Raw genomic sequence first — 115,343 nt, 5'->3', positions numbered from 1 at the left:
GACCTGCGAGACGATCGGGTCCTGATTGACCAGGTCGAAGAACGCGGCCAGCCGGTTCACCTCGTGGAAGTCGCGGGCCAGCGCGGCCGCCAGGTCGAACCGGAAACCGTCGACGTGCATCTCGGTCACCCAGTACCGCAACGAATCCATGATGAGCCGCAGCGATTCGTGGTGCCGCACATTGAGGCTGTTCCCGGTGCCGGTGGTGTCGTAGTAATACTGCTTGTCCTCGTTGACGAGCCGGTAGTAGGCCGGGTTGTCGATGCCCTTGAACGACAGCGTGGGCCCGAGGTGGTTGCCCTCGGCGGTGTGGTTGTAGACCACGTCGAGAATCACCTCGATGCCGGCCCGGTGCAACGCTTTCACCATCGACTTGAACTCTTGCACCTGCCCGCCGCGGCCGCCGAACGAGGCGTAGTCGTTGTGCGGGGCGAAGAAGCCGATCGTGTTGTAACCCCAGTAGTTGCGCAGGCCGCGCTCGACCAGATTGCTGTCGTGCACGAACTGGTGCACGGGCATCAGTTCCACGGCGGTGACGCCCAGCTTCTTGAAGTGCTCGATCATCGCCGGGTGGGCCAGACCGGAATAGGTTCCCCGCACGTCCTCGGGAATGCGCGGATTGCGCTGGGTCATGCCCTTGACGTGCGCCTCGTAGATGACCGTCTGATGGAACGGGATGCGCAGCGGGCGATCGTTGGCCCAGTCGAAGAACGGGTTGATGACGACCGACCTCATCGCATAGGGCGCCGAGTCGTCGTCGTTGAACGCGTCCGGATCGTCGAACCGGTACGAGAAAAGCGCCTCGTTCCAGTCGTTGTGACCGTCAATGGCTTTGGCGTACGGGTCGAGCAACAGCTTGCTGGGATTGCCGCGCAGCCCGTTCGCCGGGTCGTAGGGCCCGTGCACGCGGTAGCCGTACCGCTGACCCGGCACGATCCGCGGCAGGTAGCCGTGCCACACCATCGCCTCCCGCTCGGGCAGGTCGATCCGCGTCTCGGTGCCGTCGTCGTCGAACAGGCACAGCTCGACACGCTCGGCCACCTCCGAGAACAGGGCGAAGTTCGTGCCCCCGCCGTCGTAGGAAGCCCCGAGCGGGTACGGCGAGCCAGGCCAGATTTTCATGGTGCGGCGTTTACCCACTTCACGGCGGATCATCACCACCACAGAGTGATCTCCAACGCCCGCGACGGCACGAGCGGGTCGTCGACATCGACCACGGCCAGCAGCCGCACCCCGTCCGGAAGGATCTCGCGCACGGCCAGCCCCTCGACCTTGGGCACGACCCCGTCGACGGCCGGCAGCTCGGCCACCGCCACCACTGTCTCGTCGTCGAGCAGGGCCAGCGCCGCGCCCACCACCGGCCCGTCGTCAACCGCGTTGGGCGTGTCCTCGGCGGCGGCACTGACCAGCACTTTCCCGTCCGGCAAGGCGACGGCGTCGGTGATCGACAGGGCTACGCCCCGGGCGAGGCCGAGGTCGTACCGGCGTACGCCGGACAGGGCGGACGGCCCGGCCTCGGTCGCGCCCAGCAGGGCCGCGAGGTCGACGTCGACCGAAGCGCTCGGCACGCCGGCGACCAGGTTGCCCCGCTGGAACCACCGCATCCGCCCGCCGACCAGGCAGGCGCCCTCCAGGTTGAGCTGACCGGCAGGCAGATCGAGGCAGTCCGCGACGGCGGCGTACAGCGCGGGCCGATCGGCCACCACCGGCTCGCCCGCAGTGACCAGGGCGACCCGCGTACGCACGGCAGTCGACCCCGAACCGAGCAGCAGCACACCGCCCGACGGCACAGCCACGGCCGCCTCGAAGTCGGGTTTGAGGTGCTTGGTGCCCGCAACCGAGCTGAACACCTCGAGTCCGTCCACCGCCGGGACCACTCGCACCGGCGTCACCGACCCGGCCCGCACCCAGGCCGCATGGGTCGCGTCGTCCTGGACGACCAGCCACCCGTCACCGAACGGGGCCACGGCCGAGGCCGCCCGCACCGGCATCCCGTCGTCGAAAACCAGCGACGACACCTGCTCCACGCGCACCCGCATGGAGGCATTGTCAGCCCTCGGAGCGCCGGTCCGGGCGATTCAGCCGGAGCACGCCGGTCGGGTCCAGCACGTCGAGCACGCGCCGCACCACGCCGCGCGTCTCGGTGATCCGAAACTCGACATGCCGTCGCCGCGCGGTGGAACGGCTGTCGAACAAGACGCCGACCGAGGCCGCGTCGATGAACGTCACGTTGGTCAGGTCGACAACCACGGACGTCGCGCGCCCGCCGGTGACAACGCCGAGGATCGCCGCCCGCAGATCGTCGCCGGCGCCGAGGTCGAACTCTCCGCTCAGACACACGGCCGCGCTCACGGTTCCGTCCGCGTCGACGTCAGGTGGCGGGCAGACGATGGCGTAGTAGTTGTCGGACACAACTGTTGTCTACCAGCAAATACTGACGAGTACACGAATCAGACTGCTGCAATTCGAACACGTGTTCTTTCGACTTCGGTGAGTAATACGCGAACATTTGTCATGTCAGCCTCGCGATTCCAGCAAATAGCTGGTCAGGCTGCGACCGCAAGACCCTGCGCCGGCAGAACCACGGTGATGGTGACGGTGCATCCGGTCGCGCCGTTAGTTATGCGCACGCTCTGCGTCAGCTTCCGGATCAGGAACAGACCGCGCCCTCCGTCGGACCAGGGGGACGGAGGTCCGCTTCTGACGGGCGGCACCTCGGGGAAGCCGACGCCGGTGTCGGCGACCGTCACCCAGCCGGCCGGGCAACGGAACCACCTTGCTCGACCGCCTCGACCGCCACACCGAAGACCGTACCCGCGGCAACGGCGGGACGACGAGGACCGGCTCGGCGACGGGTTCGAGCCGGTCGTGGCCCGGACCCGTCGCCGGGTCGTTCCGGCTACTCGAAGAGTTCGCCGATGCGGTCGGCGAAGGTGAGGACGGAGAGGAGGCCGAACAGCAAGAAGGCCCAGACCAGGGCGACCAGGCGGACGCCGCGGACGCGGATGGGCTCGGGGAGGATGCGGCGGTTGATCAGGATCAGCAGGGCCGAGTAGATGAACATCATGAAGCCGCCGACCACGGCCGAGATCACCAGCAGCAGGATGGGCTGGCTGAAGCCGGCCACCAGGACGCCGATACCGATCGCGACCAGGCCCCAGACCAGACCGGCGTACACCTTGCTCTCGTTGGCGTTTCGCGCGTACGAGGTCTTGATGACGTCGGCCGCCAGGCGGCTCGTGTAGTCGACGATGCCGAGCGCGGCCGCGAACAGCGAGAACGCGCCGATGATCCAGAACAGGTACTGGAACCAGGAGCCGACGCGGTCGGCCAGCACCTGGCCCTCGACCTCGAGGAAGCCGATGCTGTTCTCGAGCCCGTCGCGGCCGAACACGGTGGAATAGGCCAGCAGCGAGGTGAACAGGATCGTGACGAAGGTGATGGCCACGAACGTGCTGAGCTGCTCGATGTTGGCGAATTTCCACCAGCCGCGCCAGCGCCGCAGGTTCTCGGGGGTCGGCTCGAACGCGTACCCGGTGCTCGGGGCGGCCTCGGGCTGGCCCGTGACCGGGCTGACCAGCCGCGGCACGTACTTGCCCATGCCGTAGCCCTTGTCGCGGATCCAGTTGGACTGCACCAGGTTCTGCCCGCCACCGGCGCCCGCGAAAGCCAGCGCGCCCAGCAGCAGCGCGAAGCCGAGCTCGTCGATCGGCAGCCGGGGCTGGGTGACCACCTGGGGCAGGTCGCTCCAGGCGGACGCCCCGACGGCGAAGATGGCTGCGATCACGAAGAACGTGAGCACGGCGGCCACCTTGAGCATCTGCGCCTTCTCGAGAGCGACGTAGACCACCGGCGCCAGCGTCAGGATCAGGCCGATCACGATCAGCATGCAGACCGCGATCACCGTGCGGTTGCCACCGAAGATGTACGTGGTGAGGGTGGCCGAACTGGTCACCCAGCCCGGCCAGAGGTTGGCGAAGTAGGTGAGGATCGCGAAGAACAGCCCCCAGTGCCGCCAGTAGCGGCTGAACCCGGTGAGCGCGGTCTCGCCGGTGGCCAGCGTGTACCGCTCGATCTCCATGTTGATGAAGTACTGGGTGATCAGGCCGACCAGCGCGGCCCACACGAACACCAGCCCCACCTGCGAGGCGATGTAGGGGAAGAGCACGAACTCGCCCGAGGCCAGCCCGACCCCGGCGGCGATGATGCCGGGGCCGATCAGCCGCCAGTAACCGCGCGGTTCGTCGGGCATGTCCCGGATCTGGGGACCGGGCAGATAGCGGGTGGGGAAGGCCCGCGCCACCTTGCTCACATCGTCGGAAGTCGCCACGCCAGCTCCTCGATCGGGGTTACAACCCTTCTCGGAGCCACCACGATGTGTCAAGGCTCACAGCGCCCACGCCGAGCCGGTGGGTCAGATCCGGGACGCCGGCCGCCTCGAGGACTTGGGCCACGATCCCGTTGGCGTTGACGACCCGGTAGGCGCAGCCCCGCTCCCAGGCCGCCCGGCGTCCGTCGAGCAGACTGCGCACCCCGGCCGCGGCCAGGAACGAGCAGCGCTCCAGATCGATCACGAGCACTCGGAGGCCGCCCTGGGCCGCCGCGTTCCGGATGATCAGGGACAGGGCGGAGCCGACGTCCTCGTCGATCTCGCCGTGTACGGAGATCCGGACGACGCCGTCGCCCTCGTCGTGCTTGCGTGCCTCGAAAGGCCCCTTCATCGCCGTCCTACCGGCTCGCCCGTCATCGATTCTGCGGCAAACGATCCGAAAAACGCGGCACCATCACCCGATTGGACCAAGATTGTCCGCACGGTTCCGGACGGAAAGCGCGGCCCACACCACCTTGCCGCCCTCGGCCGGCACACTCCCCCACCGCGCGGCGGCCGCCTCGACCAGCATCAGCCCGCGGCCGGTGGCGACCTCGTCCCGCTCGCCGAAGTCGATGCGCGGAACGGCCGGCGAGCCGTCGCGCACGGCGATCAGCAGATAGCGGCGGCCGAGGATGAGCCGCACGTCGAACATGGTCTGCGCGTGGACCATCGCGTTGGTGGCCAGCTCGCCGACGATCAGCCGGGCCGAGGGCGAGGCCTGCGGCAGCTCCCACCGCTCGCACGCCTCGCCGGCCAGCGCACGAGCCCGGGCCGTGGCCCCGGCCACCGGCAGCAGGCTCTCACCCAGCGACGGCAGGCTTTGGCGGGGCTTGGCGGCCAGCGCCTGCTCGACGGTGGTGAAGACGGCGGGCCGCCCGAGATCGGCGAACACGCCAGACATCTCGGCCGGCGGGACGCAGTACGCGATGGGTGTGCCGGGCCAGAGCGCGGCCTGCCTGGCCACGGCCCGGAAGATCGACAGGGCGAACGATTCGCGCACGGTCAGCCGGGACAGGTCGACGACGAGAACGTCGGGGCGGTCGGCCAGGCACTTGAGCAGGATCGTGCGGACCTGAGGGGCCGTCCGGGCGGAGAGCTCGCCGTCGAGTCGGACCACGAGGCTGGCGCCCATCTGGTCGACATCGCTGTGTAACTGCGGCACGCCTCCATTGTGCGGCGAAAGATGCATTCCTGGCCACGACCGGCGGATCCGCGGTGGGGTGGCAGTTCAAATGATTGACATTCGTCATTGGGTGGCCGGAATATGGGAGCGCTCCCAGCCCGACGTCCTTCGTGGAGATCCGTCATGAGCGTTCCCCGACCCCCCACTCACCCCACCCCGCCCGACCTGGGGGCGGGCCCAACCTACGCGCTTGTCAAGGCGAGGCCCGAAGTTATCCACAGACGCGCCCGATGCGTGCGCCGCGTTCTGGCCGGTGCCGCCGTCCTGGCGGCGGTCGTCACTGCACCACCCGTCGCCGTCGCCGCACCACCTGCCGCCACGCGGGCGGCTGCTGAGACCCGTGTGGACGTCGACGTGCGGGCCGGTCTCGCCGCCGTCAGCGACGTCGCGCTCGGCGTCAACCACGCCATCTGGGACTCCCAGCTCGGCACCCCCGCCGTCTCCGGCCTGATGCGGGACGCGGGCGTGCAGATGCTGCGCTACCCAGGCGGCTCGTACGCCGACATCTACCACTGGCGCGACCACACCGCGCCCGGCGGCTACGTCGCGCCGGACACCGACTTCGACACGTTCATGGCCGGGGCGCGCAGCACCGGCGCCCAGCCGATGATCATTTCGAACTACGGCACCGGCACCGCTCAGGAAGCCGCGGACTGGGTGCGCTATGCCAACATCACCAAGGGGTACGACGCCAAGTACTGGACGATCGGCAACGAGAACTACGGCAACGGGCACTACGGGTCGGCGTGGGAGGCCGACGAACACGCCGACAAGAGCCCGAAGGAATACGCGGCCACCGTCATCGCGTACGCGCAAGCCATGAAGGCCGTTGATCCGAGCATCAAGATCGGTGCGGTGCTGACCATGCCCGGCAACTGGCCCGACGCCATCGTCGGCCCGGGCGACGCGAGCAGCTGGAACCAGGAGGTGCTCACCCGCGCCGGTTCGGTCATCGACTTCGCCGACGTGCACTGGTACCCGGGCGGCAGCACGCCGGCCGAGACCCTGACCAAGTCCGCGCACATCCCCGAGGCCGTCAACCTCTTGAGAAAGCAGATTGACACGTACGGAGGTCAGCCCGCGGGTCGCATCGGCATCAGCATGACCGAGACGAACGTCGAGATCGGGCGCAACACCCAGCCCGGCGCGCTGTTCCTGGCCGACGTCTACAGCGGCCTGCTCGCCCAGGGCGTGTTCACTGTGCACTGGTGGAACGTCCACAACGGGCTCGGCGACATCTCCACCGTGGCCGGCGAGACCGACTACGACGACTACGGGCTGCTCTCCAGCGGCAACTGCAACGCCGACAACTCGGTCTGCCAGCCGCCGATGAACACGCCGTTCGCGCCGTACCACGCGTTGTCGCTGATGGGCGATTTCGCGCGTACGGGTGACCGGTTCATCGGCACCGGCGCGGACGATGCGCTGGTCAGCACCCATGCCGTCCGCCGGGCCAACGGCGACGTGGCGGTGCTGCTGATCAACAAGGACGAGACGGAATCGCGCACGGTGAAGCTGAACTACCACGGCTTCAGCCCGGCCGCGGGCGCCCCGACGGTGTCCACGTTCGCGAACGGCGACGACGCGGTGACCACGGCACCGGGTGGCACGGCCGGAACGCAGACTTTGGCCCCGTACTCAATAACGCTGGTCACCCTGCACCCGGCCCGCACCGACGCGGCTGCGCCGGCGGCGCCGGCGACACCGACGGCCACGACGACCGACCGCACCGCGACGATCTCGTGGCCGGCCGGCAAGCCCGGGCTCAAGTACGAGGTGTATCGCCAGAACGGCGGCGTCAGCGAGTTGCTCGGCGAGACCACCGGCACGTCGCTGACCGTGCGTAACCTGGAGCCGGGCCGGCGCTACACGGTCAACGTGCTGGCCCGGGACAACGCCGGACGCCTGTCGGCCGCTTCGCCGCCGCTGACGTTCACCACCGGCACCCCCGCCACCTCGGCCTGCACGGTGAAGCTGCGCGACACGAACGACTGGGGCAACGGCTTCGTCGGCTCGATCGACATCACCAACAACGCCGCCGCCCCGGTCAACGGCTGGACGCTGACCTTCACCTGGCCCACCACGTGGCAGAGCGTGAGCAGCGGCTGGAGCGCGACCTGGGAACAGACCGGCCGCACGGTCCGCGTGACCAGCGACGGCACCCTGGCCGCCGGGGCCACCGCATCGGCCGGCTTCGTCGGCTCCTACAGCGGCCCCAACGCGTTCCCGCAGGTCTTCACCCTCAACGGCACCGTCTGTACGACCGTATGACACGTCCGGCCCCGGCGCGGCGCGCCGGGGCCGGCTGCGGCTCCCGCCCCCGCCGAGAAAGGACGTCAGCGGAGGCTCCGAGTCAGGGCGGGGATCATCACTGCCGCCGCGACCAGATGCAGCGCGACCAGGGTGAACGACGTCGCGGCGGTCGCTCCGGCCAGGAAGGGCGGGATCAGCGAGAGCGCGGTCAGCGCCGTTGTCGTCGCCACGAAGCGCCGGGCCGGGTGGGCGCTCCAGCGCAACAGGGCGGCCGCGAGGACTACTCCCACCAGCGAGAAAAACCCGGTCACCGTGGTGATCCCGGCCAGCGGGACGGTCTCGCCGGCGGAGACTTCGAACGTGACACCGGCCGCTCGGGCCAGCGCAGCGGCGACCGTGGTGGCCGCCATCGCCGCGAGGGTGGCGAGGACGCCGGTGATGGCGAGCGCGCGGAACGGGTGGGCGACGATCCGGGAGTCAGACAGGGTGTTCATGGGTTTCTCCGGTATCAGGAAGTTGATCTTGTGGGGACGCCGGGCGGGCGTGGCTCCCGGGGGTGATGATGCGCAGCCGCGCCGGGCGGCGGCCGGGGTTGCGCAGGGCACGGACGCCGGTGCCGCGCAGCCAGAAGCTCGCCGCGCGGCCCAGGACCGGGCCGGGCTCGCCGTCGCGCAGCTCGAGTTGCACACGTCCGTGGGTGACGACGCCGAACGCGTCGTGCCACTCAGTTGCGTTCACCGCCACGCGGGCGCCACCGCGCAGCGTGAGCGTCCGCACGGGGATTACTCCGTGCCGTCCGCCGGCAGCCGCTCCGGCAGGCCCAGCCGCGGGAACTGGTCGCTGTGGAACGTGGTGATCTCGGTGATCCGGCCGCCGGTGAACCGCAACACGTCGAGCGTCAGCGGCCGGTAGGCGGCCTCGGCCCGACGCCAGTGGTAGAAGGCGACCGCGGGCTGCCGGTTGACCCGGGTCGGGACGCCGCGCAGGCCCGTCATGGCCGCGAAGCCGCTCTCGACCCAGTACCGCACGACCTCGTCCCGTCCGGCCTGCAGTCCCGGGGTGGGCGGCATCGAGGTGCGGACGTCGTCGCGCAGCATCGCGGTCAGGGCCGGGATGTCGGCGGCCACGCTGGCGTCGGTGAAGCGGCGCACCAGCTCCCGGGTGCCGGCGTCCTCGTCGCCGCCGCCGGTCCAGTCCTGGCGTTCGGCGGGCAGGTGCTCGCGCAGGCCGGCCCGGGCCCGCTGAAGGGCGCTGTTGACCGAGTTGACGGAGTCGCCGAGCAGTTCGGCGACGTCCTTGGCCGGCCAGCCCAGCACGTCGCGCAGGATCAGCACGGCACGGGGCCGGGGCGCGAGGTGCTGAACGGCGACCAGATAGGCCAGCTCGATCGTCTCCCGGGCCACGACCAGGCTCTCCGGCTCGTCGGCGTCGCCCGCGGGCAGTTCGTCGAGCAGCCTGTCCGGGTAGGGCTGCAGCCACAGCACCTCGCCGCCGGTCGCGGGTTCCGGGCGGTTCCGGGCCAGCCGGTCGAGGCAGGCGTTGGTGGCGATCCGGTACAGCCAGGCCCGGAACGTCGACCGGCCCTCGAAGGTCTCGCGGCGCCGCCAGGCCCGCAGGAACGTCTCCTGCACGGTGTCCTCGGCGTCCTCGAACGAGCCGAGCATCCGGTAGCAGTGCACGTGCAGCTCGCGTCGGTGCCGTTCGGCCAGCCCCGAGAACGCCGGCTCGTCGACCTCGCCCAGCTTCGTGTCCGCACTCATCACGTCATCCTTCCGCCTCGTCATGTGCCGTCATAAGTGAGACGGGCACGGCGGCGGAAACTCATCACCGGGTACGGCGATGGGGCGCGAGACGACGCGGCCGGCGCGCTACTCGTCCGCCAGCAGTTCGCCGACCCGGTCGAGGACGGCCCGCCACTGCGCGGGCTGGACGTTCTCGCGCACCTGACCGGCCAGCTCGGCCGCCACCAGCTCGACGATCTGCGCCGACAAGCTCCCCGTCCGAGCGGGCGCCGGCGGCGCCACAGCCGCCGGCGCGGACGTCACCGGCGTGTGCGCGGCCGGCGCGGGCATGGTCGGCGCGGGCGACACCGGGGCAGGCGGCGTCGAAACGGCCGGCGCCGCTGACGGCGGGCGGAACTCCGGTGGCACGACTTCGACGCGCGGGGACGGGACCGAAGCGGTGCCGACCACGGACGGCACGATGATCGCCCGGGTCGCCTCGAAGTCGCTGACCGGCCGTTCCCGCTCGCGATGATCGGCCGCCGGGAAGTCGCTGTCCTCGTCGCCACCGAACGACAACGGCTGCCCGGCCGACGGCGGCTCGACGAACGACGAGACCTCACCGAACGACGGCGGCTCGACGAGCGACGCCGGCTCGCTGAACACCGGCGGCTCGCTGAACACCGGCGGCTCGCTGAACGCCGGCGGCTCGACGGGCGGCGGGAGGTCGTCGTCCTGCTCGGGGCCGCTCAGCGACAGCGGCTGGGCAGCGCCGATCATGGGCAGGACACCGACCACGTGCAAGTAGCGGGTGGTCCGGGTCAGCGCCACGTACAGCAGCCGATGCCCGCGCTCGTCCTCGGCGACGATGTCCTTGGGCTCGACCACCACGGTGGCGTCGAACTCGAGGCCCTTGGCCTCGTGCGGGCTGACCAGGTTGACCCCCTGGCCGAGCTCGCTGCGCGAAGCCGCCCGCCAGGCCACATCGCGTACGGCCAGTTCGGATTCGATGGCCGGGCGGTGCACGGCCGGGCAGATGATGGCCACCGACCGCCCGTGAGAGGCGTGCGCCATCGCCGCCTCGACCGCCACCGTGGCCCGGCTGTCGTCGTCGACCAGGCGGAACACCGGGTCGGCGGGCCCGTCACGCACGACCTGGGGCGCGGTGATGCCGGGGGCCGCGATCGGCAGCAGACGCTCGGCCAGCTCGAAGACCTGGCGGGGCACGCGGTAGCCGTACCGCAGCTCGGCCGTCACCTGCGGCAACTGGGCGGGCAGGTGTTCGAGAATGTCGTCCCAGTCGTCGCGCGCCCACAGGCCGGTGGACTGGGCGATGTCGCCGACCACGGTCATCGAGCCGGTCGACGACCGGGCCGCGATCGACCGCAGCTGCATGGGCGAGAGGTCCTGGGCCTCGTCGACGACGATGTGCGCGAACCGCTCCTCGACGCCGTGCAGCAGCGACTCGAGATAGTCGATCAGCGGCAGGTCGGCCTCGCTCCAGATCTCCTCGGTGATCCGCTCGCCGGGCCGGCGGTGCAGCAGCGCGACCTCGCGAGCGGTGAACTCCTCGCCGGCCGCGGCGATCAGCCGGTCGCGCGACCCGTACAGCTCGCGCAGGAAGGCCGGCGCCGTGAACGTCGGCCAGATCCGCTCGATCAGCTGGTCGAGCGGGGTGCGCACGCCGAGCCGCCGCTCGCGGGCGCGGTCCAGGCCGAGGTTGACCATGAGGCTGCGGAAGATCTGGCGCTGCTGGGTGAACGAACCGGGCGTCTGGCGGCTGCGGGCCACGATCTGGTTGATCTCGTCGGCCGTGAACACGACGGGCCGGCCGTCGACGTGGGCCTCGACCGCGGCCTGGTCGGCCGGCACGCCGACCCGGTCGTAAAGGGCGCGCCGCAGCAGCCCGGCCAGGCGCCCGTCACCCTTGAGCCGCACCACCCCGGCCCCCTCGGTGCGGCCGCGCCGGACCGGCGGGTGGAACTGGCCGATGTCGCGCTGGACGACGCTGATGTCGCCCAGGCTGGGCAGCACCGTGCGGGTGTAGCGAGTGAACGTCGGGCTCGGCCCGACGATCAGCACGTCGGCCGCCGACAGCGCGTCGCGGTGGTTGAACAGCAGCCAGGACACCCGGTGCAGGGCCACGGCGGTCTTACCCGTGCCCGGCCCGCCCTGGATCACGAGCAACTGGTCGAGGGGCGCGCGGATGAGGTCGTACTGGGCGGCCTGGATGGTGCGGACGATGTCCTGCATCTGGCCGGTGCGGTCGCGGTTGAGGTCGTCGAGCAGGGCGTCGCCGGGCGCCTCGAGCTCGGCCACAGCCGCCGCCAACTGCTGGAAGACCACATCACTGTACGACTCGATCGTGTTGCCGCTGCACTCGAACGTGCGCTTGAGCGCCAGGCCGCCGGTGTCGGCGTGGGTGGCCGTGTAGTAGCGGGCCGCGGCGGGCGCCTGCCAGTTGACGACCAGCACCTCGGAGTTGTCGTCGGTGATGGTGCTGTGACCGACGTACAGGACGTAGCCGTCCTCGTCGTCCATCCGCCCGACCGCGACGGCGTCGTCGGGCTGCCCCATCCGCTCGAGCCGCGCCTCGGCGTCCTTGCGCAGCCGCATGGCGGCCCCCGCGTTGGCCGCGGCCCCCGGAGCCTCGAGCAGCCCGCGACGCATGCGTTCCCGATGATCGGACACATGGTCGAAGTACTTCTGCTCGGCCGCCAGGACCTCCGCCGTCTCCACCAGGCACTCCCCTCACTCGCGCCACACCACGATGAGTGATGGTCGCTCGACCAACCATCGCCCGTTCGCCCGCCAACAACTGACCGTGTCGCCAGCGAAGCAGAGGGGTACGACAAAAATCAGCCGTCAGCCATAGAGCCGGGACAACCCGACGAGTTGAATGCCCGGATCGCCGTCGGCCCTGACCCTGAGGTCGTCGGTGAATCCGGCCCCGCTGAACAGCAGCAACCGGCATGCGCTGCCCCGCAGGGCCCGAATGTGTTCCAACCGCTCCAGGTGACCTACCCCGAGGATCTCGTTCCACTTGGCTTCGCCGATGGCCAAAGCCTCCTCCTTGCCGTCGTCGTCGCGTCCGAGGACCACGACATCCACCTCGTGCTGTGTGTGGGCGGCCGAGTCGTTCACGACACCTGCCGCGACCCGCGACGGGAAGCCGTCAAGGGTGTCCGCATCGGCTTCCCACCGCACCCAGTCCCGGCAGACGGACTCGAAATGCGGCCCGACAATCTTGCTGAGGAAGGTTCGCTGAAGGCGGGGCCAGACCTGACGCGCCCGTCCCGCACGCTCCAAGTCGCCCCAGGCCGGCCGCATGACGGCGTGATAGAACGCGATCAGCGGTTCCGCGATGCGATAAACCCCTTTGTTGTTCCGGAAGGCGTCGTCCTCCCGGACGGCCAGGCCGACGTCTTCGAGGACGCCGAGCGGATGGGTCAGGTCCGCCGGCTGGCGGCCTAGATAGTTGGCAATCTCGCCGCGACGGGTGCGGCCGTTCGCGATCGCGGCCAGCACGGAGTGATAAAGCGCGGGATCACGGATATCCGGTTCCTCGGCCAGCAGATAGCGAGCCTCCCGGAAAAGCGGCCGGGCGGGATTGAGCACGGCTCGCACCACCCAATCGTCGAAATCGTCCGGCCCGGCCGGGGTGTCGTCCTGGGTGAACTCGTGGCGGTAGGCCGGGGTGCCGCCGACGATCGCATTGACCAGCAATGCCGTCCGGGGATCGCCGATCCCCCAGAACCGGGCCGCCGCGCGGTAGTCGAGAGTCCGGACGACCAGCTCCAAGCCGGCTCGGCCCCGAAGCGGTGCGGTACCTGACAGCAAGCCGCCCATGAATGAGAGAGCCGAACCGCAGAGCAGCAACCGAACCTGGGTGTTCATCCGCTGACCGGCCGGATCGAGGGCGCGCTGGATGATCGACGGCAGAGCGGGGCTGGCCCGCGCCAGGAACGGAAACTCGTCGATCACGACCGGCAACGGACCGTTCGGGGCCACAGTCATCGTGCGGGTGATCGCTTCGTCCCAGTTCGCGAAGCGCAGCGGCGTCGACTCGCCGAGAAAACTCCCCAACGCATCGCCGTATTGTCGCAGCGCATCCGCTTCGGACGATTCCGTTGCGGTGAACATGAAGCCGCCACCGGCCCTGACCACCGCGTCGAGCAGGAACGTCTTTCCCTGACGGCGACGACCCGACACGACACCCAGCGTGGCCCCACGCTGCGGTAATCGCGCATAGCGGACCAGTTCGGCCCATTCGGCATCGCGATCGAAGATGTCTACCGGCTTCTCCACGCAGCTAGTGTAACCGTACTTACTATAACTACAGTTACACTAGCTCGCGGCCAAGGCGTCGCAGACGTCGTGGACGCCGGGGATGGTCCAGGCGGTGACGCGGGCGGCTTCGCGGGCGTCGGTGGAGTCGAGGGTGCCTTCCAGGATGACTACGCCGTTCTGGACGGTGATCTCGAGGCGGGTGCCGCGGACGCGGGGGTTGGATCTCAGGGCTTGGGCCACCTGTTCGGCCAGGTGCTCGTCGGCCGTCATGCGGGCGATCCAGGTGGCCACGTCGAACTCGCCGTCGTCGGGGCCGGGGATCGGGTACATGGCTTGCCCCTTCCGGGCCGGCGGCTGGTCCGATCACCGTGCCGTCCGGCTGTGGCGGGCGATCCGCGGGGGCGTGACAGTTCTATGACAAACCGGTGGTGCCCCAACTTGTGCCCGACACGTGGGGGAAGCGGCCGGGGCGGTCGCGCGCGGTCCAGGCGGTCAGCAGGGACCAGCCGGCCATGGCCCGTACGTAATGGTCGCCGCATTCGATTTCGTTGAAGGGGTTGCGGCGGGTGCCGTCGTAGCGGGCGCGCACGCCGCGGACGATGGCCAGACCCTCGTCGTCGAGGCCTTCGTAGAAGCAGTGGGCGGCGACCTGGTATTCGACGCCGGTCCAGACCTCGTCGCAATAGCGCAGCGGCACCGCGGGGCGTCCGCCGTGGGGCCAGCTGCAGACGACCAGACCCGTTTCGTCGCCGTCGGCGAACGACCGGTAGCCGTGCGGTTCGAAACCCGTTCGCAGGTTGTATCGGACGATCGAGAGCAGAGCTTGACGTACGCGCGAAGCCGGCAGCAGATGGCCGAGTCCGAGTTCGTGGGCCCACCATTGACCGAGCAGCTGATCCGACAGGCACCCGGGGCCGAAGTCGTACGCCTCACCGGTGTTCGGCTGCGCATAGAACTCGCCGTTCCACAGCAATTCGTCGTACGCCGGGGCAGCCTTTTCGAAGACAGCCGAGAACGGGTCCGGCTCGGCGAGCAGCGTGGCCATGGCCGACATCGCGCGCAAGGCGGCCAGCCAGAGCGCGCCGACGAACATGTTCGGGCCGTGCAGCGCGATGTCATAGGTGACCGGTTGCTCGCCCCGCAGCACCCCGTCGCCCGCGCGGTCCCACTCGCCCGAGATGTACGCCATGAGCGACGACAATGACGGCCATTGCTCGCACAGCCAGTCGTTCCCAGCGCCGTCGAGCACCGAGCGATAGGTCTTGAGAACCGCGCCGAGCATCCCGTCGAGCGCCGGTCGGGCCGGCCCGCCGATCGCTACTCCGGTGAGTTGCGGCAGATAGAGCGGCAGCACCACCCGGTGCGGGATCGACCCGTCGGCGGACTGCACGAGGAATTCCGTCTCGCGCATGTCGCGGCCGATCGCCGGAAACAGCCGGGAGAGCGCCTGCTCGTAGTTGAGGACGTGATTGCAATTGAGCGGGCACGAGCCGCCCGCGTCACCGTTCCAGTTGCGGGTGGAGGCGCCGAGCGCGCCCTCGAACGCGAACGTGCGGCCGTCGGCCGTGCGGAAGATGCTCGGGGATCGTACGAGGGAAGGCTGGGTGGCAATGGTGTCGAGCAGCGGCTGCGGCAGATCGCTGGTCGCCACCGCATCGGCCCATGCCCGCGAGTTCGCGTCGAGTTCCTCGCGATCGGCCAGATAGGCGTCGAGAACGTCGAGCGCCCCGCCGAATCGGGTCGCGTAGTGATTGCCGACCCAGAAACGCGTCGGACCGTAAGTCGGCTGCGGCCCGAAGCGGTCGAAATCGGCGTACCGGTTGGGGAACCACCACGCGTGCACGATGTCGATGGTCGTGGACTCCCCGGGCGGCAGCGCGAACGCGGCCGCCACCCCGGCGTCCCACGTGTGCCCGGCCGGGCTCGGACCGACCGGCGCCCGCATCGGCGACGCACCGTCGCGCAGGGCCGCCCGCAGCGCGGCCGGCGAGAAGTCGCCGAGCTGGGTCGGGGTGGCCAGCCGCAGCGTCTCGACCCAGCGCAGCAACGTGTCGGCGTCGTGGGCCCGCGGCAGCACGGCGGCCGGCGCGTCCGTCCAGAGCAGCATCTCGCCCGCCGACGGGTCGTCCTCGGCCAAGCCGGGGTGGTCCATGAGCACTCCGCTCTGGCCGGGCCGCCTCAGCACCCGGTTGACGTTGCCGCCGTAGCCGGCCCCGCGGGTGCCGTCGATCGGGGTGACGCCGTCCCACCCGGTCGCGTTCTGCAACGCCGCGAGCAGGAAGCCGTGCCGGAACTCGGTGCTGTCGTTGCGGATCGTGAAGCGGTAGGTGACCAGCGGCAGCGAGCTGGCGTCGACGTCGAGCGGCACGAACGGGGTGTGCGCCTCGAGCGTGACCGCCACCGGCAGCGCGCTGTCGTGGTAGTCGACGGTGGCGAACGGGTAGGCGGCCTCGAACATGGTGTCCTCGACGAGCGGCCAGCGGCGATCCGGCGCCGCGTAGACGCCGTCGGAGACGTTGGGCGCCGGGGTGTACGCGGGCGGCTCGGACTGCAGCAGGCGGACGACGTCGGCCGGCGGTTCGAGCGACGAGACGCGCAGCGCGAAGAAGCTGTCCGGCAGCAGCGCGTCGTGGTTGGGCACCCCGAGCAGCTGCCACTGCCGCAACGCACCGTCCCCGCACAGCGCCACGTGCCCGGTGCCGAGCCCGCCGAGCGGGAACGCCACCGCGCGCCGCGCGTCTCCGGTGAACCGCATCCAGAACCTCCGAGAGTGAAATCGATTTCAGCGAAGGTAGATCGAAGCTCACGGACTGTCAACTAGGGTGAGCCCATGGCCACGATCTACGAGGTTGCGGCGCTCGCCGGCGTCTCACCCGCGACCGTCTCGCGCGTCTTCAACGGCAACACCGTGTCGCCGGAGAAGCAGCGGGCCGTCCGCGAGGCCGCCGCCAAGCTGGCCTTCACGCCCAACAAGACCGCCCGCCGCCTGCGCAAGCAGAGCTCCGAGGTGATCGCCCTGCTCATCCCCGACATCGAGAACCCGTTCTTCACCGCGCTGGCCCGGGGCGTGGAGGACCGGGCCCAGCAAGCCGGCTTCTCGGTCGTGCTCTGCAACACCGACGACGACCCCGGCAAGGAGCTGCGCTACCTGCAGATCGCCGCGTCCGAGCAGATGGCGGGCGTGATCCTGGCCCCCGCCTCGGACGAGGCCGACCTGGGCGCCATCGCCTCGCTGGGCAGCCCGGTGGTGGCCGTCGACCGCACCACGCCGTACCCGGTGGACGCGGTCAAGGTGGACAACCGGGCGGCCGGCATCGCGGCCACCACGGCCCTGTTCGACGCCGGCCACCGGCGGATCGCCTGCATCGCCGGGCCGGTCGGCATCGAGTCGACCGAGGACAGGTTCCTGGGCTGGCGGCAGGTGATGACCACGCGGCGGGCGGCCATGCCCGAGGGCTACCTGCGGCACGCCAACTTCCGCGCCGACGGTGGCTACGCGGCCATGAAAGACCTGCTGGCCCTGCCCGAGCCGCCCGAGGCGGTGCTGACCACCAACAACCTGATGGGCGTGGGCGCGCTGCAGGCGGTGGTCGAGGCCGGCGTCGACCCGTCCAAGTTCGGTCTGGCCGTGGTCGGCGAACTGCCCTTCATGTTCCTCACGCCACCGGCAGTTGTTCAGGTCAGACTGCCTGCGCGCCACCTCGGCACGACGGCCGCGACCATGCTGCTGGAGCGCATCGGCGGCGACGCCCAGCCGCCCCGCACGGTCGTGTTGCGGGCCGAGCTGGCCTAGCACTGCAATCGATCCCGGGTCGAAGTTCCCTGATCACGGCGCTGGAATCCCGCCCAAGAAGGGACCTTGACGAAATCGATTTCTTGGACTTCACTGTGGCGCACCGCACCGCCTCTATTCCGCTCCCAATTCGAGAGGGACGCAGGCTCATGAACACCTCGTTACGAAAACTCGCGACGGTAGGCGCGGTCGCCGCGCTCGCGGTCTCCTCCATCACGGCGTGCTCGAACGACGACAGCGCGGCCGAGGGCGGCGACAAGTCGCTCGAGATCGTCTACTGGAACTACGGCCCGGCCGCCGAGACCGGCAACAAGGCCACTGCCGACGCCTTCATGGCGGCCAACGCCGGCACCACGGTGAAGCTGACGCCGGTCACCGGCGAGAACTGGGGCACCTACTACGCCAACGTGGCCACGCTGATCGCCTCGGGGCAGCGGCCCGACCTCATGGTCATCTCCGGTGAGGGCGCCCAGTTCGTGCACGCGAACAACCTCGTGAGACCGATCAACGAGTACCTCGAGAAGGACGCCGACGCCAAGGCCATCACCGGCGATATCGCCCAGGGCCTGATCGACGGGTTCACGGTCAAGAAAGACGTCGTCACGCTGACGTACGGCTGGAACAACATGGTCGTCTACTACAACACCGACGTGTTCAAGAAGGCCGGGGTCGAGCCGCCCGAGGCCGACTGGACGTGGGCGGACTTCCAGGCCACGGCCAAGAAGCTGACCGCCGACACCAACAAGGACGGCAAGACCGACACGTACGGCTTCACCTGGGCCAGCAACGAGATCTTCCCCGGCATCATGCCCTGGGTGGCCAACGCCGGCGGCAACCTGACCAGCGACGACGTGTGCGCCGCGACGGCCGACACGGCCCAGGTCACCAAGGCCGTGTCGTTCCTGCGCCAGCTCATCACCGACGGCGTCTCCCCCGCCCCGATGCCGATGAGCGACGTGTTCACCCGCTTCCAGAACGGCCAGGTGGCCATGTTCGGCGCCGGTCGCTGGCCGATCGGCACGTTCCTGCCGGCCGGATTCAAGTCGTTCGACATCCAGCTCTACCCGAAGGGCGACACGTACAAGACCGTCTTCGGCGGGGCCGGTTACCCGATCCTCAAGTCGTCCAAGAATCCCGACCTGGCCTGGGAGTACCAGAAGTTCACGGTCAGCGAACAGATCGAGAAGCAGTACGTGGGCACGCCCGAGAAGCCCGGCGACTCCATCCCCTCGCGGCGCTCGCTGGCCCAGACCATCTCGAAGGTCGGCGTCCTGCCCGCCAACTCCGACCTCTACTACGACAGCATCGACAAGTTCCCGACTCTCGTGCCGTACCCGGCCCCGGCCAAGTACAGCGCGTTCGAGTCCACCGTCCTGCGTCACCTTCAGCTGATCTTCGCCGGCGAGACGAGTGTCGCCGACGGTCTCAAGGCCATGCAGGGTGAACTGAGCAGCATCGTCACCTGCTGAAATGACTGCCCTCATGACCGAACGTCAGGCTCCCCCGGCTCCGGGCCGGGGGGCCTCTCCCCGAAAGTCGCGGAAGGACGGGTTCGCGGCCCTCGCGTTCCTGTCCCCCTCGATCGTCACCTTCCTGGTCTTCGTGCTGGCCCCGACGGCCGGCGTGCTCTACCTGAGCTTCTACGACTGGAACCTGCTCAGCGACGGCACGTTCGTCGGCCTCGACAACTTCGAGCGATTGTTCACCGACGAGCGTCTGCTGCGTGTGTACGGGTCGACCGTGTACATGGCCCTGGCCATCCTCGCGGTCAACGTCGTACTCGGGCTGTTGCTCGCGGTTCTGCTCGAGACCCGCATGCCGAGGTGGCTGCGCGGCGTGTTCCGCTTGTCGTTCCTGTTCCCGTTCGTGGTCTCGGCGGCCGCCGTCGCCCTGATCTGGCGGTTCCTGCTCAACAAGGACCTCGGGCTGGTCAACTACCTGCTCGGCACGCTCGGCGTCGACCGCATCGACTGGCTCGGCTCGTCGGCGTGGGCGCCGATCTCGATCATCATCGTGAACTCGTGGAAGACCATCGGCTTCTCGATCCTGGTCTACATCGCCGGCCTGCAAGCGATTCCGCACCAGCTCAAAGAGGCGGCGATCGTCGACGGCGCGAACGCCTGGACCCGGTTCTGGCGGATCACGTTCCCGCTGCTGTCGCCGACCATCTTCTTCCTGGTCGTCATCAACACCATCAACTCGTTCCAGATCTTCGCCGAGCCCCGGGTGCTGACCTCGGGCGGCCCGGGCGACGCCAGCCGCACGATCGTGCAGTACCTGTACGACCGCGCGTTCGGCGACTTCGACCTGGGTTACGCGAGCGCCATCGGCATCACGTTCATGCTCGTGCTGATCGTGCTGACCGCCATCCAGTTCCGCTTCTCACGCAGATGGACGTTCTACGAGTGAGCCGCATCCTCAGCCGAGTGGCCACGTTCGCGATCCTCGCGCTCGCCGCCCTCGCCATCACCGCGCCGTTCCTGTGGATCTTCCGAGGTGCCTTCTCCGGCTCCGACGCGGAGCTGTACAAGCTGCCGCCCACGTTCGATCCGGCCAACCTGACCGGCGACAACTTCGGCCAGGTGACCGACCAGGTCCCGTACTTCCGGTTCTTCGCCAACTCGATCATCGTCTCGACCACGGTCACGGTGGCCCAGATCGTCACGTGCGCGACGGCCGCGTACGCCTTCGCCCGCCTGCGTTTCCGAGGCAAGGGCGTGCTGTTCGCGGTCGTGATCGGCTCGCTGATGATCCCGATCCAGGTGACGATCGTGCCGCTGTTCCTGGTCATGTCCAAGCTCGGACTGACCAACACGCTGTGGTCGCTGATCCTGCCCGGCATCTTCAGCGGTTTCGGCATCTTCCTGCTGCGCCAGCACTTCATGGCCTTGCCGTACGAGTTGGAAGAGGCGGCCAAACTCGACGGCGCCGGCCACTTCCGGACGTTCGCCCGGGTCATCCTGCCGCTGTCCGGCCCGTCGATCGCCACCCTGGGCATCCTGTGCTTCACGTACTGGTGGAACGACCTGCTGCTGCCCCTCGTCATGATCAGCGACACCGAGCGGCAGACCCTGCCCGTGGGCCTGGTGCTGCTGGCCGGCCGCTTCTCGACCGGCTCCCTGGGCACGATCGCGGCCGGCATCGCGATGGCGATCGTCCCCGTGCTCATCGTCTTCCTGGCCGCGCAGCGCTACATCGTGCAGTCGATCGCGTCCAGCGGTCTGAAACTCTGAGGGGTCCGCCATGGATGTGTTGGTCAAAGAGACCTGGTCCGGCGCCACGGCGTTCTGGCACGAGCTTCCCCGTACGTTGGCGGCCGGCGCGCTGACCCTGCTGTCGGCCGCCCCGCTCGCAGCCGCCCTTCTCGGCGGGGCCCCGGGCTGGCTGGCCGCAGCCACGGTCCTGCCGCTGATGCTCGCGCTGACCAGCGTGGCCTCGTTCGCCGCGGGGGTCGCCAACGGAGAACGGGGTGCTCTGCGCCGCCCGGATCCGGTACTGGCGTTGTTGTTGTCGGCCGCCGGTCTGGCCCTGCTCGCCCCGTGGGGCGTGCTGCCGGCTGCGGCTGTCGTGATCGTCGGGCCTTATGCGCTCGCCTACGGTGCGGTTCGGGGCAAGCGTGGCCTGGCTGCGGTACGCGGCGGGTCGATACTCGCCGCGTACCGCCCCTCGTGGGCGGTGACGCTGACTGCGTTGACTGTGCTGGCCGGGTTCGCCGCGGTGGCCTCGGCCGGCGTACTGGCGCTGATCGTCGCCCCGCTGCTGCTGACGATCGCCGCCCGGCAGACCGCGAACTTGCTGGCCGAGATCGACGCCCGCCAGAACGCCCGCACGGCCGCCAGGACCAAGTCAGACCCCGCCCTCCCTTGGGGGCCCCCGGCCACGGCCCATTCTGCCGATTGTGAGCGATCTTCGGACGACAGCCTGTGGACAAGCGCCGACTGTGGACAACCCGGCGACGTCCAGCAGGCCGGTGTACGGAAACCCGAATACGACCGCGCGTGGTGACGATCTACGAGGTGGCGGCCCGAGCAGGCGTCTCTACCTCAACAGTCAGCCGCGTCCTCAACGGCGCCAGAGTATCCGCCGAGTCCGAGCGGCTCGTGCGGGCCGCGGCCGAAGCTCTGGCCTTCACCCCCAACCGGACCGCCAGCCGGTTGCGGGGACGGCGTTCGGCCGTGATCGGACTGATCATCCCGGACATCGAGAACCCGTTCTTCACCGCGCTCGCCCGCGGCGTCGAGAACCGGGCCAGCGCCGCCGGTTACTCGGTCGTCCTGTGCAACACCGACGAGGACCCGGAACGCGAGGCCACCTATCTCGACATCGCCGTCGCCGAGCACATGGCCGGCGTCATCCTCGCTCCGGCCGACGACGCCAGCGATGTCGGCCGACTCGTCTCGCATCAGCGGCCGGTGGTCGCCGTCGATCGCAGCCTGGCTCGGGCCGACGTCGACGCGGTCACCGTCGACAACCGCGCCGGTGGCCGGTCGGCCGCGGAATCGTTGTTCGCGGCCGGTTACACGCGGGTCGCCTGCATCACCGGGCCCGTCTCGGTCGAGACCGCGCAACTCCGCATGGCCGGTTGGCGTCAGGCCGCGACCCGGCACACCGGGTCGGCCTACCTGGACGACCTGTTGCGCTACGCCGACTACCGGGTCGAGGGCGGCCGGCAGGCCATGGCCGAGCTCCTGGCACTGCCCGATCCGCCCGACGCCGCCGTCGTGGCCAACAACCTGATGGCCGCGGGCGCCCTCGACGCCCTGCACGACGCCGGGCTGGACCCCCCGGGCTTCGGGCTGGCCGTCTTCGGCGATCTGCCGTTCGCGTCGTTCGGCCGGCGCGGCATCCGGGTCGTCGACGTCCCGGCCCGGGAGCTGGGTGAGGCCGCAGCCACCCTGCTGCTGGAACGCATCGGCGGCGACACCAGCCCGGCCAAGACCGTGGTCCTGCGAGCGGTGGAGCAGAGATGAGCCTCTTCCTCGGTGTCGACATCGGCACCTCGAGCAGCAAAGGCGTCCTCGTCGACAGCGACGGCGTCGTCGTCCGGCAAGCCGTGCGCGAGCACGAGGTCGAACGGCCGCGACCGGGGTACGTCGAGATGGACGCCGCCGTCTGGCGGAACGAGTTCCTCTCCCTCGCCGAGGAACTCACCACCGGAGTCACGGTCAAGGCAGTCGGGGTCAGCGGCATGGGCCCGTGCGTCCTGATCACGGACAGCAAAGGCACGCCCCGGAGAAAAGCCATTCTGTACGGGGTGGACACCCGCGCCACGGCCGAGATCGAAGCGCTGACCGAGGAGCTCGGCGACGAGATCCTCGAACGTTGTGGCTCGGTGCTCTCGACCCAGGCCGTCGGCCCCAAACTGCTTTGGCTCGCGCGACACGAGCAAGTGGGCGAGAAGCTCTTCATGCCCGCGTCGTGGCTGGTCCATCAGCTCACCGGCGAGTACACCCTCGACTACCACTCGGCCAGTCAGTGCACGCCGCTGTTCGACACGCACGCCCTCGACTGGTATCGCCCGTGGGCCGAGCGGATCGCGCCCGGCCTGGACCTGCCCCCGCTCGCCTGGCCCGGCGACGTCGCCGGTGTCACGCGGGAGACGATCGGTGGCATTCCCGCCGGCACCCCGGTCATCACCGGCACGATCGACGCCTGGACCGAGGCGGTCAGTGTCGGCGCGCAGAACCCGGGCGACCTGATGCTGATGTACGGCACCACGATGTTCCTCATCGCGACCGTCGACCGCCCGCTGACCAACCCGGCCCTGTGGGGCACGGTCGGCGCCTTCCCGGGCACCCGCAACCTGGCCGGCGGCATGGCCACCTCGGGCGCGATCACGGCCTGGCTGCGCGATCTGAGCCAGGCTCCGTACGACCAACTGCTTCAGGAGGCCGAGGAATCCGGTCCGGGCGCCCGAGGGCTGCTTATGCTGCCGTATTTCGCCGGCGAGCGGACGCCGGTCATGGACCCCGACGCCCGCGGCGTGATCGCCGGGTTGACGCTCGACCACACCCGCGGCGACCTGTACCGCGCGGCCTTGGAGGCAACGGCGTTCGGCGTACGGCACAACGTCGAGGCCCTGAAGGAGGCCGGCATCCGCCGCGTGGTCGCGGTCGGCGGTGGCACCCGGGGCGGACTGTGGACGCGCATCGTCTCCGACGTCACCGGTCTGGCCCAGGTCGTGCCCCGCGTGACGACCGGCGCGGCCTACGGCGCCGCGTTCCTGGCCGCCGGCGACAAAGACATCAACGCCTGGAACCCGCCCGCCGAGATCGTCGAGCCGGATCCCCGCCACGCCAACGATTACGACGAGTTGTACGCGCTCTACCGAGACCTCTACCCCGCCACCCGCAGCATCGCCCACACGCTCGCCACCCGCCAACGGAGGACCCCATGAGCACTTACACCCTCCCCGCCGCACCGTCGCGGCCCGCCGCCGAGCCCCGCACCGCCTACCTGATCGCCAGCGGCGACCTGCGCCCCGCGGCCAACCGGGCCGGGTGGCCTATCCAGCAGCAGATGGAGGCCGCCGTCACGGCCGCCTTGGCCGAGCTCGGCTGGGCCGTGCGCCGGGCCCACCCGTACGAGGAAAAGAAGGGCCACGGGTTCATCGACAGCCAGCGGATGGGCCTCGAGGTGTTCAAGTCGATCCCGCCCGGGGCGCCGCTGATCGTGGCCGAGGCGGTGTGGCAGTACAGCCATCATGTGCTGGCCGGATTGCGTACGCATCAAGGCCCGATCCTCACGGTGGCCAACTTCGCCGGCGACTGGCCGGGCCTGGTCGGTCTGCTCGGCGTGAACGCGGGACTGGCCAAGATGGGCGTCGCGTACTCGACGATCTGGTCGGTCGACTTCACCGACGACTGGTTCCGGGCCGGCCTGCGCAGCTGGGTCGAGTCCGGCGCGATCGAGCACGACCTTTCCCACGTACGCAATCTGCCTGCTCTCGAGGAAACGGCCGAGACCACACTCGGCCGGGCGCTGGCCGCGGAACTGCTCGCCGACAAGGCCATCATCGGCGTCTTCGACGAGGGTTGCATGGGCATGTACAACGCGATCATCGACGACGAGCTGCTGAACCCGCTCGGCATCTACAAGGAGCGCCTGTCGCAGAGCGCGCTCTGGGCCGAGATGCAGCGGGTGCCCGACGCCGAGGCCGACGCGGTCGGGGCGTGGCTGACGGCCAGAGGCATGAAGTTCGACCTGGGTACGGACGAGGCGACCGAACTGACCGAGGCGCAGCTGCGCTGGCAGTACAAGATGTACGTGGCCGCGCTGCGGATCAGCGACGACTACGGCCTGGACGCCGTGGGCATCCAATACCAGCAGGGCCTCAAGGACCTCTCCCCCGCCTCCGACCTGGCCGAGGGTCTGCTCAACAACGCCGACCGCCCGCCGGTCACCTCGCGCGACGGCACTCGCGTGCTCTGGGACGGCGTGCCGCTGCCCCACTTCAACGAGGCCGACGAGGGCGTGGCGGTGGACGCGCTGGTCACCAACCGGCTGTGGACCGCGATGGGCCTGGACCCGGCGACCACGCTGCACGACGTGCGCTGGGGCGAGGAGTACGACGGCGAGTTCGTCTGGGTGTGGGAGATCTCCGGATCCGTGCCGCCGTCGCACTTCGCGACCGGCTACGCCGAGGCGGTGGGCCGGCGGCAGGACCCGGTCTACTTCCCGCTGGGCGGCTCGACCATCAAAGGCATCAGCAAGCCGGGCGAGGTCGTCTGGAGCCGGATCTTCGTGCAGGACGACACTGTGCAGGCCGATCTGGGCCGGGCCACCGCCGTCGCCCTGCCGGCCGAGGAGTCCGAGCGCCGCTCGCAGGCCACCACCCCGGCCTGGCCCATCATGCACGCGGTGCTGCACGGCGTTTCCCGCGACCAGTTCATGGCCCGCCACAAGGCGAACCACCTCAACGTCGCGTACGCCCCCGACGCCGCCACGGCCGACAAGGCGCTGGCGGCGAAGGCCGCCTTCCTGTCGGCGCTGGGCGTCCAGGTGCACCTCATCGGCGACGCAACCTGCTGACGAACTGCTCACGTATTGCTCGGCGGGATGGTTGAGCATCGAAATCTGTGGATCCTAGCGTTCAGTTCGGGCGGCCGGCGTGACCCGCCGGCCCGCCCGGGGCAGGGGCTCACCCTGCTTCTCCTCACCACGGCCCGATCCCGGGCCGCCTCGAAGGAGATGGAATGGCAACAGGTCCACATCACCGACGGCTGATCGGTGCGGGCATGGCGATACTGCTTGCCGTGGCCGGGTCGGTCGCGACTGGCGCCGGCGCCCAGGCCGCGGCCCCCAAAGACAAAATCAGGCCCGAGCTCGCGGCCCAGATGGCCGAGCGCGGGGGCGGCGACTTCTGGATCAGGTTCGGCGCCCGCGCCGACCTGGGCGCCGCCAGCAAGATCAAGGACTGGGACGAGCGGGGTACGGCCGTGGCCGCGGCCCTGAAGAAGTCGGCCGCGAGCAGCCAGTCCGGGGTCCGGGCCGAGCTCGACAAGGGCGGCGCGGTCTATCAGACGTTCTGGGCCACCAACGCCATCAAGGTGAGCAAGGGCTCGCCCCAGCTGGTGCAGAGCCTGGCCGCGCGGCCCGAGGTCGAGGGCCTCTACGCGCCGGTCAAGGTCGAGAAGCCCAAGGTCGTCGAGGGCGTCCAGCAGAAGGCGGCGGCCGCCGTCGAGTGGGGCATCGCCAACATCAACGCCGACGACGTCTGGTCGCAGTACGGCAGCACCGGCGAGGGCATCACCGTCGCCAGCATCGACAGCGGCGTCCAGTTCGACCACCCGGCGCTCGTCGGCTCCTACCGGGGCAACAACGGCGACGGCACCTTCACCCACGACTACAACTGGTTCGACGCGGCCGGCGCCTGCTCCGGCGCTCCGTGCGACGCCGACGGTCACGGCACCCACACGATGGGCACGATGGCCGGCGCGGACGGGGCCAATCAGGTCGGCGTGGCGCCGGGCGTACGGTGGATCACCGCCAACGGCTGCTGCCCGTCCGACACCGCGCTGGTGGAGTCGGGTCAGTGGATGCTGGAGCCGACCGACTCGGCCGGGGCCAACCCGGACGCGAGCAAGCGGCCCAACGTCATCAACAACTCCTGGGGCACGATCAACCCGTCGAACGAGCCCTTCATGGAGGACATCACGACGGCCTGGACGGCCTCCGGCATCTTCGGGGTGTTCGCCAACGGCAACAGCGGGCCCAGCTGTCAAAGCAGCGGCTCGCCGGGCAGCCTGGTCAGCAACTACTCGGTCGGCGCGTACGGCGTGGACAACACCATCGCCGGCTTCTCGGGCCGCGGCGCGGGGCAGAACGGCGAGCTCAAGCCCAACGTCTCGGCGCCCGGCGTCAACGTCCGCTCGACCTGGCCCGGCAACGGCTACAACAGCATCAGCGGCACGTCGATGGCCACGCCGCACCTGGCGGGCGCGGTCGCGCTGCTGTGGTCGGCCGCGCCGGCCCTGGTCGGTGACGTCGCCGCCACCCGCGCGCTGCTCGACGGCACCGCGATCGACAGCGACAACAGCCAGTGCGGAGGCAGCGCCGACGACAACAACGTGTTCGGCGAGGGCCGGCTCGACGCGCTCGAGCTGATCTCCCAGGCGCCCACCGGCGACTCGGGCACGCTGGCCGGCAAGGTGACCGACGCGGCCACGGGCGCGGCGGTCGCCAACGCGACGCTGACCCTGACCGGGGCGGCCGACCGGGAGCTCTCGGCGGGCAGTGACGGTACGTACTCGACGCGGCTGCCGGCCGGTGACTACCAGGTCACCGTGGCCGCGTACGGCTACTCGGCCAAGACCGTGGCCGCGAGCGTCACCGCCGACCGGACCACCACCCTGAACGTGGCGCTGGCCGCGGTGCCGACCGTATCGGTGGGCGGCGCGGTGACCGACGGCTCCGGCCACGGCTGGCCGCTGTACGCCAAGGTGACGGTGGCCGGACCGGGCGGCGTCTCCGACTACACGACCCCGTCCAACGGGCGCTACAGCTTCAAGGTGCCGGCCGGTTCGACGTACAAAATCACCTACACCTCGCAGTACCCGGGCTACCAACCGGTGACCAAGGACGTGGTTGTCGGGTCGAAGAACGTCACCCAGAACGTGGCCGTGCCCGCCTCGCAGGACGACTGCACGCTGGCCCCCGGCTACGAGAACTCGACCAAGGGCGACTTCCAGTCGTTCGACGGCACCACCGCCCCGAGCGGCTGGACCGTGGTCGACGACGCCGGTGAGGGTCAGACCTGGAAGTTCACCGACGTCAAGCAGCGTGGCAACAACACCGGTGGTGACGGCGGCTTCGCCATCATCGACAGCGACGGCTACGGCTCCGGTCACACCCAGGACACCTCGCTGGTCAGCCCCGTCGTCGACCTGACCGGGGTGGCGGCGCCGGTGATCCGGTTCGACCAGGAGTACCGCCAGTACGGCGAGGAGACGGGCGACGTCGACCTCAGCCTCGACGGCGGCGCCACCTGGACCAACGTGCTCAAGCAGACGGCCAGCGTGCCCGGCCCGAAGCGCACTTCGATCGCGATCCCGCAGGCCGCGGGCCAGTCGAAGGTCCAGGTGCGGTTCCACTACTACGACGGCTCGTACGCCTGGTGGTGGAAGGTCGACAACGTGCTGGTGGGCCAGCTCGAGTGCGTCCCGGCCGACGGCGGCCTGGTCGTGGGTCACGTCAAGGACGGCAACACCGGCGGTTACGTCAACGGCGCCACCGTCACCGACAAGAACGACGCCGCCGTGAAGGTCACGACGGTCGCCACCCCGGACGACACCGCCCTGCCGGACGGGTTCTTCTGGCTGCTGGCCAAGCCCGGCTCGCGCACCTACGAGGCCACGGCCGACAACTACTCCACGGACACCGACACGGTCGATGTCGAGGCTGACTGGACCACCACCGCCGCCTTCGAGCTCGGCGCCGGGCAGCTCGCGGTCACCCCGGCCACGGTCGGCGCGGACGTGCGGATGCCGGACGGCAGCGCGGCCAAGAAGTTCACGGTCACCAACACCGGCACCCGGCCGGTCGAGGTGAAGCTGTCCGAGCGCAACGGCAGCTTCGACATGTTGAAGGCCGACGGCTCCCGCACCTCGTTGGGCGAGATCCTCGGCGCGCCGGGGGCTCCGGCCCAGCGGATCAGCACCTCGGTCTCGTACGCCTCGAAGACGTCCTTCAAGGCGGCCGCCGTCGCCCCCCAGGGCCCGCTGGCCGACCCGTGGACCACCATCGGCGAGTACCCGCAGGTCGTGATGGACAACCGGGTCGTCACCCTGGACGGCAAGGTCTACTCGCTGGGTGGCACCAACGGCACCGCGGCCTACAAGGCGAACCACGTCTACGACCCGGTCGCCCAGGCCTGGACGCCGATCGCCGACCTGCCCGAGGCCCGCAGCGCGCTCACCGTGGGCGTGCTCGAGGGCCAGATCGTCGCCACCGGCGGCTGGGGCCCGGCCGGACCGGCCGCCACCACCTGGGCGTACGACCCGGAGGCGGACGCCTGGACCCGCAAGGCCGACAACCCGGCGCCGCGCTCGGCGGCGGGTCAGGCCGTGGTCGACGGCAAGCTGTACGCGGTGGCCGGCTGCACGACGGCCGACTGCACGCCGATGTCGAACGACGTCGTGCGCTACGACCTGGGCAGCGACAGCTGGGAGACCGTGGCCGACTACCCGAAGTCAGTCGGCTTCGCCTCGTGCGGCGGCATCGACGGTGTCCTCTACTGCACCGGCGGCAACGACGGCGCCGCCTCGCAGAAGGCAAGCTACTCGTTCGACCCCGGCACCGGCTCGTGGACCGCGATCGCCGACGCCCCGGCCGACCAGTGGGCCAGCTCGTACGCCGCGGCCAACGGCCGGCTGCTCGTCGTGGGTGGCGTGCAGGGCGGCGCGGTGACCAACGCCGGTTTCGCGTACGACCCGGCCGCCGGCGCCTGGGCCGCGCTGCCCAACGCCAACACGGCCCGCTACCGCGGGGCGGCGGCGTGCGGCTTCTACAAGGTCGGCGGCTCGTCGGGCGGCTTCAACCCGACCACCAGCGGCGAGGTTCTGCCCGGTCTCGAGGAGTGCGGCGCGGCCGGTGACGTCAGCTGGATGACGCTCGACAAGTCGGAGGCCACGCTGGCCCCCGGCAAGAAGCTGACGGTCACGGTCGGGATCACCGCCGCCGTCGACCAGCCGGGCACGTACACCGGTTCGGTCGGTATCAAGGAGAACACCCCGTACACCGTGGCTCCGGTCGGCGTCACGCTCAACGCGCTGCCCCCGAAGACGTGGGCCAAGCTGATGGGCACGGTCTCCAGCGCTCCCTGCAACGGCACGGGGGCTCCGCTGGCCGGCGCCACCGTGCAGGTCGACTCGTGGGCGACGTCGCTCACGTTCGCCACGGACGCCCAGGGTCAGTACGCGCACTGGCTCGACAAGCGCAACAACCCGCTCACGATGATCGCCGCCAAGGACGGCTACAAGCCGCAGACCCGGACGACGAAGGTGGCCCCGGCCGAGCCGAAGGTCGAGAACTTCGCCCTCGCCCCGACCCGCTGCTGATTTCCTGAAGAAAGAACCGGCCCGTCCGCGGACATCGCGGGCGGGCCGGTTTCTCAAGCGGTGAAACGGATGCCGACCCCGCGGATCGCGTGAATGGTCGCCGCCGCCCCGAGCCGGGCCAGCTTGGCCCGCACCCGCCGCACCATCGAGTGAATGTCCGAGCCCCGGCCCACGTGATCGTTGCCCCACACCGCCAGATGCAATTTCTCGTACGTCCAGACCCGTCCCGGCGCGGTCACGAGGCACCGCAGGAAATCGTGTTCGAGCGGTGTCAGCGCGACCTCCTGATCGAGCCAGCACAACACCCGCCGGTCGGAGTCGACGCGCAGGCCCTCCGGGACCTCCCCGCCCAGCGGCGCCACCACATCGAGGAACTGCCGTGCCTGGTCCGGTGTGGACACGATCAGAATGGTTTCGCTGTCGCCCAGCATCTGGGCCAGTCTCCGGCGCCCGTCCGCGGAGGAAGCAATGCCGATGACCACACTATCCGTCATGCCCCGCCTTTCAGCGTCCCACCAACGCATTGAAGTAAGGCTATGACTGCCGCCCGGTCACCCCCGTGGCGACCTTGCGCCATGTCACGTTTCCGCCACGGCACTCGGTCGGCACTCGTCCCGCTTAGCGTGCCCCGCATGAGAATCGTTGTAGTCGGCGGCCTGGGGATGGTCGGCCGCACGCTGGTGTCCGTGCTGCAGGACCAGGGTCACGACGTGGTGGTGGCCGACCTGGCCACCGGCGTCAACACGATCACCGGCGAGGGGGTCGAGGAGGCGATGGCCGGGGCCCAGGCGGTGGTCGACGTGACCAACCTCCCCGACATCGACTCGTTCCGCACCTCGGCGGCCACCCTGCTGGCGGCGGAGAGCAAAGCGGGCGTACGCCACCACGTGCTGCTCTCCATCGTCGGGGTCGACGGCGACCACGACCTCGACTACTACCGCGGGAAGCTGGCCCAGGAGGACGCCGTACGAAACGGGGATGTGCCCTTCACGATCGTGCGCAGCACCCAGTTCTTCCCGTTCCTGCAGGCGCTCGTGCAGGGCGACCCGGTGCGCCTGCCCACCACGAAGGTCCAGCCGATCGCCGTGGCCGACCTGGTGACCCTGCTGGCCGCCATCGCCGTGGAACCCCCGGCCGACGGCATCATCGAGGTGGCCGGCCCCGACATCTACGCCCTCGACGACTTCGCCCGCCGCCTGCTCACCCTGACCGCCGACCCGCGCCAGGTGGTCACCGACGATTCCGTACGCCCGATGATGGGCGCCCGCATGCGCGAACGCACCCTGCTCCCCGGCCCCGCCGCCCAGCTCGGCCACACCGACCTGCCGGCCTGGCTAACGTCCGTCGCGTCGTAGCGGGATCGGATTGTCCTCGGGCACGACGTGCCAGGCGCGACCGGCGAGAGGCGCCAGCAGCTCGGCGCAGCGCTCGGTCCCGGCCGCGCCCAGGTGCCGCCAGGGGCTCGCCGCCAGCTCATCGGTGAGCTGCTCGACCCGGCCGTACGCGGCCCGACCGGCCGCCGTCGCCGACCCGTCGGCCGCGAGCCAGCCCCTCTGCCGCAGGCGGTCGGCGGCGGCCTGCCACTCGTCGTCGGTCCAGCCGCGGGCGGGCTGGGTGACCTCCCGCAGGCGGCCACCCTCGAGGCCGGCCCGCCACACCAGCGACTCACAGCCGTCGACCCCCGCGGTGAGCAGGGCCGCGACGTGCCCGTCGCCCCGGTGCTCCCGCAGGACGGTGGCCGCATGCCACAGCCGCCCGACCGCGTCGTCCGGCCACGGCAGATCGGCGTGGGCGGCGGCCAGCACCCGCCCGCCCAGGTCGGCCATCCGCGCCGCCTGCTCGAGCAGATCGGCCACCTCGGCCGGCTGCTCCCCCGCGAACAACTCGGTCAGCGTGGCGGTCGCCCCCGCCGTACGAGCGGCGAGCGCCTCGCGCGGGCTGATCCGCCCCCAGACACTCGGCAAGGCCCGCGCCACCATGGCCGGCGCAAAACCGAAGAAAGCAGCAGTCACCGGCCCCGCACCGACCGCCCCGAACGCCGCCGCCCGCCCGGCGAAGTACCGCCGCCAGAACCCGGTCAGTCCTTTGTTCTCGAAGGCCGCGGCCGCCCCCGGCGCGAAGTACGTCACCGCGTGCAGCGGCTCGAACAGCGCCCACATGCGGCGCTCAACAGACGGCTCAGCCATGTCCGTATCCCACCGCTCCGGTCAGCCCTGCACAAGAGCCGAACGCCGCCCGGTGGCTCGTCGTCGTCGACCGCACGACGAGCTATACCGAGGACAACCGAGCCGGCAGGGCTGCCGGAGATGCTCAGCCCGCGCGAGGGTCCAGCGCGGTTCCGGGGCGGATGAAGGCGCCGGTGAAGGTCATGGATTGTTCCGTGAGTGCGGCCGTCAGCGTGACCGACGACTGGGCGTCGAGGGTGAGGGTCAGAGGTGGGCTGCGCAACCAGTCCATGCGGGCTTGGACGACATAGGTGCCCGCCGCCGCCTCGAGGCGAGTGCTGGCGCCACGCCCCAAGCGCGCGACGCGCCGCGAGAATCCGGAGGCAGGCCCGGGCCGCAGCGCCGTTACGCGTACAGGGGCCGGCCCCGGATCGTGACGGACGATCCGGGGCCGGGTGGTGGAAGGATCAGAGGTCGGCCGGGCCGGCTGCCTTGGCTTCCTGGACGGCGTCGGTGCGGCGCTCTTCCGCCTTGGCCGTGTCGTCGGTGCGGGGTTGCGCGGCGGCGCGCGCCGAGCGGGCCGCGGCGGCCGGCGGGTCGGTGACGACGCCGCGGCGGATGCGGTTGTTGTCGGCGATCTGGGCGGCCGGGGTGTTGCCGGTGGCCGTCAGGACGCCGTCGATGATGTTGTCGTCGACCGTGACGCCGCCGGTGGTGCTGGTGACGCTCACGTCCTTGCCCCAGAAGCCGCCCGAGGCGCAGGAGTCGAGCGGGCCGTTCGGGCCCAGCTGCACGGCGCCCAGGTTGCCGGCGAAGGTCGCCTTGCCGCGGATCGAGCTGCCGCAGAAGACGCTGCCCGTGCTGCTGTTCAGCACCGACACCGCGCCGTCGACGAACGAGTCGTGCACGTCGGTGTAGTACGTGCCGGTGCTCGTCAGGCCGCCCGTGATCGACGTGTTCTTGTCGATGCGGACCTCGCCCGCCTGCACGTTGACGCTGCCGGTGACCGTCGCGCCCTCGGTGAACAGGAAGCTGTCGACCGTGGTGGTGCCCTTGGCCCGCACCGTGACGGCGCCGGTGGCGGCGTCGCGCAGGTAGACCCCGTACCCGCCGGCGGCCAGCACGACCGGGCCGGTGACGTCGGTGTCGGAGGCGTCGAAGTAGCCGTTGCCGGCGATCCGGACGTCGCCCGAGAACTTGCCGCCGCTGACGACCAGGTTGCCGCCCGCGGCCACGCTGACGTTGCCGGTGACGATGGTGCCGGTCAGCGAGCAGGACTCGCCGGCCGGGACGTACAGGTCGTTCGGGACCGTCACCGCGCCGCCGGTGCCGATGCAGTGGGTGACCAGCGCGGCGCTGGCCGGGATGGCGGGGGTCAGGCCGGCCAGGACACCGGCGGCGACGACGAGGGAAAGACGTTTACGCATGGAGGTGCCTCTCATGAGCCGATGTCGGAACGGGCGGCCGCGCGGACGATCGTGCCCTGCTGCCGTTTGGTGAGCGTGCCGCCGGTGACCAGCGCGGCCGTGACGGTTTCGACGTGCCGGACGAACGCCGCGTGGTCGCGGTAGTCGCCGTACTCGTTGATCTTGTCGTTGACGGTGCAGCCGTCGCTGAGCGTGTAGTTCTCGATGCCGGTGTCGTCGCCGTCGATGACCACGGTGGCCCGGGTGTCGGGAACCTCGCAGTCCCCGCCGCCCCCGGTCGGCACGACGGTGAAGGTGACCGTCTTGTCGGCCGAGCGGTTGCCCGCCGTGTCCGTGGCCCGCGCCTTGACCGTGTGCGCGCCGAGCCCGCTGACCACGACCGGCGTGGTGTACGCGGTCCAGGCGCCGGCGTCGAGCGCGTACTCGATCGAGGCCACGTCCGACTCGGTGTCGGTCGCCGTCACGGTGACGGTGGCCGAGCCGATGTACCCGCCGGTGTCGTTCTGCTCCCCGTCGACCTCGGCCAGGACCGTGGGCGGCGTGGTGTCGGGCTCCTCGGCCGGCAGCACCGTGAAGTGGGCCATCTTCTCGGCCGACGTGTTGCCGGCGTTGTCGGTCGCCCGGTAGTGCAGCATGTGCATGCCCGGCGTCGAAACCACAACCGGATTCGCGTACGCCGTGAAGGCCCCGCCGTCCAGCGAGTACTCGATCCGTGCCACGCCCGAGTCGGCGTCACTGGCGGTCAGCGTGGCGGTGGCCTGACCGAGGTAGTTGCCCTCGTCGTCCTGCGGGCCGGCCAGGCTGTGGTCGACCGTCGGCGGCGTGACGTCCTCGTCCGGCTCCGGCTCGACCACCGCGAACGACAGGGTGCCGATCGCGGAGACGTTGCCGTCGTTGTCGGTGGCCCGGTAGCGGAAGCTGTGCGAGCCGACCGCGGTCACCGGCACCGGTGCGGTGTAGGCCTGGAACGCCGCGTTGTCGAGCGAGTACTCGACGGTGTCGACACCCGAACCACTGTCGGACGCGGTGACCGTGACGGTGGCCGTGCCGACGTAGTTGCCGTCGCCGTCCTGGGCGCCGGCCGCCGCGGCCGAGACCGTCGGCGGCGTCGTGTCCGGGTCGGGGTCGCCGTCGGTGACCACGAACTCGCCGACCATCGTGCCGTGCCCGGGGATGGCGCAGAAGTAGCGGTAGCGCCCCGGGGTCAGGGTGACGGTTGCCTCGTGCCGTCCGTCGTTGGCGTCGAACGGGTTGGCCAGGATGTTGAGCGTGACGTCGTGGTTGTAGCCCGGCGTCGACGTGTCGAAGGTCAGCGTGTGCGGCATGCCGACGTTGTTGCCGGTGGCCACGCTGTTCTCGAACACGATGGTGGTCTCACCGGCGCTGGCCGTGGTCGGCGCCGACTTGTACCGGGTGACGTCACCGTCGGTCGTCCAGGTCAGTGTTCCGGCGGCCGCCGCGGGCAGAGCCGGGGCCAGGGTGAAGGTCAGCAGCACTCCGAGGAGCGCGATGAGGATCCGCTTCACAGGGCACGCACCCGGATGTCACGGAACTCCGCGATGTCGTTGTCGCCGTGGTTCTGCAGTCCGATCAGTCCTTCCGTGAACTGCCGCAGGTCGGTCGGCGGGTCACCGGCACGCGAGCTCTGCTTGCCCGGCGTGTTGTCGAACTCGTTGATGACCGTGCCGTTGCGGATGATCGTGTAGTGCTGGCCGACGACCTTGATCTCGTACCGGTTCCACACGTTCTTGGGTGTGACGCCGGCCGCCGAGAGCGGGTTGGGGTCGAAGTTGTAGATCGAGCCGGTCTTCTGCACCTCGCCGGTCTCACCGTCGTAGATCTGGACCTCGTGGCCGCAGTAGATGGCCACCCAGGCCTGCGAGGTGCGGGCCGAGCCGGTGGTGCTGCATCCCTCGGGCCGCTCGGCGAGCGGGATCCGCGGGTCGGGGAAGCGGGTGAAGACACCGGTGTTGGCCCGTCCGGTGCCGGGTGCGACGTCGCGGAACTGCAGCGTCAGCGAGAAGTCCTTGAAGGGCTTCGTGTAATACAGCATCCCGAGCCCGCCGCTGGGCCGCAGCGACCCGTCCGGCTGGATCGCGAACTGCCCGGTCGGGGCCTGGGCCCAGTCGGTCAGCGACTCCGGCGTGCCGTTGTAGATCGAGACGTAGCCGGTGTGGCCTTCGGTGCCGATCGGTGACGAGGCGGCCGCCCGGGTCAGCGCGCCGGCTTCCCGAGCAGAGATGATCTTGTCACCGGACAGCGAGGAGGCGACCGCCGTCACGTGACGGACGAACCCGTCGTGCGTGGCCCAGGTGCTCTCGTCGTCGATGAGGTCGTCGATCGTGCAACCCTCGCCGACGGTCCGGTTGGCCACCCCGGTGTCAACCGCGTCCAGCCGTACGGTCGTGGCCGGGTCGGGAACGACACAGCCCACGGTGACCACCGTCGAGACCGTCGACTTGACGCCGCCCGCGTAGGTGATGGTGAGCGTGGCCGTGTACTTGCCGACCTTGGCGTACGTGTGGGTCGGGTTGGCCTCGGTCGAGGTGCCACCGTCGCCGAACGTCCACTGGTACGACAGACCGCCCGAGCGGGATCCGTTGAACGCGTACGTCAGCGGCTTGTTCTGCACCGCGGTCGACGTAGCGGCCGGCGTCGGCGTGGCCGCCCCGCCCTGGTAGGTGATCCGGATCAGCTTCTGGTTGCTGTGCAGGCTGAAGAAGCCGCCCGCGTAGTCGAGCAGGTAGAGCGCGCCGTCCGGGCCGAATTTGGCGTCCATCCAGGACTGCAGCGTGGTGCTGCTGCCACCGGCCGGGATGATCGCGCGGAGCGTCTCGGCGTGCACCGGGGGCTGCCCGGTCGCGACGCCGTCGGGGTCGACGGTGACCGCGACGCGGTTGGCCGAGTTCGACTGGTCGCCGATGAACCACTTGTCGTTCCAGTACGACGGCCAGGCCACCGTGCTGTTGGCGTCGACCAGCTCGCGGTGGTACGTCGGGCCGGACATGACCGCCTGGCCGCCACCCCGCAGGTAGGGCTGGGTGTACGTGGCTTCCGCGGCCTTGTAGGACGGGATGTCGCTGCCCTCGCGCTTCGGGAAGACCGGGCCGCCGCCGTCGGGCGAGTACCAGATCATGTTGTCCTTGACCGGCGGCAGGTCGACCAGGCCGGTGTTGCGGGGCGAGTTGTTCTTCGGGGCGTTGCAGTCGTACCAGCCGGTCAGCTGGGTCGCGTCGGTGTTGCTGCGGTCACGGTACGGCTGCCGGTTGCCCATGCAGTACGGCCAGCCGTGGTTGCCGGCCTCGGTGATGATCGTGGCCGTCTCGTACTTGGCCGGGCCGAGGTCGGGGCTGGGCGACGAGGCGTCCGGTCCGACCCAGGCGGCGGTCAGCCACTGGGTCTTGGGGTCGATCTGCAGGCGCGAGATGTTGCGGACGCCCATCACGTAGATCTCGGGCTGCGTCTTCGCGGTCCCCGGCGGGAACAGGTTGCCCTGCGGGATCGTGTACGTCCCGTCCGCCTCCGGGTGGATGCGGAGAATCTTGCCGTTCAGGTCGTTGGTGTTGCCCGAGGTGCGGCGCGCGTCCTGGAACGAGACGCCTTGCCAGTCCTGCGTCCAGTTGTTGCCCGAGTAGCCGCTGGAGCCGCCTGAGGAGTTGCTGTCGCCCGATCCGACGTACAGGTTGCCCTTGGCGTCGAACGCCATGCCGCCGCCCGCGTGGCAGCAGCTGTGGATCTGCACCGGCCACTTGAGGACGTCCTTGCGGGTGGACTGGTCGATCGTCCTGGCCGTCTTGTCGTACGTGAAGCGGGAGATGGTGCGCTGGCCGATCCGCTTGTCACGGTCGATCGACTCGTGCGGCATCCAGTAGACGAAGATGTGGCCGTTCTCCGAGAACTTCGGGTCCGGCACGATGCCGAGCAGGCCCTCCTCGTTCTTCTGGAGCTCGTCGCCGCTGCCGCGGTGTCCCATCACCTTGAGGGTGGTGAGCAGCTTGGCCGTCTTGGTGACGGGATCCCAGGCGTGGATGGTGCCGCAACCGAGACCCACGTTGGGGTCGGTCCACGGGACGACCGGCGCGGTCGGGCAGGCCGCCTTGCCGACGTAGAAGACCGTGCCGTCAGGGGTGATGGTCAGGCCGTGGGGCTCGCCGATCTGGTCGAGCTGACCGGTCTGGTTGGTCGTCGTGAGCCGCTCCACCTTGTAGTTGCTCGCGATGGTGGCCTTGCAGTCACCGCGGACGATGCCGCTGGTCCAGCCGAGCGCGCCGGTCAGGTGCTTCCGGAACGCTTCCTCGCCGTACGAACCCTCGGTGTGCCCCATGCCGGTGTAGAAGGACCGGCCGCCGTCGTAGTCACGGCACCACGAGACCGGGTGGAACGGGCCGTTGGCGCCCAGCCCCGGGTTGTAGTGGCGCTCCTCGACCTGGGCCAGCGTGTGCACCTGGCCGATCGGGTTGGTCTCCCAGTTGTACCAGCGGTCCTCGCGCGCGAGGTTCAGCCCCAGGTCCTTGGTCGCCGGGTGCTGGCGGTCGAGGATGTTGACCACGGCCCGGTTGACCGCGGGCGGGGCCGGCGTCTCGGTGGTGCCGGTGAACAGGCGCAGGTCGGCCAGCTGGACGATCGGCTCGCCGCTGTTGGCCGTGACGTTCAGGCGGTAGTACTTGTAGTCGCCCGGGGTGGTCACATCGAAGCGCCGGATCTGGAAGCGCTCCGGGAACGTCTGGCCCGTGCGGCGGTCCACGTCGGTCCAGGTCTGCCCGTTGGCCGAGCCCTGCAGGGTCCAGTCCTTGGGGTCACGGCCGGGCGTGTCGTTGGCCGACGTCAGCGCGTAGCCGGTGATCCGGGCCGGGGCGGCCAGTTCGAAGCGGAGCCAGCCGGTCGTCGCGAACACGAGCCACTTGGTGTTGGCGTCGCCGTCGCTCGCCTTGACGGCGGTCTCGTTGGGCGCGTTCTCGCCGCTGGCCGTGACCGCCGCGACCGGGTGCGAGACCGGGATCGCGCCGGCCGGGCGGGCGCCGACCAGGCCGGTGAACCAGGTCGAGTCGAGCTGGGCCCGGGCCGCGTCGCCGACCCCGAGGAACCCGCCGCCCGCGTTGACGAAGGCCTTGAGAGCAGTTTCCTGTACGCCGGAAAGGACCACGCCGTCGGCCGAGAGGAACGCGACGGCACGGTACGCCGCCAGGCCGCTCGGGCTGAAGACGGCCGGGTCGGTGCTCGACGTGACGTCGAGCCCCTGCGCCGCGCCGAGCTCCTTGATGGTGGCGGTCGCCTTCACCACCGGGTCCTGCTGCGCCGCCGCCGCTCCCGAGAAGACGAGAACCTTGGGCTTGGCGGGCGCCGCGGCTTTCGCCTTCGCGGGTGTCGCTTGTGCGGGCGGCGCTATGCCGATCGCCAGAAGCGCGGCCATAGCCATCGCCGCGGCCGGTCTGAGCCTCATGAGCCAGTCCCTCCGTGTTCGTGCGTGGGTGCCGTTGCTGTCGCGGCCTTGTGTTGGTGGCCTTGGAACCGGTCGATCGCCTCCTGCGCGCCGGGCGGCATGGAACCGTCGGCATTGCGGACGAGGAAAACACCGGCCATGCCGGTGTCCGAGTGCGACTGGACGTGGCAGTGGTACATCCACGCGCCCGGGCCGACCGCTTCGCCGGCGAGCACCTGGAAACCGAACGCGCTGCCCGGGTTCAGGTCCTTGTTGTCGATCACCTGGCTGGGGTCCGCCGGGCCCTCGAGCATGCCCGTGCGGTTGTCGGCCCAGCGGTGCGCGTGCAGGTGGAACGTGTGGAACAGGCTGCCGTGCCCGATCGCGATCCACTCCACCCGCTCGCCCAGGTTGGCCTCGAACATCGGCGTGTTGGGCGCGGTCTTGTTGTTGATCAGCATGTCGTTGAACACGACCGTGATCTGCTTGTCGGGCAGGATGTCGCCGCGCCGCCGCACGATCAGCGCGCCGTACAGCCCCTTGGCCAGGCCGCCGGTGCCGTGGTCGGTGCCCAGCGCGTGGTCGTGGTAGTGCCAGTAGCCGGCGCTGCCGGGCATGAACCGGCGACCGGCCACAGTGGTCATCTCGTGCGAACGCCAGATGTAGGTGCGGGTCTCGCCCGGATCGTTGAACGAGTCGTTGAACGGCGAACCGTCCGAGTTGACGTCGTAGTCGACCCCGTGCGGGTGGATGGAGAGCCGCTGGGTGGTCGTGTTGACCAGGGTGATCTCGAGCGTGTCACCCTCGTACATCTCGAGCACCGGCCCCGGCACGGTCGCACCGCCCCGGGTCAGGCCGTACCCGATGAGCCCGCCCGGCAGGTTCTCGGCATAGATGGTGATCTTCTTGGTCACGCCGGCCGCGGCCTTGGCGGTGGCCGGCTCTCCCCGGGTCACCGCGACCGCGCCGCCGGTCAGGCCGAGAACCCCGGCCGCGGCGAGCAGGGAGCGGCGGCGGAGATGGTTGTCTCGACCCTCTCCGTCTCGGTTGACAACGTTGTCTGTCATACGCGTCCTCCAACGTCACCGGCCGGGCCGGAACGTGTTGCTGTCGAGAGGTGGGCATGCAGGCGTCCGCGATTCTCGGGCACGGCGCTGCCCACGCCCGGCCGGTCGCCGCCATGGCCGCCGAGCGCGTGTTACGGACTTTTCTCGGGAAAATCAAAACTTCGGTCTGATGTGAGCAACTTATGACTCACATCGATGGAAGTAAAGGAGTCTCAGTCAAAAGTCCCCATGGGAGCGTTCCCATTTCCACCTGCCGCACATCGACGCAGACCACTGCGCGCAACGACCAGCACATCGACACGTATCACCGCGACCGTCCACTCTTCCAGACATCCGGTCACGATGGACAGACCCGGACACTCCTTACACGACCGACATTCGCGCATGCTGCGCGCCGGTCGCCGGCCGTCAGTCCGGGCGGCCCTCGCGGAGTTCACGGACGAGGGAGGAGACGACGGCCTTGAGGCTGCCGTTGTTGGCGGCGGCCACGCGGAGCTGGCGCTGATAGCTGGCGCCGCCGTCGATGATGGCGTGCACCTTGTCGAGTTCGGCCACGCAGTCCAGGGCTTCGGCCACCGGGGCCAGCGCGGGCAACAGCTCCTCCAGGTCTTTGGTGACCAGCAGCTCGTCGCCCGAAGCGTTCTGGATGATGATGGCTTCCATGCCGTAGCGGGCCGCCCGCCACTTGTTCTCGCGGACGAACCACGGTTGCATGCGTGGCACCTCGCGGCCGGCGTCGAGTTCGCGCGAGAAATGTTCGACCAGGCACTGGGTCAGCGCGGCGATGGCGGCGATCTCGCCCGCCGTGGAGATGCCGTCGAACGTACGCACCTCGATCGTGCCCCACCGGGGCGACGGCCGGATGTCCCAGCGCAGCTCGTTCAACTCCTCGATCACGCCGGTGTGCTGCAGGTCGGCGACCAGGTCCTCGTACTGCTGCCATTCGGTGAACTGCGGGGGCAACCCGGCCGTGGGCAGCTGCTGGAACATGAGCGCCCGGTTCGAGGCGTACCCGGTGTTCTCGCCGGCCCAGAACGGGCTCGACGCGCTCAGCGCCTGGAAGTGCGGCAGGTAGGTCAACAGCCCGTCGATGATCGGCAGCACCTTGCGCCTGTCCTCGACGGCCACGTGGACGTGCACGCCCCAGATCATCATCTGCCGCCCCCACCAGCGGGTGCGGTCGATCAGGGTGTCGTAGCGGGGCTTGCCCGGCGTCACCTCTTGCTGGAACCACTGGCTGAACGGGTGCGTGCCGGACGAGATGAGGTCGACCCCCATCGGCTCGGCCAGCTCGCTCACCCGGCCGACGAGCCGGGTCAGGTCGGCCACGGCGTCCCGCACCCGGAACTGCGGCGCGCTCACCACCTCGACCGTGTTGGTGAGCAGTTCGTTGGTCACGTGCGGGAACGACGCCGCGCCGCCGAGCCGGGGCAGCAGGTGCGGCGCCGCCGGACTGAGCTCACCGCTGCGCCGGTCGACGCAGGCGATCTCCCACTCGACCCCTAGGCGCGATCTTTCCGATGGGGCGAAGTCGATACCCATGGCCCAACTCTACGGATGGCGTCGCCATTGCAGCATGGCTGCCGTGGCATCGTCGCGGAGCTCGCCGGCCTCGTACGAAATGATGGTCTGGATCAAGCGGCGCATCGTCTCGGGGGCCGGAGCGCCGTCGCGCATCGCGCCCAGCAGGAACTCGCTGAGCCGGTCGGCCCCGAACAGCGCCCCCGACGCGTCCCGGGCCTCGGTGATGCCATCGGTGTAGAGCACCAGCGTGTCCCCCGGCTCGAGCTGCTGCTCGACCACGGCCGGGGCCCGGTCGATCATCGCGCCCAGCCCGAGCGGCAACGCGTTCGGCGTCGGGAACGAGGGCAGGGCCCGCCCACCCCGCAGGAACAGCTCGGCCGGATGGCCGGCACTGATCCGCCGGTACGCCCCGGTGGCCATGTCGAGCTCGGCCAGCAGGGCGGTGACGAACGCGCCCGGGTACTGCGCCCGGATCCACTTGTCGATCGACCGGTACGTGTCGGCCAGCGTGAGCCCCGACCGGCGCGCATTACGGTACGTGTTCAACGTCAACGTGGTCAGCGCGCTGGCACTGATCCCGTGCCCGACGGTGTCGAAGAGCGCGACGTGCAAAATGTCCCCGTTGGCGGCGTAGTCGAACGCATCGCCCCCGACGTCGTAACAGGGCTCGAGCACGGCCGTGACCATGGTCCCGTCCACGGCAAAGGTCAGCGGCGGCAGCTGGTTCCAGATGATCTCGGCCGCCAGCTGCATCGGCAGCCGCCGCCGGGTGTGCTCGACCGCGTCCCCGTAGAACCGCCGGCTGGCGATCAGCTCCGCCACCAGGGCCGCGATCACCTCGAGGTCGTGCCGGGCCGACTCCGGCGGATAGGCCTTGACCCGAAATTCCAGTACGCCGAGCCGCTCCGCCCCGTGCAGCAGCGGCAACCAGAGAGTCCCGTCCTCCCACTGCTGCCGGGCCGTGGTGAAGGCCAGCCCCGCCGCTGTGCCGTCGACCGGCGCCGCATTCACCCGATCGGGCACGGTACCCCGCAGCGGGTGCAGCGCCTCTTGCGCGTAATCAACCAGCAGCACAGTCGCCGACTCCGCCTCGAGCAGGGGCGCCGCCGCCGCCAGCACCGCCGGCAGGTCCTCGGCCCGCCCCCGGTGCCGCAGATCCATGAGCCGCCGCACGGCCTCCATCGAAGCAAGCATCGGACCCATCTTCCACGGCTCGGCACAAGACCGCAGCACGGGTCAGCCCGCGGGGCGCGGGAGTGGGGGCAGGGCCGGGCGGTCGAGCCAGGCCGTGAAGAAGTCGTCGAGGGGGGTGGCCGAGAAGCGTTGGGCGTGCCGGCGGAACTGGTCGGTGGTGACCGTGCGGTGCTGGTGTTCGGCCACCCAGGAGCGCAGCATCGCGAAGAACGCCGGGTCGCCGATCGTGGTGCGCAGGGCGTGCAGGGTCAGGGCACCGCGCTTGTAGACCAGCGGGTCGAACATCCGGTCCACGCCGGGGTCGGCGATGCTGACGGTGGCCGGGTGGGACAGCAGCCAGATGTGCCAGCGGGCGGCGTGGATCTCGGCCGACGGGCCGCCCGAGACGCTCGACCACAGCCACTCGGCGTACGTCGCGAAGCCCTCGTTGAGCCAGATGTGGCGCCAGTCGGCCACCGTCAGGCTGTTGCCGAACCACTGGTGGGCCAGCTCGTGGGCGACCAGCCGTTCGTGGGTGCGGCGGCCGTCCAGGTGGTTGCGGCCGAAGACGGCCATGCCCTGCGCCTCGACCGGGTCGTCGAGGTCGTCGTCGGCCACCACCACGACGTACTCGCGGAAGGGGTACGGGCCGAACAGGCGTTCCAGGGCCGCCATGATCTCGCCGTGGCGGCCGAAGTCGTGCCGGAACACCGTACGCAATCGGGGTGGAACGGCGGCCCTCTGCGGAACGCCGGCTCCGGGCGCGAGGTCGATCAGTTCGTACCGGCCGATCTGCACGCTCATCAGGTAGGGCGCGGTCGGCTCGTTGCGCTCGTAGACCCACGTGGTGGTGCCGGCGCCGCGCCGCTTGGAGACGAGGTCGCCCGTCACCACCACCGTGTACGGGGTGGCCGCGGTCAGCGTGACCAGGAACGTGGCCTTGTCGTCGGGGCGGTCGTTGCACGGGAACCACGACGGCGCCCCGATCGGCTGGCTGGCCACGAGCACGCCGTCGGTCAGTTCGTCCCAGCCGATGTCGCCCCAGCGGCCCGAGATGGGCACCGGCGTGCCCGCGTACCGGACCTCGACCTTGAACGTCGCCCCGTAGCCGATCGGCTTCTCCGGTTTGACGCGCAGCTTGCCGGCCCGATGGGTCCAGGTGGCGCGGCGGCCGTCGACGCGCACGTCCTGGATCCGGAACTGGCCGAGGTCGAGGCTGAACCGGGACAGGCCCTGCACGGTCTGGGCGGTGATCGTCGCCTTGCCGGCGAGCCGGTTGGAGACGACGCGGTAGTCGAGGTCGAGGTCGTACCGCAGCACGCGGTACCCGCCGTTGCCGTGCCCGGGGAGGTACGAGTCGGACGAGAAGTCGACGCCCGGTGGGGTCATAACCAGTTCGCGATCGGGTTCCCCAGCCAGCGGCTGTCCGGCGGCACCGCGTCGCCGCGCGTCACCAGCGAGCCGGGGCCCACGGTGGTACGCGCGCCGATGCCGGCGCCGGGCAGCACGATCCCGTGCGGGCCGAGCGTGGCGCCCGCGCCCAGAGTCACCTCGTCCATGGCCATGATCCGATCATGGAACAGGTGGGTCTGCACCACGCACCCCCGGTTGACGGTGGCGCCGGGTCCGAGCCGCACCAGGTCGTACTCGGGCAGCCAGAAGGTCTCCAGCCACGCGCCGCGTCCGATCTTCGCACCCAGGGTCCGCAGCCACACGTTGAGCAGGGGCGTGCCGGTGGCGAAGCGGAACAGCCAGGGCGCGGCCAGCACCTCGACGAACGTGTCGGCCAGCTCGTTGCGCCAGACGAACGACGTCCACAGCGCGTGCTCGGTGACCTTGAACCGGCCCACCAGCAGCCACTTGGCCGCGGTGGCGACGAGCGCGCCGGCGAGCACGGCGGCGAACAGCACCGGACCGGCGGCCAGGGCGGCCACCCACAGGGCCGTGGTCTGCCAGATCAATCCGAGCGCGGCCAGCACCAGCACGGCCAGCGCGCCCGCGATCATGACGGGGACGATGCGGCACAGTTCGATCGCGGTGCGGGCCAGCTTCAGCCGCAGCGGCGGGTCGTACGTGAGACCGGCGTCGCCCGCCTCGACCGTGCGGCGCAGCGGCAGGGGCGGCGAGCCCAGCCAGGACGAGCCCTTCTTGGCCTTGCGCGGCGCCGACGACAGCACGCCGACCAGGCCCCGCTTGGGCACGGAACGGCCGGGCGCCGCCATGCCCGAATTGCCGAGGAAGGCCTGCTTGCCGATGCGGGCGGGCCCGACCCGGAGCCAGCCGTGGTTCAGCTCGTAGGTGGCGACCATCGTGTCGTCGGCCAGGAACGCGCCGTCCTCGACCGTGGTCATCTTGGGCAGCGCGAGGACCGTGGACAGCTCCGTGTTGCGGCCGATCTTGGCGCCCAGCAGCCGCAGCCACACCGGCGTGAACAGGCTGGCATAGATCGGGAAGAGCGCGATCCGGGCCATGCCCATGAGCCGTTCGGTGGTCCAGACCTGCCAGGCCACCCTTCCCCGTACGGGGTGATAGCCCGCCTTCAGCCCGAGGCCGAGCACCCGGACGGCGACCAGGACCAGCAACGCGTACGACAGGAACCAGGCCACCGCCGCCGCCGGGGCCATCAGCAGTGCGGCGCTCAGGTCGCCACCGTCGGCGAGCACCCAGCCGAGCAGCGCGAGGGTGGGCAGCGCCGCGACGACCGGCAGCAGGCCCAGCGCCTGAGCGGTCAGGCTGTAGGCCGCCACCCACAGGCGGGACCGGCGCGGCGGCCGGGCCGTGGGCCAGTCCGCGCTGTTCTTGGCGGCGGCCGGTGCGGCGGGCGAACCGGCCCACCGCTTGCCGGCCGGCACCGCGCCCGTCACGGTCGAGCCGGCGTCGATCTGAGCGCCCTTGCCGACCCGAGCGCCCGGCATGAGGGTGCTCCGGCCGCCGACCCGGGCCCCGGCCCCGATCCGCACCTTGCCGACCCGCACGACGTCGCCGTCGACCCAGTAGCCGGACAGGTCGACCTCGGGCTCGACCGCCGCGCCCCGGCCCAGCTTGAGCAGCCCGGTCACCGGCGGCGCCGAATGCAGGTCGACGTCGGGGCCGATCTGCGCGCCGAGCGCCCGGGCATAGGTGATCATCCAGCTCGCGCCGGCCACACCGGTGGCGCCGGTCAGGTCGGCCAGCCGCTCGGCCGCCCACAGCCGCACGTGCACACTGCCGCCACGGGGGTAGTCGCCCTTGCCGACGCCGCGCAGCAGCAATCGGGCTCCCCCGGCGGCCACGGCGATCCGGCCCGGCGGGCTGAACAGCAGCACTCCGCTCGCCGCGATCCACCACCACGAGGTGTGCGGCGCCCACGGGACCAGGTTGGCCGGCGCGGCCAGGACGGTCAGCCAGCGCAGCCCGACCAGCGCGAGCATCGGCGCCATCAGCAGGGCCTGGAACAGCCCGGCCCGCCGCGGCGTCGGGCGGATCTCCCGGCGTACGGTCTCGGTGGCCACCAGCGCGTCGAGCGCGGCCGCCATCTGCGACAGACGCGGGTGCTGGTAGACGTCGGCCACCGCCACCTGTGGGTGGGCGCGGCGGATCCAGGCCACCAGCTGGGCCGCGTTGAGGCTGCTGCCGCCGTTGCTGAAGAAGTCGGCGCCGGGCGCGCTCGGGCGGACGCCCAGGATCTGCTCCCAGCCGTCGGCCAGCCAGGCCTGGGTCGCGGTCAGCTCGGCCGCGTCGTCACCCCCGGCGGTGGCCAGCGGCCACGGCAGGGCGGCCCGGTCGACCTTGCCTGAAGTACGGGTGGGCAGCTCGGCCACCTCGGCCAGCAGCGGCACGAGCGCGGCCGGCAACTGCTCACGGATGCGCTCCGCGGCCGACGCGGCGTCGAACCCCTCGCGCGGCACGACGTAGCCGACGAGCAGCTGGTTTCCGGCGGCGGTGCGCTTGATCGCGGCGGCCGCGCCGGCCACGCCGGGCAGGGCCTGCAGGGCGGCGTCGACCTCGCCCAGCTCGATCCGGCGGCCGCCCAGTTTGACCTGCTCGTCGCCGCGGCCCAGGAACAGCAGGCCCTCGGGCTCGGCCCGCACGATGTCACCACTGCGGTACGCCCGGTCCCAGCCGAGAGACGGGAGCGGGGCGAACTTCTCGGCGTCCTTGGCCGCGTCCAGGTAGCGGGCCAGGCCGACGCCGCCGATGACCAGCTCGCCGGTCTCGCCCATGGCCACCGGCTCGCCGGCCGGGCCGACCACGGCCAGCTCCCAGCCCGCGAGCGGCAGACCGATGCGTACGGGTCCCTCGCCGGTCATGCGGGCCGCGCAGGCCACCACGGTGGCCTCGGTCGGGCCGTACGTGTTCCAGACCTCGCGCCCCTCGACGGCCAGCCGTTCGGCCAGCTCGGGCGGGCAGGCCTCGCCCCCGAAGATCAGCAGCCGGACGTCCTCGAGCGCCTCGACCGGCCACAGCGCGGCCAGGGTGGGCACGGTCGAGACGACGGTGATGCGCTGCTCGGCCAGCCACGGGCCGAGGTCGACGCCGCTGCGCACGAGCGAACGGGCGGCCGGCACCAGGCACGCGCCGTGCCGCCAGGCCAGCCACATCTCTTCGCACGAGGCGTCGAAGGCCACCGACAGCCCGGCCAGCACCCGGTCGTGCGACCCGATCGGCTCGGCGTCGTCGTCGGCCAGGAAGAGCTGGGCCTCGGCGTCGACGAAGGCGGCCGCGGCGGCGTGGGTGACGGCCACGCCCTTCGGCGTGCCGGTGGAGCCGGAGGTGAAGATGATCCAGGCGTCGTCGTTCGGTCCGGGCCGTCCGGCCCCGCCCTCGGGCGTACGTCGCATCGACACGCTCAGCCCGTCGCCGAGCACCGCGGCCACGCCCGCCTCGGCGAACACCAGCTCCGCGCGCTCCTCGGGGTCGTCGGCGTCGACCGGCACGTAGGCCGCGCCGACGGCCAGCGTCCCCAGGATGGCGAGGTAGAGATCGGTCGTGCCGGACGAGACCCGGATCCCGATGCGGTCGCCGACGCCCAGGCCGTGCCCGCTCAGGGTGACCCGTAGCTTCTCGACCTCGTCGGCCAGCTCGCGGTAGGTCAGCGCCGTGCCGCCCGCGTCGATCGCCCGGCCGCCCGGGTGTGCCTGCACGGTCGCGTCGAAGATGTCCACGAGGGTGCGCCGCAGGGGCGCTGACCAGCTGCGGAAAAGAGCTGGGGCCTCAGGCGCGACGTCGAATCCGGGCAGGTCGATCAGTTGCAGGTCAGTCGTCACCGTCACCGGGCGTGCACCCTTTCCAGCTCATAGTCACCGACGCCAGGCGCACGGCAGCGAGCCAGCCCGGGGCAGCGATAAAAGCTACGGGGTCAAAGTGAACGATGACGAGTAAATGACGAATACGTGTCCACTGACACACGGAGGGGTCACGCCGGGGTGGCCGGCGGCCGGGCCTTGCGGGCCCGCCGGGCGCGGGCGGATCATCGGGCGATGACGGACGAGGTCACCACCGTGGTCGACGGCTTCACCTTCACCGAGGCGCCCCGCTGGCACGAGGGACGCCTCTGGTTCTCCGATTTCTACTCCTCACGGGTCATGTCGGCCCGCGCCGACGGCACCGACCTGCGCCTCGAGGCGACGGTGGAGCAGCAGCCGTCCGGGCTGGGCTGGTTGCCGGACGGCCGCCTGCTGATCGTCTCGATGCGCGACCGGCGGATCCTGCGCCGCGAGCCCGACGGCACGCTGGTCACCCACGCCGATCTGAGCGGCCACGCCACCGGCCACCTGAACGACATGGCGGTCGACGCCGAGGGCCGGGCCTACGTCGGCAACTTCGGCTTCGACCTGATGGCCGGCGACCCGATCGAACCGGCCGCCCTGCACCGGGCCGACCCCGACGGCACGGTGACCGAGCTGGCCACGGGCCTGTGGTTCCCCAACGCCATCGCCCTCACCCCCGGCGGCACGGTGCTGGTCAACGAGACCTTCGGCAACCGGATCACCGCCTTCGACCTCGCCGCCGACGGCACGCTCGTCAACCGCCGGGTGTGGGCCGAGTTCGGGCCGCTGCCGACCGACCTGAGCGTTTCCGGCGCGATCGCCCAGCTCGCGGTGGCCCCCGACGGCTCGTGTCTCGACGCCGAGGGTGGGCTGTGGGTGGCCGACGCGGTCGGCGGGCGCCTGATCCGGGTGGTCGAGGGGGGCGAGATCACCGACGAGGTGCGGCCGGGCACCAACGTGTACGCCTGCGCGCTGAGCGGCAACACCCTTTATGCCTGCGCGGCGCCCGACTTTTATGAGCACGCCCGGCGGGCCGCCCGGGAGGGGAGCATCATCGCCGTACCGGTCTGAGTCTCTCCTACAAGGTGTAGGATCGGTCGATGGCGGAGCTGATCGACCCCATCGGGATGTCGCTGCGCATCATTCTGGAATGCGAGGAAGACCGTGTCCCGCCGATCGGGGCCCGACTGTCCGAACGCCTGAGCCGCTCCGCCCCCACGGTCAGCCGCATGGTCGAACGCATGACCCGTGACGGGCTGGTCAGCACCGATCCGCGGCGCCATTTGATCCTGAGCCCGCGGGGGCGCCGCCAGGCCACCACGGTGCTGCGCAAACACCGGCTGGCCGAGGTGCTGCTGGTGCGGGTGCTCGGGGTGCCGTACGAGCACGCGCACGCCGAGGCCGATCAGTTCCAGCACGTGATGAGCGAGCGGGCCGAGGCTGTGCTGTACGAACGGCTCGGCCGGCCCGGCGTCTCGCCCTACGGCAACCCGATCCCCGGGCTGTCGGGGATCGGCGGGCCGCGGTCGGCCGGGCGGCGGCCGCGGGGTGAACACCGGCTGGCCGATGCGGCGCCGGTGAGCCGGGCCGTGGTGACCCGCATCTGCGAGTCGGCCCAGGAGGACGCGGGTCTGTTGCACGCGCTGCGGGCCGGGCGCGACGTCGAGGTGCAGCGCGCCCCGGACGGTGTGCTGCTCACGGCCGCGGGCGGCGAGGTCCATTTGCCGTACGCCCTGGCCCGAGCCGTCCACGTCGTCCGCGCGTAACAACCTTGCGCCGCGCCCGGGCCCTTTCATCGCGCCCGAATCGCCCTCCCCACGCGCGGATCGCCGTCCTCGCGCGGATCGCCGTCCTCGCGACCGGGGGGGCGTCGCGCAGGCCACATCCGCGGATCTCGGGGGCGGCGCGGGCCGGGGCTATCCTGACGCGGGAGGTCAAGCGAAGGTGACGACGAAGGACGGACGGAGAGCGCCGGGCAGCCTGGAGGCCGAGATCGTGAGCGTGCTCCGATCGGCTGCCACGCCGATGACGGCGACCGAGGTCCAAAAAGCGCTCGGCGACGATCTGGCCTACAACACGGTTCAGACGATCCTCACCCGCCTGCACGAGAAGGACTCCGTGCAACGACGTCGCGCCGGCCGCGGCCACGAGTACTGGCCGACCGAGGACGCGGCCACCGCCGCCGCATCCCGCATGCGGGCCGCCCTGGCCGGCCTTCCCGACCGTCAGGCCGCCCTCCGCAAGTTCGCGGCGTCTCTCGACGAGCCGGACGTCGCTGTCCTGCGAGAGCTGCTGGCCGGCGAGTCGTAACCAGGCCGCCGCGCCGGTTACACCCCGGAACACGGCCAGAGCTGGATCCGCCACCCGCGCCCATCCCGTTACGGGACGCCGCCACGCCCCATCCCCTCGCAGGACGGCGGTCGGTGAAGGGCGGGCCGCGTAGCGGCTTTGCCTCAGGAGAGGCGGATCGGGTTGACGATGTCGGCGGTGATGGTCAGGGCCATCACTGTGCCGCCGAGGGCGATCAGCACCATCGTGACCGGGAGCAGGCGGGTGAAGTCGACCGGGCCGCCGGCGGGGCGGCCGCGTAGGCGGCGCAGGGTGTCGCGTACGCGTTCGAACCAGACGACGGCGATGTGGGCGCCGTCCAGGGGCAGCAGCGGCAGCAGGTTGAACACGGCCATGAACAGGTTGAGGCTGACCAGCAGCAGCAGGAACGTGCCCCACAGGCCGCGCTCCACGGCCTCGCCGCCGAGGCGACTGGCGCCGACCATGCTGATCGGGATGTCGGGGTCGCGTTCGCCGCCGATCGCCTTGACCACCGCGGGCACGCGCTCGGGGAACGCGGCCAGCTGGGTCACCGTGGCGGAGATCAGGTCGCCGGTGAACGCCGCTGTGGCGCCGGTCGCGGCCAGGGGGTCGTACTGGAAATAGGCCGGTGGTGGCACGGGCGTCGCGCCCATCATGCCGATCGCGCCGCCGGCCCGGGGCACGCGCGTGACGTCGACGGTCAGCGTCAGCGGGGACCCGTCGCGCCGGACGGTGAGCTCGGTCGGGCCGTCGGCGGCCTGCACGGCCACGAGGACGTCGCGCCACAGCGGGGTGGACACGCCGGCCACGGTCTCGATGCGATCGCCGGGGCGCAGGCCGGCCTCGGCGGCGGGGCAGACGGCGCCGACGCACGTGGTGGTCGCGACCACCGGCTCGGTCACCGGCTTGAGGTTGGGCAGGCCCAGGCTGACCGCCATCGCGTACAGGACGGCCACCGCGAGCACGACATGCATGACCGGGCCGGCCAGCATCACCGTGGTCCGTTTCCAGGCCGGGTAGCGCCACATGGCCCGGCGTTCCTCGTCCGGGCTCAGCTCGTCCAGGCTGGTCAGCCCCGCGATGTCGCAGAAGCCGCCGATCGGCAGGGCCTTCAGGCCGTACTCGGTCTCGCCGTGGCGGAACGAGAACACCGTCGGGCCGCGGCCGACGAAGAAGCGGCGCACCTTCATGCCGAACGCCCGCGCGGCCAGCATGTGGCCCGCTTCGTGCCAGGCCAGCGACAGGCAGATGCCGAGCAGGAACAGCAGGAATCCGGCGGTGTACGTGAGCACGCGGGCATCGTACCGAACGGTCCATTGACGATTTTCGATCGTAAAGTTTACGATCCCGAAACGTTGACATCGTTGTCACCCGTCCGGCCCCGAACGGCAGGTCCCGCCATGCGCAGACGCACACTCCCCTGGCTCGCCACCCTCCTGCTGACCGCCGGCCTGGGCGTCGCGGTCGCCACCCCCGCGGCCGCCGCCCCCGGCGACTTCGTGACCGGCTTCGAAGCCGGCGACCCTCAGCCCACCTGGTCGAACAGCGTCGAGAGCAGCGCCGGCATCGGCGGCTACTGCTGCGCGCTGACCGGCATGGAGAGCGCGCCGCGCAACGAAACCACGCACGCCGGCGCCTCGGCGCTGATGTATTCAGGCAACGACACGAGCACCACTTCGTCGTACTCGTACAACCGGATATTCGACGTGGACCTGCCGGTGACGGCGGCGACCACGCTTTCGTACTGGGTCTATCCGCAGTCGGGCGGTCATTTGGACGTCGCGGTCGATCTGGTCTTCACCGACGGCAGCCGGTTGCGCGATTCGGGCGCGGTCGATCAGAACGGCGTCCGGGTGCATCCGTCGTTCCAGGGCAACGGGTCGGTGCTCGGCTTCGACAAGTGGAACTTCGTCACCTCGTCGATCGGGCAGTGGGTCGCCGGGAAAACGGTCGACCGCATCCTGATCGGGTACGACCAACCAGCCAACACGGGTACGTTCCGCGGCTATTTCGACGACCTCGCGATCACCACCGAGGCGCCGGCCGCCCGCCTGTCCGACCTCGTCGACACCCGCCGCGGCTCGAACTCCGACGTGAGCTATTCGCGCGGCAACACGTTCCCGGGCTCGACGGTGCCCAACGGCTTCAATTTCTGGACGCCGATCACCAACGGCAACAGCGACGGCTGGCTCTACCAGTACAACTCGAGCACCGTCCAGGGCTTCGGCGTCAGCCACGAGCCCAGCCCGTGGATCGGTGACTACGGCCAGCTCCAGGTGATGCCGATGACCGGCTCGATCAAAACGACGCCGGACGCGCGCAAATCGACGTTCAGCCACAGCAACGAGGTGGCCAAGGCGCACTACTACAAGACGCAGCTCGACACGTACGGCATCACGGCCGAGATGACGCCGACCGACCACGCCGGCGTGATGCGGTTCAAGTATCCGGCCGCCAATGAATCGGTCATCGTGTTCGACACCATCGACAAGGTCGGCGGGTCGATCAGCGTCAACGCCGGCGCCCGCACGATCACCGGCTATCTCGACCACAAGGGTCCGCGCCTCTATTTCTCGGCGACCGTCGACAAGGCCATCGCCGCCACCGGAAACGTGAGCGGGCAGGGGGTCACGAGCTGGATCCGCTTCGCCACGACCGCGAACGAGCAAGTGACGCTGAAAATGGCGACCTCGTACATCAGCGTCGCTCAGGCCACGGCCAACCTGTCGCAGGAGGTCGGGGCGAAGAGCTTCGACACCGTACGCGAGGAGGCCGCGGCCCGGTGGGACACGACGCTGGGCAAGGTCCGCCTCGACGGCGCCTCGACCGATCGGCAGGTCACGTTCTACTCGAACATGTATCGCGCGTTCATGTACCCGAACAACATGTCCGAGATGGTCGACGGGGTGCGGAAGTACTTCAGCCCGTACGACAACGCCGTGCACGACGGGCAGATGTACGTCAACAACGGCTTCTGGGACACCGCACGGGCAGTGTGGCCGCTGTATACGTTGCTCACGCCCACGCGTACTGGCGAAATGCTCGACGGTTTTGTCAATGCCTACAAGAACGGGGGCTGGACGCCGCGCTGGTCCGGCCCCGGCTACATCGACATCATGGTCGGCACGAACCAGGATCTGGCCTTCGCCGACGCGTACGTGAAGGGTGTCCGCAACTTCGACTACCGGGCCGCGTACGCGTCGATGGTGAAGAACGCGGCCGTGTACTCGTCGTCGGGTTCGCGGGGGCGCAAGGGCCTCGAGGTGTCGACGTTCAAGCGGTACGTGCCGACCGACGTCCGGGGCGAGGCCGCCTCGTGGACGCTCGAGGACGCCAACAACAACTTCGGCATCGCGCAATTGGGCCGGGCGCTGGGCTTCACCGAGGACGCGGCGTACTTCGAGAACCGGGCTCTCGACTACGCGAACCTGTATTCGGCGTCGACCGGGTTCTACCGCGGCAAGCAGTCCAACGGCTCCTGGCGTACGGCTGATTCGGCCTTCAAACCCAACGAGTGGGGCTACGAATTCACCGAGGGCGCGCCCTGGCACTACGCGACCCCGGCGCCGCAGGACCCGCAGGGCATGGCCAATCTGTTCGGCGGCCGCGCGCAGATGTCGGCGAAAATCGACTCGGTCTTCGCCGCCTCCCGCGACTACCTGCCCGGCTCGTACGGCGGTGTCATTCACGAAATGCGCGAGGCGTACGACACGAACATGGGCCAGTACGCCCACCCGAACGAGCCCATTCACCACATGCTCTACATGTACAACTACGCGGGCACGCCTGCGAAGACGCAGAACCGGGTCCGTGACGTGCTGACCAAGTTGTACGGCTCGGGTGCGGGCAACGGCGGTGGTTATCTCGGCGACGAGGACAACGGGCAGATGTCGGCCTGGTACGTGTTCAGCGCGCTCGGCTTCTATCCCGCGCGAATGGGCAGCACCGATTACACGATCGGCGCACCACTGCACCCGTCGGCCACCGTCTCGCTCGAGAACGGCCGGACGTTCACCGTCTCCGCGCCCGGTGTGAGCGACACGAACCGGTACATCCAGAGCGCCACGCTCAACGGCACCCCGTACACGAAGAACTACCTGACCCACGCCGACCTGCAAGCGGGCGGAACGCTCAGCTTCGTGATGGGCCCCAACCCGTCGTCGTGGGGCACCGGCGCCAACGACGTGCCCCCCTCGCTCACCACGGGCACCACGGCCCCGCGCCCGCTGGCCGACAAGGCCACCGGCGGCACGGTGACCGCCAGCGGCGAGAACGCTCCCAACGAGACCGCCGCCAAGGTCGTGGACGACACGTCGCTGACGAAGTGGCTCACGTTCGCCGGCACGGGCACGCTCGAATACCGCCTGCCCGCCGCCGCCGCGGTCAAGCAGTACACGCTCACCTCGGCCGAGGACGCCCCCGAACGGGATCCCCGGAGCTGGACACTGCAGGGCTCCAACGACGGCACCACGTGGACGACGGTGGACACGCGCTCGAACCTCGACTTCGCCGACCGCCGCCAGACACGAGCCTTCGTCATCCCCAACACGACGGCCTACTCGCGCTACCGCCTGCAGATCACGGCCAACCACGGCGCCACCGCCACCCAGCTGGCCGAATGGGAGCTGCTTGGTTGAGCGTTCAGCGAAGGCGCTTCTCGGCGCCGGTGACCAGAGCGCGCATGGCCCACTTCTCGCGCTTCGGCACCAGGGCGATGTACTGAAGCAACACCGTGAACACGGCGTAGAGGTCCCGCTTGGTAACCCGTCGAGCGGGACCTCCTCGCCCACGATGAGACGGACGATGTGCTCGGCCACCATCGGATCGAACCGGTGGCGGTAGTCCTTTGGGCAATGAAGCTCGGCCGCCTGCACGAACGCGGCGATCTCCCGCAGATCCGGGTCGGGCGGCAGACCGGAGCTCCGCAACGGACCACCCCCGAGGCAGTTCCTGGCCGGCGATCCGCTCCAGGGCCGCACGATCGTCCGTCAGCCCCGCCACGGGTCAACCGCGTTTGTGTCGCGCCTTTACGATGCGGGGGCGGACGAACGGGGGCGCACCATGGCAAGGCGCCGGTGGCTGGCGGTGGCTGTAGCTGGGCTGGTCGCACTCGGGTGTGCGCGTCCGGGCGCGGGTGACGGTGACGCGGCGCCACTGCCGCCGTCGCCGTCGGCCTCGGTGCCGACCGCGTCCACGGCTGGGGGCGATGCGGGCGATCAAGGGCCGGCGGGCGACGGGGCGCCCCACAATGCCGAGAACAACGGGTGGAAGCAGCGCCACGAGCTCAGCCCCGACGAGCAGGCGACCGGGGATGCCCTCGCGGCGCGGATCCGGCCGAACCTGGCAGCGCTACGGAAAGCCGGCGACTTCGATCCCGCGTCCGCCCGGAAGGCTCTTCTCGACCTGGGCCTGCGCCCCGACGACGTGGGCGTCAGTGAGATGCGCCAACCGCCCGGCGTAGTCTTCGAGGTTCGCTTTCCGGAGGCCGGTTGCGTGATCGGGGACGTCCGGCCCGAGCGGCTGCTGGTCGAGGTCACCGGGGCCGCCGCCGAGTTCGGCTGCCTGGAGCCGGTCACGCACTGAGACCGACCCCTCGCGTTACCGTTCTCGGATCACCGCCCGACGGGCGCTGCTGCACAGCGGGGAGGCCGGCATGACCAGCACGGGGACATCGGGGTACGGAGGCGAGGCGCGCTGGAACGGGCCGTCCGGCCAGGCCTGGGTGCAACTGCAGTCACTGATGGACGGCATGTACCAGCCCATCGAGGATCTGCTCGTGGACTCGGTCGACCCGGCCCGCCGCCGTGTGCTGGACGTCGGCTGCGGCACGGGGCGCACCACGGTCGCGGTGGCCGAGCGCCTCGCCCCGGACGCCCGCGTCCAGGGAGTCGACATCTCAGCCTCGATGATCGGCGCCGCCGAAACCCGAGCCCCTGACCTCGACTTTCTCTGCGCCGATGTGCAGGAGCACGAGTGGGAGCCGCAATCGTTCGACGCCGTCATCTCGCGGTTCGGGGTCATGTTCTTCGACGATCCCGTGCGCGCCTTCGCCAACCTGCGCCGAGCCGCGACCCCCGACGCCGCCCTCACCTTCGTGGCTTGGCGGGACATCGAGCAGAACCCGTTCATGACCACCGCCGAGCGGGCCGCCGCGCCCCTGCTGCCCGACCTGCCGCCCCGGCGCCCCGACGGCCCCGGCCAGTTCGGGTTCGCCGACGCCGGCAAGGTCCGCGGCATCCTCGACGACGCCGGTTGGCTCGACATCACCATCGACCCCGTCGACATCGAGTGCGCCTTTCCCGAGCCCGAACTGGTCCGCTACTTCACCCGCCTGGGCCCCGTGGGCCTGGCCCTGGCCGAGGCGGACGCGCAAACCACCGCAAAGGTCGTCGATACGGTGCGCCCCGCCTTCGACCGCTTCGTCAACGGCACGGACGTACGTTTTATCGCGGCATGTTGGCTGGTCAACGCTCGGCGTGGCGGCGCCTGAATCCACTACATTCGATGACGGACCCGTCACGGCCCCGGTTCGGGAGGTTCGATGCGCATCCGTCGAAGGCTTGCTGTTCTGTTGTCCGCGGTGCTGGCCGGTGGGGTGATCAGCGCCCCGGCCGCCGCCTCCGGTGGCAGCAGCCTGCCCGGCCGGCATTCGCTGCGCGCGCCCGTCACCGACGAGAACTTCTACTTCGTCATGGCCGACCGGTTCGACAACGGCAGCACGGCCAACGACCAGGGCGGCCTCGGCGCCGACCCGCTGGTCTCGGGCTTCGACCCGACGAGGAAGGGTTTCTACAACGGCGGCGACCTGGCCGGCCTGCTGCGCCGCATCGACTACATCAAGGGCCTGGGCACCACGTCGATCTGGCTGACGCCCAGCTTCAAGAACAAGGCCGTGCAACTCGAGGACGGCCCGTCGGCCGGCTACCACGGCTACTGGATCACCGACTTCACCCAGATCGACCCGCATCTGGGCACCAATGCCGAGCTGAAGGCGCTGATCGACGCCGCCCATCAGAAGGGCATGAAGGTCTACTTCGACATCATCACCAACCACACGGCCGACGTCATCGGCTACGAATCGGGCGCCCGGCAGCCGTACGTGTCGAAAGATGTCGCTCCTTACAAGACGGCCCAGGGGCGCCCGTTCGACGACCGGGACCACGCCGGTAAAGCGACGTTCCCGCGGCTCGATCCGGCCACCTCGTTCCCGTACACACCCGTTCTTGACCCGGCCGAACGAAACGTCAAGGTTCCGGCCTGGCTCAACGACACCACGCTTTACCACAACCGGGGTGACACGACTTTTGTCGGCGAGAACTCGCTCTACGGCGACTTCTTCGGCCTCGACGACCTGTTCACCGAGCACCCGCGCGTCGTCAACGGCATGATCGACGTCTACGAGAAATGGATCGCCGACTTCGGCATCGACGGTTTCCGGATCGACACCATGAAGCACGTCAACGACGAGTTCTGGCAGAAGTTCGGGCCCGAGGTGTTGTCGTTCGCGCGCAAGCACGGCAAGCCCGAGTTCTTCATGTTCGGCGAGGTCTTCGACACTTCGAAGAGCTTCACCTCGCAGTTCACCACGAAAGACCGCATGCAGGCGGTGCTCGACTTCCCGTTCCAGGACGCGGCCCGCAACTACGCCTCGCGCGGGCAATCGGCGGCAGCACTGGAACAGTTCTTCGCCGGCGACGACTGGTACACCGACGCCGATTCCAATGTCTATCAACTGCCCACGTTCCTCGGTAATCACGACATGGGCCGCATCGGCAGCTTCGTGCAGGCCGACAACCCGGGCGCCGGGGATGCCACCTGGCTGGCCCGCGACCGGCTCGCCCACGAGCTCATGTATTTCTCGCGTGGCAACCCGGTCATCTACTACGGCGACGAGCAGGGCTTCACCGGCCCCGGCGGCGACCAGGACGCCCGCCAGACGCTGTTCGCCAGCCGCGTGCCGGAATACCTCGACGACGATCTGATCGGCACCGCCGCCACACACGCTCAGGACAACTTCGTGACCACCCATCCCCTGTACGCGGGGATCGCCGGGCTGGCCGCGCTGACCAAGCGGCATCCGACGCTGCGGGACGGCGCGCACCAGCACCGGTACGCCGCCACCGGCACCGGCGTCTACGCGTTCTCCCGCGCCGACCAGCGCGAATACGTGGTCGCCCTGAACAACAGCACGTCCCCGCAGACCGCCGCCGTCCCGACCTATCTGGCCCAGGGCAAGTTCGAGCGGGTGTACGGGTCCGGTCCGGCCACGGCCACCTCGGCGGCTGACCGGCGGCTCACCCTGACCGTGCCCGCGCTGTCCACGGTCGTCTACGCGTCGACCGGCCGCATCCCCGCCTCGAAGGCCGCGCCCGCGGTGACCCTGGCCGCCCCGGCGCCGTCGGCCGAGTCGCGGGCGCGCATGCAGGTCTCGGCCTCGCTCGGCGGCTCGTCGTTCGCCGAGGTCACCTTCTATGCCCGTACGGGCCGTGGCGCCTGGACCCCGATCGGCACCGACGACAACGCGCCCTACCGGGTCTTCCACGACGTGTCCGGCCTGCGCGCGGGCACCACGGTGGAATACAAGGCCGTGGTGCTCGACAACGCCGGCCACAGCCGCACCAGCTCGTCGCGCGCCGCCAAAGTGCCGCCCCCGGCCCTGACCATCGAGGCGCCGGCCGAGGGGGCCAACGTGCGCGGCGAGGTCGAGGTGCGCGCGGTCGCCGACCCGGACCGCGCGAGCCACGTGGTGCGGTTCGAGCGGAGCGTCGCCGGCGGCGCCTGGACCACGATCGGGCGGGATTCGTCGTCGCCCGCGTACACGGTCTTCGACGACCTGTCGCCGCTGAATCTGGCCGCGGGCACGCAGATCCGCTACCGGGCCGTGTTGAGCGATCCGACGGTGGTGAGCGCCGTCCGCACGGTCCGCTACGCCGGCCCGCCGCAGACCGTGGCCACCGTGCACTATTTCCGTCCGGCCGGTGACTACGCCGACTGGGGTCTGCATCTGTGGGGCGAGGCCGTCGACCCGACCGTCCTGGCCGAGATCGCCTGGGACAAGCCCTGGCCGGCCTCGAGCGTCGACGCGGGCTGGGCCACGTACGAAATCCCGCTCGTCGACGACACCGAACCGGTCAACTTCATCATGCATCGGCCCAACGGCGACGCCGTGCCGACCACGCGGGAACCCGGCGGCGACCGCGCGTTCACCCCGATCGACAACCCGCAGATCTGGCTGAAGCAGGGCGATCCCGCCGTCTACACGACAGCGCCGCCGACGAGCTGACCGCTCAGGGGGCGAGCGCGGAGAGATGTGCGCGCTCGCCCTGCACGCCGAACAGGGTCAGCAGTTCGGCCGGCTGGGCGTCGGCACTGCCGATCCAATGCGGCGTACGGGTGTCGAACTCGGCCGCCTCGCCCGGGCCGAGCTCGTACTCCTGCTCGCCCAGCCGGAACCGGACGTGCCCATTGAGCACGTAGAACCACTCGTACCCGTCGTGGCTCTGCATCTCGGTCGTGGCCGCCCGCCCGGCCGGCGGATAGACCACCTTGTAGGCCTGCACCCCGCCCGCGCGCCGGGTCAGCGGCACGATCGTCAGCCCGAACCGCCGCATCGGCCGCAGATGGATCCGCGGGTCGCCGGTCGGCGGCGCCGCCACCAGGTCGTCGAGCGGCACCCCGTGCGCCCGGGCCAGCGGCAGCAGCTGCTCCAGGGTCGGCCGCAGCTTCCCGTTCTCGAGCCGCGACAACGTGCTCGCGGTCAGCCCCGTCTCGGCGGCCAGGTCGGCCAGCGTGGTGCCGCGGGCCCGCCGCAGCGCGTGCAGGCGCGAACCGACCCCCGCCAGCACGTCCTCCTCAACTTTCCCCATCCTCCCATCGTGCGGATCCGCAACTTTTCTTGCAACCTCGGAAGCGGAGCGGCGACGCTGGCCCCATGACAGCCGAAGAATTCTGGGAGAAGCAGTACCGCGCCCACCAAGCCTGGGGTGGCCGCGCCAACCCGCTGCTGGTCGAGGTGGCCTCCCCGCTGACCCCCGGGACCGCGCTCGACCTGGGCTGCGGCGCCGGTGGCGACGCGGTCTGGCTCGCCCGCCGCGGCTGGCAGGTCACCGCGGTCGACATCTCTCCCACCGCCGTCGATAAAGTACGAGGCCACGGCCTCCCGATCACGGCCGAGCAGCACGACCTGGCGCAGACCTTCCCGTCCGGCACGTTCGACCTGATCTCGGCCCAGTACTTCCAGACCCCGCTCCCCCTCGACCGCGCCCAGGTGCTGCGCACCGCGGCCCACGCCTTGCACCCCGGCGGCCGGCTGCTGGTGGTCGATCACGGCTCGATCGCCCCCTGGTCGTGGAACCAGGACCCCGACACGCACTTCCCCACCCCCACCGAGGTCGCCGCCGAACTGGCCCTGGACCCAGCCCAGTTCGCAGTAGCCCGAGCCGACCGGCCGCAGCGCGAAGCCACCGGCCCCGGCGGCCGGACGGCCCAGGTCACCGACAACGTGCTGATCATTCGGAGGGCCGCCGCATGAGGGACACCGGCCCGCCCTGGACCGACCCCGACGAGAAGGCGACCCTGCTCGGCTTCCTCAACTACTTGCGCGAGGCGATCGCGGCCAAGGCCGAAGGAGTGCCCGAACCCCAGGTCCGCACCCCCGGCGTCCCCTCCGGCACCAACGTGCTGGGCCTGATCAAACACCTGACCCACGTGGAGGGCTTCTACTTCCTGGACCGCCCGATCACCAACCTGCGCCGAACCCTGAAACCCACCAAAACCGAGACCCTCGACCAACTACTGGCCGACTACCGAGAAACCATCCAGGAGTCGAACAAGGTCATCGACACCTACACCGACCTCTCCCGACCAGCCCCCCACCCCGGCGGCCGGGGCGTAGCCCCCACCATGCGCTGGACCCTGACCCACATGATCGAAGAGACAGCCCGCCACGCCGGCCACGCCGACATCCTCCGCGAGCAGATCGACGGCGCCACCGGCCGCTGACCGCCGCAACAAGGTAGATGCCATCTACGTAGATGACATCTACCTAAACCGGGCGGCTCAGCGGGATTCGCGCCACAGATGCACGACGACGCCGGGCAGATAGAGGGCGGCGCCGCCGAGGCCCACGAAGAGGCCGCCGGCCGCGAGGCGCTGGAGGATCGACCAGTCCGAGGCGTGCGCGGCGGTGATCGGGGCCAGGGTGAGCAGCGCGAGTCCGCCGCCGCCGGCGAGGGTCGTGCCGGCGACGGCCACGATGAGGTTCTGGCGGGCCGTCAGGTCGAGGTAGGCCTCCTCCAGTGCGAGTACGGCGGACAGTCCGCCGACGGCGGCGGCCGCGGTGAGCACGATCAGGGCCGTCCACGGGCGGGCGTTCACGGCCAGCAGCAGTGCTCCGACCAGGGCGGCGCCAGTGACTGCGAAACCGGCCAGCGCGATCGGCACCGGGAAGTCCTCGGCCAGGTCGACCAGCAGGCCGAGGCCACCCAGCAGGGCGCCCGCGGCGGCGAACCCGGCCCAGACCAGCGCGTACCAGAGAACGGCGCGGACGGAGAGGACCGCCGTGGCCGCTGCGCCGAGGACGAAGGCGGCGCCCAACAACCAGAGGAACGACCAGTCACCGGGTGCGCTCTGCTCACCCCGGAGGAACATGAGGCCGAGGGCGGCGCGGGGAATCACGCTGGGGCTTCACCGCCAACCCCCACCTCGGGCGCGGTCGTGGCCACCAACGCCGACCACACCGCCTGCGACAACACCACCGCCGTCCACGCCACCACCGACAACGACGCCGCCGAGTGGCCCCGTAAAAGCGTTCCCCAGCGCGGTCGGCTTCGGCGCGGCGGCCACCGGCGGCCGCGGCGACGGCCTGCCCGACGCCTGGGAAACGAAATACGGCCTGAACCCGTCCACCAACGACGCCAACGGCGACTTCGACCAGACCGGCTACCCGAACATCGAGAAATACATCAACGGTCTGCTCGACGCTCAGTACCCGTAGCCAGCGAAACAAAAGCGGAAGCCACCAGGGCGACCGACCGATCATCGTCGTGGGCCAGCCGTCGCAGCACGTCCTGCGCGGCCGGCCCCGGCATCTCCACCAGGGCCTGAGTCAGCCGGATCCGCACCGCGGTGTCCGCCGTGGGCGCGGCCAGCGCGTCGACATAATCGGCCAGGATCCGCCGCCCCACGGAAGCATCAGCGGCCAAGGCGCCCAGCACCTCCCCTGCGTCCACGTCGTTGGCTCCGGAAACCACCATGTCGACGAGCACCGGCACGGCCGAGCTCACACCGCGCCGGCCCAAGGCCAGGGCAGCATTTCGGCGTACGACCGCATCCTCGTCCCCCAGGGCGCCGGCCAGCACGGCCGACGACGAGCCGGAAAGCCCGGCGATCGCCAGCACCGCCCGCCGCCGGATGTTCACATCATCCGAACGCAGTCCGACAGTCAGACTGTCGAGTCCGTCATCGCCCGCCCGCGCGAGCGCCCACCGCAGCGCCCCCGCCACATTGGTGTCGGCCTCGGCCAGCACCGCCCCCGCCAGCAACTCGACCGGCACCGGCACATCGTCGGCCGGGGCCAGCACCGCCTGCTGCCGCCGCGCGGCGTCAAGCGAGTCGAGCCCGTGCATCAGCTCGACGATCCGCAGCACGTCCGGCCAGTCCGCCGGAGCCGTGGCCTCCACCGCCCGCAGCCGTTGCAGCAGTTCCTGCTCCCGCTCCAGCCGCTCCTCGGTCCACCGGATGAGGTCGCTCACCAACGCGGCCGGCGTAAAGCCCGGATCCTCCAGAGCGGAACCGATCTGCTTCAGCGACAGCCCGAGCGACCGCAGGCTCTCCACGTGGAAGATCCGGCGGATGTCCTCGGCCGAGTACTCGCGATAGTTGCCGACGGTACGACCGGTCGGGCGCACCAGCCCGAGCCGGTCGTAGTGCCGCAGCATCCGGGTGCTGACCCCCGACCGCCGGGCGACGTCGCCGATCAGCACTTGTCCGGCCCCAGCGCCACCACCCGGGTGGCCTCGGCCACGGCGAAGTCGAACCCCGCCTCCGGGTCGCGCAGCAGGGTCTCGGTGGCCCGGGCATGGGCCGCCACCGCCGGGTCGGCACTGCCCGTCGCGTCCCGCAGCGCTGGTTCGACCACATCCCCGAGAGCGACCAGCGCGCGGCTCAGGCTCAGCTGAACGGTCCGGTCACCGCGACCCAGTTGCGTAGCCAGTTCCACCGCCAGCCCCTCCTTGTCACCGTCCGGGGCCAGCACCACCGCCGTACGCCAGGCCGCCCGCGCGACCTCGTCGTCAGCTTCCCGCAGCAGCGACCGCGTGATCGCCGGCCACGCCCTCTCGTCCCCGATCTTCGACAGCGTATGCAACGCCTGGCTGCGCGCCTGCGCGATCGGCGATCGCAGTTCGGCCACGAGCCGGGGCACCGTGAGCGCGGCCGGCAGCCGGGTCAGCGCCCAGGTGAGCATGTCCCGCACGAAGAAGTCGGGCTCGACCGCACACCGCTCGACCAGCGCCTCGAGCATCCCGGGATCGGCCCGCGAGCCGGCCGCCAGCGCCGCTTGAAGTCGTGTCGAGGATTCGGTCGCGTCGAGTGCCATGACCCCAGTGAAGACCTTGTCACTGTGTCAAGGTCAAGCCATGTGGCGATCGTGGAGCTGATCAGGGCAGTAGGCCGCGCTCGACGAGACGGTGACCTTGGCCGAGGGGCAGACCGAGTGCAGTACTGCGACCGGCGCCGGGCCGCCATTGCGGCGACCCGGTGCGGCTGCTCAGTCCGTGAGGTGGGCGCCGATCTCGGACTCGCTGACCTGGGTCGGCTCGAGGACGCGGTGCAGGAAGGCGCGCGTGCGCTCCTCGCGGGGCTGGCCGAACAGCTCGGCCGGCGGGCCCTGTTCGACGATCAAGCCGTCGTCCATGAAGACGACGCGGGAGGCGACCTCGCGGGCGAAGGCCATCTCGTGCGTGACCACGAGCATGGTCATGCCGTCGGCGACCAGGCCGCGCATGACCGCCAGCACCTCGCCCACCAGTTCCGGGTCGAGCGCGCTGGTCGGCTCGTCGAACAGCATGAGCTGCGGTTCCATGGCCAGCGAGCGGGCGATGGCGACCCGCTGCTGCTGACCGCCGGAGAGCTGGGCCGGATAGGCCGCGGCCTTGTCGGCCAGGCCGACCCGGTCGAGGTTCTCGGTCGCGATCCGGTCAGCCTCGGCCCGGCTGCGCTTGAGCACCCGGCGCTGGGCGATGGTGACGTTCTCGCGGACGGTCAGGTGCCCGAACAGGTTGAACTGCTGAAACACCATGCCCACACCCTTGCGTACGGCGTCGATGTCACAGTCCGGGTCGGTGACCTCGACCCCGGCCAGCCGGATGGTGCCGCTGGTCGGTTCCTCGAGCAGGTTCACGCAGCGCAGCAGCGTCGACTTGCCCGAACCGGACGGGCCGATGACGCAGACGACCTCGCCCGGCTCCACGGTCAGGTCGATGCCGCGCAGCACCTCCAGGCGGCCGAACGACTTGTGCAGCGCCTCGATCTCGATCGCCGGCATGCCGGTCACCTCTCCCTCGCGGCCCGGCGCTCCAGCCCGCGCACCAGTTGTGACAGGGGCAGGGTGATCACCAGGTAGAGCAGTCCGGCCACCACGAGCGGGGTCGGGTTGACCTTGGTGTTGAGCGTGTCCCCGGCGAACTTGGTGAGCTCGATCGTCGTCGAGGTCACCCCCAGCACGTACACCAGGGAGGTGTCCTTGGTGAGCAGGATGATCTCGTTGGTCAGGGGCGGGATGACGATGCGGAACGCCTGCGGCAGGACGATCGAGATCATGGCCCGGGGGTGGGACATGCCGAGCGTACGGGCCGCTTCTAATTGGCCCTTGGGGACGGCCTGGATGCCGGCGCGGATCGTCTCGGCCATGTACGCGGCCGCGGTCAGCCCGAGGCCGACGGTGACCGAGCCGTACACGCCGCCCGGGATCTCGCGGTCGGGGAAGGCGAGGGGGACGCCGTAGCCGACCATGAACAGCACGAGCAGCGAGGGCAGACCCCGGAACAATTCGATGTACGCCGTGGCGAACCACCGGTAGGGCAGGATCGACGACAGCCGCATCAACGCGAGCACCAGCCCGAGCGTCAGCCCGAAAACGAACGCCAGCAGCGTGTACAGGATGGTGTTGCGCAGCGCGACGGTGATCGCCTCGGGGAACATGCTGCCCGCGACGTCCGACCGGAAGAACGCGTCGGACAGCCGGCCCCAGTCCGCGGCGGCGATGAACCCGACGATCGCCAGCGCGAAGACGACGTAGCCGGCGACGCGGATGATCCGGCGCCGCCGGCGAGGTGTCAGTGTCATGCCGCCGGCTTCTCGCCGATCCATTCCGCGTAGATCTTGTCGTACGTTCCGTCGCTCTTCGCCGCGGCGATGGCCGCGTTGACCTCTTTCAGCAGCGCCGCGTTGCCCTTCTTGACGGCGAACCCGTACTGCTCGCCGGTGTCGAAGCCGGCCGCGACGGCGACCTTGCCCGGGTTCGCCTTGATGTACTCGTTCCACACGGGCAGGTCGTTGACGGCGGCGACGACCTGGTTGGTGGCCAGCGCCTGCTGCAGGGCGGCCAGATCCTTGTACGAGACGACCTCGATCTTCAGGTTCTTCTCTTTCACCTGGGTCTTGATGTAGTCCTCGCCGGTGGTGCCGCCCTGCACGCCGAGCCGCCGGCCGACGAGCTCCTCGAGCGTCTTGACCTCTTTGCCGGTCGGCGTGGCCAAGGCCTGGGTGGCGTCGAAGTACGGGTCGGAGAAGTCGAGGACCTTCTTGCGCTCGTCGGTGATGGTCATCCCGGCCGCGGCCACATCGCACTTGCCGGAGTTGAGGTCGGCGCCCGACTTGATGCCCTCGAACGGCGTGTCCACGATGGCCTGGGTGACCTGGAGCTTGGTGGCGACGAGGTCGATGAGCGCGACGTCGAAGCCGACGACCTTGCCGCTGTCGTCCTTGGACTGGAAGGGCGCGTAGGGCAGGTGGGTGCAGGTGGTCAGGGTGCCCGCTTTGATCAGCGCGACGCCGCTCTCGGTGGTGCCACCGGTGTCCTCCTTGGCGCAACCCGCGACAGCGGCGATGACGACGGTGGTCGCGACGGCCAGCTTCATGAGTCTCATGCATCTCTCCCCGATAGGTGATCCACAGATTAATCCACAGTCCCCTATAGGCAGAAACATGGGATCCATCCTCGTGCGCCGATGCCCGCCGATCGGGTCCCGGAGTGATTGACCGGCGGAGACATCCGAGGTGATGGGCATCCGGGCCGGACCTGGACGGCCGTTCACGGCTTCGCCGAGCGGCGTAGTTGTTCCTCAGGGCTGTTGCCGAATCGCGGCGAGCAACTCCGCCGTGGCGACCGTGTCGGGGTGATCCGGACCGAGTACCCGCCGTCGCCGCTCCAGTGCGTCTTCGGCCAGGGCACGCGCCCGATCGTTCTCGCCCGACATCGACAGTCCCTCGGCCAGATTCGCCTCCGTGGTCAGGGTGTCCGGGTGGTCATCGCCGAGGATCCGCCGGTGGTGGTCCAGCGTCTGCTCGCCGACCGTTCGTCCCTGTTCGCGCTCGCCCAGCATGAAGAGCACGTTCAGCAGGTTGTTGGCCGAAGTCAAGCAGTCCGGATGGTCCTCACCGAGAACACGGCGCCGGCGGGCCAGGACGTCCTCGCAGATCTCCCGGGCCGCCGCGAAGTCCCCCAGCCCGAACAACGCGTTGCACAGCATCAGGATCCGCTCGGCCCCGGCCACGGCGTCGCTCATCCGCAGGACGAAGTTGTCGCCCGCGGCCCAGTCCCAGGCCGCGATCTCGACCACAAAGCCGGTCCGGACCAGTTCCTGCGCCGCCCACTCGGCCCACGGCCGGTCGGCGCCGGCGTAGCTGATGAAGACGTCGGGTCGCCCCATGCTTGTCACCTTGGCCCGCGGGGCTGCGCCGCGCTATCCCCGAACGGGGGACATGGCTCAGGCCATTTCGACGCCGCGCTCGTCGAGTTTGTGGTTGCGCCAGTAGACGTCCCACTCGTCGTCGACGTGCTTCGGTTCCTTGCCCTCGGGGAAGCGCACGAACCCGGTCGGCGGCTCCTCGCCGTCGGCCACGCAGGCCCGCCCGGTGGTGCTGTCGACCGCCGCGACCGGGTACTCCTCCGACCGGCAGATCGCGTCCCGGATCGTGCATCCGGCGCTGAGCAGACCGGCCAGGACAGCGACGGCGAGCGGCAGGGACAGACGGCTGCGCTTCTTCATACCGGAATTCTCGCCGACATCAGCCACTCCCGCCGATGAGCACCGGCCATCCCGGCCACGAGCAGGCAGAGGTCGGTGCGGCGGATGAAATGAGCACCGGCCGCCCCGGCTGTGAGAAGGCCGGGACGGCCGGTGTGGGGGGTGAGTAACGCGTTGGCGCCCGTTGCGCTGAGGGCCCCCGCCGGCTGGCGGGCCGACGGGGGCGTTTTCTCAGTTGTGCTCGGTGACGGTGAACGGCAGCTCGACCTTTGTGGCCGAGTCAGCGCCGGTCAGGGTGATGGCGACCGTTCCCGCGGCGGCCGCGCCGGGCACGCTGACGACGGCGTCGGTGATGATGCCGTCGGCGTTGGCCTGCAGGGCGGGCACCTCCTGGCCGGCCAGGACGCCGCTGACCGTCTCGTTCGGGGCGAAGCCCGTGCCGTCGACCGTGATGGCCGTGCCGCGGGGACCCGAAGTGACCGAGAGGCTCACCTGGGGGTGGAACGCCGGCGGAGCGGGGCGCTCCACCGACGGGACGGTGGTCGTCACGGCCGTCGACGCGGTGGCCGGCCCGACCGTCACGGTCGACGTCGCCGTACGGCTGGAAACCGCATCCCATGCCGTGACGTGCACCTTGTAGGTGCCCGGCTGCGCGTACGTGTGCTTCCCGCTGATCACCCCGGCCGCGTCGACCGTCGCGTCCTGCGGAACCGTGCCGTCGCCCCACTGCACGCGGGCGTTCACCCCGGCCGCCGAGGATCCGAGCGCGACCGTGGCCTCCTGTCCCGCCGTGGCCGTCCGGTCGGCACCGGCCGTCAGTTCCAGCGGCGGCCGGGGCGTGCCGTCGTCGGCCACCGCGAACACGTGGATCCGCCCGGCCGAGGCGGGGTCGCCGCTCTGGGCCGGCAGGGTCACCGCGGTCAGCGTCTTGCCCGCCGGAATTTCGTACGGCGCGGTGGCGAACAGGAACGGCTGCGCGCTGTCCCGGTTGGTGCCGAGCAGGCGGTACGGCGTCCGGGCGACCACCACGTTCCCGTACGACGGGGTGCCGTTGGGGTTGCCTCCGAGCGTCCAGTCGCTCAGCTGGATCGGGATCGTGGCCGTGCTGCCGTCGCTGAACCGGGCCGTGCCGTTCGTGCTCTGGTTGCCCTGCGTGCCGGCCCCGATGAACGAGATGGTCCGAACATCCGAGGGCAGATCGAGCTTGATCGTCTGTCCGCTGCCGGTCGCGTTGTCGGGCTGTCCGGCCGGGACCACCGGCAGCGTGAACTTCAGCGCCGTGCCCGGCACGTCCACCGGCTGACCAGGCGTGACACCGGCCGTGGCCAGCGCCTGTCGCGAGTACGCCCACGACTTGGCATCGCAGTCGGCCGCGCGCACCCCGTCGTCGCCGATGCACGTGTTGTCGAACGAGGCGAGCAGGCCGCCGGCCGGCGCGTAGGCCACGTCGATCCCGACCGTGGCCGAGTCCTGGCTGGTCCCGTCGGTGACGGTCACCGCCGCCTGGTAGTGGCCGGGCTGGGCGTACGTGTGCGAGCCGCTCACGTTGTAGACCGCCCGCGACCCCAGCGCCGTCGTGCCCGTGGTGACCGGCGTGCCGTCGCCCCAGTCGATGGTCGCCTGGTACGAGGCAGCCGCGCCCCCGGTGACAGTCGCCAACGGCGCCGCAAGAGCAACGCCGGAAAGCGCCGGAAGATCAGCACCGGTCACCGTGACCGCGCCTCCCCCGAGCTGGACGTCCCCGCCGGCCAGCAGCTCGACCTCGGCCAGATTGGCCTGCGTCGAACCGGCAGTCTTGCTGACGACCACGCGGAACCGGGTGAACCGGCCGGGCCGGTCGATCTTGAACGGCCGGGTCTGGTTACGCCAGGTGAACACCTCGCCCCGGCGGGAGTCGAGCGTGCTCCAGGTGATCCCGTCGCGGGAACCCTGCAGCTTCCAGTCGGCCGGGTCGCCCGCGGCCGCCCCCGAGGTGAGCGTGTACCAGGTCGGCGCCTGCTTGCCGCCCCGGTTGGCCCAGGTGATGGCCGGGGTGCCGTCGGCGAACGTCACCTGCGTGGACGACGAGTCGTCGAACAACTTGTCGGCCGACGCGGTGCCCAGTCCCGGCCCGGTGATGTCCTGCAACGGCTTCGGCGCGGAGGAGCCCGTCGTCAAGGAGGACGGCGGGGTGCCCCACGACGACGGCGACGGGCCCATCTTGAACTCGAGCGTGCCGCCGCGAACCAGCGCGGACGAATCCACCGACAGCGAGGAGTGCGCGCGGCCGTTCACTTTCAGGCCCTGCACGTACACGTTCTTGGTGCTGTTGTCAGGTGCCTTGACCACGATGTCGCCGTTCTTGCGGTGCACCGTCATCTGGGTGAACTGCGGCGAGCCGACGGCCCACTGGTCCGAGCCGACCTGCAGCGGGTACAGCCCGAGCGAGCTCAGGATGTTCCAGGCCGACATCTCGCCGTTGTCCTCGTCGCCCAGGTAGCCCTGCCCGATCTCGCTGCCCACGTAGAGCCGCTGCAGGATCTCGCGCACGATGGCCTGCGTCTTGGACGGCGCACCCACGTAGTTGTACATGTACGGGATGTGGTGCGAGGGCTGGTTGCTCATGCCGAGCTGACCCAGCCGCACGGCCCGGGCCTCCAGCATCTCGTGGATGACGCCGCCGTAGCCGCCGGGCCGGTCCGCCTTCTCGGGCGTGGCGAAGAACTCGTCGAGCTTCTTCTTCAGCGCGGCCCGGCCGCCGTACAGGTTGGCCAGGCCCTGACCGTCCTGCTGGGCGGTGAAGGCGAAGTTCCACCCGTTGGTCTCGGTGTAGACGCCACCCCAGTCGAGCGGGTCACCGTCGAGGAACGTCCCGGCCGCGTTCCGGCCCTGGAAGAACTTGGTCTTCGGGTCGAACAGGTTGACGTAGTTGCGGGCCCGCTGCAGGAAGTACTGCGACTCGTCCTTGAGCTGCTCCCGCTCGGCCTTCGGCGTCGACGGGTCGCGGGCCAGCTCGGCCGCCATGTTGCCGATGCCGTAGTCGTTGATGAACCCCTCGAGCGCCCACGACACCGACTCGCCGGTGCTGGTCGGCGTGTAGCCGAGGAACAGCGACGTCTCGAGGCCCTTGCGACCGACGGCGCTGCGCCCGGAGGCGACCGTTGCGTCCTTCACCGACGCGTCGTACGCACCCTGGGCGTCGGGCAACTTCACACCGTTGAGGTACGCCGAGGCGAGCGCGACATTCGCGCTCGTGCCCGTCATCAGGTCGGCGTAACCCGGCGACGACCAGCGGGCGATCCAGCCCCCGTCGCGGTACTGCTGCACGAACCCGTCGGCGATCTTGGCCGCGATGTCCGGGTAGAGCAGCGAGTAGGCCGGCCACACCGTGCGATACGTGTCCCAGAAGCCGTTGTTCACATAGATCTGACCGTCGACGATCTTGGCGCCCGTCGCCGTCGGGGTGGAGGCCCCGGTCGCGGCGGACACCGGGCTCGCGTACTGCCAGCGGGGCTTCGCCGCCGTGCCGGTGTTCTCCGACTGCGAGTTCGGGTAGAGGTTGAGGCGGTACAGGTTCGAGTACAGCGTGACCAGCTGCGTCTCGCTCGCGCCGCGCACCTCGACCCGGCCCAGCCGGTCCTTCCAGGCGGCGGTGGCCGCGGCCCGGATCTGGTCGAAGCTCTTCCCGGTCACCTCGAGGTCGAGGTTGCGCCGGGCCTGGTCGACCGAGAGGAACGAGGTGGCGAACCGCAACGTGAGCTGGGGGTTCGCCGCAGTGTCGAAGGTCGCCGCGGTGGACGAGGTTCCGGTCGGCGCCCGGTCGAACGTGCCCGCGTAGAACATGCGGCTACGCCCGGCCGACAACCCACTGCCGTTGTCGACCCAGCCGGTGACACTTCCGTCCGTACCGAACCTGAAGTTGCCGTTGCTGAAGGCCACAGCGCCGGTGGGCCGGCCGGGGAAGCCGAACTGCAGGATGCCGCCGTGGTCGGTCGGTGACATCTGGGCGGTCAGGCCGTTCTGCAGCTTGACGCTGTAGAGGTCGGGCCGCGCGATCTCGTCGTCGTGACTGAAGGCGAGCGGACCGGGCGTGCCGCCGGACGGCACCGGCATGACCGACATCCGGTTGCGGTCACCCATCCAGGGGCTGGGCTGGTGCGAGATCGCCAGGCCCTGCAGCAACGGCAGGTTGGCCGGGTTGTTGTCGCGCTGGTAGACGTACTCCCAGGAATCCGACCCGGCGTTGGTGACCGGGGTCAGGAAGTTGAAGCCGTTGGGCACCGCGGTGATCGGCAGGTTGTTGCCGCGCGAGAACCCGCCCGACGAGTTGGTGCCGCGCCGGGTGTCGACGAAGTTGGTCAGCCGCGAGCCGTCGATCGGCGTGGCCGCGCCCACGATGGTCAGGTCGTCGAGCCAGCCCTGGAAGCGGGTGGCCGCCGTGGCCCCGGGGTTGTCGTAGGCGAGCAGGATGCGGTCGATCGTCTTGCCGTTGGCGACCGCGCCCAGCTCGGTCCGCACCGCGTTCCACTCGTCGGCCAGCAGCACCTTCGAAGCGCCCTGCCCGGCACCGGTCAGCGGGTAGCCGTGCTGGTCGAGCGGCGAGCGCCGGCTCAGATAGGTGCCGTCGGTGAAGTGCAGGTCGACCGCCGCGTAGGTCGACGGGTACTGCAAGTTCTCACCGGTCAGTTCGGGGAAGATCTTGTAGCTCAGCCGCGTCTTGGGGCCGACCGGGATCTTGACGTCGAAAAGCTTGTTGGTTCCGTACGCCCGTCCGTTGCCCTCGGCGCCGCCCGCGTACCGCAACGAGGCCGTTCCGGTGAAGCCGGCGCCCGGCAGCATGTTGGCCCCGCGGGTGGGGCCGGCCCCGACCACGCTGACCATCGGGGTGGCCGGCGGCCGCGTGTCCGTGCCGTCGCTGATGTCCCAGTCGGCCAGCTGGACGATCGTGTCGCCCGAGTTGGCCGTGACGTTCAGCCGGTAGAACGCGTACGCGGTGGTGTTGGTGAAGGTGTAGGTGTTGGTGGCGAACCGGCCGGCGAAGCTCTGGCCGGTGCGGGTGTCGAGGTCGGTCCACTGCGAACCGTCGGCCGAGCCCTGGACGGTGAAGTCCCGGGGGTCGCGCCCGGGGGCGTCGTTGGCCGAGGTGAGCGAGTACTTCACGACGGTCGAGGGCTGGGCCAGCTGGTAGGTGACGGAGCCCGTACGGGCGAAGGCCAGCCATTTGGTCGAGCTGTCGCCGTCGGTGAGCTTGACCGCGGTCTCGCCGGGCGCGTTCTCGGCGCTGGCGGTGACCGCGCTGACCCGCTCGAGCAGGCTGCCCGGGAGCGCGACGCGGAAGTTGCCGGTCAGGTTGCCCTGCACCGGCCGGCCGCGGTCGAGCTCCACAGTGCTCGTCGCGGGTTGCTGGTCGGTGGTCTCGAAGGACGAGGTGAAGTTGCCGGGTTTGACGGTGGCGTACGCCGGGGACACGGCGACGACCGGTCCCACCGGCACGAGCAAAGCCCCGGCAGCGGCCAGGATCCACTTCATGGGTATCTCCAGGGGGAGCGGGCGCGGTGGATGCGCCCGGAACAGAGATCGACAGCCTGATCCGCGCTGACAACGTTGTCAAGACCATCCACCCAGGACGGCCGTATCCAACTTTCGGCCGATGCGGACGGGCCACCAAACATGTCCATGGATGGATATTTCTCACGGATTCGTGCCAACGGGGGTCGATTTCACAGGAACCTCACAGGGGGGTCCCTTGGATGGTCCGGCAGCGGCCGCCCGCCCGGCGGCCGCCCGACCGGAAGGACCCCATGTCCGATCCGTTGCAGAAGCGCCGCCGGCGTTCGCGCCTCATGACGTACGGCGCCGTGGCCGCCGCGCTGGGGCTCACCGCCGCCGGCGTAGGGGTGGCCCAGGCCGCCGCAACCCCGGCCCCGCTGTCGCTCGTCGCCGCCACCGGACAGGTGACCGCCGAGCGCTACGAAGACGACGGCGAGAGCTACCTGTCGCTCGACCTCGGCCTGCACGTCATCGCGGGCAAGGACCCGCTGGAGATCTGGGCCAAGCGCACCGGCTACGACAAGCCGATCAAGGCCGAGCGGGTCGTCGTCAAGAACGGCAAGAAGACGAAGGTCACGGTGCCGGCCGAGCTGGTGCCCGACTTCAACGGTCTCAAGGACTTCACCACCATCTCCATCGCCGACCCGGCGGGCACGGTGGTCAAGGAGTACAAGACGCCGTTCTGCGGCAACGGGTACTCGTCCGCGCGCACCCGGCCCGACGCCCCGGCGGCCAACCCGTACCCGCAGGGCTGCGGCGGCTACAACCCGTTCACGCTGGGCGCGGTCTGGGGCGTGCAGGCCGGCTGGGACGCCCGGGTCGACGACTATCCCGTGTACGACCCGGACGCGGAGTCGTTCGACCTGCCGGTCGGGCAGTACACCGCCACCGCCACCGTGAACCCCGTCTACCAGAAGCTCTTCGGCATTCCCCAGGCGCAGAGCACGGCCCAGGTCGGCGTGACCGTGGTCGAGGGCGACACCGACCGGGGCGGCCTGGCCCGGATCAAGGCGGCCGACGCCGGTCAGGCCGCGGCCGCGCCCGACGAGCACTCGATCCACGACGCCGAGGGTGACGCCAAGCGCCAGGTCTCCTCGTACGTCAACGAGCTGCGCGCGCCGGCCAAGCGGCCCACCCCGCTCAAGGCCGCCCCGTCCGGCGGCCCGCGTCCCGACCTGCGCTCGCTGCCCGCGTGGGAGATCGCGCTGGAGCAGGAAGACGGCAAGTGGTACGTGAACTTCGGCGCCACCGTGTGGAACGCCGGCACGTCGCCGCTGCTGGTCGACGGGTTCCGCCGCACCGGCACCGAGCTGATGGACGCGTACCAGTACTTCTTCGATGCCAAGGGCAATCAGGTCGGCAGCCGGCCGGCCGGCACGATGGAGTGGGACAACCGGGAGGGCCACCTGCACTGGCACTTCACCGACTTCGCGCAGTACAACCTGCTCGACTCGACCCAGAAGCTCTCGGTGCGCAGCGGCAAGGAAGCGTTCTGCCTGGCCAACACGGACGCTGTCGACTTCACCATCGCGGGCGCGAAGTGGCGGCCCGAGAACACCGACCTGTCGACGTCGTGCGGCGCCAACACCACCATCGCGGTGCGTGAGGTGCTCGACATCGGCAACGGCGACACCTACAGCCAGTACCGGCCGGGCCAGTCGTTCGAGGTGACCGACCTGCCCAACGGCACGTACTACATCCAGGTGCTGGCCAACCCCGAGAAGAAGCTGGCCGAGCTGGACACCACCAACAACTCGGCGCTGCGCCAGATCATCCTGGGCGGCACCCCGGAGGCGCGGACGCTGACCGTTCCCCCGGTGCACGGCATCAAGGGCTAGATCCCCTCGTGGCCGGCTACCGGCGCCTCCGGTAGTCGGCCACGACCAGCTCGGTCAGCTCCTCGAGCGAGGTGTCGGCGGCCCGCTTGTCGAAGGTGATCCGGCCGTGCTGCAACAGATTGACTCGGTCGCACACGTCGAGCACCTGGGCGTAGTTGTGCGCGATGATGATCACCGAGACGTCGCCGCGTTCCCGCAGGTCGCGGATCACATCGAGGATCATCGCGCCCTCCTTGGCCCCCATCGCCGCCAGGGGCTCGTCGAGCAGCAGGACCCGGGCGTCGGAATAGACCGACCGGGCCACCGCGATCGCCTGGCGCTGCCCGCCGCTGAGCTTGGCCACCTCGACCCCGACGTCGGGCAGATTGACCCCCATGTCCCTGAGGCGCTGCTCGGCCCGGCGCTTCATGGCCCGGTTGTTCAGCAGCGGCCACCGTACGAGTTCCCGGTTGAGGAACATGTTGTGGTAGACCGACAGCTCGTTGATCAGGGCCAGGTCCTGATAGACCGTGTCGACACCGAGCGACCGGGCGTGGTCGACGCTGCGGAACGTGACCTCCTGGCCGGCGACGAGGATCTGGCCCGAGTCGGGCTGGTGGTAGCCGCAGAGAATCTTGATCAGGGTCGACTTGCCGGCCCCGTTGTCGCCGATCAGCCCCAGCACCTCCCCCGGGTCGACATGCAGGTTGATCTCGCTCAGGGCGGTGAGCGCGCCGAACCGTTTGGCGATGCCCCGCGCTTCCAAGGCCGGTGTCGTCATGACTTCCCCGCTCGCCGCAACCGGGACAGGTACTGGTTGGCGATCATCGAGGCCAGGATGGCCAGCCCGAGGATCAGGTAGATCGTGTTGGCGCTGTAGCCGATCAGGTTGAACCCGTTCTGCAGTTCGGCCAGCACGAGGGCGCCCAGCAGCGCGCCCACGATGGTGCCGGAGCCGCCGGCCAGCGCCGTGCCGCCGATGACCGCGGCCGAGATGGCATAGAAGGTCAGCGTGGTGCCGCCGCCGATGTTGGGGTCGATCGTGTTGATCCGGGACGCCTCCATGATGCCGACCAGGCCACCCAGGGAACTGGTGATCATGAAGTTGCCGATCTTGATGCGGGAGGCGCGGATGCCGGCCTCGGTCGCGCCCACCGGATTGCCGCCGACCGAGATCGTGTGCAACCCCCAGCGCGTACGGGTCAGGACCACATGGAAGACGGCCACGATCAGCACGGCCCACGTGATGCTGGCCCACGGTCCGGCCCCGAGCCAGGTCTGGAACGTCCCCTTGGCTGGGTCCGGGATCGGTACGGGGTACGCGTGCGACGTGATCAGCAGCAGCCCCTGCACGGCGAAGAACGTGCCCAGCGTGACCACGAACGACGGCACGTGCAGTTGCGTGACGATGAAACCGTTCACCAGCCCGATGAACGCCGAGACGGCCAGGGCCAGCACGAAGGCCGGCAGCACCGGCACGCGGTAGAAGTCGACCGCGAAGTGCAGCAGGAACGGCGCGAACGCGGCCACGATGCCCACCGACAGGTCGATCTCGCCCGCCACGAGCAGCAGCACGATGCCCACGGCGATGATCGCGGTGGGCGCCGTGGCCTGGGCGATGTTGACCAGATTGTCCCGGCTCAGGAAGACGTCGCTGGCCACCCGGAAATAGACCACCAGGGCCAGGGCGACCAGCAGCACGCTGGCCTCGCGCCGGCGGAGGAAGGCGTCGAGCACCCGTTTCGGGGCGCGCGGCGGCGCTTCCTCCGCCGACCTCTGCGCGGTGTCAGCCATGCGCGATCGGTCCGGTGCGGGGCACGAGCACCTTGTCCGTCGTCGAGCCCTCGTAGCGCGACTTCGTGTTCTGATACGGCTCCACGTTGTCCTTCGTGACGAACAACAGCCCGGTGTTCGTCTCGCTGGGCGCGAGCAGCCCGCCCGACACCTTGTAGAAGTAGAGCGCCAGCACCGGCAGGAAGCCCTGCAGATACGGCTGCTGGTCGATCGTGTAGTCGAGGTTGCCGTCCTTGACCCCGGCCAGGCTCTCCGGGATCAGGTCGAAACCGCCGGCCACCTTCAGGCTCTTCGACCGCATGTCGTACTTCTTCACGGTCTGGCCGACCGAGGCCGTCGAACCCGCGTCCACGGCGAGCATGCCGCTCAGATCGGGGTGCCCGACGGCGTACGCGTCAATGATCGAAAGGCCTTTGGTCACGTCGGCGTTCGTGGCCACGGGGGTGAACGTGACCGGCTTGCCGCTGTCCTTGATCGCCTGTTGGGCGCCGTCGATGCGCGGCTGGATGTTGAGCGCGCCGGGCGTGGCGATGAACCCGGCCACCTCACCCCCGCTGACCGTCTCCAGCGCCCGTTTGCCCAGTTCGTAGCCCGATTCGTACAAACCCTGTCCCATGTACGCGAGCCGGTTGGTGCCCGGATCGCCCCGGGCCCCGTCGGCGTTGTAGGACACGACCGGGATGCCGGCGTCCAGCGCCTGGTCGACGGGCGCGCGGAAGGCGTCCTTGTCGACCACGGCCACGGCCAGGCCGTCGACCTTGGCGCTGATCGCGGTGTTGAGCGCGTTGACCATCTCGCCCACGATCGAGTTCTGCGAGCCGGTCCACTGCGGCTTCTCGATGCCCAGCAGGGCCGCCGCGTCCTCCATCCCGTACTGGGTCGGGGTGAAGAAGGGGTTGGTGGTCACGTGATTGACGAAGGTGAACTTCCACTTCGGGGTCTCGGGGAAGTTGCCCATGGCCCCGGCCGCCGCGGCCTTGTCGTCACTGCACGCGCTGAGCAGAGCGCCGGCGGCCAGCGAGGCACTGAACAGACCAGTGCCCTTCAGCAGCCGGCGCCGCGTCGCCCGCGGCAGATCCAGGGTGGAGACGGCCTCCTCGACTCTTTCGTTCATATCAAGCCCCTATCGGGTGCCGAATTGATAGACGGTGGTGGACCGCAGAACCTGCCCGGGACGGAGGACGGTGGAGGGGAAGTTCGCGTGGTTGGGCGAGTCCGGGAAGTGCTGTGTCTCCAGCGCCAGCCCGTCACCCTGGCGGTACGCCCGGCCACTGGTGCCGTAGAGCGTGCCGTCGAGGAAGTTGCCGCCGTAGAACTGGATGCCCGGCTCGGTCGTGCTGATCGTCAGGGTGCGGCCACTGGCGGCGTCGCTGACCCGCGCGGCCACTTCGAGCCCCTTGCCGTGGCGGTCGAGGACCCAGTTGTGGTCGTAGCCGCGGCCGTACACGATCTGCTGGAAGCTGCTGCGGTTGCGGGCGCCGATGGCCGTGGCCTTACGGAAGTCCATGGGCGTGCCGGCCACCGCGGCCAGCTTGCCGGTCGGGATCAACGTCGAGTCGACCGGCGTGTAGCGCGACGCCCTGAGCTGCAGCTTGTGGTCGTCGATGGTACCGGTGCCCTCACCACCGAGGTTCCAGTAGGCGTGGTTGGTGAGGTTGACGACAGTCGCCTTGTCAGTGGTGGCGTGGTAGTCGATCCGAATGCCGCGGTCCTTGGTGATCGTGTAGGTCACCGTGGTCCGCAGCGTGCCCGGGTAGCCCTCCTCGCCGTTCGGGCTGACGTAGCTCAGCCGCAGGGCGACGGTGTTCTTGCCCGCGACCGGGGTGGCCGTCCAGACCCGCTTGTCGAAGCCGGCGTTGCCGCCGTGCAGCGAGTTGGGGTCGTTGTTGATGGCCAGCTGATAGGTCTGACCGCCGAGGGTGAACTTGCCCTTGGCGATCCGGTTGCCGTAGCGGCCGATCAGTGCGCCGAAGTAGGCCGGGTTCTTCGACGTGACATAGCCGCCGAGGGTGCCGAAGCCCAGCGTGACGTTGGCCAGTCGGCCGTGCCGGTCCGGAGTCTCCACGGTCTGCAGAATTCCGCCGTACGTGAGGATGCGGACGCGGAACTTGCCGTTGCTCAGGGTGTAACGGTCGACGGCCTGGCCCCCGACGCTTCCGTACGCTTCCTTGCTGATGGACGGTTTGGCGCCCGCCTGTGACGACGAGCTCGAGGCCAGGCCGAGACCCAGCCCGAGGAGCACGACGACCCCGGCGCGCGCGAACGTTCTCATGACATGTCGCCTCGTTCCCTAGGCACGACGCCACGCCGCCACGGCGTGGCGGAAAGGAGCCTGTGTCGGCGCCAGGGGAGGTTGGCACCGGCCCAGACGGAACCGGCTGGAAACCCGAGCTCGGTCCGGACAACGAGTACGTTGTGGACCGTAACCACGCCGGGAGATCGACATGAATCGGCCGATCGCCTGATCCTCTGGACCCGGGCGTGAACGCTAACATCACATGTTTGCTCGAGCGGGCTCTATGACAGCACGAGCCATCCACGTGAGCCTCGCTACTCGATCTGGATTCATCCCATCATCCCATGATTGACTGCCGCGGTGTCCACCACTGTCCTCGCCCCCGCCCGGCTGCACCGCGGCATCCTGCTCGCCGTCGCGCTGACCGCCCTCAACCTGCGCACCGCGGTGACCGGGTTCAGCGTGCTGACCGGCGACGCCGCCGACGATCTGCACTTCGGTCCGGTGGTCGCGGGCGCCATCGGCACGATCGTGACGGCCTGCTTCGCCGTCGCCGCGTTCGCCGCTCCCCCGCTGGCCCGCCGGCTCGGCCTGGAACGCACGGCCGCACTCGCGGTCACCGCCACCACCGCCGGCATCCTGCTGCGGGCCGTGGCCTGGTCGCCCACCGTCATGATCGTGGCCACGGTGATCGCGTTCGCCGGGGTCGGCGCGTCCAACGTCATCCTGATCCCGATCGTGAAGCAGCACTTCCCGCAGCGCCTGCACGCGGTCAGCACGATGTACATGGTGCTGCTGCAGATCGGTCAACTGGCGGCGCCGTTGCTCGCCCTGCCTCTGGCCAGCGCGTACGGCTGGCGCACGGCGGCCGGCAGCTGGGCCGTGGTGACCGCGGCCGCGGCGGTGCTGTGGTTCGTCACGATGCCCCGCTCAGGCGGCCGGGCCCCGGCCGCACCCGTGGCGGCGGTCAGCGTCTCCTGGCGTACGCCATCGGTTCTGGGTCTGATCGGCCTGATGGCGATGACCACATTGCACGTCTACACGTTGGTGACGTGGTTCCCAGCCATGCTGGAGGACGCCGGGTTGAGCACGACGGCGAGCGCGCTGCTGCTGTCGTGGTTCGCCGGCCTCGGGCTGATCGCCGCCTTCGTCGTACCCCCGCTGACCACCCGGCTGCGTAACCCCTATCCGATCGTCGCGGTCTGCGTGGGGTTGATGGGCATCGGGTACGCGGGCATGTTCGTCGCCCCCGCGGCCGGCGCTCTCGTCTGGGCCACCGCGTTCGGCCTCGGTGTGAGCACCTTCCCGCTCTGCCTGACCCTGATCGGGGCCCGGGCGGCCGACTCGCAGAGCGCGTCCAAGCTGTCCGGCCTGGTGCAAGGAGTCGGTTACGGCATCGGTTGTGTCGGCCCGCTCGCCCTGGGCGTGATCCACCAGGCCAGCGGCGGCTGGAATTTGACGTACGGGCTGCTCGCGGCCACCCTGCTGATCACGCTGCGGGCCGGTTGGGCCGCGTGCCGCCCGGTTCCGGCGAGCGCCGGATAGGCTGCACCCCGTGCCTTTTGATCGCGCCGGCCTCGGCACCCGCGTGACCGAACTCTTCCGCTCCCAGGTCACCGATGGCACGTGGCCGCTGGGCAGCAAGATCCCGACCGAACCCGAGCTGGTCGAATGGAGCGGCGCCGGCCGCAACACGGTCCGCGAGGCGATCGGCGCCCTCGTCACGGCAGGCATCCTGCGCCGCGAACAGGGCCGCGGCACGTTCGTGGTGTCGACCTCGGACCTGCGCTCGTCGGTCTCGCGCCGGGTCGCCTCGACGTCACGGCGCAACAGCCTGGAGTTGCGGCTGGCCCTGGACGCCGCCTCGGCCCGCATAGCGGCCCAGCGCCGAACCGAGGCCGACGCCGACTTTCTGAGGGCCCTGCTGGCCGAACGCGAAGCCGCGTGGAAAAGCGGCGACCTGCACGAACGCGTCCGAGCCGACTCGGCCCTGCACCGCGCGGTGGTGGCGGCCACCCACAATCCGCTGCTGGAGGACGTCTACGAGGGCCTGCTGGGCGTCTTCGAAGAGGTCCAACTGCACGACGTGGCCGGCGACACCGACGACCTGGCCCAACTGCACGCCGACCTGGTCGACGCGATCGTCACCAGCGACCCCGACCGCGCCGCCGCCACCATGTCCACGCTGCTCCAGCCCCTGATCAACCAGGCCACCTCATGATCGTGCGCCAAGGCGGCCCGGCTGACGCGGTGGCGCTGGCCGAACTCCGCGACATCGACGACCCCGGCCCGTTCACGGCCTGGATGGCCACCCACGCCGACACCCACCTGCCATTCGTGGCCGAGACCAACGGCGAGGTGGTCGGCGCGGCCTGGCTGCTGATCGCCGAACGGATCCCCGGCCCCGAATCACCGCAACGCTGGTACGGCGACGTCCAGTCGGTCATGGTCCGCGAGCCCTACCGGAACCAGGGAATCGGCGCCGCCCTGATGAACGCGATCCTGGCCGAGTCGGCCCGCCGAGGCCTCCAACACGTAACCGTCCACTCCGGCCGCCGCGCCGTCGACTTCTACGCCCGAAACGGCTTCACCCACCACCGCCAACTCCTCCTCTGGGAACCAGAAACCTCCTGAACCCACCTTCGGCACCCCCCGAGTCATCCGCAAAGGGGAATCACTGACGTCGCTGTTCTGACTCGTCATGCCAACGGGCAGTCCGGCTGCGGGCATCCGGCCGCGGACAGTCCGGCAAGATCCGCGCGGGCAAGATCGCGGCATACTGCCGGGGCTGACCCACCTCGAGCCGCCGGGCGCCGACGCGGATCTCGACCGGGCCCAGCTGGCGGAACTCGATCACACGCTCCCCAGCAACTCGGCCTTTGTCGGTCGTCGGCGGCAACATCGAAGGTTGACCAGTCGCGCAGCCCACCCGGCGCCACGACCGACCCGCGGCCGTTTGCCACCGCATCTGCGCGCGGCTCGGCGGGCCGGGTTCGTTTCCGGGCCCGGGCCCGCCTGGCGCCTACTGGTTGACGTCGTAGTCCTTGATGTTCGTGGTGATGGTTTTGCCGTTGTCGAGGGTGATCGTGACCTTCGGGTTGGGGGAGCCGTTGTAGCCGGTGTTGTCGAGCAGGCGGCCGGCGATGCTGGCGGGCTTGCGCTGGGGCCACCACGCGGCGAAGCGGCCGCCCTGCACTGTGGCTCGCACCTTCATGTCCTGGGTGTCGAAGACGATGGCGGTGACGCGGGAGCCGACCCGGCCCGAGACCATGAACTGCGTGCCTGAGGCGACGCCGCCCGAAGTCTTGTGCACCCCGATGGTGGCCAGCGCGTCCGCAGCCGGGGCGGGCAGCAGCGGGCCCGACATCGCCTCGCCCTCGCCGTCCGGGTACTCGGCCGTCAGCACCGTCGACCGCAGGCACTGGGCCTCACCGGTGGCCGATGTCAGGTAGGTCATCACCCAGTTGCCGCGGACCTCTACCATCGGCCGCCCGCCGGCCGGGCCGATGCGGGTCAGTTCCGCGCAATGCCGCACGTTCTCCGCCGTCTCGGTCGCGGTGGCCGGGCGGGGTTCGGCGTCCCAGGTGGCGATGGCCGCCTCGTCGGTGCCCAGGATCGGGGCGGCGGCGACCACCCCGGTCACGGCCAGCGCGCCGGCCAGCGCGAACCGGGCCACGCGTCGCCGCTGCGGCGGCCGGGCGGAAACCTCGGTTGCCATCACCCGGGCCAGCGTGGCCGCGGCGCGGGGTGAGTGGACCAGGTCGTCGGGGACGGCGCGGGCCGGGTCGTGGCTGCGGAGCAGTTCGTCCATCGTCATCACGCGTATCCCTTTTCGCTGGCGGAGGGCATCGGAGTGGGCACAGCAAGGTGCTGCTTGAGCAGACGCCGGGCGCGGCTGAGGCGGATCCGGAAGGCCACCGGCGAGACACCCAGCACCTTCGCGGCCTGCGCGGCGCTGAGGCCCTCCCACACCGAGAGGCTCAGGGCCTCCTGGTGCGCCGGGCCGAGCCGGGTCCAGGCGCTGGCCAGGTCGACCGAGGTGGCGACGAGGTCGTCGTGCCCGGCCATGGCGACCGGTCCGGCAATCTGGAGCCGGCCCCTGTTCTCGGTGCGGTGTTTGGCCAGCAGCAGCCGCCGGGTGATGCCGAAGAGCCAGGCCCGGGCCTCACCGTGGGCGCCGGGCAGGTCGGCCAGCCGTTGCCAGGCCACCACGAACGCCTCGGCCACGACGTCCTCGGCCTGGTCGACCGGGTGGCCGCGCCGGACGACGAACCGCACGAGGTCGGCGTACGTGCTCGCGTACACCTCCTCGTACCTTCGTCTGTCCCGCTGTTCTCGCATCTCTGTCACACCTCAACATGTCGCCCGGCAGCTCAACGTTTCAGGCGTTTCCAAGAATCGACGGGCGTGATTGACCCTCACAGTCATCCCATGTTTACTACAGGTCACCGCCGACCTTTCCCCGAGCCGGTTGGAGTCCCCTGCATGTACTGGAAGAAAGCCGCCGCCTCCCTTCTTCTGGTCGGAGCGGCCCTGGCCGTGCCGGCACCGTCCGCCGCCGCCCCGCTGACCGAGGTTCTCGTCTTCAGCAAGACCGCCCAGTTCCGCCACGGATCCATCCCCCGCGGCATCGCCGCCATCCAGCAACTGGGCGCGGCCAACGGTTTCAGCGTCACCGCGACCGAGGACGCGGGCCAGTTCACCCTGGCCAATCTCGCCCGCTACCAGGCCGTGGTGTTCCTCTCGACCACCGGCGATGTGCTCAACGACGCCCAGCAAACCGCTTTCGAGGCGTACGTGAACAACGGCGGCGGTTTTGCCGGCATCCACGCCGCGGCCGACACCGAGTACGACTGGCCCTGGTACGCGAACCTGGTCGGCGCGTACTTCCACTCGCACCCGGCCAACCAGACCGCCACCGTCCACGTCGAGGACCGGGGCAGCGCCTCCACCTCGCACCTGCCGCAGGCGTGGTCGCGCTACGACGAGTGGTACAACTACCGCACCAACCCCCGGGACGGCGCCAAGGTGCTGGCGACGCTGGACGAGAGCTCGTACTCCGGTGGCAACATGGGCGAGGATCATCCGATCACCTGGTGCAAGAACGTGGGTGCGGGCCGGGCGTGGTACACCGGGCTGGGCCACACCGACGAGTCGTACGCGGAACCGCTCTTCCTGCGCCAGATCCTCGGGGGCATCCAGATCGCGGCGGGCAACCGCCCGGCCGACTGCCGGCCCGAGAGCGGCTACACCCCCTTGTTCGACGGTACGCAGGCCAGCCTCGACCAGTGGCGGCAGGCCGGCCCGGGTGGGTTCACCCTCGCCGACGGCACCATCAGCTCGCAAGGCGGCATGGGGCTGCTGTGGTACCCCGTACGCACATTTGAGAACTACTCGCTCAAGCTCGACTGGATGATGCCGGGCGACGACAACGGCGGCGTCTTCATCGGTTTCCCCGACCCCCAGGGCGACCCGTGGAAGCCGGTCGCCGACGGCCATGAGATCCAGATCGACGCCACCGACGCCGACCCTTCCCGTACGACCGGAAGCGTCTACAGCTTCGCCGCGCCCGACCCCGCGGTCCGGGACGCCGCGCTGAACCCGCCCGGCTCCTGGAACGCGTACGAGATCGCCGTTCACGGTCAACGGGTCGAGGTCTGGCTGAACGGCGTGAAGGTCAACGACTACCTGAGCGACCGCAACATCGCCAACGGCTACATCGGCGTGCAGAACGACGGCGCCGGGCTCGACATCAGCTACCGCAACATCCGCATCAAGACCGACGGCCCGTCCCAGCCGCCCGGCGTCGATCTGGCCCGGGGCGTACGCGGGGTGGCCTCGAGCGTGGAGCCCGGCAGCCTGCACCTGGCGGCCAACGCCACCGACGGCGACGCGGGCACCCGCTGGGGCAGCGCCCACAGCGACCCGCAGTGGCTCCGGCTCGACCTGGGCCAGGCTCGCGCCATCAACCGGGTCAAGCTGACCTGGGAGGCCGCCTATGCCCGGTCCTACCAGATCCAGACCTCCCCCACCGGTCGCACCTGGACCACCGTCTATTCCACCACCACCGGCAACGGCGGCATCGACGACGTCGCGGTCAACGCCACCGGCCGCTTCGTCCGCGTGCTGGGCACCCAACGCGCGACCGGATGGGGCTACTCGCTCTATGACGTGAACGTGTACGGCCGATAGCACCGTGGTACCACGGGCGGCCCACAAGTGCCGCCCGCGGTACCACGATCTTGGCAGCAAACGTATTTAGCGTTGTCACCATGATTCAGGTACGCGAAGTGACCAAGCGGTACGGCGCGAAGACCGTCGTCGACCACCTGTCGTTCACCGCGCAGCCCGGACAGGTCACCGGCTTCCTCGGGCCCAACGGCGCCGGCAAGTCGACGACCATGCGGATGATCGTCGGGCTGGACCGGCCGACCTCGGGTGACGTGCTGGTCAACGGCAAGCCGTACGCGTCGTCCAAGGCCCCGCTGCACGAGATCGGGGTGCTGCTCGAGGCCAAGGCCGTGCACCCGGGCCGCACGGCCGTCAGCCACCTGCTGGCCATGGCCCGTACGCATGGCATCCCCCGCTCCCGCGTCGACGAGGTGCTGGCCCTGGCCGGCCTGTCCGAGGTCGCCCACAAGCGGGTCGGCGCGTTCTCGCTCGGCATGGGCCAGCGGCTCGGCATCGCGGCCGCGCTGCTCGGCGACCCGGCCGTGGTGATGCTGGACGAGCCGGTCAACGGTCTCGACCCCGAGGGCGTGCTGTGGGTGCGCACCCTGCTCTCCGGCCTGGCCGCCGAGGGCCGCACCGTGATGCTCTCCTCGCACCTGATGAGCGAGGTCTCGCTGATCGCCGACCACCTGGTCATCGTCGGCCGGGGCAAGTTGCTGGCCGACACCACGGTGGCCGACTTCGTCACCTCCGAGGGCGTACGGGTCGTCACCGCCGCCCCGGATGCCTTGCGCACGGTGATCGCCGCCCCCGGCGTCACTGTCACCTCGACCGGCGCCGAAGAACTCTTCGTCACCGGCACCTCCGCCCGCGAGATCGGGCTGGCCGCGGCCACCCGTGGCATCCCGCTGTTCGAACTGACCCCGCAGAACGCCTCGCTGGAAGAGGCGTTCATGGACCTGACCCGCGACGCTGTGGAATACGAGGCCGCCCGATGAAGATCACCGCTGGTGGCGTCGTCGCCGCCGAATGGACCAAGTTCTCCTCCCTGCGCTCGACCTGGATCACCACCGGGATCTCGGTGCTGCTGCTGATCGCGTTCGGCGCGATCGCCTCGGCCTCGTTCTCGGGCGACAACCTGTCGGCGGTCGACCTGGCCCTGTCCGGCAGCATCATGGCCGCGCTGGCCGTGGGCGTGCTGGGCGCGCTGCTGGGCGCGAGCGAGTACACGACCGGCATGATCCGGGCCACCCTGGCCGCGGTGCCCCGCCGGACGCCGGTGTTGTGGGCGAAGAGCCTCGTGGCCGGTCTGGCCGCCGTGGTCATGATGACCGCCGGCGCCTTCGCCGCCTTCGCGCTGGGTTCGGCCGTGCTCAACAACGGCGTGGCCGAAATGGCCCTGGGTGACGACGGGGTGCTGCGAGTCCTGTTCGGCGCCGGCCTCTACCTGGGTCTGGTCGCGGTGCTCGGCGTCGCGCTGGGCATGCTCGTCCGGTCCAGCGCCGGGGCCATCGCGATCCTGGCCGGTCTGCTACTGATCGTGCCCGGCCTGGCCGCGCTGCTGCCCGACGCCATCGCCGACGCGATCACCCCGTACCTGCCGAGCAACGCGGGCAACGCCGTCATGGCCCTGACCCAGTCCGACGGCAGCCTGGCGCCGTGGACCGGTCTCGCGGTTTTCGCCGGCTACGTCATCCTGACCCTGGTCGCCGCGGCGTTCCGGCTCAAGAAGTCCGACGCGTAAAGGGACAATGGGCTGATGAGCACGCAGGGATGGCTGGTGGAACAGCAGGCGCGGCTGCGCGCGTCGGACCGGCGCCGCCCGTGGGTCATGGACACCGTGGTCGCCGTTCCGATCGTGCTCTTCAGCATCCCGAACATCATCGAGAGTCCGCTGCCGGCCACGATCGCGACGCTCGTGATCCTGACCCCGCTGTACTGGCGGCGGCGCTACCCGTTCCCGGCGTTCCTGGTCGCGGCGGCCGTCGAGCTGGTCCAGAGCCTGCTCGACGTGGCCGTCGGGGCCGGGGTGATCCTGCTGGTGCTGCTGTTCGGGGTGGCGTCCCGCAGCTCGTGGCGGGCCATCGCGTGGTCCTCCGCGATCACGCTGGCCCTGCTGATCAGCGAGATCTACTGGGTCAACCCGGTGGCCGAGAACCGGTTGCTCACCCTGTTCCTCGTGTTCGGCACGTCGTTCGCCGCGGTCGCCTCGGGCGTCGCTGTGCGCACCCGCCGGGCGTACCTGGTCGAGCTGGAGGACAAGACCGCCCGGCTCGAGGTCGAGCGGGACCAGCGGGCCCGCCTGGCCGTGGCCGACGAGCGGGCCCGGGTGGCCCGCGAGATGCACGACATCGTCGGCCACCACGTGTCGGTGATCGTGGGCCTGGCCGACGGCGGGGCCGCCCTGGCCACCGCGCGGGCCGAGCAGACCGCGGAACCGCTGCGCCTGATCGGGGACACCGGCCGGCAGGCGCTGGCCGAGCTGCGCCGGGTGCTGGGCGTGCTGCGCGACCAGGACGCCGACCCCCAGCTGAGCCCGCAACCCGGCATCGACGACCTCGACCGGCTGCTGCCGACCGTGCGGGCGGCCGGGCTGCCGGTCACCTACTCGACCTCGGGCGACCTGCACGCGCTGGGCCGGGGCGTGCAACTCGCGGTCTACCGCATCGTCCAGGAAGCACTGACCAACACCCTCAAGCACGCGGGACCCGGCGCCAGTGCGGACGTCACGCTGGCGGCGGCCGACGGCGAGGTACGGGTCCGGGTGCGGGACAACGGCCGCGGCACCCCCGCGGCCCCGAGCCACGGCCTGGTCGGCATGCGGGAACGGGCCGCCCTGTACGGCGGGGTGGTGACCGCCGGCCCGGCCGAACGCGGCTGGCTGGTCGACGTCGTACTGAAGGAGCCCGCATGACCACCGTGCTGATCGCCGACGACCAACCGTTGCAGCGCCTGGGTTTCAAGATGCTGCTCGACGGCACCTCCGGCATGATCGTGGTCGGCGAGGCGTCGTCCGGCGCCGAGGCGGTGCGGATGGTCGACCAGACCCACCCCGACGTGGTGCTGATGGACGTGCGCATGCCCGGCATGGACGGCATCGAGGCCACCCGCCGCATCACCGCGGCCGGCTCCCGCACCCACGTGCTGATCCTGACCACCTTCGATCTGGACGAATACGTGTACGCCGGTCTGCGCGCCGGGGCCAGCGGTTTCCTGCTCAAGGACGCCCGCCCCGAGGAGCTGCTGGCCGGCATCCGCGCCGTGGCCGAGGGTGACTCGGTGGTGGCGCCCAGCCTGACCCGGAAACTGATGACGGCGTACCTGCAGGATTCGGCCCCGGCGGCACAACTCGACCCTCGGCTGGCCGCCCTGAGCGACCGCGAACGCGAGGTGCTCGAGGCCATCGGCCAGGGCGCCACCAACACCGAGATCGCGGAACGCTTCACCCTGACCGAATCGACGGTGAAAAAGCACGTCGGCCGGGTCCTGGCCAAGATCGGCGCCCGCGACCGCATCCAGGCCGTGATTTTCGCGTACGACAACGGCCTGGTCCAACCCCGCAACTGACCCGAACTTGCACGCACCTGCGTGGTAGATACCCGCGGCGAACCGGTCCTAGGTTGCCGGTCAGTGCCTTCACCCGAGAGGCGCACTGATCACGGGAGGAACCATGGACAAGGGTCTCGACTTCACCGACGCCACTTGGATCAAGAGCGTACGCAGCTGGGACGAGAACTGCGTCGAGGTGGCATTCGTGTCCGGCGGTGTCGGCGTCCGCGACTCCAAGAACACCGACGGGCCGATCCTGTCGTTCACCGACGCCGAATGGGACGCTTTCGCCGCAGGTGTGAAGGACGGCGAGATCCGGCGCCCCCTCGCCTGACTGCGATCCTGTACGCGTGAGCACCCATCAGGTGTCCGAGCGGCACGCCGGTATCCGGCGTGCCGCTCCCCTGCTCGCCGCCAAGGCCATTTCGGTCACTGGGGACGGCGCGCTCACGGTCGCGGTGCCGCTGCTCGCCGCGTCGCTGACCAGTGACCCGTTCACGCTGTCGGTCGTCTCGGCCGCGGTGCTGCTGCCCTGGCTGATGTTCGGGCTGCCCGCGGGCGCGCTGGCCGACCGCTGGTCCCGCCGCCGCACCATGATCGTCGCCGACCTGGCCCGGGCCGCGATCCTGGTCGCGCTGGTGATCCTGCTGCTGACGGGCCAGGCCGGCATCGGCGTACTGGTCGTGGCGGTGCTGGCCATCGGGATCGGCACCTGCCTGTTCGACGCGGCCGCGCAGGGCGCTATCCCGGTGCTGGTGGGCCGGGACAAGGCCGTGCTCACCCACGTCAACGGCCGGTTCGCCGCATACGACACCATCGGCCGCAGCTTCGCCGGACCGGCTCTCGGTTCCGCCGGTTTCGCCCTCGGGCGCAGCCTGCCCTTCGCGGCCGACGCGCTCAGCTTCCTGGCCTCGGCCTATTTCGTACGCAAGCTGCCCGAGCTGCACATCCAGCGCCCCCGCACCAGCATCGCGGCTGACATCCGCGAGGGCCTACGCTTCGTCACCGGCCATCGCGACGTGCGCTTCCTCATCGTGGCCGCCTGCGTGAACAACAGCGCGTTCGTCTGTGCCTTCGCCACCTTCGTCCTCTACGCCACCGAGGTCCTGCGGGTGCCCCCCGCCTGGTACGGCATCCTCATCGCAGCCAGCGCGGCCGGCGCCCTGGCCGCCGAATGGTGGGTGGAGCCGCTCACCCGCCGCCTCAGCCACTGGCACGCGCTCGCCCTGTCGTGTGCGGGCCAAGCCATCGCCTGGGCCGGCATCGCGCTCGGCGGCAACGTGTGGCTGACCGCGGCCCTGCTCGCCCTCTTCGGAGCCACCAGCGGCATCGGCGCCGTCGCCCTCATGTCCGCCCGCCAGGAAGCCACCCCCGACGAACTGCTTGGCCGAGTCACCAGCGTCTTCCGGATAGCCGGCACGGGCATCACCGCCCTCGCCGCCCTGCTCGGCGGTGCGCTGGCTACCGCCTACGGCCTGACCACCCCCATGTACGCGGCCGCCGCCGCCCTGGCCCTGCTGGCCGCCCTCATCCGCCTGCGCCGCTAGGCTCGGTCTCCGGCTCGCCCAGGCTAGGAACAGTTGGACCCGGTCAATGCGAATCTTCCGAGGCGACCAGGCTCACCCACCCTAGGAACGGATCGGCTCGACCAACCCCAGCCTCCCCATGGCACTCAAGTTGACCCGTCCTAGGAACGGGTCAGCACGACCAGCCCAGCTTCCCCCGACATGTAAGCCGGCCCATCCTAGGAACGAGTCGGCACGACCAGCCCACCTTCCCCACGGCACTCAAGCAGGCCCACCCTAGGAACGAGTTGGCGCGGTCAGGCCAGGTCGTCGACGGCGAGCAGGGTGGCCAGGCCCAGGAAGACGACGCCGGCGCCGAAATCGACGCGGCGTTGGGTGCGGGCCGGGATGCCGGTGGCGCCCAGCCGGGAGCCGACCGCGATGTAGAGCAGGCCGATCACCAGCTCCACCACCAGGTAGGCGAGGCCGAGGACGGCGATCTCGAAGCCTGATGAGGCGAACTGGGGCAGCAGGGCGGCGAACAGCAGCAGAGCCTTGGGGTTGCTGATCGCGACCACGAACTCCCGGACCACGATCGAGCGCGTTCCGCCGCCCGCACCCTCGATGTGGGACGGGCCGGGGTCACGGGCGGCGCTGCGCAGGCTGGTGATGCCGAGCCAGACGAGATAGAGCACACCGACCCACTTGATCACCTCGAGGGCGGTGGCGGAGGTGGCCAGCACCGCCCCCAGCCCGGCCACCACCAGCGCGATCAGCACCACAAAGGCGGCCAGCCGCCCGCCCACGCCGGCCAGCGCCCGGGCCGGGCCGTACCGGACCGCGTTGCTCAAGCCGAGCAGCTGGTTGGCCCCCGGGATGAGCGAAACGAGCACTGCCGCGGGGATGAACCCGGCCCAATCGATCACTGCGCCCTCCCCCGTTGAAGCGCCATGAAGATCCGGCACCCGGCCGACGCCGACTTTAGCGCCGCCGGGCGCCGGACCCGCCCCGGCCGCCTCGGTCGTGGCACTGCTGGACGCCACCCGCACGCTGCTGCCGGACGAGGAGGTCGAGACCGGCGCCGGCCTGAACCTGGCCCATCGCCTGATCGACGAGGGCCGCTACCAGGCGCCGAGTTCGTCATTATGGCGACCCGGCCGACCCTGTCCGGCGAGTAGCCGGGGTCATTCCGTCCGCAGGGCCACCGCGACCCGGGTCTTGGCCGCCCAGCCGGCCGGCAGCAGGGCGCCCGCCACCGCGATGACCAAACCGGCCAGCCCGAGCAGGAGCAGTTCCCCCGAGCCGTACACGTCCAGGACCGAACTCGGCAGGCGGAAGCCCACGCTGCTCGCCATCTCGGTGATGACCGTGCGTTGCAGCAGCACCCCGACCGCCGTGCCGGCCACGCCCCCGATCACCCCGGTGACCACCACCGAGGCGATCACCATGGCCGTGGTCTGCCGCGGTGTCATCCCGAGCGCCTTGTGCACGCCCAGGTCGTGGACGCGTTCGCGGGTCTCGAGCACGACGGTGTTCATCACGCCCAGACCGGCCACCACGATCAGCATCAGGCTGAGCAGCCCGGTCAGCGTGTTGACGATGATGACCATCTCGTCCGGCCCGTGGCTGAGTTCGTCGGCCATCGCGCCCTCCGGCTGCAGGGCCGCCTTCAGACTGTCGGTGTACGCCTCGATGTCGGTGCCGGAGAGCACCGAGACGTAGTACGTCGACGGCACGAGTTCGGGCTCGGCCACGCGCAGGGTCGCGATGTCGGTGACGACCTGCATCCCGTCGTTGTCGGGGTTGAACACCTCGCCCACGATGGTGGCCGGCACCGCGACCCCGTGGCTGGTCAGCGTGATGGTGTCGCCGACCTCCTTACCGGCCGCGGTCAGGAACGGCGTCGACACGATGATCTGCCCCGGTCCGGTCAGCCACCGGCCCGACACCATCCGGTAGTAGCGCGCCGAATCGGGCCCGGTGACGGCCACCGCGTCGAGGTCGCCGCTGATCCCGGCCGCGGTGATCTCGCTGCGGGCCACGCCCATGAAGCCGCCGGTGCCGGTCTGCCCGGCGATCGTCTGCTCGATCGCGGCCGGGTCGTCGAACGGTTCCGGCTCCCGGGGGCCCGGTCGCGCCCCCTTCTCGTGCAGGGCGTTGACCTGGATGTCGGCGAGGTCCTCGACCTCCTGGACCCGGTTCAGCGACGTGCCGAGCCCGATCGCGAAGGTGACCGCGGCCGCGCCGAACGCGATGGCGGCGACGATGCTGACCGCCCGCACGGGCCGCGCGAACGGGTGGGCCAGGCCCAGCGTCACCGGTCGCGGGAGCGGCAGCCGGCTGGTCAACCGGGTCGCCCAGCGGCCGCGGCCGGGTTGCGGGGTGCGGCCGACGGCCAGCGCGTCGACGCTGCGCAGCCGCCCGGCCCGGGCCGACGCGGCCACGGCGGTCAGCGCCACCAGGGCCAGGGCGCCCCCGGCCACGAGGGCGTCGACCGCGGGCGAGACGCCGCTGTCGTTCGTTCCGTAAAGCTGGTTGGTCTGGGCGAGGATCGGGAGCATCAGCAGATTGCCGGCGACCACCCCGAGCGCCGCCCCGACCGCGGCCGGGATGAGCGCCTGACCGACGTAGGCCCGGGTGACCTGGGCCGGGGTGAAGCCGAGGGCCTTGAGGATGCCGATCCGGCGGGTCGAGGTCGACACCGCGCCCGCGATCACGTTGCCGATGATCAGCACCGCCATGACCACGCCGAGCAGGCCGAACGCGATCAGGAAGGGCACCAGCAGGATGGTGTCGCTGATCGCGTCGCGGCGGATGTCCAGCCAGGACACCGAACCGGCCATCGGGGCGAGCTTCTCGATCGCCGTCCGGCCCGCGCTGACCTGCTCCGCGGTGTCGGCCGCAGAGAAGCGATACAGCATTTGGTACGTACGTGGACCGTCCCCGGCGAAGGCAGCGAGCTGGGCCGGGGTGGTCCAGGCGCCGGCCGTGTCGCTGGCCGACCGGGCGATCCCGACCACGGTGAGCTGGGTGTCACCGGCCTTCCACTGCCGACCCACCACCCCCCGCCCGAACCGCATCCGGTCGCCCGAGGCCAGCACGATCTCGCCCGGGGCGGTGGCCCACCGGCCCTCGTCCAGCACCACCCGGTCGACCGTCCCGCCCGCGTCGGCCCGCCCGACGACGATGATCGGCGGCACCGGGTGGCCGAAGTGGTCTATCAGTTCGACCTGCGCGGTGCGGAACGGCCCGGCCGACGCGGCCACCCCGGTCGCGCCCGCCGTGGCCGCCAGCTGGGTCCCGGTGACCGCGCCGGGGTCGAACTGGGCGCTCAGGTGCGCGCCTTTCTGCTGGTCGAAGGCCCGGTCGAACGGCCCCTGGGAGGCCGCCAGCAGCGAGCCGCCGAGCACGGCCGAGGTCACCGCGATCATGACGACCAGGCCGATCACCACGGTCTGGACCCGCTTGCGGCCGACCCCCGAGCGGACCACCCGGGACAACGCGCTCATCGCAGCACCTCCAGCGCGGTGTCGGTGGCGACCCGCCCGTCGAGCAGCTGCACCGTCCGGGTCGCGCACCGCTCGGCCAGCACCAGGTCGTGGGTGACCAGGACGACGGTCTGACCGTCGGCGTGCAGCTCGGTCAGCAGCCGCATGACGTCCTCGCCGGAGGCGGTGTCGAGGGCCCCGGTCGGTTCGTCGGCCAGCAGCAACGCCGGCTTGTTCATCAGGGCCCGGGCCACGGCGACCCGCTGCCGTTCCCCACCCGACAGCCGGCCGGGGTAGGCGGCGGCGTGTCGGTCGACGCCGAGGCGGCCGAGCAGTTCGGTGGCCCGGCGCTCGGCCGTGCCGCGGCTCATCCCGGCCAGCTGGGCCGGCAGCATCACGTTGTCGGCCACGGTCAGGTCGTCGAGCAGGTTGAAGAACTGGAAGACCAGGCCGATCCGGGCCCGGCGGTACTTGGCCGAGGCCGCCTCGCCCAGCTGGTCGACCCGGACCCCGTCCACGGTGACCGTGCCCGCGCTGGGCCGGTCGAGCCCGGCCACCAGGTTGAGCAACGTCGACTTGCCGCTGCCGGACGGGCCCAGGATCGCCACCGCCTCACCCGGCGCGATGCTCAGGGACACGTCGTTCAAGGCCGGCGGTCCCTCGTCGTACCGGCGGGTGACCTCATGCAGTTCGATCAATGGCGTAGTCATGGGCCTGACGCTAGGGACGAGTCCGAACCGGACACATCGGCAGCGGGAGGCATCTTCGCGAGGGCGTCATCCCTGCGATGTAGTCCAGGGAAGGATGCCCTCGACCCGGTGCGGCGGCGAGAATCGGTCGATGATGCGCACCAGGCTGTGGGCCGCCGTCCGGTCGCTGGCCCGCCCGGCCGGGCCGCTGCCGCCGTTGTCGCGCCGGGGCCAGCTGTTCGACCTGCTCCTCGCGGCCGGGCTCGGCCTGGTCGCGCTCGCCTCCGGGCGCTCCGACAGCAGGGGGCCGTACCGGGTCGAGTTCGATCCGCGGATGCTGGACCTGCCGGCCCGACCGGTGCCCCCGACGCCCCCGGACCCGGTGTGGCCGCCGTTCCTGCCGGTCGAGGACAACCCCAACACGGGCTGGACGGCGGTGCTGATCATGCTGGTCGTGCTGCCGTTGGTGTTCCGCCGCCGCTACCCGCTGGCGGTGCTCTGGGTCGTGCTGGCCATGGCCGTGGTGGTCGATGACGATCCGTCGGCGTTGCGCCTCTCGTTCTTCGCCTGTGTGATCGCCGGCTACAGCGCGGCGGTCTTCAGCCCGTACAAAATCCCGGCTCTGGCCAGTCTGCCGGTGGCCGCGTTGCTGCATGCGGGGCTGCAGTCGGACGCCAGCTCGGTCTCCGACAGCGCCGTGCCGTTCCTGATCCTGCTGCCGATCGGGGTCGCCGCCGAAGGGCTGCGCCGGTGGCGGAAACACGCCGACGACGGCCGGGCCCGGATGGCGGCCATGGAACACGAGCAGATCGAGGCGCTGCGCCGGGCGACCGAGGTCGAACGGGCCCGGATCGCCCGCGAGCTGCACGACGTGGTGACCCACAACGTCAGCGTGATGGTGATCCAGGCCGGCGCGGCCCGCAAGGTCATGGAGACCACGCCCGAGGACGCTCGTACCGCGCTGCTCTCGGTCGAAGCCAGCGGCCGGGCCGCGATGACCGAGTTGCGCCACGTGATGGGGCTGCTCACGGTGCCCGGCGAGGAGGACGACCTGGCTCCGCAGCCCGGGCTCGGTGGCCTGGCCGCCCTGGTCGACCGGGTGCGCGACTCCGGGGTCGAGGTCGAGCTGGTCGAGCGCGGGCAGCGCGGGTCGCTGCCGTCCGGCGTCGAGCTGGCCGTCTACCGGCTGGTGCAGGAGGCGCTGACCAACACTGTCAAGCACGCGTCCGGCGCCGCCGTGCGGGTGCTGGTCGAGTACGCCGAGGACGTCCTGAAGGCCGAGGTCACCGACACCGGTGGACGAGGCGGGGCGACCGCCACCGGCAGCGGGCAGGGGCTGATCGGACTGCGGGAACGGCTCGCGGTCTACGGTGGAACGCTCGAGGCCGGCCCGCGGCTGCGCGGCGGCTATCGCGTACGGGCCCGAATCCCCCTGGAGGCGACATGACCGACCCGTTGCGGGTGGTGGTCGTCGACGACCAGGCGCTGGTCCGCGCGGGCTTCCGGATGATCCTCAGCGCCGACGGCATCGAGGTGGTGGCCGAGGCCACGAACGGTTCCGAGGCGGTCGACGCGGTGCGCCGGCACCACCCGGACGTGGTCCTGATGGACATCCGCATGCCCGTCATGGACGGCCTGACCGCGACCCGCCACATCCTGACCGGGGCCGGCGAGGCGCCGCGGGTCATCATGCTCACCACCTTCGACCTCGACCAGTACGTGTACGCGGCCCTGACCGCCGGGGCCAGCGGCTTCCTGCTCAAGGACGTCACCCCCGAGCAACTGGTGGGCGCCGTCCGCCTGGTCCGCACCGGTGACGCCCTGCTCGCCCCGGCCATCACCCGCCGCCTGGTGCAACGGTTCGCCCAGCACGACACCGAACCCGCGCCGCCGCACCGTGACCTGGCCGCGCTGACCCCACGCGAGCTCGAGGTGCTGGAGCTGCTGGCCCACGGCCTGAGCAACGCCGAGCTGGCCGCCCGCCTGCATCTGTCCGAGGCCACGGTCAAGACGCACGTGGCCCGCATCCTGGCCAAGCTGGGCCTGCGCGACCGCGTCCAGGCTGTGGTCGTCGCCTACCGCACCGGCCTGGTCGCCCCCTGAAACCCGCTCGCGCAACCGCGGCGGGCCGTGTGATCATTTTGCGGGTCGCTAGCTCAACTGGCAGAGCATCTGGCTGAACAGCGTCATCGCTCCCCGCCTCGTGCGGTCATGGCGACGCTTCCTTCTCCTCGTAATCGGAGGGTTCGGGGTTCGAGTCCCCGGCGGCCCACAAACGACGACCGTGGAACGGAGGACCGCGTGCTCGAGAAGATGATGATCCAGAAGACCCTGCGTGTACCGACGAGCACCGGCGCCGCCGGCGACGGCCGGGCCGTGGCCCGGCAGCTGGACGCGGCCCTGCTCGACGTCGGCTTCTCGGCCTCGCGGGCCCTGCTCGAGCACGTGGGCGCGCTGGCCCCGGCGCCGGCCATGGATCTGGCGGCCACGGTCGTCTCGGCGGTGCGCGAGCTGGTCGGCGACCACGTGCGGCACAACGCCTACTTCCTCGGCTTCCCGCACGACGTGCCGGACACCGTCGAGTTCTGGGCCGAACGGCTGGCGGCGGCGGTCATGGCCGGCGACGCCCCGGCCACCGGCCTCAACCTGCTCGAGCTGCCGGGGTACGGCACCTACCAGCACACGTACGCCGAACTGCTGGCCGCCCACGACGAGCTGGTCGCCACGGCCGGCGACCGGGTGACGATCCTGCACCTCGGTGAGACGGTCGAGGCCGAGGCCTCGCGGCTCTATCTGGCCCTGGCCGGTCGTACGACGCCGCTGGGCGAGGCCGACCTCGCGATCCTGAGCGAGCTCGCGCTGGCCTGCGCCGACGGCACCCAGCCGGACGAGATTCCGGTGCGCGAGAACCGGGCCGTGCTCAACGGGATCCGACTGGTCCTGGGGCGGCCGCTGGTCGCCGTCGACACCACCACCGACGTGCTGCGCCTGGCCGTGCAGGCCTCGGGTGGCGACGTGTCGCTGCGGGAGGCCACGCGGTTCCGGGCCTTCCGGCGGCCGGAGCGCCGGGTCCTGCTGGCCGCGCTGAACAAGGTCGCCGAGGGCAAGCTGGCCGACGTCGGCCGCTACGCGGAGCCGTGGAAGCGGCTGGGCGAGCGACTGCACCCGCACGAGTTCGGGCAGTGGCCGCACGCGCAGAAGGTGTTCGCGGTGGCGCGGGGCGAGGTTCGCGTCCGCACGATCGCGGGCCGGGCCGAAGCCGCGTTCGGGGCCGGGCAGATCGGTGCCGCGGCGACCGCGCTGTCGGCCGCGCCGGGCCTGCTGCTGCGCTCGGCCGATCGGCTGCTGCGCCAGTCGACCGGGCCGGACCGGGCCGTCGTGGTCGACGCCGTCACGGAGGCGCTCGGCACGGCCTCGGGCCGGGTGCTGTTGTCGCTGCGCGAGCACGTCGGCAACCGGCTGACGCCCGCCTCGGCCCGGTTGTACGCCAGCCGTTCCCGTAACTCGTGGGTCGGCCCGGACCGGCGGCCGCCGCTGCCGCCCGAGCTGATCGCCGACCTGTCGGCTCGGCTCGACGCCGAGATCGGCGCCCGGCTGACGCGGTGGGAGCGGCCGGTCCTGGTCGACCCGGCCGTGCTCGACGTCGCCCTGCCGCTGTCCGGTAAGGCGGCCGAGGACGGCTTCGCGGTGCTGCCGCGGGGTTCGCGGGCCACCGTGACCGGGGAGGTGCTGCGGTTCTTCACGTACTGGCGGCAGACGAGCCGGGACACCGACTACGACCTGTCGGTGCTGCTGCTCGACGAGAACTTCCGGGAGGCGGGCCAGGTCTCGTGGACGAACTACCACCACGACGGAGTGGTGCATTCGGGCGACCTCACCGAGGCGCCCGAGGGCGCGACCGAGTTCATCGACGTGCCACTGACGCCGGGCGGGACGTACGTGGTGCCGCAGGTGCACATCTACTCGGGCGAGTCGTTCGATCGGGTGGCCGAGTCGATGTTCGGCTACCAGACCCGGGCGGCCGGCCAGCGCGGGGCGCCGTTCGACGCGCGTACGGTGCGGGCTCGCTCGTCGATGCGCGGGTCGGGGCGGGTCGCGCTGCCGATGGTGTTCGTGCCGGGCCCGGACGGCTGGCAGGCCGTGTGGCTGCACCTGTACCTCTCGGGCCGGCCGTCGTTCAACCGCGTGGAGGAGAACACGTTCACCACGGCTGATCGGGTACGGGCGCTGCTGGAGCGGCGCTACCTGACCGTGTCGTACCTGGTCGACCTGTGGCGGGCGCAGACCGAAGTGCGTGTGTGGGACGGGCAGCCGGTGGACGAGCCGGTCACGTTCGTCGGCCTGACCGCCCCGGAGCAGCTTCCGGACGGGTCGGAGATTTATGGGCCGGCCCGGCTCGGCGAGCTGATTCCGGCCTAGACTGCCGGGGTCGAGGCTATGTGGGCGCTTCCTTCTTCCGTTCAATTCGGGAACCTCCGCGCAAGCGGGGGAACTGGCTGTTAGCGTCCGCGCTCTCCTCGGCCCCACCGTGGGCGGCAGGTCACCCTGCCGCCCACGGCCTGCTCAGCCGGTGGTCACCGGCAGCGACCAGACGTCGGCGATCGACGGGTCGTAGTTACGCCCCTCGGCGTCCTCCTGGAAGCGGACCCGCACCTTGCTGTCCGCGGTCAGGTCGGCCCGGTCGACCAGGATCTGGTAGCTGACCTTGCCCACGCCGCCCTCGGTGCGCTGATAGGCGCGGGAGTGCACGACCTCGCCGTCGATCAGGATGTCGTAGTCCTTGAGCTGGGCCCGGTCGTACGTCTCGATCGCCCGCAGCACGAACGGCTTCCCGGGCTCGACCGCGAGGTCGAACTCGAAGTAGCCACCCGCGACCCCTTGGTAGGTGTAGCGCCGGGTCAGACCGGCCTCGGTGTTGGTGCCCGACTCGGCCGAGGCTTTGAGGTTGTGCGCCTGCTCCGAGGCGCCGTCCCCGAGGTCGGCGTGATCAGTCGCGCCCGGTGGCGGCACCGCCACGACCACCCGTACGTCCGTGGCCGCTTCGGCGCCCCCGGCGTCGACGGTCAGTGTGGCCGGGCCCTCGGTCACGGTCAGCGGCGCCGTCGTCGGCACCGCCACCGTCCGTGTCTGGCCGGGAGCCAGGTCGTACGGTTGCTCCGTCACTCCGGGCCACCCGGTCACCGTCACGCTGCCCTGGGCCCGGATGGTCGAGCGGTTGCGCAGCGCGACGCTGAGCGTGGTGGCGCCGCCCGGAACGACTTCGACCGGACCGGCTGTGACGGCGGTGATCTCGACCGGGGGTACGACCGTGATCGTGGCCTTGATCGGCAGGGTGGCCGTCCCGATCGGGCGGCGGTAGCTCACGGTCCCGGCCAGCTCGACCGGCCCGGGCGTCTGGCCTGCTCCGACGCGCACATCGAAAGTCGTCGCCCCCACCTTTCGCACTGTCCAGCCGGCCGGAGCCGGCAGATCGATCCGGACGTCGGTGAGCGCGCCCTGACCCTTGTTCTCGAGCTTGGCCTCGACCCGGACCGTGTCGCCCGGGGCGAGATCGCCCGGCGGCACGCTCAGCGAGGCGACCGCACCGACCAGTGCGGCCGAGACCCGCGACAGCCGCGCCCGGATATCGGCCACCTTGGCCTTCACCCCGGCGTCGTGGGTGTGGCGTTCGACGTCGGCCGCCGCGGCCAGCGCCAGGTGCACAGCGGCCGCGGTGGCGTTCGCGGACACCTTTCCGTAGCTGAGATCGGCAGCGGCGGTCGTCAACGCCAGGGCCGGCGCCTGCTTCTTGATCGACTCCGCCGACACCCGGGCCTCGCCGAGGTCACCGCGAACGGTGTCGACCGCGAACTTGTAGCTGCCCGAGCCCACGGTGACCACCGCGTTCCCGCCGGCCATCGTGACCCCGCCGACCGGCCGGCCGCCCTCGGTGACCGCCCAGCGGCTGGCCGCCGGGATCTCGACGGTGGCCGTCGTGTTGCCGGGAACGGTGACGTCGAGCGTCATCTGCCCGGCCACGTCGAGCTTCCAGCTGCTCACGAACTGCCCGTACCGGGACTGGTAGGTGGCCCGGGCCGAGGTGATGCCGCCACCCGGCTTGGGCCCGATGGTGACGTGGCGGTACCCCGGTGACTTGTCGTCGGGCCGGATGCCACCGACAGTCCGGTACATCCAGTCGCCCACGGCCCCGTACGCGTAATGGTTGAAGGAATTCATGCCGACGTCGCCGAAGCTGCCGTCGGGCTTGATGGAGTCCCACCGCTCCCAGATCGTCGTCGCGCCGCGGGCGATCTCGTACCCCCACGACGGGTAGTCCTTGTTCGTCAACAGCCGGTAGGCGACGTCCAGGTGACCGGTGTCGGAGAGTGCCGGCAGCAGGTCGGGCGTGCCGAGGAAGCCGGTCGAGAGGTGGTAACCGCGCGACGCCACGCGTTCCGCGAGCCGGTTGCCCGCGGCCGCCCGGCGTTCGGCCGGCACCAGACCCATGCTCAGGGCCAGCACGTACGCGGTCTGGCTGTCGCCCTGGACCCGGCCGTCCGCCCCGACGTAGGCCTGAGCGAACGCGTCGGTGACGGCCGTGGCCCGGGCGCCGTACTTGTCGGCGTCGGCAGTGCGGCCCAGCGCCGCCGCCATCTCGGCGAAGAGCCGGGTGCTGTACGCGGCGTACGCCGTGCCGACCACCCCGGCCGGGGTCGGGTCGTCCAGGTTGAGCCAGTCCAGGTAGGGGCCGGCCGCGGGCCGCAGCAGCCCGCTGCTGGTGGCCTGCACGTAGTCGATGTAGCGGCGCATCGAGTCGTAGTGGTCGGCCAGCACCTTCGTGTCGCCGTAGCGCTTCCACAACGTGTACGGCACGGTGATCCCGGCGTCGGCCCAGCCCGAAGCCCCGTCACCGCAGCAACTGCGCGGCGCCACATCCGGGTAGGCCCCGTTGGCCGACTGGGCGTCGCGCAGGTCGGCCAGCCACTTCGTGAGGAAGCTGAGCGAGTCCATGTTGAACGTGGCCGTCTCGGCGAACACGTTGATGTCACCGGTCCAGCCGAGCCGCTCGTCGCGGGCCGGGGTGTCGGTCGGGATCGACAGGAAGTTGCCCCGCTGCCCCCACACGATGTTGCTCTGCAACTGGTTGACCATCGGGTCGCTGGTGGTCAGCTCGCCGGTGAAGGGGGCTGCCGTGCCCATGACCCGGCCGGTCACGGTGGCCAGGGTGGGCGTGCCGGGGTATCCGGTCAGCTCCACGTACCGGAAGCCGTGGAACGTGAACCTGGGCTCGTACACCTCGGCTCCCTGACCGCTCAGCGTGTAGTAGTCGGTGGCCTGGGCCGTCCGCAGGTTGGCGGTGTAGACGGTGCCGTCCGGGTTGAGCACCTCGGCGTGCCGGATGCGTACGGTCTGCCCGGCGGCGCCCCGCACCCGCAAGCGGGTCGCGCCGACCATGTTCTGACCGAGGTCGAACACCCACACGCCGGGCCGGGGCTGGGTGAGGGTCTTGGCGGCGAGCTCCTGGGTCACCTTGACCGGCGGGTCGACCTGGGCCACCAGCCGCTGGGTGGGCGCGTCGCTGCCGACGGTGGCCGCGGACCACCCGGCGTCGTCGAAGGCCGAGGTGCGCCAGCCCGACGGTTCGAGCCGGGCGTCGTACGTCTCGCCGTGGATGTTGTCGCCGCGCAGCACCGGCCCGTCGGCCGCCCGCCAGCTGCCGTCGCTGACCACGGTCTGCGAGGTGCCGTCGGTGTAGTCGATGCGGAGCTCGGCCAGCAGCTGAGGCCGCTCGCCGTACTGCTTGTCGCCGAACCACCCGATCGAGCCGGAGTACCAGCCGTCGCCCAGCATGGCCGCCAGGGTGTTCTCGCCCGCGGCGACCTGACCGGTGACGTCGAACGTCTGGTACTGGATCCGCTTGTTGTAGTCGGTCCAGCCCGGCGCGTGCAGGTGGTCACCGACCCGGGTGCCGTTCAGCGAGATTTCGTACGCACCGAGCGCTGTCGCATAGATCCGGGCCTGGCGCACCTTGCGGTCGACGCGGAACTCCCGCCGCAGCAACGGTTTCCCGGCCGTGTCGGCCAGCAACGTCTCGACCGACCCGGTCACCTCGAGCCCCTGCGGCGTCGGCGTGCCCGCCGTGAACGGATTGGTGCCACCGGTCAGATCGGCGTCGATCTCGACCTTGCCCCCGACGGTGACCTTCACCGAGTGGACGACGGCCGCCTCGGTGCCGGACGTGCGCAGCCCGACGGTCCCGCTCTTCTGCCGGCTGTCCTCGGTGGTGTCGACGCGCGTGCCGTCGACGAACGTCGTGATGGTCGGGCCGGCCGCCTCGATCCGCAGATCATGCGGACGGTTGAAATCGCCCGGCGCCATCGCCAGCGGCACTTCCCTGATCAGCTGCCAGCTGCCGCCGACTTTGACGTGCGGGCGTAGCACCGGCACGTTGTTGAAGTTGGCCAGCTGCCACATGTAGGCGTCGTTGACACTCTTGGCCCGGAAGAAGACGCCCGCCGCATCCTTGGTGACGGTCAGCCGCACGTCCACTGTGTAGTCCGTCCAGGTCGCGGTGGGCCGCTCCCGCCCGATCCACTTCGCGTGCCAGTCCCCCGCCGTCAGCAGACCCGTCTCCCACCAGGACGGGGCACTCCAGGCCGAGGCGCGTCCCGCGTCGTCCCAGACCCGCACCTGCCAGTGATAGCGCGTGGCCGAGGTCAAGACCTTTCCCGCGTACGGAACCAGCGTCGACTCGGCACCCGTCTTCCGCCCGCTGTCCCAGACATCGGCAGTGCCCGCGGCGAGTTTGGCCCCCGTCGAGGCGACGCGAATCTGGTACGCCGACTGCGTGACCCCACGCCGCGCCGAGCCGATCTGCCAGCCCAGCCGCGGATTCGGCGTGTCGATGCCGAGCGCGCCCTGCACACCCTCCACAGTGAGCCCGGTGACGGCCAGCGCCGCTTGCGCGGCGGTCTGTGCTCCCGCGGCCGTGGCCGGGGCCTCGGTCCCGGCGATCACCATGAGCATCGCGGTCGCCAGAAGAATTGTTCGTTTCAAGTCGCACCCTCCCGATCGAATCGTGTGACGGAGTGGCCACCGACCGGGCGGGCGTCATCGCAACATGTCCAGACATGCCGCTCGCCTTTTAGTGTGTCGTGAAACGTTTCATCACGGCCGGTAACACGATCGTACGGATCCCGTCACACAAGCGCAATCATGTACGTCGATTGCCGCTCCTTCATCCGAACGCGCCGGAGCCTCCCGCTCGACCGCGTCGGCCGCCTTGACGGTGCCAGCCCACGAATCCGAGGTGTCCGCACAAAATGGGCCGTATCAATGCCCAACCACAAGAACGCCCCGCAGGCGTGATCCACAGGGCTGGCTTGCGGCTGGACAGGGGGCGCAGGCGGGCGTCGGGCGGGAGCGGGTCGAGGTCGGTGTGCGCGGCCGAGTCGAGGAAGACAAGGGTGGCCCGCAGACGTCGCCCGCAGGGCAGCCGATTACGGCCGAGGTGTGCTACCGACCCTCGTCGTAGGGATCCCGCCCGAATCCGCGAACGGCGACGGCCGCGGCCTCAGCCATGTCGGCCGCGACGCCGTCAAGTACGTAGACCCGGGTCGTCGCGTTGCCCCGGGGCGCCAGCAGACCCGCCCGCGTCAGGGCCTGGATGCCCCGGATGGCCTGATCCCGGCTGAGACCCTCGTCCTGCTGATACGTGGTGCGCCGGACCTCGCCGGCAGCCGCGCCATACAGAGCGGACACCACCCGCTCCGGCAGTCCCTGTTCGTCGGCCAGGCGCGCCAAGTCGTTCCACAACCGAACGGTCCAGTCGTACCGCCGCTTCACGCTCTGAGCCTGCCGATGATGCGCGGTGAAAACGAACTTCAACCACGAATGGGCGTCGCGCTCCGGCTGGAAGCTACCTTGCTGAACAGATCGCAACGCCTGGAAGTAGAGAACTGCATTCGTGGGCCAGCCCAGCCATTCCTCGATCGAGGAGAACTCGGGGCCCAACTCCGCCGCGGATGCCGGCACCCCGGTACCCAGCCACCCGGAACCCCGCGTCAGCACCAATGTGTGCAGCGCTCGCGCGGTGCGGCCGTTGCCTTTCCGCCAGGGCTGAATGCCGACAAGATTGGGGTGAGCCAGTGCCGCCCGAGCACAGCCCGGAGCCCCGAGATCCCCGCCCCGCAGCCACTCGACCAGTTCGCCCATGAGCCCGGCGACCAGGCCCGCGTCCGGGCCCGTGAATACCCCATCCAGCCGGTCGGCCCCGCTCACATAGATCCCGCGGGGCCGGTACCGGCCCGGCCACTTGGCGGGCTGATACCTCGCGATCATGAAGTGCAGCGTGGACAGCGACGTCTCCGAGTACTCGAAGAAATCCATCGCCGGCGTCTGCTGCACATAAGTCATCGCGTCCCGATAGCCGATGACCGCCTGCCACGTCCGTTCACGGACCGCGGCCGACATCGGCGCGTGCTGCACCAGTGCCCGAGCGTCCGCCCCGCTGATCACGATGTTCTCGATCGCGTTGGAGCCTTGGATCGCGGCCGCGAAAAGGTCCCGGCGCAGATACCCAGCCCAGCGCGGCCCGGTCCGCAGACCCGCCTGAAGCCCGGCCGTCATCTCGTTCAACTCGTCCAGGACACGACGATCCGACTCGTCCAGGGCCGGCATCGTGTAAAGCAAGCCCTCACGTTACCGCCCGATGGTTGCCGGCGTGTCGCGCGGAGTCCGGTCTCTTGCGTGATCGCGAGGCGGTCGTACGCGACGATGGGGTGGTGATCAGCAAAGAGGGGCCGAACCTGCGGGACCGGGTGGTCCGGTACCGGGCCGATGGCGATCTTTCGGGTGAGCGGGCGGCGGCCCGGATCTCGGCCTACCTGTACGGCAACATCATCGTGTTCGCCACGCTGGTGCCGCTCACCGACGAGGACGCGGCGCACGGGCACGCCCTGACCCTGGTGCTGGGCGTGGCCGTCTCGACCTACCTGGCCCACGTCTTCTCGGAGATCGTCGGCCACAACGCCCGGGCCGGCGCGCCCATGACCCGGCACGAGATCCGGCACGAGCTTCGTGACTCGCAGCCGGTCGTGTCCTCCGCGGTGCTGCCCTGCCTGCTGCTCGCCGCGGCCTGGGCCCACTGGATCGAGGGCAGCGCCGCGACCCTGATCTCCGAGATATACCTGCTGGTCCGCATGGCGCTCGTCGGTTTCCTGGTCGAACGGCTCCGGTCGCAGAAGCCCTCTTTCCGTACGCTGCTGGCCGGCCTGGCCCTGGCCGCCGTGGCCGCGGCCATCTCGCTCCTCAAGGCCGTCCTGGGCCACTGACCCCGGCCGGCCGCGTCCACGGCGGTTCATCGTCGCCGCCGTGCTCGTCGCCGCGCGAGCCGATCAGGGCCGAGCGGGGCGAAGCCGGCGGATCTCGCGCATTTCGTTCGGCAGCAGCGCGATCAAGCAGTTTCACGTGAGCATCGAGTTGCCGGTGGCACCTCGTTCACAGTGGTGGTGCGGTCCAGAGAGTGGAAGTCCGCGGCGCCGCCAGGCGAGACCTGGACCGAGCGCGCGGAGGGCGGTGGGGCCGGTCGGGTTCCACAGTGCCAGTCCCTCGTCTGCTCACATGGAGACTGCCGAGCACTACCCCGCGGTCGGGCCGGGCGGATCACGTGGGAGCGAGGCGCGGTTCAGCGGACCCGGTCAGGCGCCGGCTTCTTGTTGGCGCTTGTATTCGGCGTTCTGGCGTAGGGCCTCTTCCAGCTGATCCTCGAGGATGATGATGCGGCAGGCGGCTTCGAGGGCGGTTCCCTGTTCGACCATCTCGCGGGCGCGGGCGGCCAGGCGCAGCTGGTATTTCGAGTAGCGGCGGTGGCCGCCGGCCGAGCGGGTGGGGGCGATCAGTTTCGCCTCGTCGAGGCGGCGGAGGAAGTCTTGCGAGGCGCCGGTGATTTCCGCGGCGCGGCCCATGGTGTAGGCGGGGTAGTCGTCGTCGCCGAACATATCGGTGTTTGAGGGCATACATCCTGTTCCAGAACGAGGGCCCCGGCGCAGATCGCCGGGGCCCAGGGTTAACGGGTAAACACCATTTACCGACAGGTTCGTCGGGTTGTCGTATCCGCACCAGCCGCTGTCGGCGACATCGGGTGCGAGGATCGCAAATACGTGACCGGAGACCACCTCTCGTTCGATGGAAACTGCGGTGACCGCCCCAGAGGTGAAACCGTGCGCTCTGGCGACGGGCGATCCAACGGTGCTCGTTCCCTCCCTTTCCTCGGCTTCTCTTCTCGGTCGTGCTGCTCGCCGGCGCCGAAGCCCCATCTCGTACCTGCACGGCCTCGAGCACGTGCGACGAGCCATCTGCCCTGACCTGGAAAAACGTCAAGGTCTTGCGTGCAATGGCGAAACCTCCGCCACCGGCCGAGCGAGCCCCGACATGGGTCAGGGGCCCTGCTTGACGCTCGGTCCGTTCGTCGGCGTCTCCAACGATCTCGTTCTCTGCTGAGAGAAAATCTAGCCCAGCTTTCCGCCAAAATCTAGGAGGTTGCACCCAGATTTTCTCGGCGTGTCGCCGAGGCTGCGGTCAGGGCTGCCGGCGCCGCAGCATCCGGGCCGACAACGTGGCCGCGCCGGCCAGGGCCACGAGGACCCCGAGCGCCAGCGGCCAGAACCGCCACCAGGCCCCCGCCTCGGCCGGCGAGCCGACCGGGGCCGCCACGGCCGGGTCCGTCTGCGCGGCCTTGGCCCGCACCGCGACGGTCGCCTCACTGGTGTACGGCGCGGGCGCCCGAACCGTCACGCGCCAGTCGCCCGGGGTCAGGATCGGGCCGCTGCTGTAGAAGCCCTGCCCTTCTCCGGCCGGTTCGAGCTGGATCGGGCCGACCTCGTGGCCGTTCGCCGCCTTCGCGCTGATCACCAGCCGCACCACCTCTTCGAGACGGTGGCCGTCGGCGTGCTTGGCCTGCACCATGACGCCGGTGGCACCGTCACCGGACACCTCCAGTTCGAGCTTGCCCTCGTGAGCCCACGCCGGGCCGGCCACCGGCACGAACGCCAGCACCAGTCCGGTCAGAACAGCGGCACCCGTACGGCGCATCGCATTTCCTTTCTGCGAGCCGGGCGGGCCCGCCCTCGGGAAGAGGACGGGCCCTGTCGGGTCAGCGCCAGCGGTTCTTCCGGGTCGGGTCACCCTTGACCCAGCCCTTGGCGGCCGCGTTGGCCGTGCCGCCGAGCCGTTCGATCATCGCGTTGGCGTCGCGGAGCAGGGTGTCCCGGACGTCGGTGTCGGTGACCAGTTTCTTGTCGTTGACGAGCGTCTTGAAGGCCTTCAGCTCCTTGATCGCCTTGTCGTCCTTGCCCTCGGCCTCCGCCTTGCGGATCGCGTCCATCTTCTTGGTCAGATCCTTGTGGGCCTTGGTGGTCAGGCGGCCGGTCGCCTTGAACCGGTCCATCAGGTTCTGCATGTCCCGGAACGAGGTCGCCACGAAGAACTGCACCGTGGTCGTGGTGCGGTTGCCGGCCTTGTCGACCGCGGTCGCGGTCAGGTCGTGCAGGCCCAGCGGCAGGGTGTAGAGCGACAGCAGGGCGCCGTTGGTGAACGCCTGGCCGTCGAGGGTGGCCGAGGTGCTCTGGATGCCCGAGCTCGGGTCGACCGCCTGCCAGGACACCCGTACGTCCTGACTGTCGCCGTAGAGCTGGCCGTGGGCCAGACCCGACACGAGCAGGGTCGGCTTGCTGCCGTCGATCCGCAGGACGGCCGACTTGAGCGTCTCGGCGTTGCCCACCTTGTCGGTGGCGCGGTAGAGCAGCTCGTGCTGGCCGTCACCCTTGACGTCGACCGGGGTGGTGTACGCCGTCCAGGGCCCGCCGTCGAGCGACCACTCCAGCTTGCCGACGCCCGAGCCGGCGTCGGCCGCGGTCAGCGTGACCGGGACGGCCCCGTTGTGCCAGCCGTTGTCGTTGGCCGGCGCGAACTGGGCCGTGGTGAGCGGCGCGGTGCTGTCGATCTTCACCGCGACCGACTTCGCCGTTTCCACGTTGCCCGCCCTGTCGGTCGAGCGGAACCGCACCTCGTGCCCGCCGTCCCCGCTGACCGCCACCGGGCCGGTGTAAGCGGTCCAGGCCGTGGCCCCGTCGAGCTGGTACTCCGTGCTCGCCACACCCGACCCGGCGTCCGTCGCGGTCAGGGTGACCGTGGCGGCGCCGGTGAGCCAGCCGTCGACCGGGGTTCCGGACACCACGGCCGTGGTGACCGGCGCCGTACTGTCGGCGGAGGCCGTGCTGAGCCGGAAGTAGTCGAACGACGCGGTCTTCGACGCGGTCTGGTTGGCGCCCAGCGTGTACAGGCCGACCTTCGGGGTGGTCCCGACGGCGGCGTTGGTCAGGCTCTGGAACGCGGTCCAGTCCGTGCCGTCGGCCGAGTACGAGCCGGTGTACGTGGTGCCCACCTTGGCCAGCCGCAGATACCAGATCCCCGACGTCAGGCTGCCCGCCTGAGGTTGCGGATCCTGCACGGCCGCCCCGATCTCGCTGCGGAACTCGAGTCGCCGGCTGAGCGTCTGCCCGGCCGTGTTGTCGAGGACGTAGTCGAGCTTGAGGTAGTTGTCGTCGTCGCCGTACACGATCAGACCGGCCTGCTGGTACTGCTCGTTCAGCAGACTGCCGTCGACCTTCGTCTCCACCGTCCAGTCGCCCGAGGGCGCGTTCTGGAGGAAGAAGTTCGTCGGCCCGGTGTTGCTGCCGGTGTAGATGTCGCCGTTGGAGATGTCGACCTTCAACGCCCCGTCAGCGACCCGGTACGCGGCCGCGTCCTCCCGGATGATCCCGTCCCAGCGGCACTTGTCCAGCGCGGTTCCGCTGAACTCGTCCGACGGCGCGGGCTTGACCGACTCGTCCGGCGTGATCCGGAACCAGTCGAAGGCCGCGTCCACCACCGGCGCCTCGGTGTTGCCGTTGAGGGCGAACACCCCGACCCGCGGGTTGACGATGCCGGCCAGCGCGGCCGCCCGTCCGACCGGGGTGAACGTCACGCCGTCGGCCGAGGCCTCCGCCGTCAGGTTCGTCCCGTCGCTGCTGACCCGCAGGTAGACCACGTCGCCGGCCGGCGCCGCGGTGGCGTCGCTGCTCTCGTTGCGCGGGGTCGCCGCGTTCTCCCGGATGAACTCCACCCGGCGGGAGCCGCTGTAGAGCACGTCGAGCTTGGCGTAGTTGTCGTCGTCGCCATAGACGATCAGCCCGGCCTGCTGGTAGTTGGCCGTGACGGGCAGGGTGACCTTCGTGGTGGCCTGCCAGGCGCCACCGGGTGCCGGTTGCAGCACCAGGTTGGTGGCGCCGTTGGTGCCGCCGTAGAGGTCGCCCACCGCGGTGGGCAGTTTCAGCACTCCGCCGCCGACCGAGAAGGTCTGGTTCTCCCGGACCACCGTCCAGCGGTCGCGGTCGAGCTCGTTCCCGAGGAAGTCGTCCGAGCGGACCCCGGGGCAGGCCGTGGTCGCAGCTTCGACCTTGACCGGCACATTGGTGTACGCCTTGGCACCCCGGCTGTCGGTGACTGTGAGGGTGGCCGTGAAATTGCCCGGTGTGGTGTACGTGTGGCTGGCGTCCAGGGTGGTGGCCGAGCTGCCGTCGCCGAAGTCCCAGGCGTACGTCAGGGGCGTGTCCCCCTCGGCGTCGGTGGCGGTGCCGTCGAAGGCGACCGTGACCGGCGCGGTGCCGGTCGACGGGGTCGCCGTCGCGCTGACCACCGGAGGCGCGTTCGAGGTGACACCCTTGCCGAGGAAGTCGACCCAGTTCACGTTGATCAGGGAGCCCGCCCCGCCGGCCGGGTCCCGGACGACGAAGAACAGCGACTCCGTGCTGGTGGCGGTCACCGGCGCCGTGACGTCGACGAAGTTCTGCCACCCACCGGTGTTGGCCACGGTGGCCGTGGTGAGCAGCGGGCCGTCGGCGGCCCCGGACCGGACCTCGATCCGTCCGCCGGCCACGTCGGAGGCGACCCGGAAGCGGATGGAGTCGATCCCGGTCAGGCTGGCCGGGTCGAACGACCACCAGTCGCCGTCCTCGATGAAGCCGATGTTCTGGCCCCCGCCGGACGGGTCGGTGGTGGTCTCCCGCACCACGCCGGCGTCGCCGCCGCCCGTGCTGCCGGGCACCCGCCCGGTGGCCGCGAAGTACTCGGCCTGCTTGCGCTTGGGCTGGAGCTGCTCGATCGCGCGACCGGTCAGCGCCTTGACACCGTTGGCGCCGCCGTTGTCGGTGTAGGTCGCCTCGAACACAGCGAACACGTTGGCCTCGGCGCCGTGCCCGGCCGCGAGCGCGGTCTGGACGGTGCCGGTGCAGCCGGTGTGCTGCTCGAGCGGGTGGGCGTGCTCGTCGTGGCCGAGCAGCACCTGCAGCTCGACCCGGTCACAGTCGATCGTGCCGTCCTCGGGGTCGGTCACCTTGATCGTGTACTTGACCTGGTCGCCCCACTCGAAGAAGCCGCCGTCGGGCGGGAACTCGATGGAGACCGTCGGCGCGGTGTTGCCGACCGTCACCGGCACATTGGCCACCGCCGTACGCCCCTTGGGGTTGGTGACGGTGAGCTGCGCGGTGTAGTTGCCGGCCTCGGTGTAGGTGTGGGTCGGATTGGCCTCGGTCGAGGTCGCACCGTCGCCGAAGGCCCAGGCGTAGGTGAGCGCGCCGCCGTCCGGGTCACGGGAGCCCGCGCTCGAGAACTTCGCCGTCAGCGGTGTCGGCCCGGAGGTGGGGGTGCCGCTGGCCTCCGCGATCGGAGCCCGGGCGCCGGCGATGTAGTCGATCCGGTAGACGCCGGAGTTGTCGTTGTTGCCGCCGAAGCCGCTGCCCCATTCGATCATGTAGAGCGCGCCGTCGGGGCCGAACTCGAAGTCCATCGGCCGGACGAAGCTCATGCCGGTCAGCAGCTGGTTGATGTCGACCAGCGACTTGCCGTCGGCCGCGACCTGCATCGTGTACATCTTCGACTGGTTCCACTCACCGAACATGGCCTTGCCGTCGTAGTAGGCCGGCCACTTGTGCTCGGAGGTCGACGCCGCGTCGTAGCGGTAGACCGGTCCGCCCATCGGGGCGCCGCCGCCACCGATCTCGGGGAAGAGTGGGTTGCCGCCGTAGTCGTAGTCCACCGTGGCGACCTGGGCCGCCGGGAGGTTGGTCAGGCCCGTGTTGTTGGGCGAGTCGTTGACCGGCGCCGCGCAGTTGAACTTGTCGCCGCTCGGCCCGGACGGGAACTGGTAGTCGTTGTAGGCGTAGTTCGCGCCCGTGCAGTACGGCCAGCCGAAGTTGCCCGCGCTGCCGACAATGTTCCACTCGACCGTGCCCTCGGGCCCCCGGTTGGGGTTGGACGCGTTGGCGTCCGGCCCGTAGTCGCCGACGTAGAGGACGCCGGTCCTGGGGTCGGTGCCGATCCGGAACGGGTTGCGGAAGCCCATGCCGTAGATCTCGGGACGGGTCTTCGCGGTCCCCGGGGCGAACAGGTTGCCGGCCGGGATCGTGTAGGTGCCGTCGTCCTCGGGGTGGATCCGCAGCACCTTGCCCCGCAGGTCGTTGGTGTTGCCGGAGGTCCGCTGGGCGTCGTAGTCCTGCCGGCCGGCCCGCTCGTCGATCGGGGTGAACGCGTTCGACTCGAACGGGTTGGTGTTGTCACCGGTGGCCAGGTAGAGGTTGCCGTCCTTGTCGAAGGTCATGCTCCCACCCGCGTGGCAACACGTGTTGCGCTGCGTGGTGACCTCGAGAACGACCTTCTCGCTGGAGGTGGCGATGGTGTCGCCGGTGACGGTGAACCGGGACAACAGGTTGCGCGCTATGCCGTCGTTGCGCGCGTAGTACAGATAGACCCAGCCGTTTGTGGCGAAGTCCGGGTCGAGGCGGATGCCGATCAGGCCGTCCTCGTTGCCGGTGAAGACATCAAGGTCAACCGCGGTTACCGTACGACCGGTGTCGGGCTTGATGATCTGGACCCGCCCGTCGCGCTCCACATAGAAGACGCGGCCGTCCTTCGCGATGTCCAGCTCCATCGGGTTGCTGGTGTTGGCGTCCAGCGAGACCTTCTCGAAGCTGCTGGTGAGCGAGGCGCCGCAATCGGCGTCGACCACCCCGGCCGCGGTCTGGATGCCACCGAGCAGGTGGGCCAGGAACTGCGGGTCGGAGTACGACGCCTGGGTGTGGCCGCCGCCGGTGTACCAGGTGCGGCCGCCGTCGTAGTCGCGGCACCAGGCGGTCGGGTGGTCGCTGCCCATCGCGCCGGTGCCCGGCGTGTAGGACGTCTCGTCCAGGGACGCCAGCACGTGCACCTTGCTGCGTGGGTTGGTCCGGAAGTTGTACCACTCGTCGAAGCGCGACCACTTGTCCGGCAGCGAGGCGGTGGACGGGTGCGCGTGGTCCTCGACCTTGACGGTCGCCTGCTGGTTGGCCGGGTGGGCGTTGAAGTAGGCGCCGACCAGCTCGCCGTACCAGGGCCAGCTGTACTCGGTGTCGGAAGCGGCGTGGACGCCGGCGTAGCCGCCGCCGCCCTGGATGTAGCGCTCGAACGCGGCTTGCTGTTCCGCGTTGAGCACGTCGCCGGTCGTCGACATCCAGATCACGGCTTTGTACTTGGCCAGATTGGCGTCGGTGAAGGCCGCGCCGTCCTCAGTGGCGTCGACACTGAAGCCGTTGGCCGCGCCGAGCTGCTGGACAGCGGCGATGCCGGCCGGGATCGCGTCGTGCCGGAAGGCGGCGGTCTTCGAGAAGACGAGAACGGAGTAGGGCTCGGCCGCGGCCGCCGCGGCGGCCGGGGCGGGAGCGGCCGAGGCGGCCGGAGTGCCGATCAGGCTTCCGGCCAGCAGGGCGGACGACATGAGGGCAGCAGTCAGCAGGTTTCGCCCAGGATGGCGAAATCGTCGACGGGGCACGAGATCTCCCTTGTCCTTTGTAGACAATTGACAGTCGGTCCGGCCCGCCGATTGACCATCCCGCGGCGCCGGCCGGACTCGCGCCCGACCAGCTCATCGAAATTTGTTTATGACATGTACAAACTTCGGTCCTGTGGTTCGTTTCAAGCAAGGGATCACCATGTAACGGTTTGATAACCGACGGTGCCGATAACGGTCCTGGTTGGACATAGGACGCCTATTGACCAGGCTCTATCGCTTCGGTGAAGATCCCACCGACACGCCGGCCCCACGGCGTGCCGACCCGAAGGGCGTCGCCGATGCGTCGTAGTCGTTCCCTGGCCCGGATCGGGGCCGCCACCGGCCTCACCGCGGTCATCCTCGCGGTGTGGGCCGCCCCCGCCCTCGCCGATCCCCCGCCCAACCTGCCGCAGAGTGCCGGCGGCTACGAACAGGCCTTCTCCCCCGCGTACGACTACGACGTCGACGGTTGTTACGCGACCCCGGCCATCGGCCCCGACGGCACGCTCAACGGCGGGCTCAAGACCACCGGCGCGGTCAACGGCAGCTGCCGCGACCAGTGGGATCTGGACAACTCACAGACGTACGCCCGGTCGAAGTGCAACAACGGCTGGTGCGCGATCGTCTACGCCAGCTATTTCGAGAAGGACCAGGCCGTGGCCGGCAGCGGCCTCGGCGGCCACCGGCACGACTGGGAACACGTCGTCTCGTGGGTGAACCAGGCGAGCAACCAGGTCGAGTACGTCACCACCACCCAGCACAGCTCGCAGGTGACCTACCCCCGGTCGCAGGTGCGGTTCGACGGCACCCACCCCAAGGCCGTCTATCACAAGGACGGCCCGTCCACCCACTTCTTCCGGCCGGCCAACAGCAACGACGAGCCGCCGGAGAACCACTACCACAACTGGCGCTACCCGCCGCTGGTCGACTGGAACGGCTGGCCCAGCCTCGAGCTGCGCGACAAGCTCATGGCGGCCGACTTCGGGTCAGCCGGCCTCAAGATCCGGGACGGCTCGTTCGAGTACCTGCTGAACGCGGCCAAACCCTCCGGCATCCCTTTCAACCCGTACGGGTAAAAGGGTCTATCGCACCTGCCGGGCGCTGAACTGCATGCGCGGGGTGGCGTAGAACTCCTGAGCCTCCACCAGTTGGAGCTCGCGTTCGCCGGAGCGGTACGTGGTCTCGATCAGGTCGAAGACACTCGAGGCCGTGCGTTCCAGCGCCACCCCCGCGTCCTTGGTCGCGACGTAGTGGGCCGTGAACAGGGCCGCCGTGACGTCGCCGGAGCCGTTCGCCTTGAACGGCAGGTGCGGGGTGGTCACGAGCCAGGCGCCGGCGTCGTCGACGGCCAGCATCTCGATCGTGCCCTCGTCGCGGTCGGGCCGCTCGACGCTGGTCACCAGCACGGTCGACGGGCCCATGGCCCGCGCGAGGTCGGCCGAGGCGAGGGTCGACTCGATGCTCGCCGGTTCGGTGCCGGTCAGGAAGCCCAGCTCGAACTGGTTGGGCGTGATGATGTCGGCCACCGGCACCACGCGGTCGCGCAGCAGCTCGGGGATCTCGGGGGCGACGAAACAGCCCGACTTGGCGTTGCCCATCACCGGGTCGCAGGCGTACACGGCCGCGGGGTTGGCCTCCTTGACCCGGCGCACCGCGTCCACGATCACGTCGCCGATGCCGACCGAGCCCTGGTAGCCCGACAGCACGGCGTCGATCTGGCCGAAGACGCCCCGATCCTGCACCCCGAGCAGGATCTCGGCCACGTCCGGGGGCGGGATCAGCGGACCGCGCCAGGCCCCGTAGCCCGTGTGGTTGGAGAAGTTCACCGTGGGCACCGGGACGACCTCGACCCCGATGCGCTGCAGCGGGAACACGGCCGCGGAGTTGCCGACGTGGCCGTACGCGACCGCCGACTGGATGGACAGAACCTTCA

The 115,343-nt window shown here is 70.3% G+C and carries 87 protein-coding genes, 1 tRNA gene and 2 pseudogenes (3 of these 90 only partly in view); 38 read left to right on the top strand and 52 right to left on the bottom strand.

What is annotated here, in order from left to right; all coding sequences use genetic code 11:
• The 6 genes from glgX to M1L60_RS14050 form a co-directional block, all read right to left on the bottom strand.
• On the bottom strand, positions 1–1,122 hold the 5' portion of the coding sequence (gene glgX / locus M1L60_RS14075) for a glycogen debranching protein GlgX (RefSeq protein WP_253237841.1). 984 nt of this gene lie to the left of the window's left edge; the window shows 1,122 of its 2,106 coding nt (coding positions 1–1,122); its start codon is at positions 1,120–1,122; its stop codon lies beyond the left edge, outside the window.
• Positions 1,123–1,154: 32 nt separating this feature from the next.
• Complete coding sequence (locus M1L60_RS14070; RefSeq protein ID WP_253237840.1) at positions 1,155–2,039, bottom strand: DUF6910 family protein; 885 nt, start codon at positions 2,037–2,039, stop codon at positions 1,155–1,157.
• Positions 2,040–2,049: 10 nt separating this feature from the next.
• A complete protein-coding gene (locus M1L60_RS14065) occupies positions 2,050–2,412 on the bottom strand; it encodes an STAS domain-containing protein (RefSeq protein WP_253237839.1) in 363 nt (120 codons plus the stop codon).
• Between the two features lie 487 nt (positions 2,413–2,899).
• Positions 2,900–4,330 carry an Nramp family divalent metal transporter gene (locus M1L60_RS14060; RefSeq protein WP_253237838.1) on the bottom strand — a complete coding sequence of 477 codons (1,431 nt, stop codon included), beginning with the start codon at positions 4,328–4,330 and terminating at the stop codon, positions 2,900–2,902.
• Between the two features lie 19 nt (positions 4,331–4,349).
• On the bottom strand, positions 4,350–4,721 hold the full coding sequence (locus M1L60_RS14055; protein ID WP_253237837.1) for an STAS domain-containing protein: 372 nt from the start codon (positions 4,719–4,721) through the stop codon (positions 4,350–4,352).
• A gap of 63 nt (positions 4,722–4,784) precedes the next feature.
• Positions 4,785–5,534, bottom strand: a complete 750-nt coding sequence (locus tag M1L60_RS14050) for an STAS domain-containing protein (protein WP_253237836.1) — start codon at positions 5,532–5,534, stop codon at positions 4,785–4,787.
• A 255-nt stretch (positions 5,535–5,789) separates the two neighbouring features.
• Between M1L60_RS14050 and M1L60_RS14045 the strand changes: the two genes are divergently transcribed.
• Entirely contained in the window at positions 5,790–7,826 is a 2,037-nt protein-coding gene (locus tag M1L60_RS14045) for a cellulose binding domain-containing protein (protein ID WP_253237835.1), read from the top strand.
• A gap of 65 nt (positions 7,827–7,891) precedes the next feature.
• Here the strand turns inward: M1L60_RS14045 and M1L60_RS14040 are convergent, their stop codons facing one another.
• The 7 genes from M1L60_RS14040 to M1L60_RS14010 form a co-directional block, all read right to left on the bottom strand.
• On the bottom strand, positions 7,892–8,302 hold the full coding sequence (locus M1L60_RS14040; protein ID WP_253237834.1) for a DUF6069 family protein: 411 nt from the start codon (positions 8,300–8,302) through the stop codon (positions 7,892–7,894).
• Positions 8,286–8,585: a hypothetical protein gene (locus M1L60_RS14035; protein WP_253237833.1), complete on the bottom strand. Its 300-nt coding sequence runs from the start codon at positions 8,583–8,585 to the stop codon at positions 8,286–8,288. Before M1L60_RS14035 ends, M1L60_RS14040 begins: the two co-directional genes overlap by 17 nt.
• A 5-nt stretch (positions 8,586–8,590) precedes the next feature.
• Positions 8,591–9,568 carry an RNA polymerase subunit sigma-70 gene (locus M1L60_RS14030; protein ID WP_253237832.1) on the bottom strand — a complete coding sequence of 326 codons (978 nt, stop codon included), beginning with the start codon at positions 9,566–9,568 and terminating at the stop codon, positions 8,591–8,593.
• 108 nt (positions 9,569–9,676) lie between these two features.
• The gene (locus M1L60_RS47810; RefSeq protein ID WP_253237831.1) at positions 9,677–12,268 is read right to left on the bottom strand and encodes a UvrD-helicase domain-containing protein; all 2,592 of its coding nucleotides are present in this window, start codon (positions 12,266–12,268) and stop codon (positions 9,677–9,679) included.
• Between the two features lie 126 nt (positions 12,269–12,394).
• Positions 12,395–13,837, bottom strand: coding sequence for an ATP-binding protein (locus tag M1L60_RS14020; RefSeq protein ID WP_253237830.1), 1,443 nt, complete (start codon positions 13,835–13,837; stop codon positions 12,395–12,397).
• Positions 13,838–13,876: 39 nt separating this feature from the next.
• Positions 13,877–14,149 (bottom strand): BON domain-containing protein, encoded by a 273-nt coding sequence (locus tag M1L60_RS14015; protein ID WP_253237829.1) that lies wholly within the window; start codon positions 14,147–14,149, stop codon positions 13,877–13,879.
• A gap of 82 nt (positions 14,150–14,231) precedes the next feature.
• The gene (locus M1L60_RS14010) at positions 14,232–16,574 is read right to left on the bottom strand and encodes a GH116 family glycosyl hydrolase (RefSeq protein ID WP_253237828.1); all 2,343 of its coding nucleotides are present in this window, start codon (positions 16,572–16,574) and stop codon (positions 14,232–14,234) included.
• A gap of 75 nt (positions 16,575–16,649) precedes the next feature.
• Here M1L60_RS14010 and M1L60_RS14005 point away from each other — a divergent pair, with 75 nt between their 5' ends.
• The 9 genes from M1L60_RS14005 (at position 16,650) to M1L60_RS13965 (ending at position 30,169) form a co-directional block, all read left to right on the top strand.
• Positions 16,650–17,612, top strand: a complete 963-nt coding sequence (locus M1L60_RS14005; protein WP_253237827.1) for a LacI family DNA-binding transcriptional regulator — start codon at positions 16,650–16,652, stop codon at positions 17,610–17,612.
• Positions 17,613–17,761: 149 nt separating this feature from the next.
• Positions 17,762–19,081, top strand: coding sequence for an ABC transporter substrate-binding protein (locus M1L60_RS14000; protein WP_253237826.1), 1,320 nt, complete (start codon positions 17,762–17,764; stop codon positions 19,079–19,081).
• 13 nt (positions 19,082–19,094) lie between these two features.
• Positions 19,095–20,021: a carbohydrate ABC transporter permease gene (locus tag M1L60_RS13995; RefSeq protein WP_253237825.1), complete on the top strand. Its 927-nt coding sequence runs from the start codon at positions 19,095–19,097 to the stop codon at positions 20,019–20,021.
• Positions 20,018–20,845, top strand: coding sequence for a carbohydrate ABC transporter permease (locus tag M1L60_RS13990; RefSeq protein WP_253237824.1), 828 nt, complete (start codon positions 20,018–20,020; stop codon positions 20,843–20,845). The genes M1L60_RS13995 and M1L60_RS13990 overlap by 4 nt, the downstream gene beginning before the upstream one ends.
• A 10-nt stretch (positions 20,846–20,855) precedes the next feature.
• Entirely contained in the window at positions 20,856–21,617 is a 762-nt protein-coding gene (locus tag M1L60_RS13985; protein ID WP_253237823.1) for a hypothetical protein, read from the top strand.
• Complete coding sequence (locus M1L60_RS13980; RefSeq protein ID WP_253237822.1) at positions 21,614–22,582, top strand: LacI family DNA-binding transcriptional regulator; 969 nt, start codon at positions 21,614–21,616, stop codon at positions 22,580–22,582. Before M1L60_RS13985 ends, M1L60_RS13980 begins: the two co-directional genes overlap by 4 nt.
• Positions 22,579–24,009 (top strand): FGGY-family carbohydrate kinase, encoded by a 1,431-nt coding sequence (locus M1L60_RS13975; protein ID WP_253237821.1) that lies wholly within the window; start codon positions 22,579–22,581, stop codon positions 24,007–24,009. Before M1L60_RS13980 ends, M1L60_RS13975 begins: the two co-directional genes overlap by 4 nt.
• Positions 24,006–25,643, top strand: a complete 1,638-nt coding sequence (locus tag M1L60_RS13970) for a fucose isomerase (protein ID WP_253237820.1) — start codon at positions 24,006–24,008, stop codon at positions 25,641–25,643. Before M1L60_RS13975 ends, M1L60_RS13970 begins: the two co-directional genes overlap by 4 nt.
• Before the next feature lie 206 nt (positions 25,644–25,849).
• A complete protein-coding gene (locus M1L60_RS13965; RefSeq protein ID WP_253237819.1) occupies positions 25,850–30,169 on the top strand; it encodes a S8 family serine peptidase in 4,320 nt (1,439 codons plus the stop codon).
• A gap of 53 nt (positions 30,170–30,222) precedes the next feature.
• Here M1L60_RS13965 and M1L60_RS13960 read toward each other — a convergent pair whose 3' ends face one another.
• Complete coding sequence (locus tag M1L60_RS13960) at positions 30,223–30,663, bottom strand: winged helix-turn-helix domain-containing protein (RefSeq protein ID WP_253237818.1); 441 nt, start codon at positions 30,661–30,663, stop codon at positions 30,223–30,225.
• A 138-nt stretch (positions 30,664–30,801) separates the two neighbouring features.
• Between M1L60_RS13960 and M1L60_RS13955 the strand changes: the two genes are divergently transcribed.
• Positions 30,802–31,524, top strand: coding sequence for an SDR family oxidoreductase (locus tag M1L60_RS13955; protein WP_253237817.1), 723 nt, complete (start codon positions 30,802–30,804; stop codon positions 31,522–31,524).
• Here the strand turns inward: M1L60_RS13955 and M1L60_RS13950 are convergent.
• The 11 genes and pseudogenes from M1L60_RS13950 to M1L60_RS13905 form a co-directional block, all read right to left on the bottom strand.
• Positions 31,504–32,355 carry an SCO6745 family protein gene (locus M1L60_RS13950; RefSeq protein WP_438862103.1) on the bottom strand — a complete coding sequence of 284 codons (852 nt, stop codon included), beginning with the start codon at positions 32,353–32,355 and terminating at the stop codon, positions 31,504–31,506. The genes M1L60_RS13955 and M1L60_RS13950 overlap by 21 nt on opposite strands.
• Before the next feature lie 124 nt (positions 32,356–32,479).
• A complete protein-coding gene (locus M1L60_RS13945) occupies positions 32,480–32,689 on the bottom strand; it encodes a hypothetical protein (RefSeq protein ID WP_253237816.1) in 210 nt (69 codons plus the stop codon).
• Between the two features lie 112 nt (positions 32,690–32,801).
• Positions 32,802–33,761, bottom strand: a complete 960-nt coding sequence (locus M1L60_RS13940; protein ID WP_253237815.1) for a hypothetical protein — start codon at positions 33,759–33,761, stop codon at positions 32,802–32,804.
• A gap of 11 nt (positions 33,762–33,772) precedes the next feature.
• Positions 33,773–34,237, bottom strand: a pseudogene (locus M1L60_RS48510) (OmpL47-type beta-barrel domain-containing protein); the annotation flags it as partial.
• A 39-nt stretch (positions 34,238–34,276) separates the two neighbouring features.
• Positions 34,277–35,170, bottom strand: a pseudogene (locus tag M1L60_RS48505) (cupredoxin domain-containing protein); the annotation flags it as partial.
• Positions 35,171–35,283: 113 nt separating this feature from the next.
• A complete protein-coding gene (locus tag M1L60_RS13930; RefSeq protein ID WP_253237813.1) occupies positions 35,284–39,201 on the bottom strand; it encodes a ThuA domain-containing protein in 3,918 nt (1,305 codons plus the stop codon).
• Positions 39,198–40,247: a multicopper oxidase domain-containing protein gene (locus M1L60_RS13925; protein ID WP_253237812.1), complete on the bottom strand. Its 1,050-nt coding sequence runs from the start codon at positions 40,245–40,247 to the stop codon at positions 39,198–39,200. Before M1L60_RS13925 ends, M1L60_RS13930 begins: the two co-directional genes overlap by 4 nt.
• Before the next feature lie 408 nt (positions 40,248–40,655).
• Positions 40,656–41,789, bottom strand: coding sequence for a glutamate--cysteine ligase (locus tag M1L60_RS13920; RefSeq protein ID WP_253237811.1), 1,134 nt, complete (start codon positions 41,787–41,789; stop codon positions 40,656–40,658).
• A 9-nt stretch (positions 41,790–41,798) separates the two neighbouring features.
• Positions 41,799–42,965 (bottom strand): PP2C family protein-serine/threonine phosphatase, encoded by a 1,167-nt coding sequence (locus M1L60_RS13915; protein ID WP_253237810.1) that lies wholly within the window; start codon positions 42,963–42,965, stop codon positions 41,799–41,801.
• A 42-nt stretch (positions 42,966–43,007) separates the two neighbouring features.
• Complete coding sequence (locus M1L60_RS13910) at positions 43,008–44,333, bottom strand: M1 family metallopeptidase (protein ID WP_253237809.1); 1,326 nt, start codon at positions 44,331–44,333, stop codon at positions 43,008–43,010.
• Positions 44,330–48,196: a Pls/PosA family non-ribosomal peptide synthetase gene (locus M1L60_RS13905; protein WP_253237808.1), complete on the bottom strand. Its 3,867-nt coding sequence runs from the start codon at positions 48,194–48,196 to the stop codon at positions 44,330–44,332. Before M1L60_RS13905 ends, M1L60_RS13910 begins: the two co-directional genes overlap by 4 nt.
• 207 nt (positions 48,197–48,403) lie before the next feature.
• On the opposite strand from M1L60_RS13905, the gene M1L60_RS13900 reads away from it, so the two are divergent.
• The 3 genes from M1L60_RS13900 (at position 48,404) to M1L60_RS13890 (ending at position 50,503) form a co-directional block, all read left to right on the top strand.
• Entirely contained in the window at positions 48,404–49,264 is an 861-nt protein-coding gene (locus M1L60_RS13900; RefSeq protein ID WP_253237807.1) for an SMP-30/gluconolactonase/LRE family protein, read from the top strand.
• A gap of 29 nt (positions 49,265–49,293) precedes the next feature.
• Positions 49,294–49,959: a metal-dependent transcriptional regulator gene (locus M1L60_RS13895; protein ID WP_253237806.1), complete on the top strand. Its 666-nt coding sequence runs from the start codon at positions 49,294–49,296 to the stop codon at positions 49,957–49,959.
• 178 nt (positions 49,960–50,137) lie between these two features.
• Entirely contained in the window at positions 50,138–50,503 is a 366-nt protein-coding gene (locus M1L60_RS13890) for a BlaI/MecI/CopY family transcriptional regulator (RefSeq protein ID WP_253237805.1), read from the top strand.
• 143 nt (positions 50,504–50,646) lie between these two features.
• On the opposite strand, the gene M1L60_RS13885 is transcribed toward M1L60_RS13890, so the two are convergent.
• Positions 50,647–51,795, bottom strand: coding sequence for a M50 family metallopeptidase (locus M1L60_RS13885; protein ID WP_253237804.1), 1,149 nt, complete (start codon positions 51,793–51,795; stop codon positions 50,647–50,649).
• A gap of 108 nt (positions 51,796–51,903) precedes the next feature.
• Here M1L60_RS13885 and M1L60_RS13880 point away from each other — a divergent pair, with 108 nt between their 5' ends.
• The 4 genes from M1L60_RS13880 (at position 51,904) to M1L60_RS13865 (ending at position 59,786) form a co-directional block, all read left to right on the top strand.
• A complete protein-coding gene (locus M1L60_RS13880) occupies positions 51,904–55,140 on the top strand; it encodes a GH92 family glycosyl hydrolase (RefSeq protein WP_253237803.1) in 3,237 nt (1,078 codons plus the stop codon).
• A gap of 424 nt (positions 55,141–55,564) precedes the next feature.
• Positions 55,565–56,086, top strand: coding sequence for a hypothetical protein (locus M1L60_RS13875; RefSeq protein WP_253237802.1), 522 nt, complete (start codon positions 55,565–55,567; stop codon positions 56,084–56,086).
• 70 nt (positions 56,087–56,156) lie between these two features.
• Complete coding sequence (locus M1L60_RS13870) at positions 56,157–56,993, top strand: class I SAM-dependent methyltransferase (RefSeq protein WP_253237801.1); 837 nt, start codon at positions 56,157–56,159, stop codon at positions 56,991–56,993.
• A 51-nt stretch (positions 56,994–57,044) separates the two neighbouring features.
• Entirely contained in the window at positions 57,045–59,786 is a 2,742-nt protein-coding gene (locus tag M1L60_RS13865; protein ID WP_253237800.1) for an alpha-amylase family glycosyl hydrolase, read from the top strand.
• Between the two features lie 4 nt (positions 59,787–59,790).
• Here the strand turns inward: M1L60_RS13865 and M1L60_RS13860 are convergent, their stop codons facing one another.
• Positions 59,791–60,369: a helix-turn-helix domain-containing protein gene (locus M1L60_RS13860; RefSeq protein WP_253237799.1), complete on the bottom strand. Its 579-nt coding sequence runs from the start codon at positions 60,367–60,369 to the stop codon at positions 59,791–59,793.
• A 65-nt stretch (positions 60,370–60,434) separates the two neighbouring features.
• Here M1L60_RS13860 and M1L60_RS13855 point away from each other — a divergent pair, with 65 nt between their 5' ends.
• Both M1L60_RS13855 and M1L60_RS13850 read left to right on the top strand, forming a co-directional pair.
• Positions 60,435–61,034 carry a class I SAM-dependent methyltransferase gene (locus M1L60_RS13855; protein ID WP_253237798.1) on the top strand — a complete coding sequence of 200 codons (600 nt, stop codon included), beginning with the start codon at positions 60,435–60,437 and terminating at the stop codon, positions 61,032–61,034.
• The gene (locus M1L60_RS13850; RefSeq protein ID WP_253237797.1) at positions 61,031–61,504 is read left to right on the top strand and encodes a DinB family protein; all 474 of its coding nucleotides are present in this window, start codon (positions 61,031–61,033) and stop codon (positions 61,502–61,504) included. The genes M1L60_RS13855 and M1L60_RS13850 overlap by 4 nt, the downstream gene beginning before the upstream one ends.
• A 57-nt stretch (positions 61,505–61,561) precedes the next feature.
• On the opposite strand, the gene M1L60_RS13845 is transcribed toward M1L60_RS13850, so the two are convergent.
• A complete protein-coding gene (locus M1L60_RS13845) occupies positions 61,562–62,152 on the bottom strand; it encodes a hypothetical protein (RefSeq protein ID WP_253237796.1) in 591 nt (196 codons plus the stop codon).
• On the opposite strand from M1L60_RS13845, the gene M1L60_RS13840 reads away from it, so the two are divergent.
• The gene (locus tag M1L60_RS13840) at positions 62,151–62,498 is read left to right on the top strand and encodes a hypothetical protein (protein WP_253237795.1); all 348 of its coding nucleotides are present in this window, start codon (positions 62,151–62,153) and stop codon (positions 62,496–62,498) included. The genes M1L60_RS13845 and M1L60_RS13840 overlap by 2 nt on opposite strands.
• On the opposite strand, the gene M1L60_RS13835 is transcribed toward M1L60_RS13840, so the two are convergent.
• The 8 genes from M1L60_RS13835 to M1L60_RS13800 all read right to left on the bottom strand — a co-directional run bounded on the left by M1L60_RS13835 (position 62,467) and on the right by M1L60_RS13800 (position 73,260).
• On the bottom strand, positions 62,467–63,486 hold the full coding sequence (locus tag M1L60_RS13835; RefSeq protein ID WP_253237794.1) for a MerR family transcriptional regulator: 1,020 nt from the start codon (positions 63,484–63,486) through the stop codon (positions 62,467–62,469). The two genes, M1L60_RS13840 and M1L60_RS13835, sit on opposite strands and share 32 nt — an antisense overlap.
• Entirely contained in the window at positions 63,480–64,100 is a 621-nt protein-coding gene (locus tag M1L60_RS13830) for a HEAT repeat domain-containing protein (protein WP_253237793.1), read from the bottom strand. Before M1L60_RS13830 ends, M1L60_RS13835 begins: the two co-directional genes overlap by 7 nt.
• Positions 64,101–64,271: 171 nt before the next feature.
• On the bottom strand, positions 64,272–65,048 hold the full coding sequence (locus M1L60_RS13825; RefSeq protein WP_253237792.1) for an amino acid ABC transporter ATP-binding protein: 777 nt from the start codon (positions 65,046–65,048) through the stop codon (positions 64,272–64,274).
• 5 nt (positions 65,049–65,053) lie between these two features.
• A complete protein-coding gene (locus tag M1L60_RS13820) occupies positions 65,054–65,848 on the bottom strand; it encodes an amino acid ABC transporter permease (RefSeq protein ID WP_253237791.1) in 795 nt (264 codons plus the stop codon).
• Positions 65,845–66,651: a transporter substrate-binding domain-containing protein gene (locus tag M1L60_RS13815; RefSeq protein WP_253237790.1), complete on the bottom strand. Its 807-nt coding sequence runs from the start codon at positions 66,649–66,651 to the stop codon at positions 65,845–65,847. Before M1L60_RS13815 ends, M1L60_RS13820 begins: the two co-directional genes overlap by 4 nt.
• Positions 66,652–66,846: 195 nt before the next feature.
• A complete protein-coding gene (locus tag M1L60_RS13810) occupies positions 66,847–67,434 on the bottom strand; it encodes a toll/interleukin-1 receptor domain-containing protein (protein ID WP_253237789.1) in 588 nt (195 codons plus the stop codon).
• A 57-nt stretch (positions 67,435–67,491) separates the two neighbouring features.
• Positions 67,492–67,773, bottom strand: a complete 282-nt coding sequence (locus M1L60_RS13805; RefSeq protein ID WP_253237788.1) for an SCO0607 family lipoprotein — start codon at positions 67,771–67,773, stop codon at positions 67,492–67,494.
• Between the two features lie 210 nt (positions 67,774–67,983).
• Entirely contained in the window at positions 67,984–73,260 is a 5,277-nt protein-coding gene (locus M1L60_RS13800) for a GH92 family glycosyl hydrolase (RefSeq protein WP_253237787.1), read from the bottom strand.
• A 272-nt stretch (positions 73,261–73,532) separates the two neighbouring features.
• Between M1L60_RS13800 and M1L60_RS13795 the strand changes: the two genes are divergently transcribed.
• Positions 73,533–75,119: a lysyl oxidase family protein gene (locus M1L60_RS13795; protein ID WP_253237786.1), complete on the top strand. Its 1,587-nt coding sequence runs from the start codon at positions 73,533–73,535 to the stop codon at positions 75,117–75,119.
• A gap of 16 nt (positions 75,120–75,135) precedes the next feature.
• Here M1L60_RS13795 and M1L60_RS13790 read toward each other — a convergent pair whose 3' ends face one another.
• The 4 genes from M1L60_RS13790 to M1L60_RS13775 are packed head-to-tail and all read right to left on the bottom strand — an operon-like array spanning position 75,136 to position 79,164.
• Entirely contained in the window at positions 75,136–75,879 is a 744-nt protein-coding gene (locus M1L60_RS13790; protein WP_253237785.1) for an ATP-binding cassette domain-containing protein, read from the bottom strand.
• Positions 75,876–76,892, bottom strand: a complete 1,017-nt coding sequence (locus M1L60_RS13785) for an ABC transporter permease (protein WP_253237784.1) — start codon at positions 76,890–76,892, stop codon at positions 75,876–75,878. The genes M1L60_RS13790 and M1L60_RS13785 overlap by 4 nt, the downstream gene beginning before the upstream one ends.
• Positions 76,885–78,006 carry a sugar ABC transporter substrate-binding protein gene (locus tag M1L60_RS13780; protein ID WP_253237783.1) on the bottom strand — a complete coding sequence of 374 codons (1,122 nt, stop codon included), beginning with the start codon at positions 78,004–78,006 and terminating at the stop codon, positions 76,885–76,887. The genes M1L60_RS13785 and M1L60_RS13780 overlap by 8 nt, the downstream gene beginning before the upstream one ends.
• A gap of 9 nt (positions 78,007–78,015) precedes the next feature.
• Positions 78,016–79,164 carry an aldose epimerase family protein gene (locus M1L60_RS13775; RefSeq protein WP_253237782.1) on the bottom strand — a complete coding sequence of 383 codons (1,149 nt, stop codon included), beginning with the start codon at positions 79,162–79,164 and terminating at the stop codon, positions 78,016–78,018.
• 324 nt (positions 79,165–79,488) lie between these two features.
• Here M1L60_RS13775 and M1L60_RS13770 point away from each other — a divergent pair, with 324 nt between their 5' ends.
• Genes M1L60_RS13770 through M1L60_RS13760 form a run of 3 tightly spaced genes read left to right on the top strand, consistent with a single transcriptional unit; the run spans position 79,489 to position 81,762 of the window.
• On the top strand, positions 79,489–80,673 hold the full coding sequence (locus M1L60_RS13770; RefSeq protein ID WP_253237781.1) for an MFS transporter: 1,185 nt from the start codon (positions 79,489–79,491) through the stop codon (positions 80,671–80,673).
• A 10-nt stretch (positions 80,674–80,683) separates the two neighbouring features.
• Positions 80,684–81,349: a FadR/GntR family transcriptional regulator gene (locus M1L60_RS13765; protein WP_253237780.1), complete on the top strand. Its 666-nt coding sequence runs from the start codon at positions 80,684–80,686 to the stop codon at positions 81,347–81,349.
• On the top strand, positions 81,346–81,762 hold the full coding sequence (locus M1L60_RS13760; RefSeq protein ID WP_253237779.1) for a GNAT family N-acetyltransferase: 417 nt from the start codon (positions 81,346–81,348) through the stop codon (positions 81,760–81,762). The genes M1L60_RS13765 and M1L60_RS13760 overlap by 4 nt, the downstream gene beginning before the upstream one ends.
• Before the next feature lie 388 nt (positions 81,763–82,150).
• On the opposite strand, the gene M1L60_RS13755 is transcribed toward M1L60_RS13760, so the two are convergent.
• Positions 82,151–82,945, bottom strand: coding sequence for a hypothetical protein (locus M1L60_RS13755; protein ID WP_253237778.1), 795 nt, complete (start codon positions 82,943–82,945; stop codon positions 82,151–82,153).
• Positions 82,945–83,469 carry an RNA polymerase sigma factor gene (locus tag M1L60_RS13750; protein WP_253237777.1) on the bottom strand — a complete coding sequence of 175 codons (525 nt, stop codon included), beginning with the start codon at positions 83,467–83,469 and terminating at the stop codon, positions 82,945–82,947. Before M1L60_RS13750 ends, M1L60_RS13755 begins: the two co-directional genes overlap by 1 nt.
• Before the next feature lie 144 nt (positions 83,470–83,613).
• Here M1L60_RS13750 and M1L60_RS13745 point away from each other — a divergent pair, with 144 nt between their 5' ends.
• The 7 genes from M1L60_RS13745 to M1L60_RS13715 all read left to right on the top strand — a co-directional run bounded on the left by M1L60_RS13745 (position 83,614) and on the right by M1L60_RS13715 (position 90,395).
• The gene (locus M1L60_RS13745) at positions 83,614–85,320 is read left to right on the top strand and encodes a ThuA domain-containing protein (protein ID WP_253237776.1); all 1,707 of its coding nucleotides are present in this window, start codon (positions 83,614–83,616) and stop codon (positions 85,318–85,320) included.
• Positions 85,321–85,400: 80 nt separating this feature from the next.
• Positions 85,401–86,297, top strand: coding sequence for an ABC transporter ATP-binding protein (locus M1L60_RS13740; RefSeq protein WP_253237775.1), 897 nt, complete (start codon positions 85,401–85,403; stop codon positions 86,295–86,297).
• Entirely contained in the window at positions 86,294–87,043 is a 750-nt protein-coding gene (locus M1L60_RS13735; protein WP_253237774.1) for an ABC transporter permease, read from the top strand. The genes M1L60_RS13740 and M1L60_RS13735 overlap by 4 nt, the downstream gene beginning before the upstream one ends.
• Positions 87,044–87,058: 15 nt before the next feature.
• Positions 87,059–88,213 (top strand): sensor histidine kinase, encoded by a 1,155-nt coding sequence (locus M1L60_RS13730; RefSeq protein ID WP_253237773.1) that lies wholly within the window; start codon positions 87,059–87,061, stop codon positions 88,211–88,213.
• Positions 88,210–88,866: a response regulator gene (locus M1L60_RS13725; RefSeq protein ID WP_253237772.1), complete on the top strand. Its 657-nt coding sequence runs from the start codon at positions 88,210–88,212 to the stop codon at positions 88,864–88,866. The genes M1L60_RS13730 and M1L60_RS13725 overlap by 4 nt, the downstream gene beginning before the upstream one ends.
• Before the next feature lie 103 nt (positions 88,867–88,969).
• Positions 88,970–89,182 carry a DUF397 domain-containing protein gene (locus M1L60_RS13720; protein WP_253237771.1) on the top strand — a complete coding sequence of 71 codons (213 nt, stop codon included), beginning with the start codon at positions 88,970–88,972 and terminating at the stop codon, positions 89,180–89,182.
• A gap of 16 nt (positions 89,183–89,198) precedes the next feature.
• The gene (locus tag M1L60_RS13715; protein ID WP_253237770.1) at positions 89,199–90,395 is read left to right on the top strand and encodes an MFS transporter; all 1,197 of its coding nucleotides are present in this window, start codon (positions 89,199–89,201) and stop codon (positions 90,393–90,395) included.
• A gap of 275 nt (positions 90,396–90,670) precedes the next feature.
• Here M1L60_RS13715 and M1L60_RS13710 read toward each other — a convergent pair whose 3' ends face one another.
• The 3 genes from M1L60_RS13710 to M1L60_RS13700 all read right to left on the bottom strand — a co-directional run bounded on the left by M1L60_RS13710 (position 90,671) and on the right by M1L60_RS13700 (position 94,551).
• Positions 90,671–91,279 (bottom strand): LysE family translocator, encoded by a 609-nt coding sequence (locus M1L60_RS13710; protein ID WP_253237769.1) that lies wholly within the window; start codon positions 91,277–91,279, stop codon positions 90,671–90,673.
• A 258-nt stretch (positions 91,280–91,537) separates the two neighbouring features.
• Positions 91,538–93,862: an ABC transporter permease gene (locus M1L60_RS13705; protein WP_253237768.1), complete on the bottom strand. Its 2,325-nt coding sequence runs from the start codon at positions 93,860–93,862 to the stop codon at positions 91,538–91,540.
• Complete coding sequence (locus tag M1L60_RS13700; protein WP_253237767.1) at positions 93,859–94,551, bottom strand: ABC transporter ATP-binding protein; 693 nt, start codon at positions 94,549–94,551, stop codon at positions 93,859–93,861. Before M1L60_RS13700 ends, M1L60_RS13705 begins: the two co-directional genes overlap by 4 nt.
• Before the next feature lie 130 nt (positions 94,552–94,681).
• Here M1L60_RS13700 and M1L60_RS13695 point away from each other — a divergent pair, with 130 nt between their 5' ends.
• The 4 genes from M1L60_RS13695 to M1L60_RS13680 all read left to right on the top strand — a co-directional run bounded on the left by M1L60_RS13695 (position 94,682) and on the right by M1L60_RS13680 (position 98,949).
• The gene (locus M1L60_RS13695) at positions 94,682–95,977 is read left to right on the top strand and encodes a sensor histidine kinase (RefSeq protein WP_253237766.1); all 1,296 of its coding nucleotides are present in this window, start codon (positions 94,682–94,684) and stop codon (positions 95,975–95,977) included.
• Entirely contained in the window at positions 95,974–96,633 is a 660-nt protein-coding gene (locus M1L60_RS13690; protein WP_253237765.1) for a response regulator, read from the top strand. Before M1L60_RS13695 ends, M1L60_RS13690 begins: the two co-directional genes overlap by 4 nt.
• 42 nt (positions 96,634–96,675) lie before the next feature.
• A tRNA-OTHER gene (locus M1L60_RS13685) sits at positions 96,676–96,802 on the top strand.
• A gap of 29 nt (positions 96,803–96,831) precedes the next feature.
• Positions 96,832–98,949, top strand: coding sequence for a TerD family protein (locus M1L60_RS13680; RefSeq protein WP_253237764.1), 2,118 nt, complete (start codon positions 96,832–96,834; stop codon positions 98,947–98,949).
• 144 nt (positions 98,950–99,093) lie between these two features.
• Here the strand turns inward: M1L60_RS13680 and M1L60_RS13675 are convergent, their stop codons facing one another.
• Positions 99,094–103,566, bottom strand: coding sequence for a family 78 glycoside hydrolase catalytic domain (locus tag M1L60_RS13675; protein ID WP_253237763.1), 4,473 nt, complete (start codon positions 103,564–103,566; stop codon positions 99,094–99,096).
• A 459-nt stretch (positions 103,567–104,025) separates the two neighbouring features.
• Complete coding sequence (locus M1L60_RS13670) at positions 104,026–105,201, bottom strand: Fic family protein (RefSeq protein WP_253237762.1); 1,176 nt, start codon at positions 105,199–105,201, stop codon at positions 104,026–104,028.
• Between the two features lie 92 nt (positions 105,202–105,293).
• On the opposite strand from M1L60_RS13670, the gene M1L60_RS13665 reads away from it, so the two are divergent.
• Positions 105,294–105,842 carry a hypothetical protein gene (locus M1L60_RS13665; RefSeq protein ID WP_253237761.1) on the top strand — a complete coding sequence of 183 codons (549 nt, stop codon included), beginning with the start codon at positions 105,294–105,296 and terminating at the stop codon, positions 105,840–105,842.
• Between the two features lie 366 nt (positions 105,843–106,208).
• Here the strand turns inward: M1L60_RS13665 and M1L60_RS13660 are convergent, their stop codons facing one another.
• The 3 genes from M1L60_RS13660 to M1L60_RS13650 form a co-directional block, all read right to left on the bottom strand.
• Positions 106,209–106,526, bottom strand: a complete 318-nt coding sequence (locus M1L60_RS13660; RefSeq protein ID WP_438862108.1) for a helix-turn-helix domain-containing protein — start codon at positions 106,524–106,526, stop codon at positions 106,209–106,211.
• Positions 106,527–107,088: 562 nt separating this feature from the next.
• A complete protein-coding gene (locus tag M1L60_RS13655; protein ID WP_253237760.1) occupies positions 107,089–107,601 on the bottom strand; it encodes a hypothetical protein in 513 nt (170 codons plus the stop codon).
• A 61-nt stretch (positions 107,602–107,662) separates the two neighbouring features.
• The gene (locus tag M1L60_RS13650) at positions 107,663–113,356 is read right to left on the bottom strand and encodes a ThuA domain-containing protein (protein WP_253237759.1); all 5,694 of its coding nucleotides are present in this window, start codon (positions 113,354–113,356) and stop codon (positions 107,663–107,665) included.
• Between the two features lie 353 nt (positions 113,357–113,709).
• Between M1L60_RS13650 and M1L60_RS13645 the strand changes: the two genes are divergently transcribed.
• Entirely contained in the window at positions 113,710–114,486 is a 777-nt protein-coding gene (locus M1L60_RS13645) for an NPP1 family protein (protein WP_253237758.1), read from the top strand.
• A 6-nt stretch (positions 114,487–114,492) separates the two neighbouring features.
• Here M1L60_RS13645 and pdxY read toward each other — a convergent pair whose 3' ends face one another.
• A protein-coding gene (gene pdxY / locus M1L60_RS13640; protein WP_253237757.1) for a pyridoxal kinase PdxY crosses the window boundary here: on the bottom strand, positions 114,493–115,343 show its 3' portion. The gene runs 1 nt beyond the window's last position; only the last 851 of its 852 coding nucleotides appear in the window; only part of the start codon is in view: it crosses the right edge, with 2 bases visible at positions 115,342–115,343; its stop codon occupies positions 114,493–114,495.
• Positions 115,341–115,343 carry the 3' end of a phosphate signaling complex PhoU family protein gene (locus tag M1L60_RS13635; protein WP_253237756.1) on the bottom strand. It continues 618 nt past the right edge of the window, so the window shows 3 of its 621 coding nt (coding positions 619–621); its start codon lies beyond the right edge, outside the window — the gene reads right to left on this strand; it ends in the stop codon at positions 115,341–115,343. Before M1L60_RS13635 ends, pdxY begins: the two co-directional genes overlap by 4 nt.

The organism is Paractinoplanes aksuensis (genome assembly GCF_024137025.1).
Classification (GTDB): Bacteria; Actinomycetota; Actinomycetes; order Mycobacteriales; family Micromonosporaceae; genus Actinoplanes; species Actinoplanes aksuensis.
This window is presented reverse-complemented; position numbering and strand designations above follow the sequence as displayed.

What these genes read in the sequence shown, in the direction of transcription:
- M1L60_RS14070 (WP_253237840.1), bottom strand. Translation starts at nt 2,039, where the DNA reads ATGCGGGTGCGCGTGGAGCAGGTGTCGTCGCTGGTTTTCGACGACGGG.
- M1L60_RS14055 (WP_253237837.1), bottom strand. Translation starts at nt 4,721, where the DNA reads ATGAAGGGGCCTTTCGAGGCACGCAAGCACGACGAGGGCGACGGCGTC.
- M1L60_RS14040 (WP_253237834.1), bottom strand. Translation starts at nt 8,302, where the DNA reads ATGAACACCCTGTCTGACTCCCGGATCGTCGCCCACCCGTTCCGCGCG.
- M1L60_RS14030 (WP_253237832.1), bottom strand. Translation starts at nt 9,568, where the DNA reads ATGAGTGCGGACACGAAGCTGGGCGAGGTCGACGAGCCGGCGTTCTCG.
- M1L60_RS14015 (WP_253237829.1), bottom strand. Translation starts at nt 14,149, where the DNA reads ATGTACCCGATCCCCGGCCCCGACGACGGCGAGTTCGACGTGGCCACC.
- M1L60_RS14010 (WP_253237828.1), bottom strand. Translation starts at nt 16,574, where the DNA reads ATGCGGTTCACCGGAGACGCGCGGCGCGCGGTGGCGTTCCCGCTCGGC.
- M1L60_RS14005 (WP_253237827.1), top strand. Translation starts at nt 16,650, where the DNA reads ATGGCCACGATCTACGAGGTTGCGGCGCTCGCCGGCGTCTCACCCGCG.
- M1L60_RS14000 (WP_253237826.1), top strand. Translation starts at nt 17,762, where the DNA reads ATGAACACCTCGTTACGAAAACTCGCGACGGTAGGCGCGGTCGCCGCG.
- M1L60_RS13995 (WP_253237825.1), top strand. Translation starts at nt 19,095, where the DNA reads ATGACCGAACGTCAGGCTCCCCCGGCTCCGGGCCGGGGGGCCTCTCCC.
- M1L60_RS13985 (WP_253237823.1), top strand. Translation starts at nt 20,856, where the DNA reads ATGGATGTGTTGGTCAAAGAGACCTGGTCCGGCGCCACGGCGTTCTGG.
- M1L60_RS13975 (WP_253237821.1), top strand. Translation starts at nt 22,579, where the DNA reads ATGAGCCTCTTCCTCGGTGTCGACATCGGCACCTCGAGCAGCAAAGGC.
- M1L60_RS13970 (WP_253237820.1), top strand. Translation starts at nt 24,006, where the DNA reads ATGAGCACTTACACCCTCCCCGCCGCACCGTCGCGGCCCGCCGCCGAG.
- M1L60_RS13965 (WP_253237819.1), top strand. Translation starts at nt 25,850, where the DNA reads ATGGCGATACTGCTTGCCGTGGCCGGGTCGGTCGCGACTGGCGCCGGC.
- M1L60_RS13960 (WP_253237818.1), bottom strand. Translation starts at nt 30,663, where the DNA reads ATGACGGATAGTGTGGTCATCGGCATTGCTTCCTCCGCGGACGGGCGC.
- M1L60_RS13955 (WP_253237817.1), top strand. Translation starts at nt 30,802, where the DNA reads ATGAGAATCGTTGTAGTCGGCGGCCTGGGGATGGTCGGCCGCACGCTG.
- M1L60_RS13950 (WP_438862103.1), bottom strand. Translation starts at nt 32,355, where the DNA reads ATGGCTGAGCCGTCTGTTGAGCGCCGCATGTGGGCGCTGTTCGAGCCG.
- M1L60_RS13940 (WP_253237815.1), bottom strand. Translation starts at nt 33,761, where the DNA reads ATGCGTAAACGTCTTTCCCTCGTCGTCGCCGCCGGTGTCCTGGCCGGC.
- M1L60_RS13930 (WP_253237813.1), bottom strand. Translation starts at nt 39,201, where the DNA reads ATGAGGCTCAGACCGGCCGCGGCGATGGCTATGGCCGCGCTTCTGGCG.
- M1L60_RS13925 (WP_253237812.1), bottom strand. Translation starts at nt 40,247, where the DNA reads ATGACAGACAACGTTGTCAACCGAGACGGAGAGGGTCGAGACAACCAT.
- M1L60_RS13920 (WP_253237811.1), bottom strand. Translation starts at nt 41,789, where the DNA reads ATGGGTATCGACTTCGCCCCATCGGAAAGATCGCGCCTAGGGGTCGAG.
- M1L60_RS13915 (WP_253237810.1), bottom strand. Translation starts at nt 42,965, where the DNA reads ATGCTTGCTTCGATGGAGGCCGTGCGGCGGCTCATGGATCTGCGGCAC.
- M1L60_RS13910 (WP_253237809.1), bottom strand. Translation starts at nt 44,333, where the DNA reads ATGACCCCACCGGGCGTCGACTTCTCGTCCGACTCGTACCTCCCCGGG.
- M1L60_RS13900 (WP_253237807.1), top strand. Translation starts at nt 48,404, where the DNA reads ATGACGGACGAGGTCACCACCGTGGTCGACGGCTTCACCTTCACCGAG.
- M1L60_RS13895 (WP_253237806.1), top strand. Translation starts at nt 49,294, where the DNA reads ATGGCGGAGCTGATCGACCCCATCGGGATGTCGCTGCGCATCATTCTG.
- M1L60_RS13880 (WP_253237803.1), top strand. Translation starts at nt 51,904, where the DNA reads ATGCGCAGACGCACACTCCCCTGGCTCGCCACCCTCCTGCTGACCGCC.
- M1L60_RS13875 (WP_253237802.1), top strand. Translation starts at nt 55,565, where the DNA reads ATGGCAAGGCGCCGGTGGCTGGCGGTGGCTGTAGCTGGGCTGGTCGCA.
- M1L60_RS13870 (WP_253237801.1), top strand. Translation starts at nt 56,157, where the DNA reads ATGACCAGCACGGGGACATCGGGGTACGGAGGCGAGGCGCGCTGGAAC.
- M1L60_RS13865 (WP_253237800.1), top strand. Translation starts at nt 57,045, where the DNA reads ATGCGCATCCGTCGAAGGCTTGCTGTTCTGTTGTCCGCGGTGCTGGCC.
- M1L60_RS13860 (WP_253237799.1), bottom strand. Translation starts at nt 60,369, where the DNA reads ATGGGGAAAGTTGAGGAGGACGTGCTGGCGGGGGTCGGTTCGCGCCTG.
- M1L60_RS13855 (WP_253237798.1), top strand. Translation starts at nt 60,435, where the DNA reads ATGACAGCCGAAGAATTCTGGGAGAAGCAGTACCGCGCCCACCAAGCC.
- M1L60_RS13850 (WP_253237797.1), top strand. Translation starts at nt 61,031, where the DNA reads ATGAGGGACACCGGCCCGCCCTGGACCGACCCCGACGAGAAGGCGACC.
- M1L60_RS13840 (WP_253237795.1), top strand. Translation starts at nt 62,151, where the DNA reads ATGAGGCCGAGGGCGGCGCGGGGAATCACGCTGGGGCTTCACCGCCAA.
- M1L60_RS13845 (WP_253237796.1), bottom strand. Translation starts at nt 62,152, where the DNA reads ATGTTCCTCCGGGGTGAGCAGAGCGCACCCGGTGACTGGTCGTTCCTC.
- M1L60_RS13830 (WP_253237793.1), bottom strand. Translation starts at nt 64,100, where the DNA reads ATGGCACTCGACGCGACCGAATCCTCGACACGACTTCAAGCGGCGCTG.
- M1L60_RS13825 (WP_253237792.1), bottom strand. Translation starts at nt 65,048, where the DNA reads ATGCCGGCGATCGAGATCGAGGCGCTGCACAAGTCGTTCGGCCGCCTG.
- M1L60_RS13820 (WP_253237791.1), bottom strand. Translation starts at nt 65,848, where the DNA reads ATGACACTGACACCTCGCCGGCGGCGCCGGATCATCCGCGTCGCCGGC.
- M1L60_RS13815 (WP_253237790.1), bottom strand. Translation starts at nt 66,651, where the DNA reads ATGAGACTCATGAAGCTGGCCGTCGCGACCACCGTCGTCATCGCCGCT.
- M1L60_RS13810 (WP_253237789.1), bottom strand. Translation starts at nt 67,434, where the DNA reads ATGGGGCGACCCGACGTCTTCATCAGCTACGCCGGCGCCGACCGGCCG.
- M1L60_RS13805 (WP_253237788.1), bottom strand. Translation starts at nt 67,773, where the DNA reads ATGAAGAAGCGCAGCCGTCTGTCCCTGCCGCTCGCCGTCGCTGTCCTG.
- M1L60_RS13800 (WP_253237787.1), bottom strand. Translation starts at nt 73,260, where the DNA reads ATGAAGTGGATCCTGGCCGCTGCCGGGGCTTTGCTCGTGCCGGTGGGA.
- M1L60_RS13795 (WP_253237786.1), top strand. Translation starts at nt 73,533, where the DNA reads ATGTCCGATCCGTTGCAGAAGCGCCGCCGGCGTTCGCGCCTCATGACG.
- M1L60_RS13790 (WP_253237785.1), bottom strand. Translation starts at nt 75,879, where the DNA reads ATGACGACACCGGCCTTGGAAGCGCGGGGCATCGCCAAACGGTTCGGC.
- M1L60_RS13785 (WP_253237784.1), bottom strand. Translation starts at nt 76,892, where the DNA reads ATGGCTGACACCGCGCAGAGGTCGGCGGAGGAAGCGCCGCCGCGCGCC.
- M1L60_RS13780 (WP_253237783.1), bottom strand. Translation starts at nt 78,006, where the DNA reads ATGAACGAAAGAGTCGAGGAGGCCGTCTCCACCCTGGATCTGCCGCGG.
- M1L60_RS13775 (WP_253237782.1), bottom strand. Translation starts at nt 79,164, where the DNA reads ATGAGAACGTTCGCGCGCGCCGGGGTCGTCGTGCTCCTCGGGCTGGGT.
- M1L60_RS13760 (WP_253237779.1), top strand. Translation starts at nt 81,346, where the DNA reads ATGATCGTGCGCCAAGGCGGCCCGGCTGACGCGGTGGCGCTGGCCGAA.
- M1L60_RS13755 (WP_253237778.1), bottom strand. Translation starts at nt 82,945, where the DNA reads ATGACGATGGACGAACTGCTCCGCAGCCACGACCCGGCCCGCGCCGTC.
- M1L60_RS13750 (WP_253237777.1), bottom strand. Translation starts at nt 83,469, where the DNA reads ATGCGAGAACAGCGGGACAGACGAAGGTACGAGGAGGTGTACGCGAGC.
- M1L60_RS13745 (WP_253237776.1), top strand. Translation starts at nt 83,614, where the DNA reads ATGTACTGGAAGAAAGCCGCCGCCTCCCTTCTTCTGGTCGGAGCGGCC.
- M1L60_RS13740 (WP_253237775.1), top strand. Translation starts at nt 85,401, where the DNA reads ATGATTCAGGTACGCGAAGTGACCAAGCGGTACGGCGCGAAGACCGTC.
- M1L60_RS13735 (WP_253237774.1), top strand. Translation starts at nt 86,294, where the DNA reads ATGAAGATCACCGCTGGTGGCGTCGTCGCCGCCGAATGGACCAAGTTC.
- M1L60_RS13730 (WP_253237773.1), top strand. Translation starts at nt 87,059, where the DNA reads ATGAGCACGCAGGGATGGCTGGTGGAACAGCAGGCGCGGCTGCGCGCG.
- M1L60_RS13725 (WP_253237772.1), top strand. Translation starts at nt 88,210, where the DNA reads ATGACCACCGTGCTGATCGCCGACGACCAACCGTTGCAGCGCCTGGGT.
- M1L60_RS13720 (WP_253237771.1), top strand. Translation starts at nt 88,970, where the DNA reads ATGGACAAGGGTCTCGACTTCACCGACGCCACTTGGATCAAGAGCGTA.
- M1L60_RS13705 (WP_253237768.1), bottom strand. Translation starts at nt 93,862, where the DNA reads ATGAGCGCGTTGTCCCGGGTGGTCCGCTCGGGGGTCGGCCGCAAGCGG.
- M1L60_RS13700 (WP_253237767.1), bottom strand. Translation starts at nt 94,551, where the DNA reads ATGACTACGCCATTGATCGAACTGCATGAGGTCACCCGCCGGTACGAC.
- M1L60_RS13695 (WP_253237766.1), top strand. Translation starts at nt 94,682, where the DNA reads ATGATGCGCACCAGGCTGTGGGCCGCCGTCCGGTCGCTGGCCCGCCCG.
- M1L60_RS13690 (WP_253237765.1), top strand. Translation starts at nt 95,974, where the DNA reads ATGACCGACCCGTTGCGGGTGGTGGTCGTCGACGACCAGGCGCTGGTC.
- M1L60_RS13660 (WP_438862108.1), bottom strand. Translation starts at nt 106,526, where the DNA reads ATGCCCTCAAACACCGATATGTTCGGCGACGACGACTACCCCGCCTAC.
- M1L60_RS13655 (WP_253237760.1), bottom strand. Translation starts at nt 107,601, where the DNA reads ATGCGCCGTACGGGTGCCGCTGTTCTGACCGGACTGGTGCTGGCGTTC.
- M1L60_RS13650 (WP_253237759.1), bottom strand. Translation starts at nt 113,356, where the DNA reads ATGTCGTCCGCCCTGCTGGCCGGAAGCCTGATCGGCACTCCGGCCGCC.
- M1L60_RS13645 (WP_253237758.1), top strand. Translation starts at nt 113,710, where the DNA reads ATGCGTCGTAGTCGTTCCCTGGCCCGGATCGGGGCCGCCACCGGCCTC.